This is a genomic window from Pseudomonas sp. S3_G06, assembly GCF_054667565.1.
Window position 1 is genome coordinate 5,438,765 of the sequence record NZ_CP162738.1, and the last position, 112,833, is coordinate 5,551,597.

Sequence of the window (112,833 nt, forward strand, 5' to 3'; positions counted from 1 at the left end):
GGGCGGATGCGCTGGAAGACCATTTTCGTTCGTGGCCACGCGCTGAGTACCGGCAGATAAGTCGCCTTGCCACGACGCTGGGCTTCGCGCAGGAGCAGGCGCGGATCGATTTCACCGTCGGTGGGCAAATACAGGGAGATATGTTTCGCCCGGCGAAAGTGCGGGTCTTGCGCCAATTGCCGGAACAGGCCTTTGGCAGCCCGGCGTTGTTCGCCCGGCGTCAGTGCGCGGCGCGCCTTGCGCAGCAGGCGGCGGAGTTGCGGGCGGGGCAGCAGCGCGGGTTCGGTCATGGTTCGGCTTCGGCAGGTGGATGCAAAAACGTACGCATAAAAAATCCGATGTCGGCATACACCGACATCGGATTCGAATCAGGCTCCCCGGATGAACCGCTGTCAACTCAGCCCTTGAACCCGAAAGTTCAAGGTGGAAGAAGCAGTAGACTTTAAGGCTTTCCGTCTAGCGGACATGCACACCAGCCCAACGTGCAACTTCCAGGGTAGTGCGAATCGGCTCCGGGACATCGTCAACTGGCAAGCACCCCAGGGAGTGCCGCGAGTATACCTCAAGCTGTCAGTCGAATCAGCCCTTGGCGGTGTTCTGATCGTCGGCCAGGACCAAATCGACACGATCGAGCAAGTCGCGTACCTGTTCGCGGGTCGAACCGCTGGCCTGGATGTCCGGGCGCTCTTCTTTGTGCAACAGGTCGTGGGTGATGTTCAGCGCGGCCATCACGGCAATGCGGTCGGCGCCGATGACTTTGCCGCTGCTGCGGATCTCGCGCATCTTGCCGTCCAGGTAGCGGGCGGCACTGACCAGATTGCTGCGTTCTTCCGGCGGGCAGATGATCGAATACTCTTTGTCGAGGATCTGCACGGTAACGCTATTGCTTGAACTCATGAGTCTTGCTCCAGGGCCTTGAGGCGCGAAATCATCGATTCGACCTTACGCCGGGCGATTTCGTTTTTTTCAATGAGGTGAGCGCGTTCCTCGCGCCAGGTTTTTTCCTGAGCTAGTAAGAGTGCGTTTTGACTCTTAAGTTGCTCGACTCGGCCAATCAGCAGTTCGAGTCTGGCCATCAGCGCTTGCAGGTCGGTGTCTTCCATTGGGTCCACGTGTTCGTCTGATGGGTGGTAACTGGCGGACAGCCTTTAATGGTCTTGGCGGGGCTGTCGATGTAGGATACAAGGCCTTCATTCTAGACATAGCGCCGTCTGGCGCCTAGCTGCCCATGACCATTGCGAATTCCCCGTACCAAGCCTTTGCCACCCTGCTGACTGCCAGCGGCCACAACGTCTCGCCTGCCGAACTGCACGGCGTGCTGCTCGGGCGCAGTTGCGCCGGGGCCGGCTTCGATCACGAAGGCTGGCTGATCGACGCCGCCGAACTGCTCGAAGGCGATATCCAGGACAACGTCCGCAATGCCCTGATCGGCCTGCAAGAGATGGTCAAAGGCGAGCTGACCGGCGCCGACATCACCGTCGTGCTGCTGCTGCCGACCGACGATGCACCGCTGGCCGAGCGCGCCGCCGCACTGGGCGAGTGGTGCCAGGGCTTCCTCAGCGGTTTCGGTCTGACCCGCCGTGCTTATGCACTGAGTGACGAAGCCAACGAAGTGCTGCGGGATCTGGCCGCCATCGCTCAGGTGCAGGACGCGCTGGAAGAATCCGAAGACGGCGAATCCGACTACATGGAAGTCATGGAATACCTGCGCGTCGCGCCGTTGCTGCTGTTCTCGGAAACCAAAAAAGCCGATGTGTCGCCAGCCGCCAAGCCGTCGCTGCATTAATCGCGTGCCAGGGAAAGCCATCTGCCCATGACCCACATCCCCAAAGCGGAATACAGCCGTCGCCGCAAGGCCCTGATGGCGCAGATGGAACCCAACAGCATCGCGATCCTGCCCGCCGCCGCGGTGGCCATCCGCAACCGCGACGTCGAGCACGTCTACCGTCAGGACAGCGACTTCCAGTACCTCAGCGGTTTTCCCGAGCCACAAGCCGTCATCGTTCTGATGCCCGGTCGCGAGCACGGTGAGTACATCCTGTTCTGCCGAGAACGCAACGCCGAGCGCGAATTGTGGGATGGCCTGCGCGCCGGGCAGGAAGGCGCGATCCGCGAGTACGGCGCCGACGACGCCTTTCCGATTACTGACATCGACGACATTCTTCCCGGCCTGATCGAAGGCCGCGACCGGGTGTATTCGGCGATGGGCAGCAACCCCGAGTTTGACCGGCACCTGATGGACTGGATCAACGTGATCCGCTCCAAGGCGCACCTCGGCGCGCAGCCGCCGAATGAATTCGTTGCCCTGGATCATCTGCTGCATGACATGCGCCTGTATAAATCGGCGGCAGAAGTGAAGGTGATGCGCGAAGCCGCGAGGATTTCGGCGCAGGCGCATATCCGCGCGATGCAGGCCAGTCGTCCGGGGCTGTATGAATACAGCCTCGAAGCCGAACTGGATTACGAATTCCGCAAGGGCGGGGCGAAGATGCCGGCCTACGGTTCGATCGTCGCCGCCGGGCGCAACAGCTGCATCCTGCATTACCAGCAGAATGACGCGTTGCTCAAGGACGGCGATCTGGTGTTGATCGACGCCGGTTGCGAGATCGACTGCTACGCCAGCGACATAACCCGCACGTGGCCGGTGAATGGCAAGTTCTCGCCGGAGCAGAAGGCGATCTACGAGTTGGTGCTGGCTTCGCAGGAAGCGGCGTTCGCCGAGATCGCCCCCAACAAGCACTGGAATCAGGCGCACGAAGCCACGGTTCGAGTGATTACCACAGGGCTGGTGAAACTCGGTTTGCTAAAAGGCGAGGTCGACGAGTTGATTGCGAGCGAAGCTTACAAAGCTTTCTACATGCACCGCGCCGGCCACTGGCTGGGCATGGATGTGCATGACGTCGGCGAGTACAAGGTCGGCGGCGAATGGCGCGTGCTGGAGATCGGCATGGCGCTGACCGTGGAGCCGGGCATCTACATCGCGGCGGACAATCAGAACGTGGCGAAGAAATGGCGCGGCATTGGCGTGCGCATCGAGGATGACGTGGTCGTGACCCGATCCGGTTGTGAAATCCTCACCAGCGGCGTGCCGAAAACCGTCGCCGAGATCGAGGCGCTGATGGCACAAGCAAGGACACACGCAGCATGAGTCGAGTCAATCTGGCAATCATCGGTGGCGGTCTGGTCGGCGCCAGTCTGGCGTTGGCGTTGCAGGCCGGGGCCAAGGCGCAGGGCTGGAAAATCGTCCTGATCGAACCGTTCGCCCCCGGCGACAGCTGGCAACCGAGCTACGACGCCCGCTCCTCAGCCCTTTCGTTCGGCTCGCGGCAGATTTATCAGCGCCTGGGCGTGTGGCAGGAAATTTCCCGCCGCGCCGAGCCGATCAAACAGATTCACGTCTCCGACCGTGGCCGCTTCTCCACCGCGCGCTTGTCGGCGATGGAAGAGGGTGTGCCAGCGCTCGGTTACGTGGTGGAAAACGCCTGGCTCGGCCAGTGCCTGTGGCAACACCTCGATAAAGACGTGATCACGTGGCGCTGCCCGGCGGAAGTCACGCGCATGGAACCGTTGGCCGATGGCTACCGCCTGACCCTCAACGACGAAACCACACTGGAATGCGATCTCGCGGTACTCGCCGATGGCGGCCGCTCCGGGTTGCGCGAACAGTTGGGCATCAACGTGCGCAAGCGCCCGTACAACCAGAGCGCACTGATCGCCAACATCACCCCGAGTGAAGCGCACAACGGCATGGCCTTCGAGCGCTTTACCGACGAAGGCCCAATGGCCCTGCTGCCGCTGCCGGACAATCGCTGCGCGCTGGTCTGGACCCGTCTGGGCATGGACGCGCAGCGTCTGACCGAGTTGAGCGAGCGTGATTTTCTCAGCGAGCTGCAAGGCGTGTTCGGTTACCGCCTCGGCACCCTGAAGCAGGTCGGCGCACGGCATCTTTATCCGCTGTCACTGATCGAAGCTGAAGAACAGGTGCGCTCGCATCTGGCCGTGCTCGGCAACGCCGCGCACAGCCTGCACCCGATCGCCGGCCAGGGCTTCAACCTGTCGCTGCGTGACGCCGACGCCTTGGCTGCCGCGCTGCTGGCCAGCGACAAGCCGCTGGGCGACTTCGCCACATTGCAGGCTTATCGCGAGCGGCAGCGCCTCGATCAGGACCTGACCGTGGGCTTCTCCGATCAGGTCACGCGCCTGTTCGGCAGCAGCCAGCCGCTGGTGTCGCTGGGGCGCAATCTTGGCCTGCTCGGCCTCGACCTGCTGCCGCCAGCCAAACGCTGGTTCGCCCGTCAGGCGATGGGTCTGGGAACCCGTCCGGATGCTTGAGTGGCTGAGCAACACATTCGGCAAGGCACGATTGATGCGCTGGGTAATGACCTGCTACCCGCCGTATCTCGGTGCCGGAGTGCGCGTTCGGCACATCAGTGACGACTTTCGCGATGTGCAAGTGTCCATGGGTTTGGGCTGGTACAACCGCAACTACGTCGGCACCCAGTTTGGCGGCAGTCTGTATTCGATGGTCGACCCGTTCTTCATGTTGATGCTCATGGAAAACCTCGGCCCGAAATACATCGTCTGGGACAAGGCCGCCGACATCGATTTCATTGCGCCGGGCAAAGGCCCGGTGTTCGCCCGGTTCAACATCGACCAGACCCTGCTCGACGAGATCCGCCGGCAGACCGCCAACGGCGAGAAATACCTGCCGCAGTTGCAGGTCGACATACATGACGGCGCCGGCAGCCTTGTGGCGCGGGTCGGTAAAACCCTTTACGTGCGGCGCAAGCCGCAAGCGAGACAGGCCTAAAGCATGGAAATGCGCGCAGATCTGCTGATTGTCGGAGCCGGAATGGTCGGCAGCGCCCTGGCGCTGGCGCTACAGGACAGTGGGCTGGAAGTGATGCTGCTCGACGGCAGCCCGTTGAGCGTGAAGCCGTTCGATGCCGAAGCGGCGTTCGAACCGCGCGTCAGTGCATTGTCGGCGGCGAGCCAGCGCATTCTCGAGCGCCTCGGCGTCTGGGACGGCATCGCCCAGCGGCGCAGCAGCCCGTACACCGACATGCACGTCTGGGACGGCAGCGGCACCGGGCAGATTCATTTCTCGGCGAGCAGTGTGCATGCCGATGTGCTCGGCCACATCGTCGAAAACCGCGTGGTCCAGGATGCGCTGCTCGAGCGTTTGCATGACTGCGACCTGGGCATGCTGGCCAATGCGCGGCTGGAGCAGATGCGTCGCTCCGGCGACGACTGGCTGCTGACCCTGGCTGATGGCCGCACCTTGCGCGCGCCGCTGGTGATCGCGGCCGATGGCGCCAATTCAGCGGTGCGCCGTCTCACTGGGGTGGCGACTCGCGAGTGGGATTATCTGCATCACGCCATCGTCACCAGCGTGCGCTGCAGCCAGCCGCACCGCAAAACCGCCTGGCAGCGCTTTACCGATCACGGGCCATTGGCGTTTCTGCCGCTGGAACGTGATGGTCAGCAGGACTGGTGCTCGATCGTCTGGTCGACCACACCGGCTGAAGCCGAGCGCTTGATGGCGCTGGAAGAGGCTGCGTTTTGCGCTGAGCTGGAGCGAGCGTTCGAAGGGCGTCTCGGTGAAGTGATCAGTGCCGATCCGCGTTTGTGCGTGCCGCTGCGTCAGCGTCACGCCAAGCGTTATGTTGCCGAAGGCCTGGCGTTGATCGGTGATGCGGCACACACCATTCACCCGCTGGCGGGGCAGGGTGTGAACCTTGGTTTCCTCGATGCAGCGGTGCTGGCGGAAGTGTTGCTGCAAGCGCATGAGCGCGGTGAGCGACTGGCAGACGTGAAGGTGCTGAGCCGCTACGAGCGTCGGCGTATGCCGCACAATCTGGCGCTGATGGCGGCGATGGAAGGCTTCGAGCGGTTGTTCCAGGCCGACCCGCTGCCACTGCGCTGGTTGCGCAATGCCGGGTTGAAACTGGTCGAGCAGATGCCCGAGGCGAAGGCGTTGTTTGTGCGCGAGGCGCTGGGGCTGACCGGGGATCTTCCAGCTCTGGCAAAACCCTGACCGCCTCATTGAGGCTGATGGCCCCTTCGCGAGCAGGCTCGCTCCCACAGTTGATATGCATTCCAATGTGGGAGCGAGCCTGCTCGCGAAAGCGTCCGCCCACTTACCGCAGTTTTGAGCCGTGCAACATCTGGTAACGCCTTCCCCCAGTGTTCGATTGTGGTGGTAAATGTGAGTCCTTATCATTTGGCCCACCTTTCCCGACCGTGAGACCACTCCCATGTTGGCACCCAAGCGTCTTCTGACCGCACTGGCCTTGACCCTGATCGGCAGCACCACTGCCCAGGCCGCCGATGAGGTGGTGGTTTACTCGTCGCGTATCGATGAGCTGATCAAACCGGTATTCGATGCCTACACCGCCAAGACCGGGGTGAAGATCAAGTTCATCACCGACAAGGAAGCGCCGCTGATGCAGCGCATCAAGGCCGAAGGTGAAAACGCCACCGCCGACCTGCTGCTCACCGTCGATGCCGGCAACCTGTGGCAGGCCGAGCAGATGGGCATCCTCCAGCCATTCACCTCGAAAACCATCGACACCAACATTCCCGCGCAATATCGCTCGTCCACCCACGCCTGGACCGGCCTGAGCCTGCGCGCGCGGACCATCGCCTATTCCACCGAGCGGGTGAAGCCGGGCGAACTGACCACCTATGAAGCGCTGGCCGACAAGAATTGGGAAGGCCGCCTGTGCCTGCGCACGGCGAAGAAGGTCTACAACCAGTCGCTGACTGCAACCATGATCGAAGTCCACGGCGCCGAGAAGACCGAGAAAATCCTCAAGGGCTGGGTCAACAACCTGTCCACTGACGTGTTCTCCGATGACGTTGCAGTGCTGGAAGCGATCAACGCCGGGCAGTGCGACGTTGGCATCGTCAACACCTACTACTACGGTCGCCTGCACAAGCAGAAGCCTGAATTGCCGGTGAAGCTGTTCTGGCCGAACCAGGCTGATCGTGGTGTGCATGTGAACCTGTCGGGCATCGGCCTGACCAAGCATGCACCGCACCCGGAAGAGGCCAAAGCGCTGGTCGAATGGATGACCACGCCTGAGGCGCAGAAGATTTTTGCTGATGTGAACCAGGAATTCCCGGCCAACCCGGCGGTGGCGCCTTCGGAAGAAGTGGCGGCGTGGGGCAAGTTCATTGCTGATACCTTGCCGGTAGAAGTGGCGGGCAAACGTCAGGCTGAGGCGATCCGGATGATGGATCGGGCGGGGTGGAACTGAGTTTGCCGCTGTAAAGATCAAAAGATCGCAGCCTTCGGCAGCTCCTACAGGGGAACGCGTTTCTAATGTAGGAGCTGCCGAAGGCTGCGATCTTTTTGCTTTTGTCGCTACACTCCACGACCCATCCACGAGACCCAAAAGTGGCCCACCCCGCCCAACGCCGCTGGTACCCCATCGTCTTCGCCATCGCCGCGCTGGTGTTGTTGCCGCTGAGCGTGCTGCTGCTGTCGTGGCAGACCATCGATCAGCAGATCTGGTCGCACCTGTGGCAAACCCAGATGCCGCGTCTGCTCGGCAATACCCTGACGCTGATCCTCGGCGTCGGTGTCGGCGTGACTCTGCTGGGTGTCAGCCTGGCCTGGCTGACCAGCCTCTGTGAATTCCCCGGTCGGCGCTGGCTCGACTGGGCGCTGATGCTGCCCTTCGCCATCCCTGCCTATGTACTGGCGTTCGTCTTCGTCGGCCTGCTGGATTTCGCCGGCCCCGTGCAGTCCCTGTTGCGCGAATGGTTCGGCAGCGGCCTGCGCCTGCCGCGAGTGCGTTCCACCGGCGGGGTGATCGTGGTGCTGGTGCTGGTGTTTTATCCCTACGTTTATCTGCTGGCGCGCACCGCATTCCTGGCTCAGGGCAAAGGTTTGATGGAAGCGGCGCGGGTGCTCGGCCAGTCGCCGTGGCAGGCGTTCTGGCGGGTTGCGCTGCCGATGGCGCGTCCGGCGATTGGCGCGGGCGTGGCGCTGGCGCTGATGGAAACCCTCGCCGATTTTGGCGCGGTGTCGGTGTTCAATTTCGACACCTTCACCACGGCCATCTACAAGACCTGGTACGGCTTCTTCAGCCTGCCCAGCGCCGCACAACTGGCCAGTCTGTTGCTGCTGGTGGTGATGCTGGTGCTGTACGGCGAGCGCCGGGCACGCGGGGCGAATCGGGCCAGCAATGAGCGGCCACGGGTCAAGGCGCTGTATCACCTGCGGGGAATCAAGGCCTTCGCGGCGACGGGCTGGTGTGCATTGGTGTTCGCCTGCGCCTTCGTCATCCCGGTGCTGCAACTGATCGTGTGGTTCTGGCAGCGTGGACGCTTCGATCTGGATGAGCGCTACGCCGGGCTGATTCTGCACACGCTGTATCTGGGCGCGATGGCCGCGCTGATCACCGTCAGCGTTGCGCTGTTGCTGGCGTTTGCCCGGCGTCTGGCGCCGACCCCAGCCATCAACTCCGGCGTCGGTCTGGCCAATCTCGGCTACGCCTTGCCCGGGTCGGTGCTGGCGGTGTCGATCATGCTTGCCTTCAGTTATTTGGATCGTGAACTGGTGATTCCGCTCTCCGCCTGGCTCGGTGGTGCCGGCAAACCGTTGCTGCTTGGCAGCCTCGCGGCGTTGCTGATGGCTTATCTGGTGCGCTTCATTGCCGTCGCCTATGGGCCGCTGGAAAGCAGTCTGGCGCGTATACGGCCATCTTTGCCTGAAGCGGCACGTAGCCTGGGTGTCAGTGGGCCGCGACTGTTTTTCAAAGTGTATCTGCCGCTGCTGCTGCCCGGCACCTTGAGCGCCGCTTTGCTGGTGTTCGTCGATGTGCTCAAGGAAATGCCCGCGACCCTGCTGATGCGCCCGTTTGGCTGGGACACGCTGGCGGTGCGCATCTTTGAAATGACCAGCGAAGGCGAGTGGGCGCGCGCCTCATTGCCGGCATTGACGCTGGTGCTGGTTGGTCTATTGCCAGTGATCGGATTGATTCGACGTTCGGCGCATCGAAACACTTAGTCGTCAGTCCTACATCATGCGGCTACAATGCGCGGCATTCGGTGCGGTTCGTCTGACAGACCCGTGCGCTGGAATCGGCTGAAAGCCTTATTCATCAAGGCTTTCCGCCGTATAGCGGCGGTCCGCACCCTCGCCACGCCCGGAAGGAGAAACCCATGGGACAGCGTACGCCTCTGTATGACCTGCACCTCGCGCTCGGCGCGAAGATGGTCGATTTTGGCGGTTGGGACATGCCACTGCATTACGGCTCGCAGGTCGAGGAGCACCACGAAGTGCGCCGCGATTGCGGGGTGTTCGATGTTTCCCATATGACCGTGATCGATGTCACCGGCGCCCAGGCCAAGGCCTGGCTCCAGCATTTGCTGGCCAACGACGTCGAACGTCTGCACCGCCCCGGCCGGGCGTTGTACAGCACCATGCTCAATGAGCGCGGTGGCATCGTCGACGACATGATCGTCTATCGCCTCGACGACGCGTACCGGCTGGTGTTCAACGCCTCGACCCGCGATCAGGATCTGGCCTGGATGAACGCCCAGCTCGGCGCCTACGACGTGCAACTGCACGAGCGCGCCGAGCTGGCGATGCTCGCCATCCAGGGCCCGCAGGCCCGGCACAAGATTGCCGAACTGGTCACCCAGTCCCGTGCCACGCTGATCCAGCAACTCAAACCTTTCGAAGGCGCCATCGAAGGCGATTGGTTCATCGCGCGTACCGGTTACACCGGCGAGGATGGCCTGGAAATCTGCCTGCCGGCGAATCAGGCGCCGGGTTTCTTCAACGACCTCGTCGGCGCCGGCATTTCGCCGATTGGCCTCGGTGCCCGTGACACCTTGCGGGTCGAGGCTGGGATGAACCTGTACGGTCAGGACATTCATCAGGACGTTTCACCGCTGGCCTCGAACATGGCCTGGAGCATCGCCTGGGAGCCGGCCTCGCGGCAGTTCATCGGCCGCGCGGCGCTGGAGGCGGAAAAAGCCGCCGGTGTGGCGCACAAACTGGTCGGTCTGGTGCTGGAAGAGCGCGGGGTTTTGCGCGCTCACCAAGTGGTTCGCATCGCTGATGTTGGCGAAGGGGAGATCACCAGTGGTAGTTTCTCTCCTACGCTGAGCAAATCGATTGCCCTGGCGCGTGTACCGATGGCGACTGCCGACCGCGCCGAAGTGGAAATCCGTGGCAAGTGGTACCCGGTGCGAGTGGTCAAACCGACCTTCGTGCGCCATGGCAAAACCTTGATCTAACCTTTTCTGGCGGGCATGACCGCTGACCAATTTCCGAGGAACCGAAGATGAGCGATATCCCTGCCGAACTGCGTTTTGCCGAAAGTCATGAATGGGCGCGTCTGGAAGCTGACGGCACTGTCACCGTGGGCATCAGCGATCACGCGCAGGAAGCGCTGGGCGACGTGGTGTTCGTCGAGCTGACCGAAGTCGGCAAGGTGTTCGCCGCCGGTGAGCAATCCGGCGTGGTCGAGTCGGTGAAAGCCGCCTCCGACATCTACGCCCCGGTCAGCGGTGAGGTCATCGCGATCAACGAAGACCTGAGCGGCTCGCCCGAGCTGCTGAACTCCGACCCGTACGGCGCGTGGATCTTCAAGCTCAAGCCAAGCGACAAGGCCGAGCTGGACAAGCTGCTGGATGCGGCTGCTTACAAGGCTGCCATCGGCGAGTAACTTGCCGGTATGACCCAAAGCCCCGATTCGTCGGGGCTTTTTTATGGGCGACGAATATCCCTTTGTGGGAGTGAGCCTGCTCGCGAAAGCGCCATATCAGTCAATGCCAAGGTTTCTGAAACACCCCTTTCGCGAGCAGGCTCGCTCCCACAGGGGCGGCGTGATCTTGAAAATTCGCCTGCTATGCTGGTTTGACCGTGTCGATTGACGCCAAGCGCCAGCCAGGAGAGCCCGTCATGTCCCAGTCGCCGTCCCTGAGCCAGTTACGCGATCCCGAAGCCTTTCTGCGCCGCCACCTCGGCCCGGATGCCGCCGAGCAGCAGGCGATGCTCGACAGCCTCGGCCTGGGTAGTCGCGCCGAGCTGATCGAGCAGACCGTGCCGCCGGGCATTCGCTTCAATCGCGCACTGGATCTGCCGCCGGCCCTCGACGAACAGACTGCGCTGGCGAAACTGCGCGGTTATGCCGAGCAGAATCAGCTGTTCACCAGCCTGATCGGCATGGGCTATCACGGCACTGTCACGCCGACCGTCATCTTGCGCAACGTGCTGGAAAATCCCGGCTGGTACACCGCGTACACCCCCTACCAACCAGAGATCGCCCAGGGCCGGCTCGAAGCCCTGCTGAATTTTCAGCAGCTGACCATCGATCTCACCGGCCTGGAACTGGCCAACGCCTCGCTGCTCGATGAGGCTACCGCAGCGGCCGAAGCCATGGCTTTGGCCAGGCGCGTAGCGAAGTCGAAGAGCAATGTGTTTTTTGTGGATGAAAATTGCCATCCGCAAACCCTCTCCGTGGTACAGACCCGCGCCGAAGGTTTCGGCTTCGAGCTGATCGTCGACGCTGTGGATAACCTGGCGCAGCACGAGGTGTTCGGCGCGCTGCTGCAATACCCCGACACCCACGGCGAAATCCGCGATCTCGAACCCTTGATCAACCACCTGCACGCGCAACAGGCCCTGGCCTGCGTCGCCACCGATTTGCTCAGCCTGCTGGTGCTGACGCCGCCGGGTGAGTTGGGTGCCGATGTGGTGTTCGGTTCGTCCCAGCGTTTCGGTGTGCCGATGGGGTACGGCGGACCGCACGCGGCGTTTTTCGCCAGCCGCGAAGAGTACAAGAGGGCGATTCCGGGGCGGATCATCGGCGTGTCGAAAGATGCTCGCGGGAACGTCGCGCTGCGCATGGCCCTGCAGACTCGCGAGCAACATATCCGCCGCGAGAAGGCCAATTCGAACATCTGCACAGCGCAGGTGCTGCTGGCCAATATCGCCAGTTGTTATGCGGTGTATCACGGTCCCGAGGGCTTGAAGCGTATCGCCCAGCGCGTGCATCGCCTGACCTGCCTCCTCGCCGCGGGCCTCGAGCGCAACGGCATCAAACGGCTCAACAGGCAGTTCTTCGACACGCTGACTCTGGAGGTCGGCGGTGCGCAAACGGCGATCATCGAAAGTGCTCAGGCAGCGCAGATCAATCTGCGCATTCTTGGGCGCGGCCGCGTCGGTCTGAGTCTGGACGAGACCTGTGATGAACATACGGTGGCGAAACTTTTCGATGTGCTGCTCGGCGCCAATCACGGCTTGAGCGTTGATGCGCTTGATGCGCAGGACATCGCCTCGGGAATTCCCGAAGAACTCCAGCGCAGTACGCCGTACCTGCAACATCCGGTGTTCAACGCTCATCACAGCGAAACCGAGATGCTGCGTTACCTCAAACAGCTGGAAAACAAGGATCTGGCGCTCAACCAATCGATGATCCCGCTGGGCTCGTGCACGATGAAACTCAACGCCACCAGCGAGATGATCCCGATTACCTGGCCGCAGTTCGCCCATCTGCACCCGTTTGTGCCGAGGGAGCAGGCTGTCGGTTACACGCTGATGATCGAAGAACTTGAGCGTTGGCTGTGTGCGATTACCGGTTTCGATGCGATCTGCATGCAGCCCAACTCCGGCGCCCAGGGCGAATACGCCGGGCTCCTGGCGATCCGTAAGTATCACGAGAGCCGGGGGGAGGGCGCGCGGGATATCTGCCTGATTCCGTCGTCGGCCCACGGCACCAATCCAGCGTCGGCGCAGATGGCCGGGATGCGTGTGGTGATTGTCGAATGCGATGAGGCGGGCAACGTTGATCTGGATGATTTGCAGCTGAAAGCCGCGGAGGCCGGGAATAAGTTGTCGTGCCTGATGGCGACCTATCCGTCGACCCACGGGGTTTACGAGGAAGGCATCAGTGAAATCTGCGCAGTGATTCACCAGCATGGCGGCCAGGTGTATATGGATGGCGCCAATCTCAATGCCCAGGTCGGCCTGGCCAGGCCGGCGGACATCGGCGCCGACGTGTCGCACATGAACCTGCACAAGACCTTCTGCATTCCCCATGGCGGCGGCGGGCCGGGCATGGGCCCGATCGGCGTTCGTGCGCATCTGGCGCCGTTCGTCGCCAATCATCCGGTGGTGCCGATTGACGGGCCGCTGGCGCAGAACGGCGCAGTCAGCGCAGCGCCGTGGGGCAGTGCGAGCATTTTGCCGATCAGTTGGATGTACATCGCCATGATGGGCCCGCAACTGGCGGACGCCAGCGAGGTGGCGATTCTGGCGGCGAATTATCTGGCGCAGCATTTATCCGGCGCGTTCCCGGTGCTCTACACCGGGCGCAATGGTCGTGTGGCGCATGAATGCATTCTTGATCTGCGCCCGCTGAAGGCGCAGACCGGCATCAGCGAGGAAGACGTCGCCAAGCGGCTGATGGATTACGGCTTCCACGCGCCGACCATGTCCTTCCCGGTACCGGGTACGTTGATGGTCGAGCCGACCGAGAGCGAGTCCAAGGCAGAGCTCGACCGCTTCATCGCGGCGATGCTGAGCATTCGCGCCGAGATCAATGAAGTGCAGAAGGGCAACTGGCCGGGCGAAGACAACCCGCTCAAACGCGCCCCGCATACCTTGGCCGATGTCACTGGAGTCTGGGAGCGACCCTACAGTGTCGAACAGGCCATCACCCCGGATGCGCACACACGCTTGCACAAATATTGGCCGGCGGTGAATCGGGTGGATAACGTCTACGGCGATCGCAATCTGTATTGCGCCTGTGTCCCGGTGGAGGATTACCGCTGATCTCTAAATCCACCACCGTCCCTGTGGGAGCGAGCCTGCTCGCGAAAGCAATCGTCCAGCCAGCATTTTCGGTGACTGGCTCACCGCTTTCGCGAGCAGGCTCGCTCCCACAAGGGATGGTGGTGAGGCGGTAATCCGGGCAAAAAAATGCCGCTCGATCGAGCGGCATTTTTGAGGGTGCGAGGCTTACTCGGAAGCCACGGCGTTCTTCGCCAGAATCGCGTTCGCCAGTTCCATGTCCGAAGCCTGCAGGCCAGGGTTGTCGGCGCGGACTTTCTGCATCGCTGCTTCCAGGTACGGGCCACGGATGCCGCCGTCGCTGGCGACGAAGCTGCCGGCGTCGTCCTGGGCGGCGACGATCAGCTTGTGATCCTTGAAGGTCAGGTAGGTCGAGCCGGTGGTGGCACCGGAGGAGATGACGTTACGCCAAAAGCTGTCCGCCATGGCCGAACCAACGGGAAGCGACAGCAGGGCCAAGGTGGCGACAGCGAGTTTGAGACGCATGATGAGGTGACTCCTGGGATTGACTACGGCGTTGGATAGCCGATCCCCGATCCAGTTCCGTGCTGAATTATTTCAACTCACTTTGCGGTGTCACCCGCAGCACTTCCTCCACCGTGGTCAGCCCCGCCGCAACTTTCTGCGCACCGGACAGGCGCAGGCTGCGCATGCCTTCCTTGAAGGCCTGACGCCTGATCGCGGTGAGGTCGGTATCCGGGGTGATCAGCGCTTTGAGGCTGTCGCTCAGTTGCATGATTTCGTAGACCCCGGCGCGGCCGCGATAGCCGGTGTCGCGGCATTCCAGGCATCCGATCGCCCGTTGCGCATTGCTCGGCAGCGGCGCCTGCCAGGGTCGGGTCAGGGTTTGCCAGTCTTCATCTTCGAGCGTCAGCGGCGCCTTGCAGTGCGGACATAAAGTGCGCACCAGACGCTGGGCCATTACCCCGAGCACGGTGGCTTTGATCAGGTAATGCGGCACACCCAGTTCGAGCAAACGGCTGATGGCGCTCGGCGCATCGTTGGTGTGCAGGGTGGACAACACCAAGTGCCCGGTGAGCGCGGCCTGAATCGCCATTTCCGCAGTTTCCAGATCGCGGATCTCACCGATCATGATGATATCCGGATCCTGCCGCATCAGCGCGCGCACTCCGGCGGCGAAGGTCAGTTCGATGTTGTGCTGCACCTGCATCTGGTTGAAGGCCGGCTCGACCATTTCGATCGGGTCTTCGATGGTGCAGAGGTTAACCTCCGGCGTCGCCAGTTTTTTCAGCGTGGTGTACAGGGTGGTGGTCTTGCCCGAGCCGGTCGGCCCTGTGACCAGAATGATGCCGTTGGGCTGGCGGGTCATGTCCTGCCAGCGGCGCAGGTCGTCGGCGCTGAAACCCAACTGGTCGAAATTCTTCAGCAGCACTTCCGGGTCGAAAATCCGCATGACCATTTTTTCGCCGAACGCTGTCGGCAAAGTCGACAGCCGCAACTCCACTTCGCCGCCGTCCGGGGTCTTGGTCTTGACCCGGCCATCCTGGGGTTTGCGCTTTTCCGCGACGTTCATGCGGCCGAGGCTTTTCAGGCGGCTGACGATCGCCATGGTCACCTGCGGCGGGAATTGATAGACGTTGTGCAGCACGCCGTCGATGCGAAAGCGCACGGTGCCGTGCTCGCGGCGCGGTTCGATGTGGATGTCGCTGGCGCGCTGCTGGAAGGCGTACTGGAACAGCCAGTCGACGATGTTGACGATGTGCGCGTCGTTGGCGTCCGGTTCCTGGTCGCTGGCGCCGAGGTTGAGCAGTTGTTCGAAGTTGCCGAGATTGCCGCCCTGGGCGTCGGCATTGCTGGCACCGCTGACCGATTTGGCCAGCCGGAAAAACTCGACGCTGAAGCGCTGGATGTCGACCGGGTTGGCCACAACGCGTTTGATCGGCAGCTTCAATACGTGGGTCAGATCGCCTTCCCAACCGCTGACGTAGGGCTGAGCGCTGGCCACGGTGACCGAGTCGCGGTCCACGGCGACGGCGAGAATCTTGTGGCGCTGGGCGAAGGCGTAGGACATCAGCGGCGTGATCGCCGCGACATTGATTTTCAGCGGGTCAATGCGCAAATACGGCTGACCGGCCTGTTGCGCCAGCCACAGGGTCAGGCTTTCCAGATCCAGATGTTTGCCCGGACGGCTGAGGTCGTCGAGTTGCTGGCTGGCGATGAATTCCAGCGGATGCATCTGCCCGTGAGCAGCATGGCGACGGCGGGCATTGAGCGCCTGTTCCGCCGCGTCCTGGCAGATGAAGCCTTGGGCGACCAGTTCCCGTAACACATCGTTGAGGTCCAGCCAGCGGTCCTGAGTGACAAATTGAACGGACATGCGGCTTTCCTTTTTAAGCGTCATGCGCCAAAGGATAGTCGTGGCCCGGCTGACCGTTGGGCCACTACCCGACGAAGCCGTTGCCGGATTTGTCAGCCGGCAGCCTGGGCGGGCGCCTGCCACGCCGCGTCGGCGTTGTGCAGATCCACCGAGCAGACGCTGATCAGGTTGCGCAGTTTTTCCGCGATCACTTGCGCGCGATGCCAGCTGAGGCCGCTCATGAGCAGATCGATCGACAGCAGATCGTCCTGGCGCTGGACCTTGACCTGCTCCGGCGTCAGAAATTGCAAGGCGAACAGATTCAGCACGCGCACCAGCAGATCCGGCTCGGCCTCGGCGAGGATTTGGTATTGCGCCAGGCAGTGGGCGTTGTTGACGTTCCAGACATCAGCGCGGGCGGCGGGGCTGTTTACGGCTTCAAGGTGCGGCATGGCGAGTCTCCAAAATCACTGGAGAAATTTTTACATTCGGTGCGGGGTATTTCTTGGCTATGATCGGCGTCTGAACGGATTTACCGAAAGAGTTGATTCGTGAAAGCTGATCTTTGAGGATTTTTTATGCACAGCGAGCTGGACGTCTACGACCGCAAGATCCTCGCCTTGCTGCAGGAAGACGCTTCGCTGTCGAGCGCGCAGATCGCCGAGCAGGTGGGCCTGTCGCAATCGCCGTGCTGGCGGCGGATTCAGCGGATGAAGGAGGAGGGCATCATTCGCGGCCAGGTGACCTTGCTGGATCGCAAGAAGATCGGCCTGAACACGCAGATCTTTGCCGAGATCAAACTCAACGCTCACGGCCGCTCGAACTTCACCGAATTCACCGAGGCGATTCGCGGCTTTCCGGAAGTGCTGGAGTGTTATGTGCTGATGGGCGCGGTGGATTTCATGCTGCGCATTGTCGCGGCGGATATCGAGGCGTACGAGCGGTTCTTTTTCGAGAAGCTGTCGCTGGTGCCGGGGATACAGGAAGTGAATTCGATCGTGGCGTTGTCGGAGATCAAGTCCACCACCAGCCTGCCGGTCTAGTGCGGATGGTCTTTGTGGCGAGGGGATTTTACTGTGGCGGGGGTATTTACTGTGGCGAGGGGATTTATCCCCGCTGGGCTGCGCAGCAGTCCCCGCTTTTTTAAGAACGGGGCCGCTTTGCGACCCAGCGGGGATGAATCCCCTCGCCACAGGGTCATCACATGCGCAGCAGAATTTTCCAGGCGCGGTTCTGGTACACCGCAATCGCCTGATGCATGCGTGCATCGAGCAGTTCGTCGGTGATGGTCGGCTCGTTGGCCAGTTGCGCCAGTTTGTTCAGCTCACCGTACAGGCGATCCATTTCCGGGATGTCCAGCACGTTGCGCGCATGGTGCAACCAGACCTGAATGCGCTCGATACGCGGCAGTTGTTCAGCAAGATCTTCCGGCTGCTGCTGATAGCGTTGCAGCTGCAGAGCAGTGGCTTCTTCGCCCAGCAGACGCGGCAACCAGCTGTGCAGTTGCGCGTCACCCTGACGGTTGCCACGGGTGTTGCGGTCGGCAGTCCAGGTGCGGGCCAGCAGCCAGCGTGAAGCGTGCAGCGAGAACTGGCCCCAGCGCGGGTCTTCCAGCTCTTCGAGGAACTGCTCAGGCGCGGCTTTGCGCACGTCTTCGTCTTCGATGCCGACCTGTACCAGTGGGCGCCAGTCTTCGAGCAAGGCATCGAGGGCCACGCGCAGATCGTGGGTCGACTGACGCGGCGCCGCCTGGCCGAGGCTGCTGAGCAGGGCGCGCATTTCCGCGAGGTTCTCGACCCAGTCCTGCAGCAGACGCCAGTGGCCGTTGAAGCGATATTGTTCGGCCAGACGCTGGCTGCTGCCGAGCAGATGCCAGCTCAGCGCGGCGAAGGCGTCGTCGAGACGGGTTTCAGTGGTCAGCTGCGGCGCTGGCAGGCTCAGCGAGTAGCTGTTGGCGTCGTGCAGGCGATAACCACGCTCGGCCTTGCTGATATCGCATGGCATCAGCGCCAGGGTTTCGGCCAGTTCGGCAGCCAGTTCCAGCAACGCGGCAGGCTCGCCTTCGCGCAGCTCCAGTTCCAGCTCGCAGATTTCTTCCTTCTGCTTGCCGACCACTACGTGGCCGAGATCCAGCGCGGCCTCGATAACCACTTTGGTCTTGCCACGGCCCCAGGCGATTTCGGCGCGCTCGCGGACGAAATCGGTGGTGAAGATCGGCTTGAGGGTTTTCTTGTCCAGCTCGGCGAGCGCCTCGGGCCAGCATTCGCCGTCGAGTTTCTTCACATCGAGCTTGGCTTTCGCCAGTTTCCAGTCGTACTCGTTACGCTCGGACAGACCGGCGACGCTCTGGCCACGGGTCTTGAGGGTCTGAATCACTTCGTCACCGTCCTTGCGCAGGCGCAGGGCGACCTTGGCTTGGGCGAGGTCGCGCTCGGGGGTGTCGAAGTACTGGTTCATCAACTCACGGCGTTCCCAGCCACTTTTGTTGCGTTTCTTCAGCAGCGGGTGCTCGCGCAGGGCAGCGAGGGTTTCGCGGCTGACGCGGAGTTTGATTTCAGTTTCTTTTTGCATGGCCGGAACATCCAGAATCGGGAGCGCAGCCGGGGGAATGGGTGGCTGCCAAGGCCGTGCAGTGTACAGGAGTCAAACTTCCTACGCCCTGCGGCGGTTTATTCCGCGCGCCGGATGGTTCTATAGTGGGCCTCAATCCGGGACCTGGAGTCAGTGATGCCATTGCCGTCCATGCAAGACCAGTTCGCCGCGCTGATTGCCGCGCCATCGGTCAGCTGTACCCAACCGAACCTGGACCAGTCCAACCGCGCCGTCATTGATCTGCTCGCTGGCTGGCTCGGTGACCTGGGTTTCAGCTGCGATATCCAGCAGGTCAGCCCCGGCAAATTCAATCTGCTCGCCAGTATCGGCAGCGGCCCCGGCGGCCTGGTGCTGGCCGGGCACAGCGACACCGTGCCTTATGACGACGCGTTGTGGCAGACCGACCCGCTGAAGCTCACTGAAGTCGATGGCCGCTGGGTCGGGCTGGGCAGCTGCGACATGAAGGGCTTTTTTGCGCTGATTATCGAAGCCGTGCGGCCGCTGCTCGATCAGCCGTTCAAACAACCGCTGCTGATTCTCGCCACCTGCGACGAAGAAAGCTCGATGTCCGGCGCCCGCGCACTGGCCGAGGCCGGGCAACCGCTGGGCCGCGCGGCGGTGATCGGCGAGCCGACCGGGCTCAAGCCGATTCGCATGCACAAAGGCATCATGATGGAGCGCATCGACATCCTCGGACAGAGTGGCCACTCGTCTGATCCGCGTCTGGGCCACAGCGCACTTGAAGCGATGCACGATGCCATCGGCGAACTGCGCGGTCTGCGCCTGTTGTGGCAGCGCGAATTCAGCAATCCACAATTCAGCGTGCCGCAACCGACGATGAACTTCGGCTGCATCCATGGTGGCGACAACCCCAATCGCATCTGCGGCCAGTGTTCGCTGGAGTTCGACCTGCGGCCGCTGCCGGGCATGGACCCGAGCGTGCTGCGTGCGGAAATCCTGCGCAAGCTCAACCCGGTGGCCGAGCGGCATAAGGTGAAGATCGACTACAAGCCGCTGTTCCCGGAAGTGCCGCCGTTCGAACAGTCCGAGGATGCCGAACTGGTGCGCATCGCCGAAAAGCTCACCGGCCATCGCGCCGAAGCAGTAGCGTTCGGCACCGAAGCGCCTTATCTTCAGCGCCTCGGCTGCGAAACCATCGTCCTCGGCCCCGGCGACATTGCCTGTGCGCATCAACCCGGCGAGTACCTTGAAATGTCACGTTTGCAGCCTACCGTGCATCTGATTCGACAGTTGATTGAACATTACTGCCTGACGACAGACGAACGATGATGGCCCTGTGTGGGAGCGAGCCTGCTCGCGACAGCGTTTCGTCAGTCGCCATTGATGAACCTGATCCACCGTTTTCGTGAGCAGGCTCGTTGCCACAGGGTTAAATGTCTTGCATCAACCCGGTAAATTGCCTGCACCCCAACCCGTATTCATGAGGAGAGCGCGCGTGTCGCCAAGCCTGTTCCGACGATAACCATCAGCCCGCTGTGCGTTTTTCGTTTCGCCCCTTTTTTCGGCTGCTCTTTATTACAGGCCCAGGTTCATGCCCGAATACGTCAATTGGCTTCGCCACGCGTCTCCTTACATCAATGCCCACCGCGATTGCACCTTCGTTGTCATGCTGCCCGGCGACGGCGTCGAGCATCCGAATTTCGGCAATATCGTCCACGACCTGGTCTTGCTGCACAGTCTGGGCGTGCGTCTGGTGCTGGTCCACGGTTCACGCCCGCAGATCGAAACCCGCCTCGCCGCCCGTGGCCTGACCCCGCATTACCATCACGGCATGCGCATCACCGATGCCGCGACCCTGGAATGTGTGATCGACGCGGTCGGCCAGTTGCGCATCGCTATCGAAGCGCGCCTGTCGATGGACATGGCCTCGTCGCCGATGCAGGGCTCGCGCCTGCGCGTGGCCAGCGGCAACCTCGTCACCGCTCGGCCGATCGGTGTGCTGGAAGGTGTCGACTATCACCACACCGGTGAAGTGCGTCGGGTCGACCGCAAGGGTATCAACCGCCTGCTCGATGAACGCTCGATCGTATTGCTGTCGCCGCTGGGCTATTCGCCGACCGGCGAAATCTTCAACCTTGCCTGCGAAGACGTCGCCACCCGCGCCGCGATTGATCTGGGCGCGGACAAGCTGCTGTTGTTCGGCGCCGAGCTCGGCCTGATCGACGAGAACGGCAAACTGGTGCGCGAACTGCGCCCGCAGCAAGTGCCGGCACATTTGCAGCGTCTGGGCATGAGCAACTATCAAGCGGAGTTGCTCGATGCCGCCGCCGAAGCCTGCCGTGGCGGCGTGGCGCGCAGTCATATCGTCAGTTACGCCGAAGACGGCGCGCTGCTGACGGAGCTGTTCACCCGTGACGGTGGCGGTACGCTGGTGGCGCAGGAGCAGTTCGAACTGGTGCGCGAGGCGGCGATTGAAGACGTCGGTGGCCTGCTCGACCTGATCAGTCCGCTGGAAGAGCAGGGCATTCTGGTGCGCCGCTCGCGGGAAGTGCTGGAGCGCGAGATCGAACAGTTCAGCGTGGTTGAACGGGAAGGCATGATCATCGCCTGTGCGGCGCTGTATCAGATTGCCGACTCTGATGCCGGTGAACTGGCGTGTCTGGCGGTGAATCCCGAGTATCGCCACGGCGGACGCGGCGACGAGTTACTCGAACGCATCGAAACCCGTGCGCGGGCGCAGGGCCTGAAAACCCTGTTCGTACTCACCACGCGCACCGCGCACTGGTTCCGCGAGCGCGGGTTCGAGCCGAGCAGCGTCGAACGCCTGCCAGCGGCACGGGCGTCGCTGTACAACTACCAGCGTAATTCGAAGATCTTCGAAAAGACCCTCTGAACAACAGCGAGGTCTCCTGTGGCGAGGGGATTCATCCCCGCTGGACTGCGCAGCAGTCCCCTTGCGTTTCCAAATGAAAACATAGGTGGTCGCTACGCGACCCAGCGGGGATAAATCCCCTCACCACAGGGTTCTGCATTCAGTCAGTGATGAATTTGGCGCTGACGTACGGCGAATAATCAGGCAGCACCGTCTCGACCTTGCCTTGTTCCTTCAGGAATTTCGCCGTTTCGGCAATGGCCTTCGCGGTGCCACCGTCCAGCAGCGCGGTGCTTTCCTGTGCCTTGGCATCCGGGAACGCCGAACCGGCCAGCAGTTCCGGTACATCTGCTGCGTTGGCACCGGTCAATTTGGCGATTTTCTGCACAGGCACCGAGTCGGCCGTCCAGCTGTCTTTGTGTGCGGCGTAATCAGCGAACGAGTCCAGGGTGACCTTGGCAAACTTGGCCACGACCTCGGGATGCTTCTCGGCAAAGTCCTTGCGCGTCACCCACACCTCGAAGGTAGGCGCACCCCACTGGCCGACCTGGGCGGCGTCGGTCAGGGTCTTGCCGGTCTTGCGGATCTCGCCCAGCGCCGGCGACCAGACAAAGGCCCCGTCAATGTCGCCACGCTTCCACGCGGCGGCGATTTCCGCCGGTTGCAGGTTGACCACTTTGACTTGCGAGGTATTCAGGCCCCAGTGCTTCAGCGCCCCAAGCAGACTGTAGTGCGAGGTGGACACGAACGGTGTGGCGATGGTTTTACCGATCAGGTCCTGCGGTTTGTCGATGCCGCTGCCGTTGCGCACCACCAATGCTTCGGCGGCATTGATCTGTGCCGAAACGATGAACGCCACGATCGGCAGATTGCGTGAAGCAGCTGCTGCCAGTGGGCTTGAGCCAAGGTTGCCGATCTGCACGTCGCCAGAAGCGATGGCAGTGACGACTTCCGGGCCGCTATTGAAACGACGCCAGTCGATCTTCTCGCCGATGGTTTTTTCATAGACACCATCGGCCTGCGGCACTTTGCTCGGATCGATCCCGGTCTGGTAGCCGACCGTCAGACCGGCGGCATGTGCGGAAAAAGAAAACAGTGCCGACACACAAACTGTAACAAATTGACTTGATAGTGCGCGTTTCGCCATGATGCGTCGCCTTTTCGATGGGATTTGCCGTGTTGGGAGTACGGCAAAGCTAATCGATCTAAAAAAAGGTCAACAAATACCATTTAGGAATGAGCTTAGGCGCCGATACGCTGTTTCCCGGCGAAGAGGGCCATTAATGGGCCATATACCAGAATGGTATGAAAAAGAATGAATAAATTCTTTTTGGGATTATCAGGAAGTCTTTACGCTGCAGGGGCCCAATCACTTGCGATTAGACGATGGTCGTAGACACACAAGGTTACGATTGACTTGGCAGTCACGGTCTGGCGCTAATCGCGCATCTTAGGATTCAGGGCAAATCGACCCCGAACCAGGAACACAAGAATTAGAACGAGAGGAGCGATACATGAACAAGTCCACCTTGGCCCTGGCTGTGGCCGTTGGGGTTATGGCGCAGCAGGCAGGCGCCGCCGGTTTCATCGAAGACAGCAAGGCTACTCTGGGTCTGCGTAACTTCTATATCAACACTGACAACCGTGACGGCGCTGGCGCCAACAAAAACGAAGAGTGGGGCCAAGGCTTCGATCTGCGTTTCATCTCCGGTTACACCCAAGGCACCGTAGGTTTCGGTCTCGACGCCATCGGCCTGCTCGGCATCCGTCTTGATTCGGGCGGCGGCACCAACGGCAACAGCGGCACCGCTTACGGCGGCACCGTGTTCCCGAGCGAGTCCAACGGTAAAGCCGTGGACAACTTCTCCAGCCTGGGTCTGACTGCCAAAGCCAAGATCTCCCAGACTGAATTGAAGCTCGGCACCCTGCAGCCAAAATTGCCGGTAATCGTCACCAACGACGGTCGCCTGCTGCCACAAACCTGGCAGGGCGGTCAGATCACTTCCGGCGAGATCAAGGACCTGACCCTGGTCGGTGGTCAGATCGAAGCGGTAAAAGGTCGTAACTCCAGCAACAACGAAAACCTCTCGATCGGTGGTGCCAACTCCCGTGGCACGGCTTTCCGCGACAGCAACAAATTCATCTACGCCGGTGGCGACTACAAGATCACCAAAGACCTGACCGCCCAGTACTACTACGGCAACCTGGAAGATTTCTACAAGCAGCATTTCCTCGGTCTGGTACATAACTGGTCGATCGGCCCGGGTGTGTTGAAGTCTGACCTGCGTTACTTCAACAGCTCCGACGACGGCAAGAACGGCACTGACTCGGCTTACTACAGCTCGGGTAACTACACCGGTTTCCGTAACGGCCGTGGTGAAGTCGACAACAACCTGTACAGCGGCCTGTTCCTGTACACCGTTGCCGGTCACACCTTCGGTGGCGGTTACCAGGTTTCCAACGGCAGCAGCGACTTCCCTTGGCTGAACCAGGGTGACGGTTCGTCGAACTACACCATTACCGACATGCAGATCCAGAAGTTCGGCCGCGCCGGCGAGAAAACCTGGCAGGCTCGTTACTCCTATGACTTCGCCAAGGTCGGCGTACCTGGCCTGACCGCCGGTGTGGTTTACCTGAAAGGTGACAGCATCGACACCGTGGGCACAAATGGTCGTGAGAGCGCGTCTAACCGCTCCGAGTGGGAACGCGACTTCACCATCGGTTACGTAGTACCGGAAGGCCCTTTCAAGAACGTCGGCCTGATGTGGAAAAACGCTGTATGGCGCACCGACCTGCCGAACACCCGTTCGCAGGACGAAAACCGTCTGATCGTCAGCTACTCGATCCCGCTGCTGTAATAGCGCTCGAGCAACTGAAGCAAAAAAAGCCCCGTCCGGCATCGCGCCGGACGGGGCTTTTGCGTTTCGAGTCAGGCTCACCCCCGTAAGCCCTTCTCGATTTCCCTCTTTGCTGCAACTCAAGGCCTTCTCGAACCTTGCAACCGATGTTCGTCGCGATGCGGATCGGTGTCCAATGAACAGATGTTTAATATTCACTAATGATCTAGATCTCTAGTTATTTATTCTTTTTCACGCTGATTGATCCCGAGCTACAGTTGTTGTCTCCCATCCCTCATCAGGAGCAGCACCATGAGCCTCAGACTCGGCGACATCGCCCCCGATTTCGAACAGGACTCCAGCGCAGGCAAGATTCGTTTTCACGAATGGCTGGGCGATAGCTGGGGCGTGCTGTTCTCCCACCCGGCGGACTTCACCCCGGTGTGCACCACCGAGCTGGGCTTCACCGCCAAGCTCAAGGATGAGTTCAGCAAACGCGGCGTCAAAGCCATCGCGCTGTCGGTCGACCCGGTGGACTCGCACCACAAGTGGATCGAGGACATCAACGAAACCCAGAACACTATCGTCAACTTCCCGATCCTCGCCGATGCCGATCGCAAGGTCTCCGATCTCTACGACCTGATCCACCCGAACGCCAATGACACGCTGACCGTGCGTTCGCTGTTCGTCATCGATCCGAACAAGAAGATCCGCCTGACCATCACCTACCCGGCGAGCACCGGGCGTAATTTCCACGAGATTCTGCGGGTGATCGACTCGCTGCAGCTCACCGACAACTACAAAGTCGCCACCCCGGCCAACTGGCAGGACGGTGAAGAGGTGGTGATCGTGCCGTCGCTCAAGGATGAGGACGAGATCAAGCAGCGTTTCCCGAAAGGCTATCGCGCGGTGAAGCCGTACCTGCGCCTGACGCCGCAGCCGAACAAATAAGATTTGCGGTGTAGTCACCGCCGCTTTCGCGAGCAAGCTCGCTCCCACATTTGCAATGCATTCCCCTGTGGGAGCGAGCCTGCTCGCGACGGCGTCAGCTTAGGCACTTGAGAATCCAGAATGACAACGCAGGGGAATTTCGGCCGTTTCGACGGCCTTTTTTTCGCTTGGATTTTGCTCGGTGGTATATCTCTAAAACGCATAACCAAATGAACAAATATGATTTATGGATATATAAATCAGCTGGTAAGGTCACTGTCATTGAAGCGAGATCGCAGCCTGCGAATCGCCCGTAACGCTTAAAGGAATCTGCAATGCTGGTCGTCTCACTCGGTGGCAGCCCCAGCCTGCGCTCCCGTTCCGGGGTGCTGCTGGAGCGCTCGCAACGCTGGTTGCAAAAGCAAGGGGTGGAAGTGGTGAGTTATCAGGTGCGGGACTTCCCGGCCGAGGATCTGCTCCACGCGCGCTTCGACAGTCCGAAGGTCCTCGACCTGCTGCAACAGATCGCAAACGCCGATGGCCTGCTGATCGCCACGCCGGTGTACAAGGCCTCGTTTTCCGGTGCGCTGAAGACCCTGCTGGATCTGCTGCCGGAGCGTGCCTTGAATCACAAGGTAGTCTTGCCGATGGCTACCGGCGGCAGCATCGCCCACATGCTGGTGGTCGATTACGCCCTCAAGCCTGTGCTGTCGGCACTCAAGGCCCAGGAAATGCTTCAGGGCATTTTCGCCGAGGATAGCCAGATCGCTTATGGCGAAGGCAGTGCCGCCGCGCAACTGGCGCCGGCCCTGGAGCAGCGCTTGCACGAGGCCCTGGACCAGTTCATCGGCGCCATGGCGCGCCGGCCGAAACCGCTGGAGCCAGGCCTGCTGAACGAACGTTTGTTGAGTGCTCGCTGGAGCATTTAAGCCTTATCGAAATTTGAAGTACTGGCCTTACTCGCCCGCCAACGGGCAAGCAGGTGCAGCCACAACCCAACAGCAAAAAGGAGAGCGCTATGCGCACTGTATTTTTGCGTCGTGGTCTGGTCGCTCTGTTTGCTGCGGCTGTCACCTTCGGCGCCATCACCCAAGCTCAAGCCGAGACATTGCGGATCGGTTATCAGAAGTACGGCACGCTGGTGCTGCTCAAAGCCAAAGGCACGCTGGAAAAACGCCTCGCCGCGCAAGGCGTCGACGTGCAATGGACGGAATTCCCTGGCGGCCCGCAGTTGCTCGAAGGCCTCAACGTCGGCTCGATCGATTTCGGCGTGACCGGCGAAACCCCGCCGGTTTTCGCCCAGGCCGCTGGCGCCGATCTGCTCTACGTCGCCTATGAACCGCCAGCGCCGAACAGCGAAGCGATCCTCGTGCCGAAAGACTCGCCGATCAAATCGGTGGCCGATCTCAAAGGCAAGAAAGTCGCCCTGAACAAAGGCTCCAACGTGCACTACCTGCTGGTGCGTGCACTGGAAGACGCCGGCCTCAAGTACAGCGATATTCAGACCGTGTTCCTGCCGCCGGCCGATGCCCGCGCTGCGTTCGAGCGTGGCAGTGTCGACGCCTGGGTCATCTGGGATCCGTATCAGGCCGCTGCCGAGAAACAACTGCAAGCGCACACCCTGCGCGACGGCAAAGGCATTGTCGACAACCACCAGTTCTATCTGGCGACCAAACCTTACGCGCAGAAAAATCCCGAGGTGATCAAGACCCTCGTCGAGGAAGTCCGCGCGGTGGGTGAATGGTCGAAAGCCAATCCCGAAGACGTGACGCAACAGGTCGCGCCGCTGCTGGGCCTGCCGGCGGACATCACCCTGACCTCGGTGAAACGCCAGGGCTACGGCGCGCTGTTCCTGACCCCGGAAGTGGTTGCCGCGCAACAGAAAATCGCCGACACGTTCTTCCAGCTCAAGCTGATTCCCAAGCCGTTGAGCATCAAGGATGTGATCTGGACCCCGCCGGCCGCTGTGGCCCAAAGCTCCCAAGCCCAGTAATTCGAATCCACAAGGAGACCACTCCATGAGCCTCAACATCTTCTGGTTCCTGCCAACCCACGGCGACGGCCATTACCTTGGCACCGCCGAAGGCGCCCGCGCGGTTGATCACGGTTACCTGCAACAGGTCGCGCAAGCGGCGGATCGTCTGGGTTTTGGCGGGGTGCTGATTCCCACCGGGCGTTCCTGCGAAGACTCGTGGCTGGTGGCGGCCTCGCTGATTCCGGTGACCCAGCGTTTGAAATTCCTCGTAGCCCTGCGCCCCGGGATCATTTCCCCGACGGTCGCGGCGCGCCAGGCAGCAACGCTGGATCGCTTGTCCGGCGGGCGTGCGCTGTTCAATCTGGTCACCGGTGGCGATCCGGAAGAATTGGCCGGTGACGGACTGTTCCTCAATCACGAAGAACGCTATCAGGCCTCGGTGGAGTTCACCCGCATCTGGCGCCGTGTGCTGGAAGGCGAAACCGTCGATTACGATGGCGAGCACATCAGCGTCAAGGGTGCCAAGTTGCTCTATCCGCCGATCCAGCAACCGCGTCCGCCGCTGTATTTCGGTGGCTCTTCGGAAGCGGCGCAGGATCTGGCGGCCGAGCAGGTCGAGATGGTTCTCACATGGGGCGAGCCGCCGGCCGCGGTGGCCGAGAAGATCGCACAAGTCCGGGCCAAAGCCGCCAAACTCGGCCGTACCGTGCGCTTCGGCATTCGTCTGCATGTGATCGTGCGTGAAACCAACGCCGAAGCCTGGCAGGCTGCGGACCGGCTGATCTCGCATCTGGACGACGACACCATCCAACGTGCCCAGGCTTCGCTGGCGCGCTTCGATTCGGTCGGCCAGCAACGCATGGCCGCGCTGCACGGCGGCAGCCGCGATAACCTTGAAGTCAGCCCCAACCTCTGGGCCGGCGTCGGTCTGGTACGTGGCGGTGCCGGTACTGCGCTGGTCGGCGATGGCCCGACCGTGGCCGCGCGGGTCAAGGAATATGCGGATCTTGGTATCGACACCTTCATCTTCTCCGGTTATCCACACCTCGAAGAATCGTATCGCGTGGCCGAGCTGCTGTTCCCGCACCTCGACGTCGAACGCCCGGAACTGCCGAAGAGCGCCGGTTACGTCAGCCCGTTCGGCGAAATGGTCGCCAATGACATCCTGCCCAAAGCCGCGTCGCAGAGCTGAGGCGCAGCCATGAAGAAACTTATCCACAGCCTCGCGCCCTGGGCGTTGCCGGTGTTGCTGCTGGCGGTGTGGCAGTTGTCGGTGTCGGCGGGCTGGTTGTCGACACGGATTCTGCCGGCACCGGTGGCGGTGATCGAAGCCGGTGTCAGTCTGGTACGCAGCGGCGAGATCTGGACGCACCTGGCGATCAGCGGCTGGCGCGCGGCACTCGGTTTTACCATCGGCGGCAGCATCGGCCTGGTGCTGGGCTTCATCACCGGCCTGTCGAAATGGGGCGAGCGCCTGCTCGACAGCTCGGTACAGATGATCCGCAACGTGCCGCATCTGGCGCTGATTCCGCTGGTGATCCTGTGGTTCGGGATCGACGAGTCAGCGAAGATTTTTCTGGTGGCGCTGGGCACCTTGTTTCCGATTTACCTGAACACGTATCACGGCATCCGCAACGTCGACCCGGCGCTGGTGGAGATGGCGCGCAGTTATGGTCTGAGCGGTTTCAGCCTGTTCTGGCAAGTGATTCTGCCGGGTGCGTTGCCGTCGATTCTGGTCGGCGTGCGCTTCGCCCTGGGCTTCATGTGGCTGACGCTGATCGTCGCTGAAACCATCTCGGCCAGCTCCGGCATCGGCTATCTGGCGATGAACGCTCGAGAGTTCTTGCAGACCGACGTGGTGGTGCTGGCGATCCTGCTTTACGCGGTGCTCGGCAAACTCGCCGACCTCGCCGCCCGTGGACTTGAACGTGTGTGGCTGCGCTGGCACCCGGCCTATCAGGTTGCCAAGGGAGGTGCGGCATGACCGCTCAACAACCTCCACGCTTGTTGCGCGGGATTCCGCTGGCGGTGCGCAACCTGCAAAAAACCTTCGGTGCGCGGCAGGTGCTGCGCGACATCGATCTGCACATTCCGGCGGGCCAGTTTGTCGCCGTGGTCGGGCGCAGTGGTTGTGGCAAGAGCACGTTCTTGCGCTTGCTCGCCGGCCTCGATCAACCCACTGGCGGCGAGCTGCTGGCCGGCTCCGCGCCGCTCAGCCAGGCACGCGACGATACGCGGCTGATGTTCCAAGAAGCGCGGCTGCTGCCGTGGAAGAAGATCATCGACAACGTCGGTCTCGGCCTCAAGGGCAACTGGCGCCAGCAAGCGCTGGATGCACTGGACGCCGTGGGTCTGGCCGATCGCGCGGATGAGTGGCCGGCGGCATTGTCCGGTGGCCAGAAGCAACGCGTGGCGCTGGCCCGGGCGCTGATTCACCAGCCGCGTCTGCTGCTGCTCGACGAACCGCTCGGCGCACTGGATGCCCTGACCCGCATCGAGATGCAGCAACTGATCGAACGGCTGTGGCAGCAACACGGTTTTACCGTGCTGCTGGTGACCCATGACGTCAGTGAAGCGGTGGCGATCGCCGATCGGGTGATTCTGATCGAGGACGGCGAAGTCGGCCTCGACCTGCACGTCGAACTGCCGCGCCCCAGGGTGCGTGGCTCGCATCGCCTCGCCGCACTGGAAACCGAAGTGCTCAACCGTGTTTTGTCCCTGCCCGGCGAACCGCCGGCGCCGGAACCCGTTTCACCCCTGCCTACGCAATTGCGTTGGGCGCAATGAAGCAGCTGCAAGCTTCAAGCTACAAGCCGCAAGAACAAGCCTGGTGCTTTTACTTGCAGCTTATAGCTTGCCGCTTGCAGCTCATTTCGATCCTAGGAGAAATGCCATGACTATCAAAGCCATCAACGTGCGCAACCAGTTCAAAGGCTCGATCAAGGAAATCGTCCTCGGCGACGTGCTGTCGGAAATCGACGTGCAGACCGCTTCGGGCATCGTCACTTCGGTGATCACCACCCGCTCTGTGAAAGAGCTGGAGCTGGTGGTCGGCAGTGAGGTAATCGCCTTTGTGAAATCCACCGAGGTGTCGATCGCCAAGTTGTAAGTCGGTGAACAAAAAACAACCCCGGAGGGTGTGAGCCCTGCGGGGTTTATTTTTTGAAGATCAAAAGATCGCAGCCTTCGGCAGCTCCTACATTTGGAACGCATTCCCATGTAGGAGCTGCCGAAGGCTGCGATCTTTTAGCGTTTAGGTAAATACGGCGGTAGATAGAGGCTGATATAGGCATCAAACACGCGCATCCCTTCCTCGGCCATGCGCGGGGTGATCTGCCCGTGCTGCTGCACCGAACGGGCATACACCCGGTCGCCCAGTTCCATCGCCAAGGCAAACACATCGACATCGTCCGGCAGCCTCGGCAATTCGAAATGCTGGTCGAACAGCTTGTGCATCAGGTCGCCCAGTTCCAGATCGTGCTGGCGGTCGGCCTGGGTCACTTCGGTCAGGCCGTGTTGCGCCAGGATCAATTGCCGCGCGGCTGCGTCTTCGTCGTAGATCTCCAGCATGCGCTGTTCGACCAGTCGCGACAGATCACGCCAGTCACGCAAAGCATCGTGATCGATCGGCGCTTGCAGGCAAGCGCGGAAGGCTGCGTGGACATCGGCGGTCAGGGCTTCGAGCAGCGCCGGTACGCTGGCGAAGAAGTGATACACGGAGGAGGGCGGAATCTGCGCGCGCTCGGCGACGCTGTAGATCGACAGACTGGCCACGCCCTCGGCCGCCAGCAGCGTGCGCGCGGCGTCGAGTATCGAATCGATCCGCGCCTGACTGCGGGCACGGGGTTTGCGAACGGTGGCGGGACGCGTCATGGAAGTCTCCTGCGGGGCAGCGGGCATTGTACGAGGCGGTTCAGGTGTTGTCTGCCAGTACCCTGTGGCGAGGGGATTTAGCGAAACGTCGCACCGCCCCGTTCGGCTGCGCAGCAGTCGTAAACCCTGAGAGCCGGGTATTCCTGACACACCGAGTGGGATGGATTTGGGGCTGCTTCGCAACCCAACGGGGATAAATCCCCTCGCCACAGGTTTTATGTTCGGCCATAAAAAAACGCCGCTGGCTGAATCAGCCAACGGCGTTTTTTGAAGCTGCAAACCGTTTAAACGGTATGCAGATACCAGTTGTACTCAAGGTCGGAGATGGAGTGTTCGAACTCCTCCAGCTCGCTTTCCTTGCAGGCGACGAAGATATCGATGTACTTCGGATCGATGTACTTGGCCATCACCTCGCTGTCGTCCAGCTCGCGCAGGGCATCGCGCAAGTTGTTCGGCAGGCTCTGTTCGTTCTGCTCGTAGCTGTTGCCTTCGACAGGCGCGCCCGGTTCGATCTTGTTGACCAGACCGTGGTGCACGCCGGCCAGTACCGAAGCCATCAGCAGGTACGGGTTGGCGTCGGCGCCGGCCACGCGGTGCTCGATACGTACGGCATCGGCAGAGCCGGTCGGTACGCGAATCGCCACGGTGCGGTTGTCCAGGCCCCAGCACGGCGAGTTCGGTACGTAGAACTGCGCGCCGAAGCGACGGTAGGAGTTGACGTTCGGGCAGAGGAAAGCCATCTGCGCCGGCAGGGTCTCGAGCACACCGCCGATCGCGTGACGCAGCGCGGCGTTCTGCTCGGGATCCTCGCTGGCAAAAATGTTTTTGCCGGCTTTGTCCAGAATCGAAATGTGCACGTGCAGACCGTTGCCCGCCTGGCCCGGATACGGCTTGGCCATGAAGGTGGTGTCCATTTCATGGTCGTAGGCGATGTTCTTGATCAGACGCTTGAGCAGGACCGCGTAGTCGCAGGCCTTGATCGGGTCGGCGACGTGGTGCAGGTTCACTTCGAACTGCGCCGGGGCACTTTCCTTGACGATCGCATCGGCCGGGATGCCTTGCTCTTTGGCGCCTTCCAGGATGTCCTGGAGGCAGTCGACGTATTCGTCGAGGTCGTCGATCAGGTAGACCTGCGTCGAGTGCGGGCGTTTGCCGGAGATCGGCGAGCGTGGCGGCTGCGGACGGCCGTTCACGTTTTCCTGGTCGATCAGGTAGAACTCGAGTTCGAAGGCGGCGCAGATGGTCAGGCCGAGCTCGTCGAACTTGGTCACCACCTGGCGCAGCACTTCACGGGGATCTGCGAAGAATGGGTCGCCTTCGAGTTCGTGCATGGTCATCAACAGTTGCGCGGTCGGGCGCTTCTGCCATGGCTCGTTGCACAGGGTATCGGGGATCGGATAGCAGATGCGATCGGCGTCGCCGATGTCCAGGCCCAGACCGGTGCTTTCCACCGTGGAGCCATTGATATCCAGAGCAAATAGAGAGGCCGGCAGGTTGATGCCTTTCTCGTAAACCTTGTGGAGGCTGGTGCGTTCGATGCGCTTGCCGCGCACCACACCATTCATATCCGCAATCAGAAGGTCAACGTACAGAACCTCAGGATGTTCCTTAAGGAACGCGTTCGCTTCGTTAAGCTGAACGGCACGCGGGGGTACCGACATGATGCAACACCTTTGTTGTTAAAAATATCAATCATTGATCTTTTCTGGTTTCAGTCAACCCGAACGGCCTGCCGAAGTCAAGCGAGGCCTTTTTTGCCCCGAAAAAGCGCTTGAAGGGCGTTTATGGGGCACTTTGGGGCGTTTTTTCAAACCTTGAACGTTGCTCAGCCGCGGGCTTGAGCAGGCCGTGTTGTATTTTTTACGGGGGTGTTGTGTAAAAAAATGAACAAGGCTAAGCTCCGGTCAAACCCATAACAGCAATAATACCGGGGTGCTTCATGTCTCGCCTGCCGTTAATCGGCATCACCGACTGCTCGCAACAGTCCGGTCTGCATGCTCATCACATCAGTGGCGATCAATCCGTCCGTAGCGCAGCCAGCAAGGCGCGCAGCCTGTTGACGAGACTCTCGTCAACATCCGGCAAAACGGCAGCGTCCGATATTCTGGACGTCGGGCACAGCATCCGCTTTATGGCGTCTCCTTTCACTATAGAACTCTTTCCCTCCCAAAGCCCGTGCCGCACTCAGCGTCATGCTTGTGATTCTGCACGTTTGCAAAGTGCACGGGAAATGCAACGCCAGCGTCAAGGGCAGGTAAGCTCCTCTTTCATTGTCTATGCGCGGTGCCAGGCGTAAGCCGGCACTGCGCGAGCAAGCCCCCTTTAACGCGACGCCGCAAGCGTCAAAATTGCCTGACATCGCGTCAGGAGACTCAGCCCAGAGGCATTTATGAGTAACAACCTCGACCAGCTCACCGATTGGTTGAAAGACCGCAAGATCACAGAAGTCGAATGCATGATCGGCGACTTGACCGGTATTACCCGGGGCAAGATTTCGCCGACCAACAAGTTCATCGCCGAGAAAGGCATGCGTCTGCCGGAGAGCGTGCTGCTGCAGACCGTGACCGGCGACTACGTCGAAGACGACATCTATTACGAACTGCTCGACCCGGCCGACATCGACATGATCTGCCGTCCCGACCAGAACGCCGTGTACCTGGTGCCGTGGGCCATCGAGCCGACCGCGCAGGTGATCCACGACACCTACGACAAGCAAGGCAACCCGATCGAGCTGTCGCCACGCAACGTCCTCAAGAAAGTCTTGAAGCTGTATGCCGACAAGGGCTGGCAGCCGATCGTGGCGCCGGAAATGGAGTTCTACCTGACCAAGCGCAGCGACGACCCCGACTATCCGTTGCAGCCGCCGATCGGCCGCTCGGGCCGTCCGGAAATCGGCCGGCAGTCGTTCTCCATTGAAGCGGCGAACGAATTCGACCCGCTGTTCGAAGATGTCTACGACTGGTGCGAATTGCAGGAGCTGGACCTCGATACGCTGATCCACGAAGACGGCACCGCGCAGATGGAAATCAACTTCCGTCACGGTGACGCCCTGTCGCTGGCCGATCAGATTCTGGTGTTCAAGCGCACCATGCGTGAGGCCGCGCTCAAGCACGACGTGGCGGCAACGTTCATGGCCAAGCCAATGACCGGTGAGCCGGGCAGCGCCATGCACCTGCACCAGAGCATCATCGACATTCAGACCGGCAAGAACGTCTTCTCCAACGAAGACGGGACCATGAGCCAACTGTTCCTGCACCACATCGGTGGGTTGCAGAAGCTGATCCCCGAGCTGTTGCCGCTGTTCGCGCCGAACGTCAACTCGTTCCGCCGCTTCCTCCCGGACACTTCGGCACCGGTAAACGTCGAGTGGGGCGAAGAGAACCGTACCGTCGGCCTGCGCGTACCGGATGCCGGCCCGCAGAACCGCCGCGTGGAAAACCGCCTGCCGGGCGCCGACGCCAACCCGTACCTGGCGATCGCCGCGAGTCTGCTCTGCGGCTACATCGGCATGGTCGAGGGCCTGAACCCGAGCGCGCCAGTGGTCGGCCGTGGTTACGAGCGCCGCAACCTGCGCCTGCCGCTGACCATCGAGGACGCGCTGGAGCGTATGGAAAACAGCGCGACCATCGAGAAGTACCTCGGCAAGACCTTCATCACCGGCTACGTCGCGGTCAAGCGGGCCGAGCACGAAAACTTCAAGCGCGTGATCAGTTCGTGGGAGCGTGAGTACCTGCTCTTCGCCGTCTGATACGCCGGGCGCGGCGGCCAGCCGTCGCGCCTTCACCGATAACAAGGAGAATTGGCATGACCAGCAACAACCCGCAAACCCGTGAGTGGCAAGCGCTGAGCAGCGATCACCACCTGGCCCCGTTCAGCGACTTCAAGCAACTGAAAGAGAAGGGCCCGCGGATCATCACCAACGCCAAGGGCGTTTATCTGTGGGACAGCGAAGGCAACAAGATCCTCGACGGCATGGCTGGCCTCTGGTGCGTGGCGATCGGTTACGGTCGCGATGAGCTGGCCGATGCCGCCGCGAAACAGATGCGCGAACTGCCTTACTACAACCTGTTCTTCCAGACCGCACACCCGCCGGCGCTGGAACTGGCCAAGGCGATTGCCGACGTGGCGCCGGAAGGCATGAACCACGTGTTCTTCACCGGTTCCGGCTCCGAAGGCAACGACACCATGCTGCGCATGGTCCGTCATTACTGGGCGATCAAAGGCCAGCCGAACAAGAAAGTCATCATCAGCCGCAAGAACGGTTATCACGGTTCTACCGTGGCCGGCGCGAGCCTCGGCGGCATGACCTATATGCACGAGCAGGGCGACCTGCCGATTCCGGGCATCGTCCACATCGCGCAGCCGTACTGGTTCGCCGAAGGCGGTGACATGTCGCCGGAAGAGTTCGGCATCTGGGCGGCCAATCAGCTCGAAGAAAAGATTCTCGAGGTCGGCGTCGACAACGTCGGTGCCTTTATTGCCGAGCCGATCCAGGGTGCCGGCGGCGTGATCATTCCGCCTGATACCTACTGGCCGCGCATCAAGGAAATCCTCGCCAAGTACGACATCCTCTTTGTTGCCGACGAAGTGATCTGCGGCTTCGGCCGTACCGGTGAGTGGTTCGGTAGCGATTTCTACGACCTCAAGCCGCACATGATGACCATCGCCAAGGGCCTGACCTCCGGCTACATCCCGATGGGCGGATTGATCGTGCGTGATTCGGTGGTGGCCGTGCTCAATGAAGGCGGCGATTTCAACCATGGCTTCACTTACTCCGGCCACCCGGTGGCAGCCGCTGTGGGCCTGGAAAACATCCGCATCCTGCGCGACGAAAAAATTATCGAGAACGCCCACAACGAAACGGCACCGTATTTGCAGAAACGTCTGCGCGAGCTGAACGATCACCCGTTGGTGGGTGAAGTTCGCGGCGTCGGTCTGCTGGGGGCGATCGAGCTGGTGCAGGACAAGGCCACGCGCAAGCGTTACGAAGGCAAGGGCGTGGGCATGATCTGCCGGCAGTTCTGCTTCGACAACGGCCTGATCATGCGCGCGGTGGGCGACACCATGATCATCGCGCCGCCGCTGGTGATCAGCAAAGCGGAGATCGATGAGCTGGTTACAAAGGCACGCAAGTGTCTGGACCTGACCCTCGGTGCGCTGCAGGCCTAGGTGCTAGGCTTTGGGCGGGGGAGCTGCGGCGCACTCGCTCAAAGCTGTCAGAAAGGCTGGTCTTTTGTTGAAAGACCGCCTCGGATCTTGCCAGACTAGCCGCGGTTCCAGTTGTCCGGGTTCGGCCGCTGAACAAAGTGGTTCAAAAAAGAAAAATTTGGAGCATGACGCATGAAGGCATTAGGTAAAAAGCTAGCTGGCAAGACTCTGCTCGCGCTGTCCATGGCGGGCATGATGGCGGGTGCGGTGCACGCGGACGACAAGGTGCTGCACGTCTACAACTGGTCCGACTACATCGCGCCGGACACCGTGGCCAACTTCGAAAAAGCCACCGGGATCAAAGTCGTCTACGACGTCTTCGACAGTAACGAAACCCTGGAAGCCAAGCTGCTGGCCGGCAAGTCCGGTTACGACATCGTGGTGCCTTCCAACAATTTCCTCGCCAAGCAGATCAAGGCCGGCGTTTACCAGGAGCTGGACAAGTCCAAGCTGCCGAACTGGAAAAACCTCGACGAAGACCTGCTCAAGGCCGTTGGCGATGCCAGCGACCAGGGCAACAAACACGCCTTCCCGTACATGTGGGGCTCGATCGGCATCGGCTACAACCCGGCCAAGGTCAAGGCTGCGCTGGGCATCGACAAGATTGATTCGTGGGACGTGGTGTTCAAACCGGAAAACATCGAGAAACTCAAAAGCTGCGGCGTGAGCTTCCTCGATGCCCCGACCGAAATGATTCCGGCGGCATTGCACTATCTGGGCAAGCCGACCAACAGCAAGGACAAGGCTGACCTGAAAGCCGCCGAAGACCTGTTCCTGAAGATCCGTCCTTCGGTCGCCTACTTCCATTCGTCCAAATACATCTCCGACCTGGCCAACGGCAACATCTGCGTCGCCGTCGGTTACTCGGGTGACCTGGAGCAATCCAAGACCCGCGCTCAGGAAGCCGGTGACAAGGTCAAGCTGGCCTACACCATTCCAAAAGAAGGCGCCGGTACTTTCTACGACATGGTCGCCATTCCCAAGGATGCCGAAAACGTCGAAGCCGCCTACAAGTTCATGAACTACCTGATGGAGCCGCAAGTGATGGCCGGCATCACCAACGCCGTGCGTTTCCCGAACGGCAACAAGGCGGCGACGCCTATGGTGGACAAGGACATCACCAGCGACCCGAGCATCTACCCGTCGGCTGAAGTGAAGAAACAGCTCTATGCGATCAGCGATCTGGACGCCGCCACACTGCGTCTGATCACCCGCAGCTGGACCAAGATCAAATCGGGCAAATAAGCCGGTTTGTCGCCACAACCACTGGCCGTCGTCGTCGCGACGGCGGCCAGCGGATAATTAAATGACAGAAAGTTTTGCTGGATCGGTTTTTCGAGGGTAAGTTGCGCGCCGGTTTTGTTGTCGGGCAGCCATGGCTGTCATGCAGCGCGGGGCAACTTGGGCCCAATCAATTTAGAGGACCTCCACTTGCCTGTATTTTCTTCTTTGCGCAAAGCCCTGCTGGCCGCTGCCGGCCTGACAATCGCTGTCGGAGCCCAGGCCGCCGGTACGGTGCATATTTATAACTGGTCCGATTACATCGGCGAATCGACCCTGGCCGACTTCGAGAAAGAGACCGGGATCAAACCGGTCTACGACGTTTTCGACTCCAACGAAACCCTGGAAGGCAAGCTGCTCGCCGGGCGTACCGGTTACGACGTGGTCGTGCCGTCGAACCACTTCCTTGGCAAGCAGATCAAGGCGGGCGCGTTCCAGAAGCTCGACAAGGCGCAGCTGCCCAATTATTCCAACCTCGACCCGGTGCTGCTCAAGCGCCTGGAGCAGAACGATCCCGGCAACCTCTACGCCGTGCCGTATCTGTGGGGCACCAACGGCATCGGCTACAACGTCGACAAAGTCAAGGCCGTGCTAGGTATCGACAAGATCGATTCCTGGGCCGTGCTGTTCGAGCCGGAAAACATCAAGAAGCTGCACAGCTGCGGTGTCGCGTTCCTCGATTCGGCTGATGAAATGATGCCGACGATGCTCAATTATCTGGGCCTGAACGCCAACAGCACCAACACCAAAGACTACGAAAAGGCTACCGCCAAGTTGCTCGCGGTGCGTCCATACGTGACCTATTTCCATTCCTCGAAGTACATCGGCGATCTGGCCAACGGCGACATCTGCGTGGCCATCGGTTTCTCCGGCGACATCTTCCAGGCGAAGAACCGTGCCGAGGAAGCCAAGAAGGGCGTCAACATCGCCTATTCGATCCCGAAAGAGGGCGGCGCGCTGTGGTTCGACATGCTGGCGATCCCCAAGGATTCGTCCAACGTCAAGGAAGCCCACGCCTTCATCAACTATTTGCTGAAACCTGAGGTGATCGCCCAGGTCAGTGATTACGTCGGTTACGCCAACCCCAACCCGGGTTCGGACAAGCTGATGGAACAATCCATTCGCACCGATGAAGCGGTTTACCCACCGCAAGCAGTCCTCGACAAGACCTACGTGTCGACCGAGTTGCCAGCCAATATTCAGCGTTTGATGACCCGTAGCTGGACCAAGGTCAAGTCGGGCAAATAACGCACAAACTATCCAGGGTTCGTCTTGCGGGGCGAACTGCTGCTTCTGTTGGGAGTTTCGTAAATGGCAGTTGCCTCCGGCGCCTACAAGAAAGCCCTCGAGGGCGACCAGACACCAAAACAGGTGCTGGTCAAAATCGACCGGGTCACGAAGAAGTTCGACGAGACGATTGCCGTGGACGACGTGTCCCTGGAAATCAAGAAGGGAGAAATTTTTGCCCTGCTCGGCGGTTCGGGATCGGGCAAATCCACCTTGCTACGGATGCTTGCAGGCTTCGAACGGCCCACGGAAGGGCGGATTTTCCTCGACGGCGTCGACATCACCGACATGCCGCCGTACGACCGTCCGATCAACATGATGTTTCAGTCCTACGCACTGTTCCCGCACATGACCGTGGCGCAGAACATTGCCTTCGGCCTGCAGCAGGACAAGATCCCCAAGGCTGAAATCGACGCCCGCGTGGCCGAGATGCTCAAGCTGGTGCAGATGAGCCAGTACGCCAAGCGCAAGCCGCATCAACTGTCCGGCGGTCAGCGTCAGCGCGTGGCCCTGGCCCGCTCGCTGGCCAAGCGGCCGAAGCTGTTGCTGCTCGACGAACCGATGGGCGCACTGGACAAGAAACTGCGTTCGCAGATGCAACTGGAACTGGTGGAAATCATCGAGCGCGTCGGCGTGACCTGCGTGATGGTGACCCACGACCAGGAAGAGGCCATGACCATGGCCGAGCGCATCGCGATCATGCACCTGGGCTGGATTGCGCAGATCGGCAGCCCGATCGACATCTACGAAACCCCGACCAGCCGTCTGGTCTGCGAATTCATCGGCAACGTCAACATCTTCGAAGGCGAAGTGATCGACGACGCCGAAGGCCACGCGACCATCACCTGCAAGGACCTCGACCGGCAGATCTACGTCGGCCACGGCATCAGCACCTCGGTGCAGGACAAGTCGGTCACCTACGCGATTCGTCCGGAGAAGCTGCTGGTCACCGCCGACATGCCGACCTGCGAGTACAACTGGTCGAGCGGCAAGGTCCACGACATCGCTTATCTGGGCGGACACTCGGTGTTCTACGTCGAATTGCCGAGCGGCAAACTGGTGCAGTCGTTCGTCGCCAACGCCGAACGTCGCGGCGCGCGTCCGACCTGGGGCGATCAGGTCTACGTGTGGTGGGAAGACGATAGCGGCGTGGTACTTCGCTCATGAACATGCGCAAATTCAAACGCCGTATAAACCGAATCATCCCCAATGGCCGGCAGCTGGTCATCGGGGTGCCGTTCATCTGGCTGTTCCTGTTCTTCATGCTGCCGTTCTTCATCGTCCTGAAGATCAGCTTCGCCGAAGCCGACGTGGCGATCCCGCCGTACACCGAGATCTACACCTACGCCGAGCAGAAGCTGCAAGTGCTGCTGAACCTGGGCAACTACGCGTTGCTTGGTGACGACGAGCTGTACATCGCGGCCTATCTCGGCTCGCTGAAAATGGCCTTTATCAGCACCTTGCTCTGCCTGCTGATCGGCTATCCGATGGCCTACGCCATCGCCAGCGCGCGCAAAGAGCTGCAAACGGTGCTGGTGCTGTTGATCATGATGCCGACCTGGACGGCGATCCTGATCCGCGTCTACGCGTGGATGGGCATCCTCAGCAACAACGGCCTGCTCAACGGCTTCCTGATGAGCATGGGCCTGATCGACGAGCCGCTGCAGATTCTCAATACCAACCTGGCGGTGTACATCGGGATTGTCTATTCGTACCTGCCGTTCATGATCCTGCCGCTGTACGCCAACCTGGTCAAACACGATCAGAGTCTGCTGGAAGCTGCGTCTGATCTGGGTTCGAGCACCTTCAACAGCTTCTGGAAAATCACCATTCCGCTGTCCAAGAACGGCATCATTGCCGGCTGCATGCTGGTGTTCATTCCGGTGGTCGGCGAGTTCGTGATCCCGGAACTGCTCGGCGGTCCGGAAACCCTGATGATCGGTAAAGTGCTCTGGCAAGAGTTCTTCAACAACCGCGACTGGCCGGTGGCGTCCGCCCTGGCGGTGGTGATGCTGGCGATCCTGATTGTGCCGATCATTCTGTTCAACCGCAGTCAGGCCAAGGAAATGGAGGGTAAAGAATGAAGCGCTTCCGTTTCTCCAGCCTGATGCTGGTACTGGGTCTGCTGTTCATCTATCTGCCGATGCTGATCCTGGTGATCTACTCGTTCAACGCCTCGAAACTGGTGACGGTGTGGGGCGGCTGGTCGATCAAGTGGTACGTCGGCCTGCTCGACAACTCGCAACTGATGGGCTCGGTGCTGCGCTCGCTGGAAATCGCCTGCTACACCGCGGTTGCTGCGGTGGCGCTGGGTACCCTGGCCGCCTTCGTGCTGACGCGCATCACCCACTTCAAGGGCCGCACGCTGTTCGGCGGCCTGGTGACTGCGCCGCTGGTGATGCCGGAAGTGATCACCGGTCTGTCGCTGTTGCTGCTGTTCGTGGCCATGGCGCAGATGATCGGCTGGCCACAGGAACGCGGCATCGTCACCATCTGGATTGCGCACACTACGTTCTGCGCGGCGTATGTGGCGGTGGTGGTGTCGGCGCGTTTGCGTGAGCTGGACCTGTCGATCGAAGAAGCGGCGATGGATTTGGGTGCACGGCCGTGGAAGGTGTTCTTCCTGATCACCATCCCGATGATCGCGCCGTCGCTGGCGGCGGGCGGCATGATGTCGTTCGCGCTGTCGCTGGATGACCTGGTGCTGGCGAGCTTCGTGTCCGGCCCGGGTTCGACGACCCTGCCGATGGAAGTGTTCTCGGCCGTGCGCCTGGGCGTGAAGCCGGAAATCAACGCCGTGGCCAGTCTGATTCTGCTGGCGGTGTCGCTGGTGACCTTCCTCGTCTGGTTCTTCAGCCGCCGCGCCGAAGAAGCCCGCAAGAAAGCCATCCAGCAAGCCATCGAAGAAAGCGCGGCTGATTCGTGGAAGCAACCGGACGCACGCCGCGCGCCTGCGCCGCAATCGGCTTGAGCAATATCAGGTTGGCCTCAACCCTGCGGCCAACCCGGTTGTAAATGTGGGAGCGAGCCTGCTCGCGAACACGGAGTGTCAGTCGACTCAGATGTCGGCTGACCCAGGGCTTTCGCGAGCAGGCTCGCTCCCACATTTGGAATGCAATCTCCTGTGGGAGCGAGCTTGCTCGCGAAAGGGCCGGTGCAGATTGCATCAATCTATCGCGCAGCCCGCGCAGGCAGCAGCTTCAACGTACTGCGCGTATTCGCCAGCACCTCTTCCTCGCTGAAATGCGCCTGCACATAAATCCCCTCCACATACGCCTCGGCCTGATCGTCATAGTGACTGTCCAGTGGCACGCCACTCTGGCCGACCGGATTGATCGTCAGGCTATGGACCGGATCGGCGAAGTCCACCAGGCGTCGGGTCGACGGTCCATAGGTCACCGGCCATGGCGCCGGGCCGATCTTCGCCGAGAGGTTGTTCGGCACTTCGTGGCTGCCCGGCGCTGCGAACGGGCCGACGTTGAACAGGCGATCCAGCGGCTTCTGCTGCCCCAGCGGATGGCCGTGGGTGAGGGTGTGCGCCGCGCCCCACTGCCAACCGGCCACGTTAGCGCCGAGGGTCAGTTTCAGATGCGCCATGCTTGCCGCCCACGCCGTGCGCACGACATCGGCGCGGGTTTCTTTGGCTGGCGTGCTGCGATTGTCCCACCACGGTGAGTCCGCCTTGGCCGCTAGACGTGGCAACGCCGAATCGATTACCCGCGTCGACAGCAGTGTCTCGAAGAAGTCATTGCCCAACTCATCGCGCATCGCCGCATCGGCAAGGTCGTAGAGGAACTGGTTGAACACCGTCGCGCTGATCGAATTCAGCGGATAGTCGCCGGGCCACTGCGCCAGTTGCTCGACCAGTTTCAGCTGCGCCGGATCACTGACCACCTCACGCAACACCGGCAACAGTGGCGCCAACAGACGCGGGCCGTAACCGGTCGCCGTGCCCAGTTGCAGTTGCTGGTTGGCCTCGTTGCTCCACTTCACCCGGTTGTCGCTGAGCTGACGGTCAAGCTGCTGACCACGATCGGCAAGGTTGTAGTAACCGGGAATCTCCATGCCGGTCGGCGACACGGGCTGGAAGTTGGCCGAGACGATATAGCCGCGCGCCGGGTTCTCTTCCTGCGGGTTGGCGCTGAACGGATAGTAGCCGTCCTTGTCCGCCTCGGGCGTGCTGCCGTCGAGGATGAAGCCCGGTTTTACCCCGGCCGGACGTTTGGGCAGCAGCGCCGAGGCCCACCAGGCGATATCGCCCTTGGCGTTGGCGTACACCAGATTCAGACCCGGCGCCTGGACTTTCGCCGCCGCAGCGCGGGCCTTGGCCAGGGTATCGGCGCGGTTCAGCTGGTAGAAACCTTCGAGGATCGGATTCGGTGTTTCGAGGAATGCCCACCACATCGCAATCGGGGTCTTGCCGGCAGCGCTGCCGAGGGCATCGTTGACGATCGGCCCATGCGGCGACTGGCGCAAGGTGATGGTCACTGGCGCCTGACCCTTCACATTGATCTGCTGCTCGCTGACGAGCAGGTCGGTCCACTGGCCGCGATACCAGACCTGATTGGGGTTGGCCGGGTTGACCTTTTCGGCGATCAGGTCGAGATCGTCGTTCTGGAACATGGTCAGGCTCCAGCCGAAATCGAGGTTGTGTCCCAGAAACGCGAACGGCACCAGTGCCTGATGATGGCCGTACAACTCGAAACCCGGCGCCGACAGCTGCGCCTCGTACCACACCGACGGCACCGAAAAGCGGATATGCGGATCGCCGGCCAGCAACGGCTTGCCACTCTGGCTGCGGCTGCCGGCAATCACCCAGGCGTTGCTGCCCTCAAACTGCGGCAGGCCGTTGTCGAGCAGCGCCTGTTCGCTGAGGCGGGCGAGGGCGGTGAGGTCCTGCCAGTCGCCGGCGGCGAGGGCCGGTGCGTGCCGGGTGTGATCGGTGGCCAGAACGCCTTTGGCCTGCCAGTCGAGATCGAACACATCGAGGTAATCGGCGCCGAGCTGATCGCGCACGTAGGTCAGCAGCGGCTCGGTGCGAAATGCGGCGGCAAAGCTATAGGCCATGTAACCGGCGACGCTAATGCTGTCTTCGGCTGTGAACGGCCGCTTGGGGATGCTCAGCACGTCGAACTCGATCGGCGCGGCGTGGCTGTCCTGATATTGGTTGATGCCATCCAGATAGGCTTGCAGGCCCTTCCATGCCGGCGACTGCTTGTCGAGGCTGGCGACGTAACTGGCCGCACGCTCGCGGATGCGCAGGCTGCGGAACAGTTTGTCGGTGTCGAGCAGTTTCGGCCCGAGCACTTCGGCCAGCTCGCCCCGGGCGAGGCGGCGCATGGCTTCCATCTGGAACAGGCGGTCCTGCGCGTGCACATAACCGAGGGCGCGATAGAGGTCGGTTTCGTTCTCGGCGCGGATATGCGGCACACCGCGCTCGTCGTAGCGCACGGTCACCGAGCCTTGCAGATTGCGCAGCTCGACCTGGCCCTGGCGCGTCGGCTGCTTGCTGTAGATATACCCGCCGGCGGCGCCGAGCAGGACAACGATGAGCAAGGCAACGACGATCAACGCACGCTTCATGGTGACTCCTTGTGCAGGCGAAAAGGCCGCCCGTCGGGCTGCAAACATTTAGCACAGAGCATCTGTGCGGTGCAGCGCTGTCCTTGAAAAGTCCGGAATGCCTTACTTCGCGTCCGCCGGCCACGGGCAATAACACCCCACCGCCAGCGTGTGCGTGGCATTGACCGGGCGATCTTCCGTCAGCGCATGCAGGATCGGTTCGATAAAGCTGTTGCTGGAGTTGCAGGTCAGGCCTTCGCTGTACGGGCCGAAGTAGGCGAGTTTGCCGCTGCGATCCCAGATCGCCACGGCGGGGCTGGCGGGGATCTGTTCGGCGCCGGGCAGGACGATGATGGTTTTCAGGCTGGCGAGGGTGGCGGGCAACTGGCCGTGGCTGCCGGGCTTTTGCACGGCGAAGAACTCCACGCCGCGAGGGCCGAACTGTTCGACCATCTCGCTCAGGTGCTGTTGATTGCCGACGTTGCATGGGCAGGCCGGGTCCCAGAAGTGCACCAGGCGGATATTGCCCGGCCCGGCGAGGTTGTCCGGCAGGCGCAGCGGGTCGCCGGAAAATACCGCCGTATGTTCGCTGAACGCGCGCAGATAGCGGCCCTGAAACCAGTCATACGCCGCCCACAGCACCCCGGCGCAGATCAGCGCGAGCAGGCTGGCGAACAGTGCGGTGCGGTAGGGCGAACGCATGGTTTTCGATCCTCGAAAGGCCGGCTAGCTTGCCATGTCTGCCTCTACAGATGAATATCGCAGGCCGATAAAGTCCGTTTACCGCTTTGGAATGTGCGCATGCCTGATACTTTCGAGCCCGATCATTTACGCGCGAGCCTCAAGCCATTGGCCGAGTGGCAGCCGTTATCGGATGAGGCGAAGGCTTATCAGCGCTTCTACAAGACCGACTTCGCCGAGCGCGATGTCTGGCGCGGCATGGGTCGTTTCGAAGTCGATGGCTACGAGCTGGTCAGCCATTGCTGGTGGCCGGAGAAGGTCAAGGCGACGCTGTTTCTGCTGCACGGTTACTACGATCACATCGGCCTGTACCGGCATGTGATCGAATGGGCGCTGGATCAGGATTTCGCCGTGATTGCCTGCGACTTGCCGGGCCATGGTCTGTCGAGCGGGCCACGGGCGAGCATTCGTGATTTCTCTGAATACCAGGATGTGTTGCAGGCGCTGTTTGCTGAAGCGAACTCGATCGCGCTGCCGCAGCCTTGGCATTTGTGCGGGCAAAGCACCGGTGGCGCGATTGTCGTCGATCATCTGCTCAACCATGGTGAGAACAGCCCGGCGCAGGGGCAAGTGATTTTGCTGGCGCCGTTGGTGCGGCCGAGGGCGTGGGGCTGGTCGCAGTTGAGTTATTACCTGCTGCGGCCGTTTGTACGCGGGGTCGCGCGACGCTTCAGCGAGAACTCCAACGATCCGGATTTCCTGCCGTTTCTGCAGGCCGATCCGTTACAGCCAAGGCGCCTGCCGACCAAATGGGTGGGCGCGCTGTCGCGCTGGATCATCCGCGTCGAGCACGCGAAAAAAGTCCGCGACGGCCGCTGATCATTCAGGGGCAGGCGGACATGACTGTCGACTGGCAGCACAATCTGCAGGTGTTGAAATGGAAGTTCGACCGGCCGCAGATACTGCTGTTGGCCGAGGCACGGCATCACCTGGCCAATGAAACGGCGGAGATGCGTGAGGAGTATTTCGAATTCTTGAGCAAGCGGATCAGGGGGCGGAATCTCTAGTGCCTGGGAGGGCCTCTTCGCGAGCAGGCTCGCTCCCACAGGGGAATGCGTTACAACTGTGGGAGCGAGCCTGCTCGCGAATGCGATCTTTCAGGTAACGAACATCACTGGCCGACCGCCAACCCCGCCCGAATCGCCGCCAGTGCCGCCTGATAATAAGCCTTGCCCTCGGTCGACTCGGCAAACGTCGCAAACTCTTCCAGCTCTTCATCCGACAAGTCGCGATAGACATAGAGCAGCGTGTTGTTCAGATCGGCGCCGATCTGATCCATCAGCCGCTGGCGCTGACCGTTCAACATGCCCTGTGCCTGTCCACCGCCGAGCAATCCCGGGATCATCGAACTCAAGCTGTCCGCCGCTACGCCGGCAATCGCCAGACTGACCTCGGCGCCAGCCTCACGGGCCGGCAAGGCTTGCGCCAAGTGGCCGATGATCAGCAAGCGACTGTCGCTGGCCTGCATCTTCGGCAGACCCTGGGCGTTTTTTGCCAATTGATCGCGGCGGGTCGCCAGCAGTTCGGCGGCGACGATTTTCTTGCCCAGCGGTGACTGGAAGAAGGTCAGCGCCGGTTTAGGGTCGGCGAGTTTCTGCCGCAGTTGCGCTTCGGCACGCTCATCCATGGCCTGCGCGGCAAAGCGTTGATTGCTGTTGTTGACCAGCGCCTGAAATACCGCAGGCGGCAGGCTGTTCTGATAGCGCTGCTGGGCGGCGCTCAGGGCATCATTGAAATGCGCGCGTTGTTCTGGCCAGCCGGCGACCTTGTACAACTGATCGTGGCCGTCCGCCCAGGCGGGCAATACGCAGAACATCAACAGTGAAAAAAGCAAACGGCGCATAGGGACTCCTGTCAGCAGCGGACTATTGTCCGTGCGGTGCCGGTACTTGTCGAGAATTCGTAGCAAGGCGCTGCGTGGCTCTGTCGGATTTATCGCCGTCGGCATACTATGCGCGCCATGCCGATATCCTCTGAACACCCGCTGCTGTTACGCATTGTCGACGACCTGGCCGAACACGGCTGGTCGCAGCAGAACATCTTCCTGCCCGCCGATCTGACCCGGGCGCTGGCGGCCGAGTGCCGTAAACGTGAAGCCGAAGGTGAGCTGGCGCCGGCGGCGGTCGGACGCGGGCCGTTTTCGGAGATTCGCGAGGGTATTCGCGGCGATCACATCCAGTGGATCGACCCGGGTCAGGCCGACGCCACTGACCGCTACCTGAGCCTGATGGACAGTCTGCGCGAGGCACTTAATCGTGGCTTGTTTCTGGGGCTTGAGGATTTCGAATGCCATTTCGCCCTGTACCCGCCCGGCGCGTTTTACCTCAAGCACGTTGATCGCTTTCGCGATGATGACCGGCGCATGGTCTCGGCCGTCATCTACCTCAACGAGGCCTGGTTGCCGGAGGACGGTGGCCAGTTGCGCATGTACCTGGGTGATGAGCGCGTGCATGACGTACAGCCGACCGGCGGCTGTCTGGTGGTGTTTCTCTCCGGCGAAGTGCCCCACGAAGTGATGCCGGCCCATCGCGAGCGGCTGTCGCTGACCGGCTGGTTCCGTCGGCGTGGCAACGAGCCGTTCTGAACATGGAAAAGATCCTGGTCAGTCGCTGCCTGCTGGGCCATCGCGTGCGCTATGACGGTGGCGCGAGCGGGCCGTTTGATCTGCTTGAGCAATGGATCGAAGAAGGGCGCGTAGTGCCGTTGTGTCCGGAGGTGGCCGGTGGATTGCCGACGCCGCGGGCGGCGGCTGAGATTCCTGGCGGGCAGGGCGGTGAGGTGCTGGATGGCGCTGCTGCTGTAATCACTACCGATGGCGAGGATGTCAGCGCGCAGTTTCTCGAGGGGGCGCGGCAAGCGCTGGAACTAGTGCAAAAGCACGGCATTCGGGTGGCGGTGCTCAAGGCCAACAGTCCGTCTTGCGGGAGCCTGCTGACGTATGACGGCACGTTCAGCGGGGTCAAGGTCAATGGCGAAGGGGTGACGGCGGCGTTGCTCAAGCGTCATGGGGTTCGGGTTTTCAGTGAGCTTGAGCTGGCTGAGGCGGCGGTGACTCTGGCGGCTTTGGACTGATCCGCCATTGTTGCCCTCACCCCAGCCCTCTCCCGGGGGGAGAGGGGGCCGACCGAGGTGTCTGGCGCTGTCCATCGACCTGAAAGACCTTGGCGACCAGGGATTCGACAAAGCCATGATCAGTCGATTTCGGATTCGGTATAGCAATCCCAAGTCGGCGTACCTCAAAAGCATCCCCGGATCAGTTCCCTCTCCCTCCGGGAGAGGGTTAGGGTGAGGGTGAGGGGCTCTTACGGTTTCAACCACTTCTCGGACAGCGCCGCCAACCGCCCATCCGCCTTGATCCGTTCCAGCGCGCTCTTGAGGCTGGCCTGAAACGCCGGATTACCCTTCTGAAACGGTATCGCCAATTCTACCGGCGCCGCCGCTTTCGGCTTCTCTTCGGTCAATGCCTGCACCAGCACCATCGGCCGCGGCGTCTCGTCCTTCTTCGCCAACAACTGCCCATCAACCTCGCCGTACGGCTCGCTGAAGTCGAAACGATCCTTGAGTTCGGGTGTCAGTGCTATGTGGTTGAGCGCGACGTCGTACTTGCCGCTTTCAACGCCCTGGAGCAGGTCGCCCTCGTCGGTGACGATGAAGTCGGCGCGTACATCCAGTTCGTTGGCGATCAGTTGCCCAAGCTCGACCTCGAACCCCGTGAGGGTGTCGCCCTCCTTGTAATTGAAGGGCGGTGTATTAGCCTCAAGGGCTATGCGCAGCTCGCCACGGTCGTTGACGTCATCAATCAGTTCGGCGTGAGCCAGCGGGCTCAGAAGGGGTAGCAGGCAGATCAGGCCAGGCAGCAGGCGCATGGTCACTCCTTTGAAATCATTATCGCGACGCTCTGATTCAGGCTCGCTTTGCTATGGTTGTCGAGTGCCTTCGACAACGAATGGTCATGAAGTTGTCATGACCGTGCGGATTTTACGGAAAAACTGGAGAAGAAAATGAAAAGCTTTTTGTCACGTGCAGCGTTGGCCGGTGTGCTGATGGGTGTTTCGGTGCTGGCCAGTGCGGCGACACCGGCGCCGAAGGATGCTGAAGTGTTCATCGTTTCTCCCGAGGACGGCGCTACCGTCTCGCAGGAATTCAAGGTCAAGTTCGGCGTCAAGAACATCGCGCTGGCCCCGGCGGGTGACACCACCAAGAACACCGGCCACCATCACCTGCTGATCGACGTCGACGACCTGCCGGCCGAAGGCGCGCCGATCCCGACTGACGCCCATCACATGCATTTCGGCAAGGCGCAGACCGAAGCCACGATCAAACTGGCCCCGGGCAAACACACCTTGCAACTGATCCTCGGCGACAGCGGCCACATGCCGTTCGACCCATCGATCGTTTCGGAAAAAATCACGGTCAACGTGAAATAAAAAAAGGGAGCCCTTCGGGGCTCCCTTTTTTATTCAGCTTCAAGTGGCTAGCTGCAAGCGGCAAGTAAAGGCAAAAGCGCTTTTCACTTGCCGCTTGTGGCTTGAAGCTCGCAGCTGCTGTTAGAACAGCACCCGGCTACGGATAGTACCGTTGACGTGTTGCAGCTTCTCTTGCGCCAGCTCCGAGTATTCGGCGTCGACGTCGATTACCACGTAGCCAACCTTCTCGTTGGTCTGCAGGAACTGACCGGAGATGTTGATGCCGTTTTCGGCGAAGACCTTGTTGATCTCGCTCATCACACCCGGGATGTTCTCGTGGATGTGCAGCAGGCGGTGCTTGCCAGGGTGAGCCGGCAGGGCCACTTCCGGGAAGTTGACCGACGACACCGAAGTACCGTTGTCGCTGTACTTGACCAGTTTTTCTGCCACTTCCAGACCGATGTTGGCTTGCGCTTCGGCGGTCGAGCCACCGATGTGCGGGGTCAGGATCACGTTGTCGAGGCCACGCAGCGGGCTTTCGAACTCTTCGTCGTTGGAGCGTGGTTCCACCGGGAACACGTCGATGGCCGCGCCGATCAGGTGCTTGTCCTTGATCGCGTCCGCCAGGGCGTCGAGTTCGACCACGGTGCCGCGTGCGGCGTTGATCAGAATGCCGCCCTTCTTGATGGCACGGATTTCCTTCTCGCCGATCATCCACTGGGTGGCCGCAGTTTCCGGGACGTGCAGGGTCACGATGTCGGACATGCCCAGCAGCTCGTGCAGGTTGTTGACCTGTGTGGCGTTGCCCAGCGGCAGCTTGGTCACGGTGTCATAGAAGAACACTTGCATGCCCAGGCCTTCAGCCAGCACCGACAGCTGCGTGCCGATCGAGCCGTAGCCGACGATGCCCAGCTTCTTGCCACGGATCTCGAACGAGTTGGCGGCGGACTTGATCCAGCCGCCACGGTGGCAGGATGCATTCTTCTCAGGGATGCCGCGCAGCAGCAGGATCGCTTCGGCCAGTACCAGCTCGGCTACGGAACGGGTGTTGGAGTACGGTGCGTTGAACACGGCGATACCGCGCTCGCGGGCCGCACTGAGGTCAACCTGGTTGGTGCCGATGCAGAAACAGCCGACCGCGACCAGTTTCTTCGCGTGATCGAAGATCTCTTCGGTCAGTTGCGTGCGCGAGCGAATGCCGATGAAGTGAGCGTCTGCAATCTTTTCCTTGAGCTGGGCTTCCGGCAAGGAACCAGTCAGGTATTCGATGCTGGTGTAGCCCGCCGCCTTGAGGACGTCGACAGCCGATTGGTGGACGCCTTCGAGAAGAAGGAACTTGATCTTGCTCTTATCGAGAGAAGTCTTGCTCATCTGCGTAAACCTGTATCCCGGAGAAAAATGGCAGGGAGGGAGCAGCCTGGAGCTGACCCGCACGGCAACAAAGCCGTCACCGCGGATCTGGCCTTGGGCACTGTCCTGCGGGGTCGGTATGCTAGCATAGCCACCCCGCTAAACACTCATTCCTGCGACGTGAAGCGTTCTCAGGATGACCATGAATTGTTCGAGAGTTCTGTCGATGACCAATCCTGCGCTGATTGATGAACTGAAGACCCTGGTTGAGCCTGGCAAAGTCCTCACCGACGCCGACTCCCTGAACACTTACGGCAAGGATTGGACCAAGCATTTCGCGCCGGCACCGAGCGCCATCGTGTTTCCCAAGACCATCGAGCAAGTGCAGGCCGTGGTGCGTTGGGCCAACACCCACAAGGTCGCACTGGTCCCGTCCGGCGGGCGCACCGGGTTGTCCGCCGCTGCGGTGGCGGCCAAGGGCGAAGTGGTGGTTTCGTTCGATTACATGAACCAGATTCTCGACGTCAACCTCACCGACCGCACCGCCGTGTGCCAGCCGGGTGTGGTCACTGAGCATCTGCAGAACGTCGCCGAGGAAAACGGCCTGTACTATCCGGTCGACTTCGCCTCGGCGGGTTCCAGCCAGATTGGCGGCAATATCGGCACCAATGCCGGCGGGATCAAAGTGATTCGCTACGGCATGACCCGCAACTGGGTGGCCGGCATGAAAGTCGTCACCGGCAAGGGCGACGTGCTCGAGCTGAACAAGGACCTGATCAAGAACGCTACCGGTTACGACCTGCGTCAGCTATTCATCGGCGCCGAAGGCACCCTCGGTTTCGTTGTCGAAGCGACCATGCGCCTCGATCGCGCGCCGAAAAACCTCACCGCCATGGTCCTCGGCACCGCCGATTTCGATTCGATCATGCCGGTGCTGCATGCCTTCCAGGGCAAACTTGACCTGACCGCGTTCGAATTCTTCTCCGACAAGGCCCTGGCCAAGATCATGGGCCGTGGTGACGTGCCGGCGCCGTTCGAGACCCAGTGCCCGTTCTACGCCCTGCTGGAATTCGAAGCGACCACCGAAGAAGTGGCCAACAGCGCGCTGGAGACCTTCGAGCACTGCGTAGAACAGGGCTGGGTACTCGACGGCGTGATGAGCCAGAGCGAAACCCAGCTGCACAATCTGTGGAAGCTGCGCGAGTACATCTCCGAAACCATTTCCCACTGGACGCCGTACAAGAACGACATCTCGGTTACCGTCTCGAAAGTGCCGGCGTTCCTGCGCGAAATCGACGCGATCGTTGGCGAGCACTACCCGGATTTCGAAATCGTCTGGTTCGGCCATATCGGCGACGGCAACCTGCACCTGAACATCCTCAAGCCGGAAAACCTGAGCAAGGACGAGTTCTTCGCCAAGTGCGCCACAGTCAACAAGTGGGTGTTCGAAACCGTCGAGAAGTACAACGGCTCGATCTCGGCCGAGCACGGCGTCGGTATGACCAAGCGTGATTACCTGACCTACAGCCGTTCGCCGGCCGAGATCGAGTACATGAAAGCGGTCAAGGCAGTGTTCGACCCGAACGGCATCATGAACCCGGGCAAGATTTTCCCGGTTTGATCGGTAATCTCTGTTGAATCAATAAAGGCAGGAGTCGGTAAATGAGCTATCAGCACCAGTACGTCGACGGCACGCGCATCCACTTCCCGATCGGGAAAGTCGTGTGCATTGGCCGCAATTACGCCGAGCACGCCAAGGAACTGGACAACCCGGTGCCGACCGAGCCGCTGCTGTTCATCAAGCCGGGCAGTTGCGTGGTGCCGCTGGAAGGCGGGTTCAGCATTCCGACCGAGCGCGGTTCGGTGCACTACGAAGCGGAAATCGCCGTGTTGATCGGCAAGCCGTTGTCAACCAAGCCGAGCCGTGAAGAAGTCCTTGATGCGATCTCCGGTTTCGCCCCGGCGCTGGACCTGACCCTGCGCGACAAGCAGGCCGAACTGAAAGCCAAGGGCCTGCCGTGGGAAATCGCCAAATCGTTCGATGGTGCAGCGGTGATCGCGCCGTTCGTGGTCGGCAGCACCTTCGCTGACCTGACCGACATCGGCATCCGCCTGACCATCAACGGCGAAGTGCGCCAGGACGGCAACAGCAGCGCGATGCTCAACCCGATCGTGCCGATGATCCAGCACATGGCCGGCTGCTTCTCGCTGCAGGCCGGCGACGTGATCCTCACCGGCACCCCAGTGGGCGTCGGCCCGCTGAACGTCGGCGATGAAATCGTCCTCGAACTGCCGGGGGCGAGCAGCTTCAGCAGCAGCGTGCGCTAACCGCAGAACCCCTTGTGGGGGGTGAGCTTTTTGGTGAGGGGATTTATCCCCGGTGGCGCGCGAAGCGGGCCCCTTTTGATCTTAAAGAGGGGCCTGCTGCGCAGTCCAACGGGGATGAATCCCCTCGCCACAAGGGCCATTGAATATCTGAATGTGTTGCTGCTGGCAAATGCACACGGCAATCCCGCCATTTCCCGTTTTTTTCACATCCTCTCTGGATAATTTCCGCGATTCTGGCGTCTCAGCCGGCCTCTTTGTGCTATTACCCTTGGCCTGAATTTTCGGAACGCGTCCTTTGATGTCATCTCAAACTCAGCAAAAAACTACCCATCGTTCCCGCTTCGCTCTGCGCTGGTATGTCTGGCTGTTGCTGGTCATCGCGGCAGCCTATGGACTGGCGTTCGCCATGCACTGGGATGATCGCGGTGTGCTGTGGGTGCTGGAGCGCTTCGAGAGCAAGGCCGAGCAGAAGGAGAGTGTCTGGCTGCCGGATTATCAGGTGGTGATCGATGCCAAGCCGCTGCCGGGCATGGAAAAGGACGAAGCTTCGGATCTGGCCTATAACCCGCAGACCAAGACCCTGTTCGCGGTCATGGGCAAAAATCCGTTCCTGGCTGAGCTGACGTTGCAAGGCGACGTGCTGCGCAAGATGCCGCTGGTGGGCTGGAGCAATCCGGAAGGCCTGACGGTCATGGAAAACGGCCTGCTGGCGATTGTCGATGAACGTCAACACACGCTGTCGATCGTCAAGGTCGAAGCCGGTACCCGTGAGCTGAACATTGCCGACTTCCCGAAATACGACCTTGGGCCGTCGAAAGATCAGAACAAAGCTTTCGAAGCCATCACCTGGGATCCGCGCAACGAGCAACTTGTGCTGGGTGAAGAGCGCCCGCCGGCGCTGTTCACCTGGAAAAGCGACGGCAGCCAGACCCTGATCGGCGACAAGCAGAAGCTGGCCAGTGACGAGCTCGATATTCGCAACCTGTCGGCGCTGGCCGTCGATCCGCGCACTGGCCATCTGCTGGTGTTGTCCGCCGATTCGCACCTTTTGCTGGAACTGGACGAGAGGGGCGAGAAAGTCAGCTTCATGACGTTGCTTGGGAATTTCAATGGTCTGAAAGACACCATTCCCCGCGCCGAAGGCATGACCATGGACGAGGACGGCACGTTGTACATGGTCAGCGAACCGAACCTGTTCTACCGCTTCGAAAAACACCGGTAATTTTCCCTACGACAATCGCGGAATTGTGCGGTTGTCGTGGCAGGCAAGTGGCCATTAAGCTTCAGTTCAGACAGGCGTGATATTTCATCCGCCTGCCTTGAACCCGAGCCTGCCTGAATGCGTCGACTTGCCCGTCCCAAACCGCTGGTTATCCTTTTTTTGATGATTGCCCTGATCGCGTTGCTCGCGATCGGCCAATACCTGCGCCTGTTCGAGCGCGCCTGGTTCAACCTGCACACGCTGTGGCAACCGGTGAGCAGCGAGGCGATCGGCCTGGATCAATATCGGGTGGCCATCGAAGCGCGACCGATCGACGGGCTCGACGATGACGTCTCGGCGCTGACCTACGATCCGGTGCGCAAAAGCCTGTTCACCGTGACCAACAAGAATTCCGAACTGATCGAACTGTCGCTGGAAGGCAAGATTCTGCGGCGCATCGCCCTGGTGGGTTTTGGCGATCCGGAAGCGGTCGAATACATCAGCGCCGATACCTACGTGATCACCGACGAGCGTCAGCAACGCCTGATCAAGATCCACCTTGAAGCCGACACCACTTTTCTCGATGCCGAAGATGCCGAGCAAATGACCTTGGGCGTGCACATGGCCAGCAACAAGGGTTTCGAGGGGCTGGCTTACGACTCGGTGGGCAAGCGGCTGTTCGTGGCCAAAGAACGCGACCCGATGCTGATCTACGAAGTCCACGGTTTTCCGCACTTCAAACCGGACAAGACCTACGCGGTGCACGTGATCAACAACCCCAAGCGCGATGCCGGGATGTTCGTGCGTGATCTGTCGAGTCTGCAGTACGACGAACGCAGCGGGCACTTGCTGGCACTGTCGGACGAGTCGCGGTTGATTATCGAACTGGATGTCGACGGGCGCCCCTTGAGCACCATGTCGATCAGCGGCGGGCGTCAGGGTTTGCAGAAAACCGTGCCGCAGGCGGAAGGGATTGCGATGGATGATGACGGCACGTTGTACCTGGTGAGCGAGCCGAATCTGTTTTACGTCTTCAAGAAGCCCACACAAAACTGACCAACACCACAAAACACTGTGGGAGCGAGCCTGCTCGCGAATGCGGTTGGCCAGTCAATGAAGATGTTGGCTGAACAGGCGCATTCGCGAGCAGGCTCGCTCCCACAGGTTTATTTGTCTGGCCACGATTCGGGCAGTCTGTTACTCAGCCTTCAGGGTTTTCACGCCTTCACTGGTGCCCAGCAACAACAGATCCGCCGGGCGCGCGGCGAACAGGCCGTTGGTGACCACACCGACGATGGCATTGATCTGCGCTTCCAGCTCCACCGGGTTAGTGATCTGCAGATTGAACACGTCGAGGATGATGTTGCCGTTGTCGGTCAACACGCCTTCGCGGTACACCGGGTCGCCACCGAGTTTGACCAGTTGGCGGGCTACGTGGCTGCGGGCCATCGGGATCACTTCCACCGGCAGCGGGAACTCGCCGAGCACCGGCACCAGTTTGCTGGCGTCGGCGATGCAGATGAAGGTCTTGGCCACGGCGGCGACAATCTTCTCGCGGGTCAGGGCTGCGCCGCCGCCCTTGATCAGGTTCAGGTGCGCATCGCTTTCATCGGCGCCGTCGACGTAGAACTCCAGATCGCTGACGGTATTCAGCTCATACACCGGAATCCCATGGCCCTTGAGGCGCGCGGCGGTGGCTTCGGAGCTGGCGACTGCGCCATCGAACGCGCCCTTGTGCTGGGCCAGTGCATCAATGAAGCAGTTGGCGGTGGAGCCGGTGCCGACACCGACGATGCTCTTGTCGTCGAGTTTCGGCAGGATGAAGTCGACGGCGGCCTGGGCCACGGCCTGTTTGAGTTGATCCTGGGTCATGCGGGCTCCGGAAGCGGGCAAGGGTTGGGCAGAAAGGCCGGCATTATAGGCCTCGCGGTGGTAGAGGGGGAAACAAGCTGTGGTGAGGGGATTTATCCCCGTTCGGCGACGCAGTCGTCGTAAGATCTTGGAACGCGGTGTAACTGAAAAAATGCAGGGGAGCGCTTCGCACTCCAGCGGGGATAAATCCCCTCGCCACAACGGTGCTCACTCAAGAATGGGTTTCCAGACCCTAAAACCACCTGTTTAGTGTGGTCGCCTCGGCAAAAGGCGGGTTAGACTCGCTGGTCCCGCCCAATCGCCAGTGATGCTTTCCGATGCTCGAACAGTACGTCAAGAAGATCCTCACCTCGCGCGTTTATGACGTTGCCGTAGAAACCCCGCTGCAGAACGCTCGCCAGCTCTCCGAGCGGCTGGGCAACGACATCTGGCTCAAGCGCGAAGACTTGCAGCCGGTGTTCTCGTTCAAGATTCGCGGCGCCTACAACAAGCTGACGCAATTGAGCGACGAAGAGCGCGCCCGAGGCGTGGTCACCGCCTCGGCGGGCAATCATGCACAGGGTCTGGCGCTGGCGGCGAAAGTGTTGGGCGTCAAAGCCACCATCGTCATGCCCAAGACCACCCCGGAAATCAAGGTCGAAGGCGTGCGTTCGCGCGGCGGCAAAGTGGTGCTGCACGGCGACTCGTTCCCGGAAGCGCTGGCCTATTCGCTGAAACTGGTCGATGAAAAAGGCTACGTCTACATCCACCCGTACGACGATCCGCACACCATCGCCGGGCAGGGCACCGTTGCGATGGAAATCCTGCGTCAGCACCCGCAGCCTCTGGACGCGATTTTCGTCCCGGTCGGCGGTGGCGGCCTGATCGCCGGTATCGCGGCCTACGTGAAATACCTGCGTCCGGACATCAAGGTGATTGGCGTCGAACCGGACGATTCCAACTGCCTGCAAGCCGCGATGGCAGCGGGCGAGCGCGTGGTTCTGCCGACCGTAGGTATCTTCGCCGACGGCGTGGCGGTGGCGCAGATCGGCCAGTACACCTTTGAGATCTGCAAGGATTACGTCGATGAAGTGATTACTGTCAGCACCGACGAGATCTGCGCTGCAATTAAGGATATCTACGACGATACCCGCTCGATCACTGAGCCTGCCGGCGCGTTGGGCGTAGCCGGAATCAAGAAATACGTTGAGCAGCGTGGCGTCAGCGGCCAGACTTTCGTCGCCATCGACTCCGGCGCCAACGTCAACTTCGACCGTTTGCGCCACGTCGCCGAACGCGCTGAGCTGGGGGAAGGGCGCGAGGCGATCATCGCCGTGACCATCCCGGAAAAGGCCGGCAGCTTCAAGGCGTTCTGCGAAGCCATCGGCAAGCGCCAGATCACTGAATTCAACTACCGCTACAACACCGGCAGCGAAGCGCACATTTTTGTTGGCGTGCAGACTCACCCGGACAACGATCCGCGCAGCGCCTTGCTGGCGAGCCTGACCGAGCAGGGTTTTCCGGTCATCGACCTGACCGACAACGAGCTGGCCAAGCTGCACATCCGCCATATGGTCGGCGGCCGCGCGGCGCAGGTGGTCGATGAAGTGGTGCTGCGCTTCGAATTCCCGGAGCGCCCGGGCGCGCTGTTCAACTTCCTCAACAAGCTCGGCGGGCGCTGGAATATCTCGATGTTTCACTACCGCAACCACGGCGCAGCGGACGGCCGCGTGGTCGCCGGCCTGCAAGTGCCCCATGACGAACGTCATCTGGTGCCGGCGGCACTGGCGGAAATCGGCTACCCGTATTGGGATGAAAGCGACAACCCGGCCTATCAGCTGTTTCTTGGCTGAGCGGCTACGCTGATGGGCATGGATCTACGGAAGAGAACGACATGGAAACCCTGACCACCCTGAAAGTCCTTCACGTCGCGGCGACCGTGGTCATCCTCGCGAGCGGGCTGGGGCTCGCCGCCCTGACCTGGCGAAATCGCAGCGAAGGCCCGGCCAGTACGATGCGCCGTCCGTGGCTGTTCATCTGGTGTCTGATGCTGATCGGCATGCTCAGCATGCCTTTCACCGGCTGGTGGCTGGTACATCTGGTGGGCTGGCCATTGGGCCAATTGTGGATTCTGGGGTCCAGCGTGATCTATGCCGTGGCCACGTTCAGTGCGGTCTGGCTGCTGGTCCGGCTGGATCGGCTGTGGACAAGCGGGGTGGGCAACCGCACATTCAATCTGGCCCTGGCGATTGTCAGCGGCGTCGGGTTTGTCGCCATAGCGGCGTTGATGGGGGCCAAGCCGGTTTAAGGCTTGAGACCGAGTCGATCCCATTCGCGAGCAAGCTCGCTCCCACAGGAGATTTGTGAATGACACAGATCCAATGTGGGAGCGAGCCTGCTCGCGAAGGCGATATCAGTCGCGCAACGAAATCACCGGCCAGCCACGCTTCTCGGCCTCGGCCCGCAGATTCGGATCCGGGTCTACCGCCACCGGATTCGCCACCTGCTCCAGCAGCGGCAGATCATTCATCGAATCGCTATAGAAATAGCTGTCCTCAAGCGAATGCCCGGTCTCTTCCAGCCAGCGATTGAGGCGCGTGACCTTGCCTTCACGGAAACACGGAATGTCGGTGCTGCGCCCGCTGTAGCGGCCGTCGATCATTTCGCATTCGGTGGCAATCAGGGTTTCCACGCCCAGGCGCACGGCGATCGGTGCCGTCACGAAACGGTTGGTGGCGGTGATGATCACCAGTTTGTCGCCAGCGTCGCGGTGCTTTTTCAGCAGCTCCAGTGCCTTGGGCAGCACGATCGGCTCGATGCAGTCGCGCATGTAATCGCTGTGCCAGGCGTCGAGTACGGCCATTTCGGTGCGGCCGAGAATTTCCAGGCAGAAGTTCAGGTAGGCGGCGTTGTCCAGCTTGCCGGCCAGGTAATCCTGATAGAACTCGTCGTTGCGCGCCTTGTAGGCGATCGGGTCGAGGAAGCCGCGCTCGCACAGATAATCGCCCCAAGCGTGATCGCTGTCGCCGCCCAGAAGGGTGTTGTCCAAATCGAATAAAGCCAGGCGCATTGCAGTTACCCGCTGAAAAGTCAGTAAAAAGGCGACAAGAATACGGTCTTTTCACAAGAGTGCACATAAGGTAGGAACCTTCGTTGCCGCCTCATCAAGCTTTGTGGAACAATGCGGCGACATGCGTTTGCGAGGTTGTTGCCGTGATCGACCCCGATGGTTTCCGCCCCAATGTCGGGATCATTCTGACGAATGACGCCGGCCAGGTGCTATGGGCTCGCCGTATCAATCAGGACGCCTGGCAGTTTCCGCAAGGGGGGATCAACCCCGAGGAGACGCCGGAAGACGCCTTGTACCGCGAGCTGAACGAAGAAGTTGGCCTGGAACGTGAAGATGTTGAAATACTGGCCTGTACCCGAGGCTGGTTGCGCTATCGTTTGCCGCAACGCCTGGTGCGTACCCACAGCCAACCGCTGTGCATCGGCCAGAAACAGAAATGGTTTCTCCTGCGCCTGATCTCCAACGAGCAGCGGGTGCGGATGGATCTGACCGGTAAACCGGAGTTCGATGGCTGGCGCTGGGTCAGCTATTGGTATCCGTTGGGCCAGGTGGTGACATTCAAGCGCGAGGTGTATCGACGCGCTCTCAAAGAGCTTGCCCCGCGCCTTTTAGCGCGCGACTGACGACGGAGTTCGACCCCGAGCCATGCTCAATACGCTGCGCAAGATCGTCCAGGAAGTTAACTCCGCCAAGGATCTCAAGGCGGCGTTGGGGATTATTGTGTTGCGCGTCAAAGAGGCCATGGGCAGCCAGGTCTGCTCGGTCTATCTGCTTGATCCGGAAACCAATCGCTTCGTCCTGATGGCCACCGAGGGCTTGAACAAGCGCTCGATCGGCAAGGTCAGCATGGCCCCCAACGAGGGTCTGGTCGGTCTGGTCGGCACGCGTGAAGAACCCCTGAACCTCGAGAACGCTTCGGTTCACCCGCGCTATCGCTACTTCGCCGAAACCGGTGAAGAGCGTTACGCCTCGTTCCTCGGTGCACCGATCATCCACCACCGCCGCGTCGTCGGCGTGTTGGTCATCCAGCAGAAAGAACGCCGCCAGTTCGACGAAGGTGAAGAAGCCTTCCTCGTGACCATGAGCGCGCAGCTTGCCGGCGTAATCGCCCACGCCGAGGCCACCGGTTCGATCCGTGGTCTGGGCCGGCAGGGCAAGGGCATTCAGGAAGCCAAGTTTGTCGGCGTACCGGGTTCGCCGGGTGCTGCCGTCGGTACCGCCGTGGTCATGCTGCCGCCGGCGGACCTGGACGTGGTGCCGGACAAGACCATCACCGACATCAACGCCGAGCTGGCGCTGTTCAAGACCGCCATCGAAGGCGTGCGCGCCGACATGCGCGCCCTGTCCGCCAAACTGGCGACCCAGTTGCGCCCGGAAGAGCGCGCGCTGTTCGACGTCTACCTGATGATGCTCGACGATGCCTCGCTGGGCAGCGAAATCACCACGGTGATCAAGACGGGGCAGTGGGCTCAGGGCGCGCTGCGTCAGGTGGTCACTGAGCACGTCAACCGTTTCGAACTGATGGACGACGCCTACCTGCGCGAGCGCGCCTCGGACGTCAAAGACCTTGGCCGCCGTTTGCTCGCCTATCTGCAGGAAGAGCGTCAGCAAAACCTGGTCTACCCGGAAAAAACCATTCTGGTCAGCGAAGAGCTGACGCCGGCGATGCTCGGCGAGGTGCCGGAAGGCACGCTGGTCGGTCTGGTCTCGGTACTCGGTTCGGGTAACTCCCACGTCGCGATTCTGGCCCGGGCCATGGGCATTCCGACGGTGATGGGCCTGGTCGACCTGCCGTACGCCAAGGTCGACGGCATCGAAATGATCGTCGACGGCACCCGTGGCGAGGTCTACACCAACCCCAGCGAAGTGCTGCGCAAGCAGTTCGCCGAAGTCGTCGAAGAAGAGAAACAACTGGCGCTGGGCCTCGATACCTTGCGCGACCTGCCGTGCGTGACCCTCGATGGCCACCGCATGCCGCTGTGGGTCAACACCGGCCTGCTCGCCGATGTGGCGCGGGCGCAGAAGCGTGGCGCTGAAGGGGTCGGCCTGTACCGCACCGAAGTGCCGTTCATGATCAACCAGCGCTTCCCGAGCGAGAAGGAACAGCTGGCGATCTACCGCGAACAGCTCGCCGCGTTCCACCCGCAACCGGTGACCATGCGCAGCCTCGACATCGGCGGTGACAAGTCGCTGTCGTACTTCCCGATCAAGGAAGACAACCCGTTCCTCGGCTGGCGCGGCATTCGCGTGACCCTCGACCACCCGGAAATCTTCCTCGTGCAGACCCGCGCGATGCTCAAGGCCAGCGAAGGCCTGAACAACCTGCGGATTCTGCTGCCGATGATCTCCGGCACTCACGAACTCGAAGAAGCCCTGCACCTGATCCACCGTGCCTGGGGCGAAGTGCGTGACGAAGGCACCGACGTGCCGATGCCGCCGATCGGCGTGATGATCGAAATCCCGGCAGCGGTGTACCAGACCAAGGAACTGGCGCGGATGGTCGACTTCCTCTCGGTCGGCTCCAACGACCTGACCCAGTATCTGCTGGCGGTAGACCGCAACAACCCGCGCGTCGCCGACCTCTACGACTACCTGCACCCGGCGGTGCTGCAAGCCCTGCAAACCGTCGTTACTGACGCCCACGCCGAAGGCAAACCGGTGAGCATCTGCGGCGAGATGGCCGGTGATCCGGCGGCGGCGGTGCTGTTGATGGCGATGGGTTTCGACAGCCTGTCGATGAACGCCACCAACCTGCCGAAGGTGAAGTGGATGTTGCGTCAGGTGAACCTGAGCAAGGCGCAGGAGATGCTGGCGGAACTGATGAAGATCGATAACCCGCAGGTTATCCACAGCTCGCTGCAACTGGCGCTGAAGAATCTCGGGTTGGCGAAGATGAATTCGCCGGTGGTGACCAAGGCTCTCTAAAGATCAAAAGCCCCTCACCCTAGCCCTCCCGAAACGTCGGACCGCCCAGAGGGAGAGGGGACTGATTGGGGGATGCTGCAGAACTCCGTCGACCTGTAAGTGCTTTGCTGAATCCATAATCGACTCGATCTTTCAGGTCGATGTATACCGCAAGACACCTCGGTCGGCCCCCTCTCCCTCCGGAAGAGGGCTGGGGTGAGGGGCTGCTGTTAGACACAAACCTCAACTTCCCCGAGATGCCCGCCATACGGCCCAAAACTGCGCTCGACCATCTGCCGCGTCCCGTCTGCCTGCACGATCAACGCTGTACTCGCCCGCGTGCCATAACTCTGGCTGGCAATAAACACGCTCGACAACAACGACTCCGTCGCCATGCCTACCCCGGTATCCGGCAACTCCGCCTCGGGTGCGGTCTGCGCATCGCTCAGCAAGGCCAGCAACCGCTCAGGCTGAGGATCATCCAGCACCGCGCTCAACGCCGCCTTGGCCTTGAGCACTTTCGGCCACGGCGTATCCAGCCCCGCGTTGGATAACCCATAAACTCCAGGCTGCAACATCACCGGCTCTGACGCTCGTGCATTGAAGTGCCACAACTCATGGGCATTGCCCAGCAGCAGATTGAACCCGGCATATTCAGCGGCACGACCCACCACATCGCTCAAATAATCATCAATTGACAGATCAGCCGTGAGAAAACGCGCCACCAGCTCGCCTCGGGATTTGGTCGCGGGCGGCTGTTGCGGATCGCGGATATTGGTCAGCGCGGCGAAGCGTCCGTTGGCGCCGATCCCCAGCCAGGTGCCGCCAGCCTCAAGATCACGCCCGGCATGCACATGCGGCGCCTCGGGCCACGGCGCCAATGGCAGGCTGGGGCGGGCGTAGAACTCGTCGCGGTTGGCCGCGACGATCAGCGGCTGGGCATGGCCCGGGCGCCAGGCGAAAACAATCAGGCACATAAGGTGGTCCTTGTGTGTTTTTTGCCCACTCTACGCATCCGGCGTCCGTGCATCCATCGCCAGTGGAGCAGAAGGCTGCGCATCCGTTAACATGCCGCTCCTGTTTTGCCGATGCGTGCTGGAGACGGTCATGGAATTTCTGCTCTACCTAGCGCTCGGCGCCTGTGCGGGCGTGCTCGCCGGGCTGTTTGGCGTCGGCGGCGGGATCATCATCGTCCCGGTGCTGGTGTTCAGCTTCACCCTGCAGGGCTTCGATCAGTCGATCCTCACGCACCTGGCGGTGGGCACGTCGCTGGCGACGATCATATTCACCTCGGTCAACGCCGTGCGTGAACATCACCGCCGTGGCGCGGTGCGCTGGGCGATTTTTCGCTGGATGACCGTGGGCATTCTGCTCGGCGCCGGTTTCGGTGCGCTGACCGCAGAAGCCATCTCCGGGCCGAACCTGCAAAAGATCATCGGTGTGTTCGCTCTGGTGATCGCCGTGCAACTGGCGCTGGATGTCAAACCCAAGGCCAGCCGAACGGTGCCGGGCAAACTCGGTCTGACTGCCGCTGGTACGGTGATTGGCTGGGCCTCGGCGATTTTCGGCATTGGTGGCGGCTCGCTGACCGTGCCGTTTCTGACCTGGCGCAGCGTGCCGATGCAGCAGGCGGTGGCGACCTCGTCGGCCTGTGGCCTGCCGATTGCCTTGGCCAGCGCGTTAAGTTTCATGATTCTGGGGTGGCACGATCCGTTGTTGCCGGCCCATAGTCTCGGTTTTGTGTATTTGCCGGCATTGTTGGGCATCGCCCTGACCAGCATGGTCTTCGCTCGGCTCGGCGCGCGTCTGGCGCACAGGTTGTCGCCGCGCTTGCTGAAAAGGCTGTTCGCCGCTTTGCTGTTCTGCGTGGGTTTGAGCTTTCTGCTCTGACCGCGTGGCAATCCTGGCTTAATCCTGAGGTGGCAGCGTCGCCCGGGAATTTCGCTTTCAACTCTAACAAGGAGTCGCAATGCTGCCTTACCCGCAGATCGACCCGGTGGCCCTGGCCATCGGTCCGCTGAAAATCCACTGGTACGGTCTGATGTACCTGATCGGCATCGGCGGCGCGTGGCTGTTGGCGTCGCGCCGGCTCAACCGCTTCGACCCGACCTGGACCAAGGAGAAACTCTCCGATCTGGTGTTCTGGCTATCGATGGGCGTGATCGTCGGCGGCCGTCTGGGCTATGTGCTGTTCTATGATCTGAGCGCATACCTGGCCAACCCGACACTGATTTTCGAAGTGTGGAAGGGCGGCATGTCGTTCCACGGCGGATTTATTGGCGTGATGCTCGCGGCCTTGTGGTTCGGCAAGCGCAATGGCAAGTCGTTCTTCCAGTTGATGGACTTTGTCGCGCCGATGGTGCCGATCGGCTTGGGCGCCGGGCGCATCGGCAACTTCATCAACGCTGAGTTGTGGGGCAAGGCCACCGACGTGCCATGGGCCATGGTGTTTCCGCCGTTCAGCGATCCGGCGCAGTTGCCGCGCCACCCGTCGCAGCTGTATCAGTTCGCCCTCGAAGGCGTGGCGCTGTTCCTGATCCTGTGGATCTTCTCGCGCAAACCGCGCCCGACCATGGCGGTCTCCGGCATGTTCGCGCTGTTCTACGGCATCTTCCGTTTCATCGTCGAGTTCGTCCGCGTGCCTGATGCGCAGTTGGGCTATCTGGCGTGGAACTGGCTGACCATGGGCCAGGTGCTCTGCGTGCCGATGATTGTCGGCGGGCTGTTGCTGATCTGGCTGGCCTATCGTCGCGCCCCGGCAGCGCCGCTCGCGCCGACGGCTTAAACTACGAACCCCGGCGCGCGACGCCGGGGCTCCAAGGACACAGGTAACTCATGAAGCAATATCTCGAACTGGTCTCGCACGTCATTCAGAACGGCACCAAGCAGGCCAACCGCACCGGCATCAACACCATCAGTTTTCCGGGAGCGATGCTGCGTTTCGATCTGCAGGAAGGTTTCCCGGCGATCACCACGCGCAAAATGGCTTTCAAATCGGCCATCGGCGAGATGTGCGGCTTTCTGCGTGGCGTGAACAACGCCGCTGAATTCCGCGCGCTGGGCTGCAAGGTCTGGGACCAGAACGCCAACGAAAACGCGCAATGGCTGGCCAACCCGTTCCGTCAGGGCGACGACGACCTCGGTGAAATCTACGGCGTGCAATGGCGCAAATGGCCGGCGTACAAGCAGATCCCGCTGAGCAACACCGCCGCCATTGAACAAACCCTGGCCAACGGCTACAAGCAGATCGCTCAGGGCGAAGAAGACGGTCAGGCCTACGTCGTGCTGTACAAGGCGATCGATCAGGTGCGCCAGTGCGTCGACACGATCATCAAGGATCCGGGCAGCCGCCGCATTCTGTTCCACGGCTGGAACGTTGCCCAGCTTGATGAAATGGCCCTGCCGCCATGCCATCTGCTGTACCAGTTCCACCCGAACGTCGAGACCAAGGAGATCTCCCTGACTCTCTACATCCGTTCCAACGATCTGGGACTGGGCACGCCGTTCAACCTCACCGAGGGCGCCGCGCTGCTGAGCCTGATCGGGCGCCTGACCGGCTACACGCCGCGCTGGTTCACCTATTTCATCGGCGATGCGCACGTCTACGAGAACCACCTGGACATGCTCAACGAACAGCTCAAGCGCGAGCCGTTTGCCATGCCGAAACTGAAGATCTCCGATCGCGTGCCGGAGTTTGCCAAAACTGGCGTATATCAGCCGGAGTGGCTGGAATTGGTCGAGCCGAGCGATTTCTCGCTGGAAGGCTATGAGCACCATCCACCGATGACCGCGCCGATGGCGGTCTAAACCACACCGCAATATCCCTGTGGGAGCGAGCCTGCTCGCGAAGAGGGCGTGTCAGTCGCAGATGTGTCGACTGATACACCGCTTTCGCGAGCAGGCTCGCTCCCACATTTGGTTGTGTGTTGGGCTCAGTGGCCGTGGCTACGGCCGACGTGGGAATGCTCAACCTCCGTTGCAACAACCCCGCCACTGACTTCCAGCCGCTGCAAGATCCCGCATTGATCCGCCTCCGGCCCTTCGCCACAGCGTTGGCGCAGGTCGAGCAGTTGTGTCTGCAACGCCAATAACCCATCAATTCGCGCCTTCACGTGCTGAATATGTTCGTCGATCAGCGCATTGACGCTCTCGCACTGATCCTGCGGGCTGTCGCGCAGGGCGAGGAGGCTGCGGATTTCTTCGAGGGTCATGTCGAGGGTGCGGCAGTTGCGGATGAAGGTCAGGCGCTCGGCGTGGGCCTGGGTGTAGACGCGGTAGTTGCCGTCGCTGCGCGCCGGTTCCGGCAGGAGGTTTTCGCGCTCGTAGTAGCGGATGGTTTCCACCGCACAGTCGGTGAGTTTCGCCAGTTCGCCGATCTTCATGACGGCCATCTCCAAAAGGGTGCTTGACCCTATAGTGGCTACAGGGTCTTTACTTGGCAACAGGCACCTTCATGGACGCGACCAATGAGCGATTCCCTGCACACCCACAAGCCCGGCGACGGTCACGATCACAGTCATAAATTGCAGCCCGTGCATAAACATGCGCATGGCGGCGATGCCTGCTGCTCGTCAAAAGCCGCCGCACCTGCGCGAGTGCAATTGAGCGAAAAGACCAGCGCCGACGCGCGCCTGAGCAGCTTCCGCATCGAGGCGATGGACTGCCCGACCGAGCAGACGCTGATCCAGAACAAGCTCGGCAAACTGGCCGGCGTGCAGCAGCTGGAATTCAATCTGATCAACCGCGTGCTTGGCGTGACCCACAATCTGCCGGGCACCGAGCCGATCACCGAGGCGATCAAATCCCTCGGCATGCACGCCGAGCCACTCGAGGCGGGTGTCGACGCGCCGGCCCCGGCTGCGGTGAAAAAGCACTGGTGGCCACTGGCGCTGTCCGGCCTGACCGCGCTGGGCGCCGAAGTCATCCACTTCACCAGCGCTGCCCCCGACTGGGTGGTGGCGATTGTTGCGCTGGTGTCGATCCTCAGCGGCGGCCTCGGCACTTATAAAAAGGGCTGGATCGCCCTGAAGAACCGCAACCTCAACATCAATGCGCTGATGAGCATCGCCGTAACCGGCGCGATCCTCATCGGCCAGTGGCCGGAAGCGGCGATGGTGATGTTCCTCTTCACCGTCGCCGAGCTGATCGAAGCACGCTCGCTGGACCGCGCGCGCAATGCGATCAGCGGCCTGATGCAGATGACCCCGGAGCAGGCCACGGTATTGCAGGCCGACGGTAATTGGCGCGAACAAGAGGTGAAAAGCGTCGATCTTGGCGCCCGCGTGCGGGTGAAACCCGGCGAGCGCATCGCGCTGGATGGCGCGGTGGTCAGCGGCAGCTCGACCATCGACCAGGCGCCGATAACCGGTGAAAGCCTGCCGGTGGAAAAAACTGTCGGCGATAAAGTCTTCGCTGGCACCATCAATCAGGCCGGCTCGCTGGAATACACGGTGACCGCTGCGGCGAACAACTCAACGCTGGCGCGGATCATTCACGCCGTCGAACAGGCCCAGGGCGCGCGGGCGCCGACGCAGCGTTTCGTTGACCAATTCTCGAAAATCTACACCCCGGCGGTATTCGTCTTCGCCTTGGCCGTGGCGATCATCCCGCCGTTGTTCATGGGCGCGGTGTGGTTCGACTGGATCTACCGCGCGCTGGTGCTGCTGGTGGTGGCCTGTCCGTGCGCACTGGTGATTTCCACCCCGGTGACCATCGTCAGCGGCCTCGCGGCGGCGGCGCGCAAGGGCATTCTGGTCAAGGGCGGCGTGTATCTGGAAGGCGGCTTCAAGCTCGATTATCTGGCGCTGGACAAGACCGGCACGATCACCCACGGCAAACCGGTGCAGACCGATTACCTGTCGCTCGAGCCGACCGCAGACGCCACGGCACCGGCCATCGCCGCCGCGCTGGCCGGGCGCTCCGATCACCCGGTGTCGCTGGCGATTGCCAGTGCCGCTGTGGATAAAAACTTCGCCGCGCTGACTGTGGATAACTTCGCCGCGCTAGGCGGGAGGGGCGTCAAAGGTGATATCAACGGCAAGACCTATCACCTGGGCAATCATCGTCTGGTCGAAGATTTGGGCCTGTGCTCGCCGCAGCTGGAAGAAAAGCTGTTCGCGCTGGAAAAACAGGGCAAATCCGTTGTGCTGCTGCTCGACAGCGCAGGCCCACTGGCGCTGTTCGCCGTGGCCGACACGGTCAAGGAAACCAGCCGCGAAGCGATTCGTCAGTTGCATGAACTCGGGGTGAAAACCCTGATGCTGACCGGCGACAACGTCCACACCGCGCAAGCGATTGCCGCCCAGGTCGGGATCGACGAGGCGCGCGGCGACTTGCTGCCGACCGACAAGCTGCAAGCCATTGAAGATCTGTACAAGCAGGGCCACCGGGTCGGCATGGTCGGCGACGGCATCAATGACGCCCCGGCATTGGCCCGTGCCGAGATCGGTTTCGCCATGGCCGCCGCCGGCACCGACACCGCGATCGAAACCGCCGATGTCGCCCTGATGGACGACGATCTGCGCAAGATTCCTGCGTTCATCAGCCTGTCGCGCAATACCGCGAGCATCCTCAAACAGAACATCGCACTGGCGCTGGTGATCAAGGCGATCTTTCTTGCGGTAACCTTCGCCGGGCTCGCCACCATGTGGATGGCGGTATTTGCCGATATGGGCGTGAGCCTGCTCGTGGTGTTCAACGGTTTGCGCCTGCTGCGCAAATAAACGTGAGGGATGGTTGTGCTGAGTGCCGAGCTGAAAGCGTTCTACATGGTCGCCCGCCTGGGCAGCATCACGCTGGCGGCGAAAAAACTCGGCCTCAGCCAACCGACCGTGACCACGCAGATTCGCAATCTGGAAAGCCAGTATTCGGTGGAGTTGTTCTACCGTGGCGGGCGCCGACTGAGCGTCAGCGATGAAGGCGCGCGCTTGCTGCCGATGGTCAAGACCCTGTTGCAGCAAGAGGCAGACATCGAGTTTTTCCTGCGCAACAGCGGGCAGGTCCAAGGCACGCTGCGCATTGCCGCGACGGCGCCGTATTACATCCTCGACCTGGTGAAGACCTTCCGCGAGCGTTTGCCGCAGGTGGAAGTGTCGGTGGAAATCGGCAACTCGCAGCAGGTGCTGGAAGCGCTGGAGGATTACCGGGTGGATGTCGCGGCGTCGTCGCAGCTGCTCGACGATACGCGGTTGATTCGCCGGGTGCTCGGCACTGATCCGCTGGTGCTGGCGGTGCATCGCAATCATCCGTTGGCCTCGCTTGAGCATGTGACGTTGAATGCGCTGGCCGGGCATACGTTGTTGATGCGCGAGTCGGGTTCGACCACGCGGCGGTTGACCGAAGAGTTGCTGGCCAGCGCCGGAGTAAGCTTCGGGCCGTTGCTGGAGATCGGCAGCCGCGAGTCAATTCGCGAGGCGGTGCTGCGCAATATCGGCATCAGCATCATCGCGCGGCAGGAAGTGCCGCATGATCCGCAACTGCGCGTGCTGACCATCGAGAATGCACCGCAGATTCCGGAGTATCTGTATTGCCTCAAAGAGAGGAAGGGCGCGCGGTTGCCGGCGGCTTTTTTGGGACTCGCACAGGAAATGTCCCCGGCCTGAAGATCAAAAGATCGCAGCCTTCGGCAGCTCCTACAGGTGGACGCATTCCAATGTAGGAGCTGCCGAAGGCTGCGATCTTTTGATCTTGAACCCAAATCCCCGAATACCACTATCAGCGGTTTTTGCCTCGCTGCCACATGACGGACGCATTACAGCTCTAGGATTGGCCTCATCCGTTTGCTGAGGTCCGTCCATGAATCCTGCCATCGCAACTGCCCTGACCAACCCCGGCGCGCCGATGAAAGTGCGCGGCGTGCACAAGCGTTTCGGTGCGTTCACTGCGCTGGATAACGTCTCCCTCGATGTCGCCGCCGGCGAGCTGGTGTGCCTGCTCGGCCCGTCGGGCTGTGGCAAGACCACATTGTTGCGCTGCATTGCCGGGCTGGAGCAGCAGGACAGCGGCGAGCTGTATCTGGGCGATCGCGATGTCTCGCACCTTGCCCCGCAAGCGCGGGATTACGGAATTCTGTTCCAGTCCTACGCGCTGTTCCCCAATCTGACCGTCGAAGCGAACATTGCCTACGGCCTCGCCGGCAGCGGGCGCGATGAAGTGCGCCGGCGTGTCGGTCAGATGCTGGAACTGGTGGGCCTCAGCGGCAGTGAGAAAAAGTACCCAGGCCAATTGTCCGGCGGTCAGCAACAGCGAGTAGCGCTCGCTCGCGCATTGGCGCCGGCGCCGTCACTGCTGTTGCTCGACGAACCAATGTCGGCCCTCGACGCGCGGGTGCGCGAGCATCTGTGCACCGAGCTGCGTCAGCTGCAACGCAACCTCGGCATCACTACGCTGATGGTCACGCACAATCAGGACGAAGCGATGTTGATGGCCGACCGCATCGCGGTAATGAACAACGGCCGGGTCGAGCAGTACGCCACGCCGCAGGAAATCTACAACCGCCCCGCCACGCCGTTCGTGGCCGAGTTTGTCGGCCAGGGCAACTGGCTGCCGTTTCAGCGCAGCAGCGACAGTCACGCCCAGGTCGGCGGGATGAATCTGCGTCTGGCCGATGGCAGCGTGCACGGCGCTTCGGGTCGACTGTTCTGCCGCCCGGAGGCGATCAACGTCAATCCGCTGGTGCACGAAGAGAACCTGTTCCCGGCCAGGGTTCGCGAAATCACTTTTCTCGGCAACCGCTGCCGGATGAGCTTCGAACTCGATCAACTGCCAGGCCATGCGCTGCTCGCCGAGCTCGCGCCAGAAGCCATGCCGCGCCTCGGCGCCCAGCAGATCATGGTCGCCTTGCCGCCGCGCAGTTTGCAGGTGTTCGCCTGATGAACAGCAACCTCGCGCTGCCGCTACCGCACAAGCAGGTGCGACAGTCCTCGAAAGCCGAGATCGGCGATCGCCTGTTCGTGCTCGGCGGCAAAATCCTCCTGCTGGTGTTGCTCGGCCTCGCGGTGCTGCTGCCGTTGCTGGCGATCTTCTGGCGCGGTTTCAGCAACGACGCCGGGCAGGGCGGTGGCTGGCTCGCGGCGAAGGAGTTGGTGACCAGTGCCAATTTCCATTGGCTGCTCGGCAATAGCCTGAAAGTGTCCCTCAGCGTTGCGGCCATTGTCGTACCGCTGGCCTACCTGTTTGCCTACGCGCTGCAACGCACGCTGATTCCGGGCAAAGGCATCTGGCGCGGGATCTCGCTGCTGCCGCTGATGGCGCCGTCGATGCTGCCGGGGATTGCGCTGGTTTATCTGTTCGGCAACCAGGGCATGCTGCGTGGGCTGCTCTCGGACAATATCTATGGCTTCTGGGGCATTGTGCTGGGCGAGGTGATCTACACCTTTCCCCATGCGCTGATGATTTTGCTCTCGGCATTGTCGCTGGCCGATGCGCGGCTGTTCGACGCCGCATCGAGCATGGGCGCCAGTCCGGCCAAAGCGTTTCGCAGCATCACCTGGCCGGCGACCCGCCAGGCGGTATTCGCCGCGTTCTGTCTGGTGTTCACCCTGACCATCACCGATTTCGGTGTGCCGGTGGTGGTCGGTGGCGACTATCAAGTGTTGGCGCTGGAAGCCTACAAAGCCGTGGTCGGCCAGCAGCAATTCGGTCGCGGCGCGTTGATCGGCATGGTGCTGCTGCTGCCGGCGCTGTTCAGTTTCGGTGTCGATGCGTGGTTGCGTCGGCGTCACGGCGATTCCATGAGCGGGCGCGCGCAAGTGTTCAAACCGCTGCCGTCGAAAATGCGCGACGGCTGCTATCTGGCCATTGTTTTGCTGATCTGCGCGGCGTTGATTCTGGTGTTCGGCAAGGCGGTGTTTTCGTCGCTGGTGAAGTTCTGGCCGTACAACCTGTCGCTGTCGCTCAACCACTATCAGTTCAACGAGACCGCCGGCGGTGGCTGGCTCGCCTACGGCAACAGTCTGAAGATGGCGCTGGGCACGGCGCTGATTGGCAGCGTGCTGATTTTCACTGGCGCCTATCTGATGGAGAAAACCCGCACTCAGCGCGGCTTGAACCTGGCTTTGCGCATGCTCAGCTTCGTGCCGATGGCGGTGCCGGGGCTGGTACTGGGCCTGGGCTACGTCTTTTTCTTCAACCTCAGCGGCAATCCGCTGCACGTGCTCTACGGGACGATGACGCTGCTGATCGTCTGCACCATTGCGCACTATCTGACCACCGCACAAATGACCGCGACCACCGCGCTGCGCCAGCTCGACGCCGAGTTTGAAGCCGCCGCGCTGTCGCTGAAGGCGCCGCTGTACCGGCATTACCTGCGCGTCACCGTACCGATCTGCCTGCCGGCGCTGCTGGACATCGTGCGCTACCTGTTCGTCTCGGCGATGACCACGGTTTCCGCTGCGATCTTCCTTTACAGCCCCGACACCATCCTCGCGGCGGTGGCGGTGCTGAACATGGACGACGCCGGCAACGTCGGCGGTGCGGCGGCGATGTCGACCCTGATTCTGTTCACTTCGGCCGGCGTGTCGCTGTTGCTGGCGTGGGCTTCGCGCGGCCTGTTGCGCCGTTCCCAGGCCTGGCGGCAAACCGCGCCCGGTCACTGATTGCAAACCCGATCAACTCATCTACAGGAAAACGCTCATGTTCAAGCCTATGGCCCTGGCCGCTGCTGTGCTCGCGACTTTCAGCCTGAATGCCTTCGCGGCAAAAACCGAGTTGACGGTGTACACCGCACTCGAAGCCGAACAGCTGAAGTCCTACAAGGACGCTTTCGAAAAGGCCAACCCGGACGTCGAGATCAAATGGGTGCGCGATTCCACCGGGATCATCACCGCCAAATTGCTCGCCGAAAAGGCTCGTCCGCAGGCTGACGCGGTGTGGGGCCTGGCCGCGTCGAGCCTGGCGATTCTCGACCAGCAAGGCATGCTGCAAAGCTATGCACCGAAGGATCTCGGCAAGATCGGCGCGAACTACCGCGACGCCGCCAACCCGCCAGCCTGGGTAGGCATGGACGTGTGGGCCGCGACCATTTGCTTCAACACCGTCGAGGCTGAGAAGCAGGGTCTGAGCAAACCGGTCAGTTGGCAGGACCTGACCAAGCCTGAGTACAAGGGCAAGATCGTCATGCCCAACCCGGCGTCGTCCGGCACCGGTTTCCTCGACGTCAGCGCCTGGCTGCAGACCTTCGGCGAGAAGCAAGGCTGGGCGTATATGGACGGCTTGCACCAGAACATCGGCCAGTACGTTCACTCCGGTTCCAAGCCATGCAAACTGGCGGCGGCGGGGGAGTTTCCGATCGGGATTTCCTTTGAATACCCGGCGGTGCAGCTGAAGCGCCAGGGCGCGCCGCTGGACATCATCCTGCCGAAGGAAGGTCTGGGCTGGGAGATCGAAGCGACGGCGGTGATCAAAGGCACGCCGCATGAAGAGGCAGCGAAAAAACTCGCCGACTTCTCCGCCAGCGCCGAGGCGATGGATCTGTACAAAGAGAACTTCGCCGTGCTCGCGCAGCCGGGGATCGCCAAGCCGCAGACCGAATTGCCAGCCGACTATGAGCAGCGTCTGATCAAGAACGACTTTGCCTGGGCCTCGAAGAATCGCGACGAGATCCTGGCTGAATGGCGCAAGCGGTATGACGGCAAGTCCGAAAAAGTCGTCGCCAAGTAAGATCTTTATCGACTGACAAGGCCCCTTCGCGAGCAGGCTCGCTCCCACAGTTGCAATGCTGTCCCCTGTGGGAGCGAGCCTGCTCGCGAAAGCGGTTTCTCATTCAGAGCACCTCTACATGACACAACCCAAAGACTTGCTCATCATCGGCGCTGGCATCCTCGGTCTGTCCCACGCCTATGCCGCCGCCAAGCGCGGCCTGAAAGTCGCGGTATTCGAACGCACCGCCACGCCCCTTGGCGCTTCGGTGCGCAACTTCGGCCAGGCGCTGGTGACCGGTCAGCCGCCCGGCATCATGCTCGAACTGGCCAAGGCCAGCCGCGAGATCTGGGGCGACTGGGCGCAACTTGCCGGCCTGCAGGTCAAGCGCAACGGCTCATACCTGTTCGCCCGCAGCGAGGCCGAAGAACACCTGCTCGAAGTCTTCTGCGCCGGCCGCGCGATCGAGCACGGCTACAACGTTGAGCTGCTGCGCGGCGCGGGGTTGCGTGATCTCTACGGCGGCCAGTTCAGCCATCACCGTGCTGTGTTGCACGGTGTCGATGATCAGCAGTTGTACTCGCGCGAGGCGATTCCGGCGCTGATCGACTATCTGCGCCGCGACCTCGGCGTCGAGTTTCACTTTTCCACGCTGGTGCGCGACGTCGAGCCGGGGCGTCTGAACAGCACCGCCGGCAGTTTTACCGGCAAGCAGATCATCGTCTGCTCCGGCCACGATTATCAGACCCTGCTGGCCGAGCCGATTGCCGTGCTCAATCCGCAGATCTGTCGTTTGCAAATGCTGCGGGCCAGACCGCAGGTCGATCTCAATCTGCAACACGCCGTGCTCACCGGCCTGAGCTGCGTGCACTACGGCGCCTTCGCCGATTTGCCGCAAGCCGCAGCGGTGCAGGCGCAGATCCTCCGTGAGCAACCGCACCTGCACGCCAACGGCATTCACCTGCTGATCAGCCCGACGCCGTATGGCGAACTGATCATTGGCGATTCGCATCATTACGGCAACGATGCTTCACCGTTCAATGCCGAGCAGATTGACGACTGGATGCTCGAACTTGCCGAGCAGACGCTGGGCTGCCAGGTGCAAGTGGTCGAACGCTGGCAGGGCGTCTATGGTTCTCGGGGGCCGGCGCCGTTTTCATTCCTGCGCCCGGCACCGGGCCTGAGCGTGGCGCTGATGCACACCGGCGTCGGCATGAGCGTCGGCCCGGCGCTGGCCGAACGCAACATCGCGCAGTTACTGGAGGAGGCATGAATCACGAACAGGTGATCGCCCGGGTGTTCGGCCTGTATGAACGCTTCGGCGCCAGCGATTACATCGGCGAACCGGTGTCGCAACTCGAGCACATGTCCCAGGCCGCAGAACTGGCCATGGCTGAAGGCTGTGACGATGAAGTGGTGCTGGCGGCGTTCTTTCATGACATCGGCCATTTGTGTGCCGAGGGCGCGGAAAACATGGGCGGTTATGGCGTGGTCAGCCATGAACGGATCGGTGCCGATTGTCTGCGTGAGGCAGGTTTCAGCGAGCGGCTGGCGCGACTGGTGGAACATCACGTTCAGGCTAAACGCTATCTGACCTTGCGCGAACCGGGGTATTACGCGCGGTTGAGTGAGGCGAGTCGCAGGACGCTGGACTATCAGGGCGGGGTAATGAGCGCGGCTGAGGCGGATGCGTTCGAGGCTGATCCATTATGTGCGCTGAGTTTGCGCATGCGGCGCTGGGATGAGTTGGCGAAGGAGATGGCGGTGCCGGTGATGGATCTCGGTTTGCTGAAGGAGAAGGCGGCGCGGCTGCTGGCGGTGTAATCCAAGTAACCGAGTCGCGCCATTCGCGAGCAAGCTCGCTCCCACTGGGTTTTGTGTTGTGACCACGATCCAATGTGGGAGCGAGCTTGCTCGCGAAGAGGTCGGCTAAGACGCTACAAATCTGCTGCCAGCAAATCAATCTGCTCCTGCCGCTCCGCCTGATTCAACTTCGCCTGCGGATTGAGCGACGACCACTGCGGATGCGCGCGCGCCTTGTTCAGCGCTTCCGGCAATTTGCCTTCGCGCCAGGTTTTATCCACAGGTGTGGCCACCTGAATGCTGTCCATCGCCGCATGCCCACGCTGATCCAGCGCCAGCAACAACTGGCGCTGGCGCAACGCCAACAGGCGCAGCACGGCGTCATCCACTGTCAATTCCCGCTGGCCTTTGATCTTGCCGAGCAGGCGACTGCCATAACTGCGCGCGGTTTGCAGCGCACCGCCGGCGATCGCACCGGCCAACGCCGCCGCGCCGAGGGTAATCCCGCCGACCAGCAAATCCACACCAGCCCCGGCCGCTGCACCGGCAGCAATGCCACCGCCGACGCGCACGCCCAGTTGCTTCAGGGTTTCCGGATTGAACAGGTCATCGCCCCAGCGCCCGTCGAGCAACGGCAAGTCACTGGCCGCCGCGTCCTGCGGGCGAAACGCGTAGAGCTTGAGCAACGCCTCAACGCACTTCTGCTCACGCTGGCGTACGGCTTTGCGCAGCTCGCTGATCGCCTGCTGTTCCTGCTCGGCTTCGCTGACCACACTGCGCCGGCACGCAGCGCAGTCGATCAGCAATTCGGCAATCAGGCGTGCGGCGCTTTGCTGACGGGCGAGGCGCTGCGCCTGCTGGTCGGCGATCAACCGCTCCAGTTGCGGCCGGGCGTTTTCCAAAAGCAGGGCGAGGCTCTCGTACAAGCGCCGCTCGCCATCTTCGGGCGGTGCGACGCTGTCGAAACGTACCAGCGCATGCAGCCCCAACCGCGCTAGCGCCTCGCGCCAATCGGGTTCGCGATGGTTGGCGCTGCTGACGAAATTCAGCACCGGCAGCAGCGGTTTGCCGCAACTGGCCAGCACTTCCAGTTCGTCGCGATACTTGGCCAGCACCGGTTCACGGGCGTCGATCACATACAGACCGGCGTCGGAAGCGAGCAATTGCCGCAGTACCTTGGCCTCCTGCTCGAAACGCTGGCGCGCCTCGCTGCCGTCGAGAAACCGCGCCAGCCGCGCCGGGCCGTCGAGGCGTTCGCCGGGGCGTTCCAGGCGTTCGAGAAAATCCAGCAGGGCGATGGCATCTTCCAGCCCCGGCGTGTCGTACAGATCGAGCAACGGCTCGCCATCCACCGACAACCGCGCGCCTTCGACATGCCGGGTGGTGCTCGGCCGGTGCGACACTTCGCCGAAGCCGACGTCACGGGTCAGCGTGCGCAGCAGCGAGGTCTTGCCGACGTTGGTGTGGCCGACCACCGCCAGTTTCAGCGGGGCCTTGCGTGCATCAGTCATGTCCGCTCTCCAGCCAGTTCATCGGCGCGCAATCGGCGAATGGCAGGTCCAGTTGTTGCAGCGCCGCGTGCCAGTCACCCAGACGTTGCCCGTCCAGCGCTTCGCCAGGCGGCGCTTGCAGCAGCCAGATGCGAGTGGCGCCGGCATTGCGTGCGAGTTCGGCGATCAATGCGAGGCTGCCGCGATCCGGCGAGCGTCGCGGATCGCAGGCGATGGCCAGCCGCGCCGGCGGGAAGCGACTGAGTTGTTCGAGCAGTTTGTGCCGCGATTCGCGACTGTCGAGGATGCCCGCGTTGCTGACGTTTTTCGGCAGCACGGGTGGCCACGGACGCTGTTCGTCCAACTCGATCGCCACCAGCAGCGCGCCTTCACTGGCCAGTTCGCCGACGTTGCTTTCGACGCGATGCAGTTGCGCCGGCTCCGGGTCGTTGACACCAAGGCGCTCGCTGGTCGGCATCAGCCTTTCGCGCAGTTGCGCGTAGCCGGGCAGGTTCAGATCCAGGCGCAGCGCGGCTTTGCCGCGGTTCCAGCGCCACAGGCAGAACAGCGCGAGCAGCAGGCGCGGCAGCACGCCGAAGACCACCAGCACGCCGACCAGCCAGGTCGCCCAGGCCTGTCGTGCGCTTTCAATATCCAGTGCGCCGTCGCCGCTGGCGCGGATCATTTCCTCGGTCGGCACGTTGAAGCCAAGCAGTGACGGCAGATAGCCAAGGGCCTGGGTGACGTGGATGAAAGTATCGGCGCCGAGGGTCGTGGTTTCCCAGACAAAGCCGTAGCGCCGCGTGGCCATCAGCGTCAGCAGCAGAATCAGCGCGCTGAGCATCGCCAGCAGCCACAGACCATTGATCAACGCGCCGAGCGCCCAGCGGTTGAGTTTCTTGCGTTGCAGCAGCAACAGCAAGGCCGGCGCCAGTTGCGCGGCTTTGGCGTCGCGAGCGAATTTTTCGCTGAGCCACAGCCACAAGCGCCCGAGGGTGGCGCCGTGTTCGCCAGCGAAAATCAAGCCCAGCGCCCAGCTCAGCAGCAATATCAGATTGATCCCGAGCAGACTGCCCAGCGCCCAGAACACATTCACCGGCGTTTGGCCAAGTGCGGCGAAAGCCAGGCCGGCGCCGCTGAGCACGGCGAAAATCATCAACAGCACCAGCGCCAGGCGCGCGCCTTGCAGCCAGTGCTTGAGGGCGGCGGTGAGCCCGTCACGCTCGGCCAGCCATAGCGCCCGGCGCGCAATGCGGCTCGGCAGATCGCCGCCAGCGGCGCGGGCCAGACGATTGGCTTCCAGATCGTCCAGCGGCCCCGCGAGTTCTTCGCGCAGGCGGATGGTTTCGGTGAGCCAGAGGTTTTGCAGTGGAGTCAGTTCAGTCACGCGGCGTCCCGTCGCTAAATCGAGCGCTGAGCATAACCGCTGTGGCGCTTATCGGGGTAAGCGCGGCTCTGGTATCCTCGCCGCCATGACTAAATCACTGCCCCTCAGCCTGATCGCAGCCCTCGGTGAAAACCGCGTGATCGGCGTCGACAACAGCATGCCCTGGCACCTGCCGGGGGACTTCAAATACTTCAAGGCGACCACGCTCGGCAAGCCGATCATCATGGGTCGCAAGACTTGGGATTCGCTCGGCCGGCCGCTGCCGGGGCGCTTGAACATCGTGGTCAGCCGCCAGTCCGATCTGCAGCTCGAAGGCGCCGAGGTCTATCCGTCGCTGGAAGCCGCCGTGGCCCGCGCCGAGGAATGGGCGAAGGCCCAGGGCGTTGATGAACTGATGCTGATTGGCGGCGCGCAGTTGTATGCGCAGGGACTGGCGCAGGCCGATCGGCTGTACCTGACCCGCGTAGCGCTGAGCCCGGAAGGGGATGCGTGGTTTCCGGAGTTTGATCTGAGCGAATGGAAGCTGGTGTCGAATGTACCGAATCCGGCAGAGGGCGATAAACCTGCATATAGATTTGAGGTTTGGGAGAAAGCCTAACAGCTTCGCGAGCAGGCTCGCTCCCACAGGGGAACGCATTTCAGTGTGGGAGCGAGCCTGCTCGCGAAGAGGCTCGCTCAGTCGCTGAGAAGCTTAAGCCTGGGCCAACTCTGCGTGCTCATCGGCATCCAGCAGCGCTTTATCCGTCTGCTGCATGACCTGACTGGTAATCGCCCCAGCGGTAATCGAGCCACTCACGTTCAATGCGGTGCGGCCCATATCGATCAGCGGCTCGACCGAAATCAGCAACGCCACCAGTGACACCGGCAGGCCCATCGCCGGCAGCACGATCAGGGCGGCGAACGTCGCGCCGCCACCGACTCCGGCCACGCCGGCCGAACTCAACGTGACAATCGCCACCAGCGTCGCGATCCACAACGGATCCAGCGGGTTGATGCCGACCGTTGGTGCCACCATCACTGCCAACATCGCCGGGTACAGGCCGGCACACCCGTTCTGGCCGATGGTCGCACCGAACGAGGCAGCGAAACTGGCGACTGACGACGGAATGCCCAGGCGACGGGTCTGCGCTTCGATGCTCAACGGAATGGTCGCTGCGCTGGAGCGGCTGGTGAAGGCGAAGGTCAGCACCGGCCAGATCTTGCGGAAGAAGCGCAGCGGGTTGATCCCGGCGGCCGACACCAGCACGCCGTGCACGACGAACATCAGGCCCAGGCCGATATACGAGACCACGACGAAACTGCCGAGCTTGATGATGTCCTGCAGGTTGGAACCGGCGACCACTTTGGTCATCAGCGCCAGCACACCGTACGGGGTCAGCTTCATCACCAGACGCACCAGACGCATCACCCAGGCTTGCAGAGTGTCGATGGCGTTGATCACTTTCTGACCTTTCACGACGTCGTCCTTGAGCAGTTGCAGCGCGGCAACCCCGAGGAACGCGGCGAAGATCACCACACTGATGATCGAGGTCGGCTTGGCCCGGGCCAGGTCGGCGAACGGATTCTGCGGAATGAACGACAGCAGCAATTGCGGCACATTCAGGTCGGCGACCTTGCCGGCGTAGTCGTTCTGAATGGTTTGCAGGCGCGCCATTTCCTGGGTGCCGGCAACCAGACCTTCAGCGCTGAGGCCGAACAGGTTGGTCAGGCCGATGCCGACCAACGCCGCGATGGCGGTGGTGAACAGCAGCGTGCCGATGGTGAGGAAACTGATCTTGCCCAGCGACGAGGCATTGTGCAGACGGGCCACGGCGCTGAGGATCGAAGCAAACACCAGCGGGATCACGATCATTTGCAGCAACTGCACGTAACCGTTGCCGACCAGATCGAACCAGCCGATCGAGGCTTTCAGCACCGGGTTGCCGGCACCGTAAATCGTGTGCAGCGCGACGCCGAACGCCACGCCGAGGACCAGTGCGAGCAGGACTTTTTTCGCCAGGCTCCAGGTGGTGTGGCGGGTCTGCGCCAGACCGAAGAGCAGGGCGAGGAACACCAGCAGGTTGAGAATCAGCGGTAGATTCATGAGGACTCCAGTAGAGACTGTGCCAACAGCCATCCGGGGCTGCTGTGAACCGGAAAGCCTAACAGCTTGATTTGCAATGATTTAATACCGAAATGGCAGGGCGTCCGTCGTTTTTGGAATAAGCGCTTGTCGCTGTCGGCAATGCAACTGACGCGCAGGGGACGTCAGCGGTCGCTGACAGGCGAGGGTTGTCACACTGATTTGTTAGCGTCGAACTCTTTGCATCGGGGAGTAGCGCTATGAGAATTGCACGCACGTTGTTGGCTGTGGCACTGGCGGCTGGCCTCGCCGGCCATGCATTGGCCACGGACCTCAAGCATTGGCCGGCAGATCAGGCCAAGGCGCTGGACGCGATGATCGCTGCCAACGCCAACAAGGGTAATTACGCCGTGTTCGACATGGACAACACCAGTTACCGCTACGACCTCGAAGAATCCTTGCTGCCGTTCATGGAAAACAAGGGCCTTATTACCCGCGACAAGCTCGACCCCTCGCTGAAACTGATGCCCTTCAAGGACACCGCCGAGCACAAGGAAAGCCTGTTCAGTTATTACTACCGGCTCTGCGAAGTCGACGACATGGTCTGCTACCCGTGGGTGGCGCAGGTGTTCTCCGGCTTCACCCTCAAGGAGCTCAAGGGCTACGTTGACGAACTGATGGCTTCGGGAAAACCGGTGCCGGCGACGTATTACGAAGGCGATGTGGTGAAGAAGCTCGACGTCAATCCGCCGAAGATCTTCACTGGCCAGCAGGAGCTGTATAACAAGCTGATGGAGAACGGCATCGAGGTTTACGTGATGACCGCCGCTTCAGAGGAGCTGGTGCGTATGGTCGCGGCGGATCCCAAGTATGGCTACAACGTCAAACCGCAGAACGTCATTGGCGTTTCACTGCTGCTCAAGGATCAGAAGACCGGCGAGCTGACCACCGCGCGCAAACAGATCACCGCCGGCAAATATGACGAGAAGGCCAACCTCGGCCTCGAACTGACGCCCTATCTGTGGACCCCGGCCACCTGGATGGCCGGCAAGCACGCGGCGATCCTGACCTATATCGATGAATGGAAAAAACCGGTACTGGTCGGCGGCGATACCCCGACGAGCGACGGTTACATGCTGTTCCATGATGTCGACGTGGCCAAGGGCGGCATTCACTTGTGGATCAACCGCAAGGACAAGTACATGACGCAAATCAACGGCATGATGGCCAAACACGCGGCGGCACAGGCCAAGGAAGGCTTGCCGGTGACAGCGGACAAGAACTGGGTGATCGTCAAGCCGGAAGAAATTCAATAAAAGCAGCTGCAAGCTGCAAGCTACAAGCTACAAGCGGCAAGAAAAAGCAACTTGGCTCTTGCTTGAAGCTTGCAGCTTGCAGCTCGCAGCTGTTTTTATATCCCGTCGAGCATCGCTTTGTTGCGCACCGCGCCCTTGTCGGCACTGGTCGCCAGCAGGGCGTAGGCCTTGAGCGCGGTGGTTACTTTGCGTGGGCGCACCTCGACCGGTTTCCAGCCTTTCTTGTCCTGCTCGGCGCGGCGTGCCGCCAGTTCTTCGTCACTGACCAACAGGTTGATCGAGCGGTTCGGAATGTCGATCAGCACCTTGTCGCCATCCTGCACCAGACCGATCGCGCCACCGGCCGCAGCCTCTGGCGAAGCGTGGCCGATCGACAGGCCGGAAGTGCCGCCGGAGAAACGCCCGTCGGTGAGCAGCGCGCAGGCTTTGCCCAGGCCTTTGGATTTCAGGTAGGACGTCGGGTAGAGCATTTCCTGCATGCCCGGGCCGCCTTTCGGGCCTTCGTAGCGAATGATGACGATGTCGCCTTCCTTCACTTCGTCGGCGAGGATGCCGCGCACGGCGCTGTCCTGGCTTTCGAAAATCTTCGCGTTGCCTTCGAAGACGTGGATCGACTCATCAACCCCGGCGGTTTTCACCACGCAACCGTCCTGCGCGATGTTGCCGTACAGCACGGCGAGGCCGCCTTCTTTCGAATAGGCATGCTCGAAGCTGCGGATGCAGCCGTTTTCACGGTCGTCGTCGAGGGTTTCCCAACGGGTCGACTGGCTGAACGCGGTCTGGGTCGGAATGCCCGCCGGACCTGCCTTGAAGAAGTGATGCACGGCTTCGTCGCTGGTCTGGGTGATGTCCCACTTGGCGATGGCTTCTTCCATGCTGCGGCTGTGCACGGTCGGCAGGTCGGTGTGCAGCAGGCCGCCACGGGCCAGCGAACCGAGGATGCTGAAAATGCCGCCGGCGCGGTGCACGTCTTCCATATGGTACTTCTGGATGTTCGGTGCGACTTTGCACAGCTGCGGCACGCTGCGCGAGAGACGGTCGATGTCGCGCAGGTCGAAATCGATCTCGGCTTCCTGGGCAGCTGCGAGCAAGTGCAGGATGGTGTTGGTCGAACCGCCCATGGCGATGTCGAGCATCATCGCGTTCTCGAACGCCTTGAAGTTGGCGATGTTGCGCGGCAGCACGGAGTCATCGTTCTCGCCGTAGTAACGCTTGCACAGCTCGACGATGGTGCGACCGGCCTGGAGGAACAGCTGTTCGCGGTCGCTGTGGGTCGCCAGGGTCGAACCGTTGCCCGGCAACGCCAGACCCAGTGCTTCGGTCAGGCAGTTCATCGAGTTGGCGGTGAACATGCCGGAGCACGAACCGCAGGTCGGGCAGGCGCTACGCTCGTACTCGGCGACTTTCTCGTCAGAAGCGCTGGAGTCGGCGGCGATCACCATGGCGTCGACGAGGTCGAGGCCGTGGGAGGCGAGTTTGGTCTTGCCGGCCTCCATCGGGCCACCGGAAACGAAGATCACCGGGATGTTCAGGCGCAGTGCGGCCATCAGCATGCCCGGGGTGATCTTGTCGCAGTTGGAAATGCATACGATGGCGTCGGCGCAGTGGGCATTGACCATGTACTCGACGGAGTCGGCGATGATCTCGCGGCTCGGCAGCGAATACAGCATGCCGTCGTGGCCCATGGCGATGCCGTCATCGACAGCAATGGTGTTGAATTCCTTGGCCACGCCACCGGCGCGTTCGATTTCGCGGGCGACCAGTTGACCCAGGTCCTTCAGGTGCACATGCCCCGGGACGAACTGGGTGAACGAGTTGGCGATGGCGATGATCGGCTTCTTGAAGTCGTCATCTTTCATGCCGGTGGCGCGCCACAGTGCGCGGGCGCCGGCCATGTTGCGGCCGTGGGTGGATGTTTTCGAGCGGTAATCTGGCATGGAGCACTCCGGGCGGCTAATCACGTACTAAAGGGGAGTGAGCTTCTGTTGACCTCTGAAACACCCGAAAAATGGCCGTGTGTCCGGAAGCTGCCGATGACGTTGCGGGATCGCCGCTGGTCTCAGCCTGAGCTCATAAACCCGCCGGGGATGAATGGCGATGAATGAGGCGATTCTACACCGCTGGCGTCGCGAGGGAATGGCGCAAAGCGTTGTTCCCACGCTGAAGAGGCACGCGGGATGACGACTGGCAGGATCAGTGGTCGCCTCCCGGCATCACCGGATTGCTGCGCAGGTTGCTGACGCGACGGCCAATCACGCTGTTGAGCAACAGCGATACGCCGCTCAGCACCACGAAGCCGTAACCCAGCGTCGCTTGCAGGTTGGCCGGGCCGAGGCTGATCAAGGCGCTGACCAGCCCGCCACAGATAAAGATGATGGTGCTGCCGGCGGACGCCGATGCGCCGGCATTTTCGGCGAACAGGCTCATGGCGCGGGAGGTGGCCGGTGGTCGTGAAATGGTCGTGCCCACCGTGCAGATCAGCATCGGAATCAGCACCGTCGCCGCTGACAGATCATGATTGGCTGCCAGATAGAGCATCACCAGCCCCGAGAGCAGGATCAGACTCAGCCCGGTAAAAATCTGCTGTTGCGCATTGATATGCCGATTCAGCACGCTGGCGAACAGGCCGCCAAAGACATAGGCGGCGCCGTAGATCAGCAGGATCAAAGCGAAATCGTAAGGTGCCATCTGCAGCTGCTCCATGAAGATCAGCGGGGAAATGACAATGAAGGAAAAGTGGCAGGCGAAAGCGAAGGCGGAAATCAGCCAGCAGCCGACGAATTCGAAATTGCTCAGCACCAATCTGTAGGGCTTTATGAAACCCACGTGTTGCCCATTCTGAACGGGCCGGCTGTTATCGAGCAGCCGCCACGTCTTCACCAGAACCACGGCGGCCAGGGCGATGAACACCCAGAAGCTGCCGCGCCAGCCGAGCGTGGCCTGCAGAAACGTGCCCGCCAATGGTGATACCGAGATGAAGATGCCCGTGGCGGTGACCATCAGGATCCGCAGGCGATCACGCTCGTTGCCTTCGAACAGATCCTGCACCAGTGCCTGGGACAGCACGAAGCAACCGCATCCCAGCGCCTGCATCACCCGGAAAATCAGGAACAGCGTGTAGTCATTGCTCAGCACGCAGCCCAGTGCGCCGAGCAGCGACACGCTCATGCCGGCAAGCAGCAGACCTTTGCGCCCGATCACATCGGACAACGGGCCGATCAACAACTGGGCAAATGCGATGCCCACGGCAAACAGACTGATCGACAGCGCGATGTCGTTTGACGATCGGCCAAAGTGGGCTGCCAATGCCGGAAAGGAAGGCAGCAGCACATCCAGCGGAAACACGCCAAGCAGGATCATCGCCAGCAGCAGGCTGATTGCTCCGCGCTGTTGTCGGCGGGTGGTTGCACGGCTGTGTTTATCCATCGATCAATCCTGCTTTGGCGAAGAGTGTCTGGTTATGGGGCAATGCAAAGAAGCCGGCCTTGTGCAGGGCCTCCACAGTAGGTTTGCAGCCAGCGCGTGCACGAGCGCGGTTGGCCTGCACCGTTACCGTGCTGCCGACAATCTCCATCACGTCGATCTCGGCAATACCGGCCGAACGCAGGCTTTGTTGCAGCCAGCTTTCATCTGCTTCGAAGAAGATGGAAATGATCTCCACGAGGGTCTTGCTGGCGAACAGGCGCTGACGACTGTTCATCGCAATCCAGAAGTAATGGAAGGCTTCGGCGAAATAACGGCTGTGCCGCGCTTCGTCGGCAAGGTGATCACGCAGCATGTCGTTCACGCTGGACACCAGCGTGTCGCGGCAGACCTCCAGCAACTCGCGGGCAATGATCGTTTCCGAGACAAATCCCAGCAGGAACCACGCCAGTGCACGGTTTTTCTCCGGCGTGCGCGCGATCAAAGCGTTCATGCGGCTGATCCGTCTCGGAATGACCGGACGCCGGGTGATGCTGTAATACGCAGCGATCTGCTCGGCAATCTGGTTGGAAAACAGCGCGTGGTAGCCCTCGTCGGTATACAGCTGAAGTGCTGCATGCTTCATCGGCAGCGGTATGTAGATGGGCAGTTCGCGGTGCGCGATGACTTCCACCGCGCGGTTGACGATGCGGTGTTCGAGCAGGGTGGTGTAGTCGAGGAAATACACCAGATGATTGGCGGTGAGGCGGTGCAGGGTTTCGCGACCCTTGGCCTGGATGGCCGGATGCGCCAGATAGGGCACAAAGGCCGGGGGGAACCAGTAGCGGGTCTGCAGTTGCTGCTCGACATCACTTGGTAACCGATAGTCATGGGTACTGCTGCGTACCGACGCACGGCTCTCCCAGTCTGGAAGCGTGAATTTCAGCGACCATGACACCGGGGCTTCGCTCTCATCCATCGCCGTGGGAATCATGACTGTGCTCCGCTGAGCAGATCACGCATTTCTTGGCACATGGCCTGGCCATCGCTTTCGCCGCAACCGACAAAGAACAGCGGTTGCTCGGCGCTGCCCGCGATGCCGAGCAGGTTTTCAACCTGTGCATCGGCAAATGCGCCGGTCAGCCAGGTGTTCAGCCCCAGCGTCGTTGCTACCAGTTGAAAGGTTTGCGAGAGATGACCGGCCTCGATGAATGCCATGCGATAGGCGCGCGAATGTTCGTACTTCCACCAGAGACGGTCAAACCTGGCGGTGATGAACACGCCCAGCGGCAGGTTGTTGATGAAGTGCTGGCCGCCGAGCAATTGGCCCAGTTCCGGATCGGGCAGCGCATTGATCCGACTCAAAGCATGTTCGGCAGGGTGGTAGGCGTAGATGCCGGGTTCCAGCCCGCTGACATTTTGCGCCAGGACAAATCCCTCACAGGCGTTCAATCCGCCGCCGGACGGGCAGCTCCGGCGGGCCTCGAGACCCGGCGCGACCGGATCGGCGTGGGCATCTTCGCGCGGGGGAAGATAGCCAAGGGTCAGATAGAGCAGAGTGCCGACCTCGTTCAGTGTCACCGCGGCACCGGTGTAGGAACGACAGGTTTTGCGCCTCATCAGGGCCTGAGTCAGGCTGTCATCATTAATGGCGCCCGGTACGGGCAGGGTAATCAGGGGCTGCACTGATCGCGGCGCCGGGGTGTCTGCAGGTTCCGGCTTCGCCAGCACTTCGCTGCAGTGCGCCAGATATTGCCTGGACCACTCGTGAATATTCCGAGGCGTATGTGCGCAAGGTATATTTTGTGTGCCGATGTGATAGATCTTCGATAGTTCGTCCCAGCCCCAATCCAGGCTGTCTATTTTTGAAGTTGTTAAAATGCCTGCGTCCAGAAGTTGTCTGTCTATTATGTTGTTCGGGTCAAATAGATCTGTGTTGTGTATAAGACTGGCGAGGCGGTGGGAGTATTCAAGATCAAGTTCGTGTTGAGTATGGTTCTTGTAGTTCCAGACTACTTGTCCGGGCGGGCGCGGCAATATAAAAAGAAAAGGATTGATATACATGGGTTCAGATCACTCAGGAAAAGTCTGATGGACGCCAGAGTGCCGGCACTCTCCGGCGTCCAGGCTTACTTAGCGGCCGGTGGCTGCAACCAGAAAGGCCAGGTTGGCGAGTTTGTCTGTTTCGAGATAAATGGTTTTCATGATGTGAACTCCTTGTTCGTTGGTAGTTGAGTCGCTTCGTTGCGACAACTTCATATTAGTTTGTAATCGAATATTGGCAAGCGGATATTAAGTAGGAATATTCCAGTAATTTTGTCGGAGTGATCTTTTGCAAGCGGCTTACTGTGTAGGTTTAATTTCCATGATTGACAGGCGTGACGAAACTTCCTGCAAGGCAGCGAGAAAGAAGTTGTAGGAAGAGGGCAGGGCACTCATGTCGAGTGTGAAAGAACGGGGGGAGGGCGCGCAAAAAAAACGGGGAGCTCAGTGGCTCCCCGGTGTTCAAGCGCAATCAGCTGTTGGGCAGCAGACGGCAGGTGATGCTTTTGATGTAGCGGGTTTCAGCGATGGCCGGATGCACCGGATGATCGGGTCCCTGACCGCCACGTTCGAGCATCTGGATGTTGCGGTCCAGATGACGGGCGCTGGTCAGCAGGATGTTCTGCAGATCGTCTTCCGGCAGGTGCATGGAGCACGAAGCACTGACCAGAATGCCGTCCTTGGTCAGCAGGCGCATGGCTTGCTCGTTGAGACGACGGTAGGCGCCTTCGCCGTTCTTCATGTCTTTCTTGCGTTTGATGAAGGCCGGCGGATCAGCAACGATCACGTCGAAGCGCTCTTCGCTGGCTTTCAGTTCCTTCAGCGCTTCAAAGACGTCGCCTTCGATGCAGGTCATCTTGTCAGCGAAGCCGTTCAGCGCGGCGTTGCGCTCGACACCGTCGAGGGCGAATGCAGAGGCGTCGACGCAGAACACTTCGCTGGCGCCGAACGCAGCGGCCTGCACGCCCCAGCCACCGATGTAGCTATAGAGATCAAGTACGCGTTTGCCCTTGGCGTAAGGTGCCAGGCGCGCGCGGTTCATACGGTGATCGTAGAACCAGCCGGTTTTCTGCCCTTGGATGACCGGCGCTTCGAACTTCACACCGTTCTCTTCCAGCGCGACCCACTCCGGTACCAGACCGAATACGGTTTCGACGTAGCGGTTGAGGCCTTCGGCGTCGCGGGCGGCGGAGTCGTTCTTGAACAGAATGCCGCTCGGCTTGAGCACCTGGGTCAGCGCGGCGATCACGTCGTCTTTATGCGCTTCCATGGTCGCCGAGGCGATCTGCACCACAAGGATGTCGCCGAAACGATCGACCACCAGACCCGGCAAGAGGTCGGAGTCGCCGTAGACCAGACGATAGAACGGCTTGTCGAACAGACGCTCGCGCAACGACAGCGCGACGTTCAGGCGATGCACCAGCAGCGACTTGTCGAGGGCCAGTTTGATGTCGCGCGACAGCAGGCGCGCGCAGATCAGGTTGTTCGGGCTCATGGCGACGATGCCCAACGGCTTGCCGCCAGCGGCTTCGAGCACCGCCTGATCGCCGGCCTTGAAGCCGTGCAGAGGCGTGGCGGCCACGTCGATTTCGTTGCTGTAGACCCACAAGTGGCCGTTGCGCAGGCGACGGTCGGCGTTGGCTTTGAGGCGCAGGCTAGGCAGGGACATGACGTCGCTCCGGAAAAAGAGCGGGAGTATAGCGTGTTGACGCGTGCTCCGGTCTGGCCTGCGATGAAAAGCGGATGGCCCCTTCGCGAGCAGGCTCGCTCCCACACTTGGAATGCATTCACCTGTGGGAGCGAGCCTGCTCGCGAAAGCGATTTCAGCTCTTATGCAGCCAGTGCGTCAATCAGGGCCTGACTGAACGCCGGCACATCATCCGGCTGGCGGCTGCTGATCAGGTTGCCGTCCTTGACCACTTCCTGGTCGACCCAGTTGACCCCGGCATTGACCAGATCGTCCTTGACCGTTTTGTAGCTGGTCATGGTCTTGCCATTGACCAGTCCCGCCGAGATCAGCAACCAGCTGCCGTGGCAGATCACGGCAATCGGCTTGCCCGCCGAAGCGGCAGTCTTGACCAGATGCTGAGCATCCTGATCGATACGGATGGTGTCGGAATTTTGCACACCACCCGGCAGCAGCACGGCATCGTATTGATCGACGCTCACAGCCTGGAAAGTGTTGGTGACGGGGAAGTCGTCGGCCGGTTTGTCATGGTTCCAGCCTTTGACGGTGCCGGCCTCGGCCGAGAGGATATCGACCTGCACGCCGGCCTGCTCGAGGGCATCCTTGGGGCCGGTCATTTCGACCTGTTCGAAACCATCGGTAACCAAAATAGCGACGCGTTTGCCATTGAGGGAAGTTGCCATCGGTAAGCTCCTGAGTCTGTGGAGATTTTGCCTTCGCAGCGAACCGTTGAGGTCCGATGCGCCCTACAGATTCCGAAGCCTGGGCACAGATGAAAGTTCCGGCGATGTGCCCATCGGTGTGTCGCCCTGCGGTTTCAGCGGTTAGAATCGCCGCCTGCCCCGGAGTGTGTACTTATGTCCCAAGAGCTGACCACCGAACAGATTCAACAATCGCTGCAAGGCATCAGTGTGCCGGCGCAACCGCAGATCATGGTGGATCTGCAAATGGAGCAGTACATGCCCGACCCGGACCTGGAGGTGATCGCCAAGCTGATCTCCCAGGATCCCGGCCTGTCCGGCGCGCTGCTGAAAATCGTCAACTCGCCGTATTACGGCCTGAGCAACAAGATCACCTCGATTCAGCGTGCGGTGAACCTGTTGGGCAGCCGCTCGATCATCAACCTGATCAACGCGCAGTCGATCAAGGGCGAGATGAACGATGACACCATCGTCACCCTCAATCGTTTCTGGGACACCGCGCAGGATGTGGCGATGACCTGCCTGACCCTGGCCAAGCGCATCGGCACCCAGGCCGGTGACGAAGCCTATGCGTTGGGCCTGTTCCACGATTGCGGGGTGCCATTGATGCTGCAACGTTTCCCCAATTACATGACCGTGCTGGAAGAGGCCTACGCCAGCGCCAGCCCGGAATGCCGCGTGGTCGATACGGAAAACCGTGTGTTCAACACCAACCACGCCGTGGTCGGTTACTACACTGCCAAGTCCTGGCGCCTGCCGGAGCATGTCAGCGCCGCCATCGCCAACCACCACAACGCGCTGGCGATTTTCAGCGACGAGTCGTCGAAGAACAGCCAACTGAAAAACTTGCTGGCGATTCTGAAAATGGCCGAGCACATCTGCGCCTCTTATCGCGTGCTGGGCAACCAGAGCGAGGATTTCGAGTGGAGCGCGGTCGGCCCGCTGGTGCTCGATTACGTAGGTCTGTCGGACTACGACTTCGAAACACTCAAACAAACGATTCGCGACCTCGGCGCGCATTGATCCGAGGACACCATGCCTGAACTGCCGGAAGTCGAAACCACCCGTCGCGGGATCGCCCCGCACCTGGAAGGCCAGCGGGTCAGCCGGGTCATCGTCCGCGACCGGCGCCTGCGCTGGCCGATCCCCGAAGACCTCGATGTGCGTCTGTCCGGGCAGCGCATCGTGCTGGTCGAGCGGCGCGCCAAGTACCTGTTGATCAACGCCGAGATCGGCACGCTGATCAGCCATTTGGGCATGTCCGGCAATCTGCGTCTGGTCGAGGCCGGGTTGCCGGCGTTGAAGCACGAGCACGTCGATATCGAACTGGAGTCGGGACTGGCCCTGCGCTACACCGACCCGCGACGCTTCGGTGCGATGCTGTGGAGCAACGACCCGCTCAATCACGAACTGCTGATTCGCCTCGGGCCGGAGCCGTTGACCGATCTGTTCGATGGCGAGCGCCTGTTCCAGCTGTCACGCGGGCGCTCGATGGCGGTCAAGCCGTTCATCATGGACAACGCGGTGGTGGTCGGGGTCGGCAATATCTACGCGACCGAAGCGCTGTTCGCCGCCGGCATCGATCCGCGCCGCGAAGCTGGGGGCATTTCCCGCGGGCGTTACTTGAAACTGGCAATCGAGATCAAACGCATCCTCGCCGCCGCCATCGAGCGTGGCGGCACGACGCTGCGCGATTTCATTGGCGGTGACGGTCAGCCGGGATACTTCCAGCAGGAACTGTTTGTCTACGGCCGCGGTGGTCAGCACTGCAAGGTCTGCGGTAGCGGCCTGCGGGAAGTGAAGCTGGGCCAGCGCGCCAGCGTGTTTTGCCCGCGCTGTCAGACGTGAAAAAATCCTTCGGTCTATAGTGAGAAGTCTTACTGCGCAGCCCGAAGGATCGTGCCATGAAAGTCCTGCAAGTCTTCTTCGTCACGCTGCTGTTGTGTTCCAGCCTGGCTGTTCAGGCCTCGGAAACCGGCAGCGGTGACCCGCGATACACCATCCAGAATCCCCCGGCCTACGCCATGCTTGGCGACCTGCTGATTGCCCGACCTTTGCTGGTGGTGGCCACGGTGATCGGTGCGGGAGCGTTTGTGGTGTCGTTGCCGTTTACCGCACTGGGCGGCGGGGTTGGCGATGCCGGTCAGGCGCTGGTGGTTGACCCGGCGAAAGCGGCGTTTGTGCGGTGTCTGGGGTGTACAGGGGAGGGGTTTGAGCAGCGCGAGTGAGCTGATCGGGTTTCAGTGGTGTGGCTGATGGCCCATTCGCGAGCAGGCTCGCTCCCACATGGGTTTTGGTGTTCACACAAATTTGTGTTTCACCACAGACTCTGTGGGAGCGGGCTTGCCCGCGATGGCTTCGGTACAGGCGCTGAAGTGATCAGGCCTTGCCGGTGATCTTGCGGTACTTCTCCATCAACTGTTCTTCAGTCTCCGGATGGGCTTCGTCCAGTGGAATGCAATCCACCGGGCAGACCTGCTGGCACTGCGGCTCGTCGTAGTGGCCGACGCACTGGGTGCACAGGTTCGGGTCGATCACGTAGATCTCTTCGCCTTGGGAAATGGCGGCGTTCGGGCACTCGGGTTCGCAGACGTCGCAGTTGATGCAATCGTCGGTGATGATCAGGGACATGCTAACTCCAGCCGGGGCGGCAGGCCCGGGCGCTATAAATCAATGCGCGCAATTGTGCCGCATTGGCGAGCGCAGTGCACGCGGGGGCGATCAAGGGCACGAGACTGCAATCTTTAAAAGCAAAGATCGTCTGATCGCAGCCCGAGCCTGCGGCAGCTCCTACTTCTTGAAGCGCAGGGTCAGCGCGTCGGCCACGGCCGGGTGGACGAACTTGCTGATATCGCCGCCCAGCGCGGCAATCTCCCGCACCAGCGTCGAGGAAATGAACGAATAACGCTCCGACGGCGTGAGAAACAGGCTCTCCACATCCGGTGCCAGTTGGCGGTTCATGTTGGCCAGCTGGAATTCGTATTCGAAGTCCGACACCGCACGCAGACCACGCAGGAACACATTGGCGTTCTGCTCTTTGGCGAAATGCGCGAGCAGCGTCGAGAAACCGACCACTTCCACGTTCGGCAGGTGTTTGGTGACCTCGCGAGCCAGTTCGACCCGTTGTTCCAGTGGGAACAGCGGGTTCTTTTTCGGGCTGGCGGCGACCGCAATGATCACGTGATCGAACAGGCGCGAGGCGCGTTCGACCAGATCGCCATGGCCCTTGGTAATAGGGTCGAAGGTACCTGGGTACAACACTCGGTTCATCGCGTCGTCCTGGCGGGAGTCCGTTGGGGAGTCGGATGGTATCGCAGCCTTCCCGGTCGGCCAAGTCGCCTGTTGGGTAAGAAAGCACTATAGACGATAGGAATATTCTGCTTTTTCATGGATTTTTCAGCCGATCAGCCAAGGCTGTCGCCAGTTGCGCGGTCAGGCCATACACCGACAACTGCGGGTTGGCGCCGATGCTGGTGGGAAACAGCGAGCCGTCGTGAATCGACAGATTGCGCAGTTGATGATGGCGACCAAGGCTGTCGGCGACCGCGCTTTGCGGATCTTCACCCATCGCACAACCACCCATCACGTGGGCACTGCCGAGTCGCGTGCGGTACAGCTCCAGGCTCAGTCCATCGATCATTGAGCGCGCCTCAGCCAAGGTCTTCACATAGCGGCCGTCGGCGTGCATCGGCATCACCGATTGCGCGCCGCCGGCGAACTGGATTTCGGCCATGACGTGAAAGGCCCGGCGCAAACCGTCCCAGGCGTACTGCGAAACCTGATAGTCGAGCACTGGCGAGCCATCACCGCGCAGCTCCACCGAGCCACCGCTGCTGTCCGGGTGAAAGCCATCGCGCAGCAGCGCCAGCATCGCGTGGGTGTGCGGCAGGTCGGCCATATGCTGGGCGTTTTCCTTGCCGAAACCACCCAGCAGTGTGGCAGCCAGCGCCGGGTGCAGCGGCGGCACTTCGAGTTTGAAAGCCATCGGCCCGGTGGTGCCGTCCTTCCACTGAAAATGGTCGGAATAAATCGACTGCGGCGCGCCGTAAAACGGATTGACCACCTCGGCAAAACGCGCGGCGGACATGTTCACCGGGTGCAGAAAGGTGCGCTTGCCCACGCGCTCATGCGGATCCGGCACGTCGGAGCGCAGCAACAGCGCCGGGCTGTTGATGCCGCCGCCGGCCAGCACGTAATGCCGCGCCTTGACGCTGATACTGCGCCCGGTCGGCTCGACGCAGCGCTCGTCCATCGCCACGCAATGCAGGCCGGTGACCTTGTCGCCACTGATCAGCAGTTTCTCCACCCGCGCCAGATACAGCAGCTCGCCGCCCTTTTCCAGCGTCGCCGGGATGGTCGTGACCATCATCGATTGCTTGGCGTTGCTCGGGCAGCCCATGCCGCAATAGCCGAGATTCCAGCAACCGCGAACGTTGCGCGGGATCACGTGCCAGCTGTAGCCGAGTTGCTCGCAGCCTTTGCGGATCACATCGTTGTTGGCATTGGGCGGCACCATCCACGGGGCAACGCCGAGGCGCTGCTCCATTTTTTCGAACCACGGCGCCATCTCTGCCGGACTATGGCCTGTGACGTTGTGTTCGCTGGCCCAGTGTTCGAGGGTCGGCTCGGGTGTGCGGAAGCTCGAGGTCCAGTTGATCAGCGTCGTGCCGCCGACCGCGCGGCCCTGCAGGATAGTGATCGCGCCGTCCTTGCTCATGCGCCCAATGCCTTCCTGGTAGAGGCTGCTGTAGGCCTCGTCTTCGAGCAGTTTGAAATCCGAACTGGTCTTCAGCGGGCCTTCTTCGATCAGCAGGACTTTGTAGCCGGCCGCGCTGAGGATCTCCGCCGTGGTGCCGCCGCCGGCGCCACTGCCGATGATCGCCACGTCGGCTTCGAGGGTGAGGTCGTCGCTCAGTTGCGCGCCGTTGTAGGTTTTCCAGCCTCGGGCGAGGCCTTCGCGGAAGGGATCGGGTACGGGCATCGGTCAGGTTCTCTTTATTATTCTGGATGCGGGTGTGTGGCGGCTGGCCCCTTCGCGAGCAGGCTCGCTCCCACATTCTGAGATGTAATTTCCTGTGGGAGCGAGCCTGCTCGCGAAGGCCGCGCCCCGGTTTCAGACCTTAGGCGGCCCGGGATAACCGCAATGCGCCCAGGACTCGGCGCGGGTGTACCAGGCCATCATCACCATCTGCTGCAATGAGCTATGGCCCATGCGCAGCAAGCTCAATGAACTGTTCTCCCAGCGTTCGAGGAAATGCCGCATCGCTTCAGCGCTGGCGTTTTCCCAACTGCCCCAGATGCCGGTAAGCGGGCCACGGGTCACGGCCATGCCCAGCACGTCGAACAGTTGCCGAGTGAGCTTGAGCATTTCCGGCGACACGTGATCGAGGCTGTAGTCCAGCGACTTCAGCGTGCCGTCGACCGCTGCGGGCATTTCCCCGGCGGCGACGGCGCCGTCGAGCATCACCGGGATCAGCGCGCGCAGGAACAGCAGATCGCCGTCGCGCAAAACCACAAAGCCGTTGGCGCTGACGCTCGACGAGCAGCCAGTGAGGCTGGCGCCAAGGCCGGCGGTGGCGAGAAACGCGGTGGCGCCGAGGCTGAATTTCAGCAGGCCACGGCGCGACAGGGCGGGTGTTTCGGTCAGGCTTGGGTGCATTGTTGTTATTACCCGGTGTCGACGAACGTTTAGCGAATGAACAGTTTCTGAATCAGTTTCTGAATCGATCTGCCGTAAGGCGGGTAGATCAGCCGGGCCGCGTTGAAGCGCTGTTTGATCAGCACACCCTTGGCCTTGCTGAACGTCAGGAAACCTTCGTGGCCGTGGTAATGGCCCATGCCCGAGGGACCGATGCCACCGAAGGGCATATCGTCCTGAGCCACATGCAACAAGGTGTCGTTCAGGCATACGCCGCCGGAATGGGTCTCGTGCAGTACGCGATGCTGCTCGCGTTTGTCGTAGCCAAAGTAGTAAAGAGCCAGAGGACGAGGCCGCTGATTGATGTAAGCGAATGCCTGCTCCAGATCGCGATAAGGCACGATTGGCAGCAACGGGCCGAAGATTTCGTCCTGCATCACGGTCATTTCATCGCTGACATTGAGCAGCACGCTGTGCGGCATGCGTCGGCCCTGGCCTTGTTCGAACAGCGGGATCAGCAGCGCGCCCTTGCTGGTCGCGTCGCTGACGTAACCGTTCAGTCGGGCCAACTGGCGTTCGTTGATGATCGCGGTGTAGTCGGCGTTGTCGGCCAGGGTCGGGTAGAAGCCTTTCACAGCCTGGCGATAGGCCTCAACGAAAGCGCCGACGCGGTCTTCCGGCACCAGCACATAGTCAGGCGCGACGCAGGTCTGCCCGGCGTTCAGGGTCTTGCCGAAGGCGATGCGTTCGGCGGCGTCCTTGAGTGGTACGTCTCTGGAGACGATGGCCGGCGACTTGCCGCCCAGTTCCAGGGTGACCGGCGTGAGGTTTTCCGCGGCAGCGCGCATGACGTGCTTGCCGACGCTGGTGGAGCCGGTGAACAGCAGATGATCGAAAGGCAGACGCGAGAACGCCACGCCGACATCCGCTTCGCCCAGCACCACGCAAACCAGGTCTTCGGGAAAGATCCGCGCCAGCAGTTCTTTGAGCAGCAGGCCGGTAGCCGGGGTCGATTCGCTGAGCTTGAGCATCACCCGATTGCCGGCAGCTAGGGCGCCGACCATCGGCCCCACGGCCAGATACAGCGGGTAGTTCCACGGCACGATCACGCCGACCACGCCCAGCGGCTGATAAACCACCTTCGCCGAAGCAGGCTGGAACGCCATGCCTACCTTGCGCCGCGAGGGCTTCATCCAGTTTTTCAGGTGACGACTGGCGTAGTGAATGCCGTGCAGGCTCGGCATCAGCTCGGCGAGCAGGGTTTCGTCGGCGCTGCGGTGACTGAAATCGGCGCTGATCGCGTCGATCAATGCCTGCCGCTCAGCGCTGAGCAGATCGCGCAAAGCCTTGAGCCATTGTTGCCGCTGTGCGGCCGGTGGCATCGGGTTGGCGGCGTACGCGGCCCGTTGTGCCTGGAACTGCCGATCGAGGGTTTCAAGAGGCTGTTGCAGCGTTTGCAGGTAGGCAATGTCGGCAGTCATCGCGGGCTCCGAATTTTATTGTAGTGGGCACTTTTTAGAGTCTAAGCTCTAGAAAGTCAAACGACTTCCGCGCACGTCAGTGTTTTATCCATTTCCGGTTAGGTCGTAAGATGCGCCGTCTACGCACTCTGAATTAAAGCTCAAGCCATGGCCCCACGAATAAAAACCAGCGAGCGCATCGTTCAGAACAGCCTGGAGCTGTTCAATCAGCAGGGCGAGCGCAGCGTCAGCACCAACCACATCGCCGCGCACATGGAGATTTCTCCGGGCAACCTGTACTACCACTTCCCCAACAAGCAGGCGATCATCGCCGTGCTGTTCAGTGAGTACGAAGCCCTGGTGGACAGCTTTTTGCGCCCGCCCCAGGGTCGCCCGGCGACCGTCGAGGACAAGCGTTTCTATCTCAAGGAACTGCTCTCGGCCATGTGGCGCTACCGTTTCCTGCATCGTGACCTTGAGCATCTGCTCGACAGCGATGCGGAACTGGCCGCGCGTTATCGGCGTTTCTCCCAGCGCTGCGTGATCCAGGGGGCCGCAATCTACGAAGGTTTTGTCGCCGCCGGCATTCTGAAAATGGATCGCGTGCAGATCGAATCGCTGACCCTCAATGCGTGGATCATCCTGACCTCGTGGGTGCGTTTTCTGTGCACCACGCGGGAAAACTCCAACCACCTCAGCGAACAGGCCGTGAAGCGTGGCGTGTATCAGGTGCTGGTGCTGGAAGCAGGGTTTGTTACCGATCAGGCGCGGGATGAAGTCAACGCATTGTTCGACGAGTTCTACGTGCCGCTGGCGCAGGCCCTTGAAGACGTCAAATAAACCGTTCAGCCGAATTCCACAGGAGCCCGTTATGTCGATTGCGCAGTTGATCAGCCCACAAGCACTGGACGCTCGCAAAGAGCAGCCGGGGCTGGTGATTCTCGATTGTCGTTTTGCCCTCGAAGATCCGGATTACGGTCAGCGCAGCTACGCCGAAGGGCACATTGCCGGAGCGAGTTTCGCCGATCTGGAACGGGATCTGAGCGGTAAAGTCGAGAAGGGCGTGACCGGGCGTCATCCGTTGCCTGAGCCGGCGGTGTTGATCGAGCGCCTGCAAGCCTGGGGCATCAGCAACGACAGCGATGTGGTTTTGTACGACGACGGCCCGGGTGCGTATGCGGCGCGGGCGTGGTGGTTGCTGGCATGGCTGGGCAAGCGCGACGGCGTATTCATTCTCGATGGCGGGCTCAAAGCCTGGCACGCCGCCGGCCTGCCGCTGAGCTTGGATCCGCCGAGCGTGACGCCGGGCCACTTCAGCGGTCAGCCGGACATGAGCCTTCTGCTCAGCGCCGAGCAATTGCAGCAACGCCTCGGTCAGCCAACCCTGACCCTGCTCGACGCCCGCGCCTTGCCGCGCTTCAAGGGCGAAGTGGAACCGATCGATCCGGTCGCCGGGCATATTCCCGGCGCGCAGTGCGCGGCGTTCACCGACAACCTCGGCAGTGATGGACGGTTTTTGCCGGCCGAGCAGCTCAAGCAGCGCTTTGCCGCGAAACTGGGTGATCGCTCGCCATCGGATCTGGTCGCCTATTGCGGCTCCGGGGTGACGGCGTGTCACAACCTGTTTGCACTGTGCCTGGCCGGCTATCCGCTGGGTGCGCTGTATGCCGGATCATGGAGCGAGTGGATCAACGAACCGTCGCGCGGCATTGCCACGAGCGAATAAACACAGCGATCTCCTGTAGGAGCGAGCCTGCAAGGGATATGCGGCGCTCATTGACCGAGTGCGGCCAGCCATTGCGGGATACGCCGCTCAAGGTAATACCCGGGGCGGCGCACCGAGCCGTCGACGAAACCGACATGACCGCCACGCGCCTGCAATTCGAACCGGGTGCAGGCTGACAACTCGTCGGCTTGCGGCAGGCTGTGGGGAAATACAAACGGATCGTCCGCCGCCTGAATGATCAGCGTCGGCGTGCGGATCTCGACGAGGTAGTAGCGGCTCGAGGCGCGGCGGTAATAATCCTCGGCATCATTGAAGCCATGCAATGGCGCGGTAACCCGGCCGTCGAAATCCCAGAATGTGCGCATGTTTTCCAGCGAGCCGAGCGCGGCCAGTTTCGCCAGGCCGTCTTCGCGCCCGTCATGCTGGAACTGACGCTGCTTGTTCCTGATGTAGGCGACCATCTCTCGCATGAAGTGCGCCTGATACACCCGCGAAAACCCTTGGCCAATGCGATCGGCGCATTGATCGAGACGGAACGGTACCGACACCGCCACCGCGCCGAGCACACCACTGTTGCTGCCGGTTTCACCCAGATGCTTGAGCAGCACATTCCCGCCCAGCGAATAGCCGACCGCGTACAACGGCGCCAACGGTCGTTTCGCGCGCAGGTGCTGGATGGCTTCGGCAAGGTCTTCGCTGGCGCCGGAGTGGTAGCTGCGCGGCAACAGATTCGGCTCGCCGGAACAACCGCGCCAGTTCAGCGCGACGCTGGCCCAGCCCTGGTCGGCCAAGGCCTTTTGAATGCCCGCCACATAGGGCGAATTGGAAGAGCCGGTCAGTCCGTGCAACACCAGCACCAACGGCACTTCGGCGCTGTGCGGGCCGTGCCAGTCGAGGTCGAGGAAGTCGCCGTCCTCGAGCCACAGGCGTTCGCGTTCGCGCTCGATGTGCACGGTCTTGCGCCACAGCGGCCCCCACAGGGTTTGCAGATGCGGATTGCCGAGGCCGAAGGCGGGGATGAAGCGTTCTGGCGAAGGGGACACGATGATTCTCGATGGGCTTGTGGCGAGGAAGCTCGCCACCTCGCCGCAGGTTGCTTGCGACCCTGTCAGCCGGCGATGTCCGCCGTGCGCTGCCACAGCGCGTAAAAAACCCGACCGGATTTCTGTTCACGATGCAGGCGCCAGTTGCCCGGCAGGCCCAGCGTCGATGGCGCTGTTTCGCTTTCAGTGTAGATCCACGAATCGGCCGCCAGCCATTGGCGCTCTTCCAGCAAGTTACAAACCGCTGGCAACAGGTTCTGGTTGAACGGCGGGTCGAGGAACACCAGGTCGAACGGCGTCGCGGTCTGGGTTTCCAGGTAGCGCAGCGCATCGGCGGTTTGCACCTGGCCGTTGCTGCAGCGCAGGGTGCCGAGGTGCTCTTTCAGGCTGGAAACCGCAACGTTGCTGGCGTCCAGCGCCTGGGCCGTGGCCGCGCCACGGGACAGCGCTTCGAGAAACAGCGCGCCGCTGCCGGCGAACGGGTCGAGCACTTTCGCCCCTTCGACATACGGCGCGAGCCAGTTGAACAGGGTTTCACGCACGCGATCCGGGGTCGGGCGCAGGCCCGGTGCGTCGGGGAAGCTCAGCTTGCGGCTGCGCCACTGGCCGCCAATGATGCGCAGCTGATTGACGCCGTTGTGCACGTTTTGCACGGGTTTTTTCGGTGCTCGAGTCGCCATTAATGCTCCGGAACCCCGAGCGGTTGCTCGGCAGGTTTATCAGATGGGGCCGGTAACGGCTTTTGCGGCACGGTCGGGCCAGCGGTGACGATGACCATTTTCTCCGTGCTCAGGTGTTTGTTCAGGGCGTCGCGGACTTGCTCTACGGTCAGGCTCTGCGACTGCCGCATGAAATCGTCGAGATAGCTCAGTGGCAGATTATAGAAGCCCATCGCGCCCAATTGGCCAACGATGTCGGCGTTGCTCGCGGTGGACAGCGGGAAGCTGCCGGCCAGTTCGCGCTTGGCATCGTCGAGTTCTTTCTGCGTCGGCCCGGTTTTCAGGTAGTCGGCGAGCACGTCCTGCACCAGTTTCAAAGTGCCTTCGCTCATCTCGGCGCGGGTCTGCAGGTTGATCATGAACGGCCCACGGGCCTGCATCGGGCTGAACGCCGAATACACGCCGTAGGTCAGGCCGCGCTTCTCGCGCACTTCGCTCATCAGGCGCGTACCGAAACCACCGCCGCCGAGGATCTGATTGCCCAGCGACAGCGCGGCGTAATCCGGATCATCGCGATCGATACCCAGCTGCGCGAGCATCAGGTTGGTCTGTTTCGACGGAAACTCGATGTGGTTGACGCTGGCCTTCGGTTCCTGCGGTGCGGCGATTTTCGCCAGTGCCGGGCCTTTCGGCAGGGCAGAGGAGACCTGATTGGCGATCGCCTGGGCTTCGGCTCGCGACAGGTCGCCGACCAGTGCAATCACAGCGTTGCCGGCGGCGTAGGCCTTGGCGTGGAACTCGCGCAATTGCTCGACCGTGATCTTCGGCACGCTTTGGGCATTGCCATCGCTGGAATGCGCGTATGGGTGATCGCCGTACAGACGCTTCATCAGCTCGAGGCTTGCGAGTTTGCCGGGGTTCTGTTTCTGGTATTCGAAACCGGCGAGCAACTGGTTCTTGATGCGCGCGAAGGAGTCGGCGGGGAAGGTCGGTTTGCCGACCACATCGGCGAACAGCTTCAACGCCGGTTCACGCTGCTCGGGTGCGCTGAGGCTGCGCAGCGAAGCCAGCGCCATGTCCTTGAACGCACCGTTGCCGAAGTCGGCGCCGAGGCCTTCAAACCCTTGAGCGATGGCGCCGACGTCTTTGCCGGCAATGCCTTCGTTGAGCATGGCGTTGGTCAGCACCGCGAGGCCGGGGACGTTGCCATCCTGGCTGCTGCCAGCGGCGAAGATCAGGCGCATGTCGAACATCGGCAGCTCATGCGCTTCGACGAACAGCACTTTCGCGCCTTCAGCGGTGTTCCAGGTCTGTACGTCGAGCTTGCGGCTGGCCGGGGCCTTGCCGTCGAGTTCGGCCAGCGATTGCAGTTTCTGGCTGGACTTGGCGTTATCCAGTGCTTCGCTGGCCTTGCTGTCAGCGCTTGGCGACAAATAAACCGCTGCGGAGCCGATCACCGCGACAGCAATCAGGCCAAGCAGCATCAGGCGTGGGGTTTTGCGCTCACTCATGAGTCGTCTCCAATGGCAGGACGTGGGCGACGCTGAGACGTTCGCGGGTGAAATACTTTTTCGCGGCGTTCTGGATGTCTTGCGGAGTCACGCTTTCCAGATCGGCCAGTTCGGTGTCCATCAGTTTCCACGACAGACCGACCGTCTCCAGTTGACCGATCGCGGTGGCCTGGCTGGTGATCGAGTCACGCTCGTAGACCAGGCCGGCGATGACTTGAGCGCGGACGCGTTCCAGCTCTTCGGCAGACGGCGCGGTGGTTTTCAGTTGCTCAAGCAGTTTCCACAAGCCGGCTTCGGCCTGGGCGATGGTCTTTTTCTTCTGCGTATTTGGCGTGGCCGACAGGGTGAACAGGCTGTCGCCACGGGTATAGGCGTCGTAGTCCGACGAGCCGCCGGAGACCAGCTCTTCGCCGCGCTCCAGTTGCGTCGGGATGCGTCCGCTATAGCCGCCGTCGAGCAGCGCCGAGATCAGGCGCAAGGCGTTGACCGAGCGTTTGTCTTCAGCGGTAGCAATGCTCGGCACGTTGAAGCCAAGCATCAGGCTCGGCAGTTGGGTCTGCACGCGCAGGGTGATCTGGCGTTCGCCGGGCTCGGCCAGTTCCAGCGGTTTTTTCGCCGGTGGCACGTCGCGTTTGGCGACCGGGCCGAAATAACGCTGGGCGAGGGTTTTCACTTCGTCCGGAGTGACGTCACCGACCACCACCAGCGTGGCGTTGTTCGGCGCGTACCAGGATTGGTACCAGTGGCGCAGTTCCTCGACTTTCATACGGTCGAGGTCAGCCATCCAGCCGATGGTCGGCGTGTGGTAACCGCTGGCCGGGTAGGCCATGGCCTTGTAGCGCTCGTAAGCCTTGGACATCGGCTTGTCATCGGTGCGCAGGCGGCGCTCTTCCTTGATGACTTCGATTTCCTTGGCGAACTCGTCGGCCGGCAGGCGCAGGTTGGCCATGCGGTCGGCTTCCAGCTCGAAGGCCACGCCGAGACGATCACGGGCCAGCACCTGATAGTAAGCGGTGAAGTCGTCGCTGGTGAACGCGTTCTCTTCGGCGCCGAGGTCGCGCAGGATCAGCGAGGCTTCGCCGGGGCCGACTTTTTCGCTGCCCTTGAACATCATGTGCTCAAGCGCGTGGGACAGACCGGTCTGCCCCGGAGTCTCGTAGCTGGAGCCGACCTTGTACCAGATCTGCGAAACGACCACCGGCGCACGATGGTCTTCGCGCACGACGACCTTGAGGCCGTTGTCGAGGGTGAATTCATGGGTCGGTTGCGGGTCGGCCGCCAGGGCCGAAAGGGGCAGGCAGACTGCGCTGAGCAGCAGGCCAGCAGCGCGGCGGGCAAGAGCATTCATTCGTTTTTCAACCTGTTGGGCTGCCCGCTTGGTCTTAGCGTCGGCGGGCGAGAGGGTGCTAGGATACTGATCCGTTTTACTGGCGGCCACGCCTATCAGGCCTGAGGGTGTGATAAGGCTGATTAGGTTTGCGGCGCAAAGCTGTGTTTTTCCCACTAAACTCCGCGTTTTCGCCGATCTTTGCCGGTTTAGACCATCGTAAAAGCGATCCTTGAGGTGCCTTCGGCGCCTCGACCAAATGTTGCGCGTGAACAAGCTGGATGAAACACAGTCTGTTCTGCATCGAATATTTATTTGCCGGGGCGCCCTGTTGGCGCGTCGCTACCGTGAGATAGCCGTCCTCCATGTTTGGTTCCAACGACGACAAGAAGAGCCCAGCTGCGGCTGGCGAGAAGAAAAGCCTGTTCGGATGGCTGCGGAAGAAACCGCAGGAACCCGTCGTCGAACAGCCGCCCGCGATTCCTGAGCCGGCCCCCGCGCCAGCACCTGTTATAGAAGAAGAACCGGCGCCGATTGTGCTGCCGATCGCCGAGCCGGTGCTGCAACCGGAAGCTGAGGCCGAGCCCGAAACGCCGGCCGCTGCCGAGTTGCCGCTGACGCCCGCCGCCGAGCCGTGGCTGACCTTGCCAGTGGCAGAAGAACCGGTCGCGCTGGTTGAAGAAGCAGCGCCGCATGTGACGCCAGTGATTCCTGCGCCGGTTGCCGAGGTTGCGGCGCAGCCTGTGCTTGAAGCGGTTGTCGAGCCAGCGCCGGTCATTTCTGAACCCGCCGCCCCGGTTGTCCCGCCGTCGGAGCCTGCACCGATTGCCGCTGCGCCGGTTGTCGCTCCGGTCGCTCCGGTCGTGCCGGTCGAAGTCCCTGTAGAAGCGCCAGTCGAAACCCCGCGCACCGAAGAAACCAAAGCCGGCTTCTTCGCCCGTCTCAAGCAAGGCCTGTCGAAGACCAGCGCCAGCATCGGCGAGGGCATGGCCAGTCTGTTCCTCGGGCGCAAGACCATTGATGATGACCTGCTCGACGACCTCGAAACCCGTCTGCTCACCGCCGACGTCGGCGTTGAAGCCACTACGCTGATCATCCAGCGCCTGACCCAGAAGGTCGCACGTAAGGAGCTGGCCGACGCCGACGCCCTGTACAAATCTCTGCAGGCCGAATTGGCAGCGATGCTCAAACCGGTTGAACAGCCACTGAAAATCGCCTCGCAGAACAAGCCTTTCGTGATCCTGGTGGTCGGCGTCAACGGCGCTGGCAAGACCACCACCATCGGCAAGCTGGCGAAGAAGCTGCAATTGGAGGGTAAGAAGGTCATGCTGGCGGCCGGCGACACCTTCCGCGCCGCGGCCGTGGAGCAATTGCAGGTCTGGGGCGAGCGCAACAAGATTCCGGTGATTGCCCAGCACACCGGCGCCGATTCCGCTTCGGTGATCTTCGACGCGGTGCAAGCGGCCAAGGCCCGTGGCATCGACGTGCTGATCGCTGATACCGCCGGTCGTCTGCACACCAAAGACAACCTGATGGAAGAACTGAAAAAGGTTCGCCGGGTGATCGGCAAGCTCGATGCCGACGCGCCGCACGAAGTGCTGCTGGTGCTCGACGCCGGCACTGGCCAGAACGCCATCAACCAGGCCAAGCAGTTCAACCAGACCGTCGAACTGACCGGCCTGGCCCTGACCAAACTCGACGGCACCGCCAAGGGCGGGGTGATTTTCGCCCTGGCCAAGCAGTTCGGCCTGCCGATCCGCTACATCGGCGTCGGTGAAGGCATCGACGATTTGCGCACCTTTGAAGCCGAACCCTTTGTCCAGGCACTGTTTGCCGAGCGGGAGCGTTCATGATTCGTTTCGAACAGGTCGGTAAACGCTACCCGAACGGTCACGTCGGCTTGCATGAGCTGAGCTTTCGAGTCCGTCGTGGCGAGTTCTTGTTTGTCACCGGTCACTCCGGTGCCGGTAAATCCACGCTGTTGCGCCTGTTGCTGGCAATGGAACGGCCGACCAGCGGCAAATTGCTGCTCGCCGGGCAAGACCTGAGCACCATCAGCAACGCGCAAATTCCGTTCCTGCGCCGACAGATCGGCGTGGTGTTCCAGAATCACCAGTTGCTGTTTGATCGCACGGTGTTCAACAACGTCGCCTTGCCGCTGCAAATCCTCGGCCTGTCCAAGGTCGAGATCGCCAAGCGCGTCGATTCGGCGCTGGAGCGCGTGGCGCTGTCGGACAAATCCGATCTGTACCCGGGCGATCTGTCCACCGGTCAACAACAGCGCGTCGGCATTGCCCGCGCCATCGTCCATCGCCCGGCCTTGCTGCTGGCGGACGAACCGACCGGTAACCTCGACCCGCGCTTGGCGGCGGAGATCATGGGCGTGTTCGAAGACATCAACCGTTTGGGCACCAGCGTGCTGATCGCCAGTCACGACCTGGCACTGATCGCGCGCATGCGTCATCGCATGCTGACCCTGCAACGCGGCCGCCTGATCGGCGACGGGGAGGCCGGGGTATGAGTGCGACACGCAGTCCGAAGGTTTCCGAGCGCGTGGCCCCGAAGGCCGCCGATCCGCAACCGCAGAAAAAGAAAATGCACGACGATGACGACGGCCCGGACTTCGCCACGCTGTTTCGCGCCTGGATCGAAAGCCATCGCGCCAGCCTTCTCGACAGCCTGCGCCGCCTCGGCAAGCAGCCGATCGGCAGCTTCTTCACCTGCATGGTGATGGCCGTGGCGTTGAGTCTGCCGATGGGGCTGTCGCTGTTGCTCAACAACGTCGAGCGTCTTGGCGGTTCCTGGCAGCGCGCGGCGCAGATTTCCCTGTACCTGCAACTCGACGCCAGCCCGGAGCAGGGTGACGCGCTGCGTGAGCAGATCAAAGGCATGCCCGGCGTCGCTGATGCCGAATATGTCGGCCGTGATCAGGCGCTGGAAGAGTTCCAGCAGCAGTCCGGCCTGGGCGAAGCCCTGCGTGAGCTGCCCGAAAACCCTTTGCCGGGTGTGGTGCTGGTGACACCGAACGAAGTCGACAAGCCGACACTCGAAGCATTAAGACAAAAACTTTCCGAGCTGCCGAAGGTACAACAGGCGCAACTTGATCTAGTCTGGGTCGAGCGTCTGGCCGCCATCCTCAAGCTTGGCGACCGCTTTGTCTTCGGTCTGACGGTGTTGTTGGTGTCTGCATTACTTTTGGTGATAGGCAATACCATTCGTCTTCATATTGAAAACCGCCGCACCGAGATAGAAGTGATTAAACTCGTCGGCGGCACTGACAGTTATGTGCGCCGCCCTTTTCTTTATATGGGCGCGTTGTATGGCTTTGGTGCAGGGCTGTTGTCCTGGGGCGTATTGGCGTTCGGCCTCAACTGGCTGAACGATGCGGTGGTCGGGCTCGCCGGTTTGTACGGCAGTGATTTCGCCCTGGCCGGCGTGCCAGTGGCCGACGGTCTGTCGCTCTTGCTTGGCGCGGTGCTGTTGGGTTATATCGGTGCATGGATTGCAGTCGCACGTCATCTCAGGGAGCTGGCGCCGAAGTAGAATCTTTTTTGCGCGTGATTGACCTTGCGGTTTTTATGGGAACTTGTACCTGAGTTCCCGGTCAATTTTTCGCAGTGCCGAGAGGCACGAGTATGTGAGTGGGAGGTTTTTTCGTATGACCAATTCTTTGCAACCTGCGTATGCGCTGGTTCCGGGTGCGAACCTGGAAGCCTATGTGCACACCGTCAACAGCATTCCATTGCTGACGCCGGAGCAGGAGCGTGAACTGGCCGAGAGTCTCTACTATGAGCAGGATTTGGGGGCGGCTCGGCAGATGGTGCTCGCCCACCTGCGTTTTGTCGTACACATTGCCCGTAGCTATTCCGGCTACGGTCTGGCTCAGGCTGACCTGATCCAGGAAGGCAACGTCGGCCTGATGAAGGCCGTCAAGCGCTTCAACCCGGAAATGGGCGTGCGTCTGGTGTCGTTCGCCGTGCACTGGATCAAGGCGGAAATTCACGAGTTCATCCTGCGCAACTGGCGCATTGTGAAAGTCGCGACCACCAAGGCCCAGCGCAAGCTGTTCTTCAACCTGCGCAGCCAGAAGAAGCGTCTGGCGTGGCTGAACAACGAGGAAGTCCACCGTGTGGCGGAAAGCCTCGGCGTCGAACCACGTGAAGTGCGCGAGATGGAAAGCCGCCTGACCGGCCACGACATGGCCTTCGACCCGGCTGCCGAAGCCGACGACGACAGTGCTTTCCAGTCGCCGGCCAACTATCTGGAAGACCACCGGTACGACCCGGCGCGTCAACTGGAAGATGCCGACTGGAGCGACAACTCGAACACCAACCTGCACGAAGCACTGGAAGTGCTGGACGAGCGTAGCCGCGACATCCTCTACCAGCGCTGGCTGGCAGAAGAGAAAGCCACGCTGCACGACCTGGCGCAGAAGTACAACGTGTCGGCCGAGCGAATCCGTCAGCTCGAAAAGAGCGCGATGAACAAGCTCAAGTTGTCGATCGCCGCGTAACCGGCGCATCAGCAATAAAAAACGCCCCGATCAGCGATGATCGGGGCGTTTTCATTTCTGGCTTCACGCAAAACCCGTGTGGGAGCGAGCTTGCTCGCGAAAGCGGAGTGTCAGTCACCGCCACTGCTGAATGATCCACCGCATTCGCGAGCAAGCTCGCTCCCGCATTGGTATTCCGGTGTTATTCAGCCCAAGGCGCCCGTCGCGAATCATTCAGCCCGAGCAAGTAACTGTCCCCGCCCAACTGACTCATCTGCTGTCGAATCCACCCGGCGCGTCGCGATACATAACCGGTCGGATGACTCGCGCTCCACACCCGTGGATTGGGCAGTACCGCCGCCAGATAACTCGCCTGCTGGCGCGACAATGACTTCGCGCTCACGCCAAAGTGATGCCGCGCCGCTGCTTCAGCGCCAAACACGCCGTCATCCCACTCGACACTGTTCAGGTACACCTCAAGAATCCGCTGCTTGGGCCAGAACACCTCGATCAGCGCGGTAAACCACGCTTCCAGACCTTTGCGCAGATAGCTGCGGCCCGACCACAGAAAGAGGTTTTTCGACACCTGCTGGCTCAAGGTGCTGGCGCCGCGAATCGAGCCGCCCAGTTCGTTGTGGGCCAGAGCGGCCTGAATCGCGCGCAGATCGAAGCCCCAGTGCTCGGGGAATTTCTGGTCTTCGCCAGCAATTACCGCCACTTTCAGGTCATCGGAGATCTGGTCCCACGGTTTCCAGGTGCGCTGCAGGTCAATCGGCTCGCCGTCGACCCAGGATTCGACCTTGCGCTCGACCATCAACGCCGTACCCGGCGGTGGCACGAAGCGGAACACCAGCACCAGCAAGACACTGCCGCCGGCGAACCAGAGCAGGGCCTTCGTGAGACGACGGAAAATTGAACGCAGCATAGAGATGGCTTGGCCGAACCCGTGGAGCGGGCCATTATACAGACCCTGCCGATGGCGTCTGACTGGAGTTCCCCATGCTGCGTGGCTTTTTGATGCTGGCCGCTTTTTTCGGATTCACCGGTGTTGCGCTGGGCGCGTTCGCCGCCCATGGCCTGAAAAACCGTCTGACGCCGGAATACCTGACGATTTTCCACACGGGTGTCACCTACCAACTGGTGCACACACTCGCGCTGTTCGGCGTTGCGCTGCTGGCCACGCAGATTCAGGGGCGGCTGGTCACTTGGGCCGGCGTGTCCTTCACCGTCGGCATTGTATTGTTCTCCGGCAGCCTGTATCTGCTGACCATGACCGGCATCAGCAAACTTGGCATCATCACGCCGTTTGGTGGCCTCGCGTTTCTCATCGGTTGGGTTTGCCTCGGCCTCGCCGCCTGGCGCTTGCAGCTAACCGCTTGACGCTTGGTACTGACCTTTAGGTCATGATCGGGCTAGAATGCCAGCCCCTAAAAATGATGGCGGCGTTGTGCATGCGCATTCAGTTGAACGGCGAGTCCTTTGAATTGCCCGACGGTGAAACCGTTGCGGGCCTGATCACCCGTCTGGATCTGGCCGGACGTCGCGTGGCGGTAGAGCTCAATCTGGACATCGTCCCGCGCAGCCAGCATGCCGACACCACATTGAACGACGGCGACAACGTCGAAGTGGTCCACGCCATCGGCGGCGGCTGATCGCCCGGCCCGCGAGGGCACAGAATTCTGCAAGACCCTCACCCCTAAAGAGGATTCCCCATGAGCATCGTTCGTAGCGACAAGCCTTTTGTGCTGGCCGGTCGTACTTACCAGTCGCGTTTGCTGGTCGGTACCGGCAAGTACCGTGACATGGAAGAAACCCGCCAGGCCATCGAAGCCTCGGGTGCCGAAATCGTCACCTTCGCCGTACGCCGCACCAACCTGGGCCAGATCGAAGGCGAGCCGAACCTGCTCGAGGTGCTGTCGCCGGAGCGCTACACCTTCCTGCCGAACACTGCCGGTTGCTACGACGCCATCGAAGCCGTGCGCACCTGCCGCCTGGCGCGTGAGCTGCTCGACGGCCACAACCTGGTGAAGCTGGAAGTGCTGGCCGATCAGAAGACCCTGTTCCCCAACGTGATCGAAACCCTCAAGGCCGCCGAAACCCTGGTCAAGGAAGGCTTCGACGTGATGGTCTACACCAGCGATGACCCGATCATCGCCCGACAACTGGCGGAAATCGGCTGCATCGCCGTGATGCCGCTGGCCGGTCTGATCGGCTCCGGTCTGGGCATCTGCAATCCGTACAACCTGCAGATCATCCTCGAAGAAGCCAAGATCCCGGTGCTGGTGGATGCTGGTGTCGGTACCGCTTCCGACGCGACCATCGCCATGGAGCTGGGTTGCGACGCCGTACTGATGAACTCGGCCATCGCCCACGCCCAGCAACCGGTGATGATGGCGCAAGCCATGCAACACGCCATCGTCGCTGGTCGCCTGGCGTACCTCGCCGGTCGCATGCCGAAAAAACTCTATGCCAGCGCCTCTTCGCCGCTGGATGGTCTGATCAAGTAAGAGCCATTGATGACTGAATCGAACGACACGCCTGTCCAGCCGGACGAAGGCGACGAGCGCCAACACCGCCGCATCAAGAGTTTCGTGATGCGCGCCGGGCGCATGACCGAAGGCCAGCAACGCGGCCTGGATCAGGGCGCGCCGCTGTACGTGCTGCCGCTGGCCGATGCGCCGGTCGATTACGACCAGGTGTTCGGCCGCTCGGCGCCGCGCTCGCTGGAAATCGGTTTCGGCATGGGCCACTCGCTGCTGGAAATGGCCGCTGCTGCTCCAGAGCAGGATTTCATCGGTGTTGAAGTGCACCGTCCGGGTGTCGGCGCGCTGCTCAATGGCGTGTTGACCCAAGGGCTGACCAACCTGCGGGTCTACGATTGCGACGCGATCGAAGTGCTCAACCGCTGCATCGCCGACAACAGCCTCGATCGTCTGATGCTGTTTTTCCCGGATCCGTGGCACAAGAGCCGCCACCACAAACGCCGCATCGTTCAGGCCTCGTTCGCCGAACTGGTGCGCAGCAAGTTGAAGGTCGGCGGCATTCTGCACATGGCCACCGACTGGGAACCGTACGCCGAGTACATGCTGGAAGTGATGAACGTCGCCCCGGGCTACCGCAACCTCGCCGAAGACGGCAAATGCGTCCCGCGCCCGGCCGAACGCCCGATCACCAAGTTCGAACGCCGTGGCGAACGCCTTGGCCATGGCGTGTGGGATCTGAAGTTCGAAAAGATCGCTTAAGCATCACGCAATAAAAACTGTGGGAGCGAGCCTGCTCGCGAAAGTGGTCTGACAATCAACGATGATGTTGGATGTCAAGACGCCTTCGCGAGCAGGCTCGCTCCCACATTTCGTTTTGGGGTGTTTGCGGGGTCAGCGGCGGTCAGCAACCACGCCGATCAGTACCAGTACCACCAGCAGCACCGGCGCCAGGCTGTAGTTGTTGAACTGGCTCAGGCCTTTGATCACCCATGGCGTGGCGTAGATCAGCGCGGCGCCGCTGCCGATCAGGCAGAGCAGGGCCATCAGGGGCACGCGCAGGGCGCCGGCGATGCTGCCCAGGCGTTGCTCGACCCAGCCTTTGAAGTCAGCGCCGAACAGCACCAGCAGGCAACCGACCAGCGCCAGAGCGATTTCCGAGAGATTGCTGCGGCTCCAGCGGGAGACGGTGGCCAGCAGGTCGAGTATCAAATCCATGCGTTTTCCCTTTGAGCTGAAGTCAGTTCAGAAATTGTTGCAGCAAGTCGTTGAGGAACAGCTGGCCGCGTTCGGTCGCCGCCAGGCGTGACGGTTCGACCTGCAACAGGCCGCTTTGTTCGGCTTCGCGCCGGCCTTCGGCGAGGGTTTCCAGCGACAGGCCGGTGCGCTCCGGATACAGGCGCGATTCGACCCCGGCGGTCAGGCGCAGGGCGTTCATCAGGAACTCGAAGGGCATCTCGTCATTGCTCAGCGATTTCTCGCCGGCCTGAAAGCTTTTCGCCGGGTTCAGATAATCCTTCGGCAGGCGGGTTTTCCATGTGCGCACGATACGCCCGTCCGGGTGACTCAGCTTGCCATGGGCACCGGCGCCGATGCCGATGAAATCGCCAAAACTCCAGTAATTGAGGTTATGCCGCGCCGGGCGACCGGCCTGGGCATACGCCGAAACTTCGTACTGCGCGTAACCGTGCTCGGCCAGCAGCGCCTGCCCAGCTTCCTGAATGTCCCACAGGGTGTCGTCTTCGGGCAGCACTGGCGGCTGGTTCCAGAACACCGTGTTCGGCTCCAGCGTCAGTTGATACCAGGAAATGTGCGTCGGCTTCAGCGCGATGGCCTGGCGCAGATCGCTCAAGGCATCGTCCAGCGACTGATCGGGCAAACCGTGCATGAGATCGAGATTGAAGTTATCGAACCCGGCCTGCCGGGCCATGCCCGCCGCACGCACGGCTTCGTCACCGTTGTGAATGCGGCCGAGGGCCTCCAGCTTTTCCTGCTGAAAGCTCTGGATGCCGATCGACAGGCGATTGATCCCCAGCTTGCGATAAGCAACAAACTTCTCTTGCTCGAAGGTGCCCGGATTGGCCTCAAGGGTGATTTCGATGTCGGCGGCGAACGGGATGCGTTGCTCGACACCCTTCAACAACCGCCCGAGGGCTTCGGCGCTGAACAGGCTCGGCGTCCCGCCACCGAAGAAAATCGAGGTCAGCTCACGGCCATACACCGCATGCAGATCCTGGTCGAGATCGGCCAGCAGCGCGTCGACGTATTCCTGCTCCGGCAGCACCGGGCTGGCGGTGTGCGAGTTGAAATCGCAATACGGGCATTTGCGTACACACCACGGGATGTGGATGTACAGCGCCAGGGGCGGCAGGGTGGGCAGCGGTGCCCGAGGCGAGGACGCGGCGCCGCCGATGATCAGCGACGACGCGCAAGAATCAGTGGTCATTTCAAGCCCAGACGCTGGCGCAGCAGATCCATTGCACGGGCGCGGTGGCTGATCTGGTTCTTGTCGGCCGGGCTCAGTTCGGCGCTGGAGCAGTCGCGCTCCGGCACCCAGAACAGTGGGTCATAACCGAAGCCGTGCTCGCCGCTGGCAGCGGTGAGGAT

The 112,833-nt window shown here is 61.4% G+C and carries 105 protein-coding genes, 1 other RNA gene and 1 pseudogene (2 of these 107 only partly in view); 65 read left to right on the plus strand and 42 right to left on the minus strand.

Going from position 1 to position 112,833, the window contains the following annotated elements:
• The 4 genes from AB4N47_RS24265 to AB4N47_RS24280 form a co-directional block, all read right to left on the minus strand.
• Window positions 1-290, minus strand: the 5' portion of a protein-coding gene (locus AB4N47_RS24265; protein ID WP_125925392.1) for a 5-formyltetrahydrofolate cyclo-ligase. The gene continues 316 nt to the left of window position 1, outside the view; only the first 290 of its 606 coding nucleotides appear in the window; it begins with the start codon at window positions 288-290; its stop codon lies beyond the left edge, outside the window.
• A gap of 80 nt (window positions 291-370) precedes the next feature.
• Window positions 371-549, minus strand: a non-coding RNA gene (gene ssrS / locus AB4N47_RS24270) — 6S RNA.
• Window positions 550-579: 30 nt separating this feature from the next.
• Window positions 580-897, minus strand: coding sequence for a cell division protein ZapA (locus AB4N47_RS24275; protein WP_016772632.1), 318 nt, complete (start codon window positions 895-897; stop codon window positions 580-582).
• Entirely contained in the window at window positions 894-1,103 is a 210-nt protein-coding gene (locus AB4N47_RS24280) for a TIGR02449 family protein (protein WP_007911197.1), read from the minus strand. Before AB4N47_RS24280 ends, AB4N47_RS24275 begins: the two co-directional genes overlap by 4 nt.
• A gap of 125 nt (window positions 1,104-1,228) precedes the next feature.
• Between AB4N47_RS24280 and AB4N47_RS24285 the strand changes: the two genes are divergently transcribed.
• The 10 genes from AB4N47_RS24285 (at window position 1,229) to gcvP (ending at window position 13,798) form a co-directional block, all read left to right on the plus strand.
• Window positions 1,229-1,786: a YecA/YgfB family protein gene (locus AB4N47_RS24285; RefSeq protein ID WP_125916767.1), complete on the plus strand. Its 558-nt coding sequence runs from the start codon at window positions 1,229-1,231 to the stop codon at window positions 1,784-1,786.
• A gap of 27 nt (window positions 1,787-1,813) precedes the next feature.
• On the plus strand, window positions 1,814-3,148 hold the full coding sequence (pepP, locus tag AB4N47_RS24290; RefSeq protein ID WP_341638143.1) for a Xaa-Pro aminopeptidase: 1,335 nt from the start codon (window positions 1,814-1,816) through the stop codon (window positions 3,146-3,148).
• Entirely contained in the window at window positions 3,145-4,332 is a 1,188-nt protein-coding gene (ubiH, locus tag AB4N47_RS24295; protein ID WP_263216177.1) for a 2-octaprenyl-6-methoxyphenyl hydroxylase, read from the plus strand. Before pepP ends, ubiH begins: the two co-directional genes overlap by 4 nt.
• Window positions 4,325-4,810, plus strand: coding sequence for a DUF4442 domain-containing protein (locus tag AB4N47_RS24300; RefSeq protein ID WP_341638142.1), 486 nt, complete (start codon window positions 4,325-4,327; stop codon window positions 4,808-4,810). Before ubiH ends, AB4N47_RS24300 begins: the two co-directional genes overlap by 8 nt.
• 9 nt (window positions 4,811-4,819) lie before the next feature.
• Window positions 4,820-6,037, plus strand: a complete 1,218-nt coding sequence (locus AB4N47_RS24305) for a 2-octaprenyl-3-methyl-6-methoxy-1,4-benzoquinol hydroxylase (RefSeq protein ID WP_341638295.1) — start codon at window positions 4,820-4,822, stop codon at window positions 6,035-6,037.
• Window positions 6,038-6,257: 220 nt separating this feature from the next.
• Window positions 6,258-7,262: an extracellular solute-binding protein gene (locus AB4N47_RS24310; RefSeq protein WP_341638141.1), complete on the plus strand. Its 1,005-nt coding sequence runs from the start codon at window positions 6,258-6,260 to the stop codon at window positions 7,260-7,262.
• A 140-nt stretch (window positions 7,263-7,402) separates the two neighbouring features.
• Window positions 7,403-9,019 (plus strand): ABC transporter permease, encoded by a 1,617-nt coding sequence (locus AB4N47_RS24315; RefSeq protein WP_341638140.1) that lies wholly within the window; start codon window positions 7,403-7,405, stop codon window positions 9,017-9,019.
• Window positions 9,020-9,174: 155 nt separating this feature from the next.
• Entirely contained in the window at window positions 9,175-10,257 is a 1,083-nt protein-coding gene (gene gcvT / locus AB4N47_RS24320) for a glycine cleavage system aminomethyltransferase GcvT (RefSeq protein WP_341638139.1), read from the plus strand.
• 47 nt (window positions 10,258-10,304) lie between these two features.
• The gene (gcvH, locus tag AB4N47_RS24325) at window positions 10,305-10,688 is read left to right on the plus strand and encodes a glycine cleavage system protein GcvH (protein ID WP_016772639.1); all 384 of its coding nucleotides are present in this window, start codon (window positions 10,305-10,307) and stop codon (window positions 10,686-10,688) included.
• Between the two features lie 236 nt (window positions 10,689-10,924).
• On the plus strand, window positions 10,925-13,798 hold the full coding sequence (gene gcvP, locus AB4N47_RS24330; RefSeq protein WP_341638138.1) for an aminomethyl-transferring glycine dehydrogenase: 2,874 nt from the start codon (window positions 10,925-10,927) through the stop codon (window positions 13,796-13,798).
• A 186-nt stretch (window positions 13,799-13,984) separates the two neighbouring features.
• On the opposite strand, the gene AB4N47_RS24335 is transcribed toward gcvP, so the two are convergent.
• The 3 genes from AB4N47_RS24335 to AB4N47_RS24345 all read right to left on the minus strand — a co-directional run bounded on the left by AB4N47_RS24335 (window position 13,985) and on the right by AB4N47_RS24345 (window position 16,585).
• The gene (locus AB4N47_RS24335; RefSeq protein ID WP_172667868.1) at window positions 13,985-14,305 is read right to left on the minus strand and encodes a DUF2388 domain-containing protein; all 321 of its coding nucleotides are present in this window, start codon (window positions 14,303-14,305) and stop codon (window positions 13,985-13,987) included.
• A gap of 64 nt (window positions 14,306-14,369) precedes the next feature.
• A complete protein-coding gene (locus tag AB4N47_RS24340; RefSeq protein ID WP_341638137.1) occupies window positions 14,370-16,154 on the minus strand; it encodes a GspE/PulE family protein in 1,785 nt (594 codons plus the stop codon).
• A 92-nt stretch (window positions 16,155-16,246) separates the two neighbouring features.
• Complete coding sequence (locus tag AB4N47_RS24345) at window positions 16,247-16,585, minus strand: hypothetical protein (RefSeq protein ID WP_341638136.1); 339 nt, start codon at window positions 16,583-16,585, stop codon at window positions 16,247-16,249.
• Between the two features lie 126 nt (window positions 16,586-16,711).
• Between AB4N47_RS24345 and AB4N47_RS24350 the strand changes: the two genes are divergently transcribed.
• A complete protein-coding gene (locus AB4N47_RS24350; RefSeq protein ID WP_122612320.1) occupies window positions 16,712-17,176 on the plus strand; it encodes an Lrp/AsnC family transcriptional regulator in 465 nt (154 codons plus the stop codon).
• A 157-nt stretch (window positions 17,177-17,333) separates the two neighbouring features.
• Here AB4N47_RS24350 and AB4N47_RS24355 read toward each other — a convergent pair whose 3' ends face one another.
• Window positions 17,334-18,704, minus strand: coding sequence for a CYTH domain-containing protein (locus AB4N47_RS24355; protein WP_341638135.1), 1,371 nt, complete (start codon window positions 18,702-18,704; stop codon window positions 17,334-17,336).
• Window positions 18,705-18,860: 156 nt separating this feature from the next.
• On the opposite strand from AB4N47_RS24355, the gene argE reads away from it, so the two are divergent.
• Both argE and argA read left to right on the plus strand, forming a co-directional pair.
• Window positions 18,861-20,015, plus strand: a complete 1,155-nt coding sequence (argE, locus tag AB4N47_RS24360) for an acetylornithine deacetylase (protein ID WP_076564492.1) — start codon at window positions 18,861-18,863, stop codon at window positions 20,013-20,015.
• Between the two features lie 262 nt (window positions 20,016-20,277).
• Window positions 20,278-21,579, plus strand: coding sequence for an amino-acid N-acetyltransferase (gene argA, locus AB4N47_RS24365; RefSeq protein ID WP_016772647.1), 1,302 nt, complete (start codon window positions 20,278-20,280; stop codon window positions 21,577-21,579).
• A gap of 139 nt (window positions 21,580-21,718) precedes the next feature.
• On the opposite strand, the gene tauA is transcribed toward argA, so the two are convergent.
• Window positions 21,719-22,708: a taurine ABC transporter substrate-binding protein gene (gene tauA / locus AB4N47_RS24370; protein ID WP_341638294.1), complete on the minus strand. Its 990-nt coding sequence runs from the start codon at window positions 22,706-22,708 to the stop codon at window positions 21,719-21,721.
• Between the two features lie 364 nt (window positions 22,709-23,072).
• Here tauA and AB4N47_RS24375 point away from each other — a divergent pair, with 364 nt between their 5' ends.
• The 8 genes from AB4N47_RS24375 (at window position 23,073) to AB4N47_RS24410 (ending at window position 30,409) form a co-directional block, all read left to right on the plus strand.
• Window positions 23,073-24,416 carry an OprD family porin gene (locus tag AB4N47_RS24375; RefSeq protein WP_122692354.1) on the plus strand — a complete coding sequence of 448 codons (1,344 nt, stop codon included), beginning with the start codon at window positions 23,073-23,075 and terminating at the stop codon, window positions 24,414-24,416.
• Between the two features lie 291 nt (window positions 24,417-24,707).
• Window positions 24,708-25,346: a peroxiredoxin gene (locus AB4N47_RS24380; RefSeq protein WP_016772650.1), complete on the plus strand. Its 639-nt coding sequence runs from the start codon at window positions 24,708-24,710 to the stop codon at window positions 25,344-25,346.
• A gap of 314 nt (window positions 25,347-25,660) precedes the next feature.
• A complete protein-coding gene (gene ssuE, locus AB4N47_RS24385) occupies window positions 25,661-26,254 on the plus strand; it encodes an NADPH-dependent FMN reductase (protein WP_341638134.1) in 594 nt (197 codons plus the stop codon).
• 89 nt (window positions 26,255-26,343) lie between these two features.
• Window positions 26,344-27,318 carry a sulfonate ABC transporter substrate-binding protein gene (locus AB4N47_RS24390; protein ID WP_041476876.1) on the plus strand — a complete coding sequence of 325 codons (975 nt, stop codon included), beginning with the start codon at window positions 26,344-26,346 and terminating at the stop codon, window positions 27,316-27,318.
• Between the two features lie 25 nt (window positions 27,319-27,343).
• Complete coding sequence (gene ssuD, locus AB4N47_RS24395) at window positions 27,344-28,492, plus strand: FMNH2-dependent alkanesulfonate monooxygenase (protein ID WP_016772653.1); 1,149 nt, start codon at window positions 27,344-27,346, stop codon at window positions 28,490-28,492.
• 9 nt (window positions 28,493-28,501) lie between these two features.
• Window positions 28,502-29,284 carry an aliphatic sulfonate ABC transporter permease SsuC gene (ssuC, locus tag AB4N47_RS24400; protein ID WP_085731497.1) on the plus strand — a complete coding sequence of 261 codons (783 nt, stop codon included), beginning with the start codon at window positions 28,502-28,504 and terminating at the stop codon, window positions 29,282-29,284.
• Window positions 29,281-30,087, plus strand: a complete 807-nt coding sequence (ssuB, locus tag AB4N47_RS24405; RefSeq protein ID WP_341638133.1) for an aliphatic sulfonates ABC transporter ATP-binding protein — start codon at window positions 29,281-29,283, stop codon at window positions 30,085-30,087. The genes ssuC and ssuB overlap by 4 nt, the downstream gene beginning before the upstream one ends.
• A gap of 106 nt (window positions 30,088-30,193) precedes the next feature.
• Complete coding sequence (locus tag AB4N47_RS24410; protein WP_003229256.1) at window positions 30,194-30,409, plus strand: TOBE domain-containing protein; 216 nt, start codon at window positions 30,194-30,196, stop codon at window positions 30,407-30,409.
• Between the two features lie 137 nt (window positions 30,410-30,546).
• Here AB4N47_RS24410 and AB4N47_RS24415 read toward each other — a convergent pair whose 3' ends face one another.
• Window positions 30,547-31,173: a TetR/AcrR family transcriptional regulator gene (locus AB4N47_RS24415; protein ID WP_341638132.1), complete on the minus strand. Its 627-nt coding sequence runs from the start codon at window positions 31,171-31,173 to the stop codon at window positions 30,547-30,549.
• A 284-nt stretch (window positions 31,174-31,457) separates the two neighbouring features.
• A complete protein-coding gene (locus AB4N47_RS24420; RefSeq protein WP_016772657.1) occupies window positions 31,458-32,834 on the minus strand; it encodes a glutamine synthetase family protein in 1,377 nt (458 codons plus the stop codon).
• Between the two features lie 728 nt (window positions 32,835-33,562).
• Here AB4N47_RS24420 and AB4N47_RS24425 point away from each other — a divergent pair.
• From AB4N47_RS24425 to AB4N47_RS24455, 7 genes are all read left to right on the plus strand, one after another.
• Window positions 33,563-34,921 (plus strand): glutamine synthetase family protein, encoded by a 1,359-nt coding sequence (locus AB4N47_RS24425; protein WP_016772658.1) that lies wholly within the window; start codon window positions 33,563-33,565, stop codon window positions 34,919-34,921.
• A gap of 56 nt (window positions 34,922-34,977) precedes the next feature.
• Complete coding sequence (locus tag AB4N47_RS24430; RefSeq protein ID WP_016772659.1) at window positions 34,978-36,342, plus strand: aspartate aminotransferase family protein; 1,365 nt, start codon at window positions 34,978-34,980, stop codon at window positions 36,340-36,342.
• 171 nt (window positions 36,343-36,513) lie between these two features.
• On the plus strand, window positions 36,514-37,626 hold the full coding sequence (locus AB4N47_RS24435; RefSeq protein ID WP_016772660.1) for a polyamine ABC transporter substrate-binding protein: 1,113 nt from the start codon (window positions 36,514-36,516) through the stop codon (window positions 37,624-37,626).
• A 186-nt stretch (window positions 37,627-37,812) separates the two neighbouring features.
• On the plus strand, window positions 37,813-38,910 hold the full coding sequence (locus tag AB4N47_RS24440; protein WP_038860901.1) for a polyamine ABC transporter substrate-binding protein: 1,098 nt from the start codon (window positions 37,813-37,815) through the stop codon (window positions 38,908-38,910).
• Between the two features lie 63 nt (window positions 38,911-38,973).
• A complete protein-coding gene (locus tag AB4N47_RS24445) occupies window positions 38,974-40,116 on the plus strand; it encodes an ABC transporter ATP-binding protein (protein WP_016772662.1) in 1,143 nt (380 codons plus the stop codon).
• A gap of 35 nt (window positions 40,117-40,151) precedes the next feature.
• Window positions 40,152-41,033: an ABC transporter permease subunit gene (locus AB4N47_RS24450; RefSeq protein ID WP_177180879.1), complete on the plus strand. Its 882-nt coding sequence runs from the start codon at window positions 40,152-40,154 to the stop codon at window positions 41,031-41,033.
• Window positions 41,030-41,920, plus strand: coding sequence for an ABC transporter permease subunit (locus AB4N47_RS24455; RefSeq protein ID WP_122506169.1), 891 nt, complete (start codon window positions 41,030-41,032; stop codon window positions 41,918-41,920). The genes AB4N47_RS24450 and AB4N47_RS24455 overlap by 4 nt, the downstream gene beginning before the upstream one ends.
• A 200-nt stretch (window positions 41,921-42,120) precedes the next feature.
• Here the strand turns inward: AB4N47_RS24455 and AB4N47_RS24460 are convergent, their stop codons facing one another.
• On the minus strand, window positions 42,121-44,532 hold the full coding sequence (locus tag AB4N47_RS24460) for a penicillin acylase family protein (RefSeq protein WP_341638131.1): 2,412 nt from the start codon (window positions 44,530-44,532) through the stop codon (window positions 42,121-42,123).
• Window positions 44,533-44,634: 102 nt separating this feature from the next.
• Window positions 44,635-45,213 (minus strand): DUF6436 domain-containing protein, encoded by a 579-nt coding sequence (locus AB4N47_RS24465; protein WP_024014714.1) that lies wholly within the window; start codon window positions 45,211-45,213, stop codon window positions 44,635-44,637.
• 99 nt (window positions 45,214-45,312) lie between these two features.
• Between AB4N47_RS24465 and bipL the strand changes: the two are divergent.
• Window positions 45,313-46,259, plus strand: a pseudogene (bipL, locus tag AB4N47_RS24470) (phospholipase BipL).
• A 104-nt stretch (window positions 46,260-46,363) separates the two neighbouring features.
• On the opposite strand, the gene AB4N47_RS24475 reads toward bipL, so the two are convergent.
• The gene (locus AB4N47_RS24475) at window positions 46,364-47,095 is read right to left on the minus strand and encodes a DUF2059 domain-containing protein (RefSeq protein WP_341638129.1); all 732 of its coding nucleotides are present in this window, start codon (window positions 47,093-47,095) and stop codon (window positions 46,364-46,366) included.
• A 108-nt stretch (window positions 47,096-47,203) separates the two neighbouring features.
• On the opposite strand from AB4N47_RS24475, the gene AB4N47_RS24480 reads away from it, so the two are divergent.
• On the plus strand, window positions 47,204-47,836 hold the full coding sequence (locus AB4N47_RS24480; protein WP_137214345.1) for a 2OG-Fe(II) oxygenase: 633 nt from the start codon (window positions 47,204-47,206) through the stop codon (window positions 47,834-47,836).
• A 2-nt stretch (window positions 47,837-47,838) separates the two neighbouring features.
• Entirely contained in the window at window positions 47,839-48,324 is a 486-nt protein-coding gene (locus AB4N47_RS24485) for a 2-thiouracil desulfurase family protein (RefSeq protein ID WP_341638128.1), read from the plus strand.
• Between the two features lie 230 nt (window positions 48,325-48,554).
• Here AB4N47_RS24485 and AB4N47_RS24490 read toward each other — a convergent pair whose 3' ends face one another.
• On the minus strand, window positions 48,555-49,118 hold the full coding sequence (locus AB4N47_RS24490) for a transporter substrate-binding domain-containing protein (RefSeq protein WP_024014709.1): 564 nt from the start codon (window positions 49,116-49,118) through the stop codon (window positions 48,555-48,557).
• 135 nt (window positions 49,119-49,253) lie between these two features.
• Here AB4N47_RS24490 and AB4N47_RS24495 point away from each other — a divergent pair, with 135 nt between their 5' ends.
• Window positions 49,254-49,679 carry a DUF4399 domain-containing protein gene (locus AB4N47_RS24495; RefSeq protein ID WP_024014708.1) on the plus strand — a complete coding sequence of 142 codons (426 nt, stop codon included), beginning with the start codon at window positions 49,254-49,256 and terminating at the stop codon, window positions 49,677-49,679.
• A gap of 120 nt (window positions 49,680-49,799) precedes the next feature.
• On the opposite strand, the gene serA is transcribed toward AB4N47_RS24495, so the two are convergent.
• Window positions 49,800-51,029: a phosphoglycerate dehydrogenase gene (gene serA / locus AB4N47_RS24500; protein ID WP_024014707.1), complete on the minus strand. Its 1,230-nt coding sequence runs from the start codon at window positions 51,027-51,029 to the stop codon at window positions 49,800-49,802.
• A 205-nt stretch (window positions 51,030-51,234) separates the two neighbouring features.
• Here serA and AB4N47_RS24505 point away from each other — a divergent pair, with 205 nt between their 5' ends.
• The 4 genes from AB4N47_RS24505 (at window position 51,235) to AB4N47_RS24520 (ending at window position 55,593) form a co-directional block, all read left to right on the plus strand.
• The gene (locus AB4N47_RS24505; RefSeq protein WP_341638127.1) at window positions 51,235-52,629 is read left to right on the plus strand and encodes an FAD-binding oxidoreductase; all 1,395 of its coding nucleotides are present in this window, start codon (window positions 51,235-51,237) and stop codon (window positions 52,627-52,629) included.
• 41 nt (window positions 52,630-52,670) lie between these two features.
• The gene (locus tag AB4N47_RS24510; RefSeq protein WP_024014705.1) at window positions 52,671-53,336 is read left to right on the plus strand and encodes a fumarylacetoacetate hydrolase family protein; all 666 of its coding nucleotides are present in this window, start codon (window positions 52,671-52,673) and stop codon (window positions 53,334-53,336) included.
• A 298-nt stretch (window positions 53,337-53,634) separates the two neighbouring features.
• Window positions 53,635-54,558, plus strand: a complete 924-nt coding sequence (locus AB4N47_RS24515) for an SdiA-regulated domain-containing protein (RefSeq protein ID WP_341638126.1) — start codon at window positions 53,635-53,637, stop codon at window positions 54,556-54,558.
• 117 nt (window positions 54,559-54,675) lie between these two features.
• Window positions 54,676-55,593 (plus strand): SdiA-regulated domain-containing protein, encoded by a 918-nt coding sequence (locus AB4N47_RS24520; RefSeq protein ID WP_123441766.1) that lies wholly within the window; start codon window positions 54,676-54,678, stop codon window positions 55,591-55,593.
• Window positions 55,594-55,734: 141 nt separating this feature from the next.
• Here the strand turns inward: AB4N47_RS24520 and rpiA are convergent, their stop codons facing one another.
• Window positions 55,735-56,409 carry a ribose-5-phosphate isomerase RpiA gene (gene rpiA / locus AB4N47_RS24525; protein WP_007913886.1) on the minus strand — a complete coding sequence of 225 codons (675 nt, stop codon included), beginning with the start codon at window positions 56,407-56,409 and terminating at the stop codon, window positions 55,735-55,737.
• 317 nt (window positions 56,410-56,726) lie between these two features.
• Here rpiA and ilvA point away from each other — a divergent pair, with 317 nt between their 5' ends.
• Together ilvA and AB4N47_RS24535 are read left to right on the plus strand one after the other, a co-directional pair.
• Window positions 56,727-58,241 (plus strand): threonine ammonia-lyase, biosynthetic, encoded by a 1,515-nt coding sequence (gene ilvA / locus AB4N47_RS24530; protein WP_071172186.1) that lies wholly within the window; start codon window positions 56,727-56,729, stop codon window positions 58,239-58,241.
• A 41-nt stretch (window positions 58,242-58,282) separates the two neighbouring features.
• Window positions 58,283-58,696, plus strand: coding sequence for a DUF2269 family protein (locus tag AB4N47_RS24535; RefSeq protein ID WP_056786263.1), 414 nt, complete (start codon window positions 58,283-58,285; stop codon window positions 58,694-58,696).
• Window positions 58,697-58,801: 105 nt separating this feature from the next.
• Here the strand turns inward: AB4N47_RS24535 and AB4N47_RS24540 are convergent, their stop codons facing one another.
• Window positions 58,802-59,458: a histidinol-phosphatase gene (locus AB4N47_RS24540; protein ID WP_130900345.1), complete on the minus strand. Its 657-nt coding sequence runs from the start codon at window positions 59,456-59,458 to the stop codon at window positions 58,802-58,804.
• 143 nt (window positions 59,459-59,601) lie between these two features.
• On the opposite strand from AB4N47_RS24540, the gene AB4N47_RS24545 reads away from it, so the two are divergent.
• Both AB4N47_RS24545 and ptsP read left to right on the plus strand, forming a co-directional pair.
• Window positions 59,602-60,081, plus strand: coding sequence for an RNA pyrophosphohydrolase (locus AB4N47_RS24545; protein ID WP_003229203.1), 480 nt, complete (start codon window positions 59,602-59,604; stop codon window positions 60,079-60,081).
• 22 nt (window positions 60,082-60,103) lie between these two features.
• Complete coding sequence (gene ptsP, locus AB4N47_RS24550; protein WP_024014698.1) at window positions 60,104-62,383, plus strand: phosphoenolpyruvate--protein phosphotransferase; 2,280 nt, start codon at window positions 60,104-60,106, stop codon at window positions 62,381-62,383.
• Between the two features lie 209 nt (window positions 62,384-62,592).
• Here the strand turns inward: ptsP and AB4N47_RS24555 are convergent, their stop codons facing one another.
• A complete protein-coding gene (locus AB4N47_RS24555; RefSeq protein WP_341638125.1) occupies window positions 62,593-63,339 on the minus strand; it encodes an NRDE family protein in 747 nt (248 codons plus the stop codon).
• A gap of 130 nt (window positions 63,340-63,469) precedes the next feature.
• On the opposite strand from AB4N47_RS24555, the gene AB4N47_RS24560 reads away from it, so the two are divergent.
• The 3 genes from AB4N47_RS24560 (at window position 63,470) to AB4N47_RS24570 (ending at window position 66,169) form a co-directional block, all read left to right on the plus strand.
• Window positions 63,470-64,252 carry a sulfite exporter TauE/SafE family protein gene (locus AB4N47_RS24560; RefSeq protein ID WP_041476853.1) on the plus strand — a complete coding sequence of 261 codons (783 nt, stop codon included), beginning with the start codon at window positions 63,470-63,472 and terminating at the stop codon, window positions 64,250-64,252.
• A 79-nt stretch (window positions 64,253-64,331) separates the two neighbouring features.
• Entirely contained in the window at window positions 64,332-65,147 is an 816-nt protein-coding gene (gene lgt / locus AB4N47_RS24565) for a prolipoprotein diacylglyceryl transferase (protein WP_016772683.1), read from the plus strand.
• A 50-nt stretch (window positions 65,148-65,197) separates the two neighbouring features.
• Window positions 65,198-66,169 (plus strand): thymidylate synthase, encoded by a 972-nt coding sequence (locus tag AB4N47_RS24570; protein ID WP_041476852.1) that lies wholly within the window; start codon window positions 65,198-65,200, stop codon window positions 66,167-66,169.
• 125 nt (window positions 66,170-66,294) lie between these two features.
• On the opposite strand, the gene cadR is transcribed toward AB4N47_RS24570, so the two are convergent.
• Window positions 66,295-66,744: a Cd(II)/Pb(II)-responsive transcriptional regulator gene (gene cadR, locus AB4N47_RS24575; protein WP_016772685.1), complete on the minus strand. Its 450-nt coding sequence runs from the start codon at window positions 66,742-66,744 to the stop codon at window positions 66,295-66,297.
• An 84-nt stretch (window positions 66,745-66,828) separates the two neighbouring features.
• Between cadR and AB4N47_RS24580 the strand changes: the two genes are divergently transcribed.
• The 7 genes from AB4N47_RS24580 (at window position 66,829) to AB4N47_RS24610 (ending at window position 75,823) form a co-directional block, all read left to right on the plus strand.
• The gene (locus tag AB4N47_RS24580; protein ID WP_341638124.1) at window positions 66,829-69,084 is read left to right on the plus strand and encodes a heavy metal translocating P-type ATPase; all 2,256 of its coding nucleotides are present in this window, start codon (window positions 66,829-66,831) and stop codon (window positions 69,082-69,084) included.
• 15 nt (window positions 69,085-69,099) lie between these two features.
• Window positions 69,100-69,963, plus strand: a complete 864-nt coding sequence (locus tag AB4N47_RS24585) for a LysR family transcriptional regulator (protein ID WP_137214335.1) — start codon at window positions 69,100-69,102, stop codon at window positions 69,961-69,963.
• 193 nt (window positions 69,964-70,156) lie between these two features.
• A complete protein-coding gene (locus AB4N47_RS24590) occupies window positions 70,157-71,233 on the plus strand; it encodes a putative 2-aminoethylphosphonate ABC transporter ATP-binding protein (protein ID WP_341638123.1) in 1,077 nt (358 codons plus the stop codon).
• Entirely contained in the window at window positions 71,233-72,957 is a 1,725-nt protein-coding gene (locus AB4N47_RS24595) for a putative 2-aminoethylphosphonate ABC transporter permease subunit (protein WP_341638122.1), read from the plus strand. The genes AB4N47_RS24590 and AB4N47_RS24595 overlap by 1 nt, the downstream gene beginning before the upstream one ends.
• A gap of 37 nt (window positions 72,958-72,994) precedes the next feature.
• Window positions 72,995-74,020 carry a putative 2-aminoethylphosphonate ABC transporter substrate-binding protein gene (locus tag AB4N47_RS24600; RefSeq protein ID WP_130900350.1) on the plus strand — a complete coding sequence of 342 codons (1,026 nt, stop codon included), beginning with the start codon at window positions 72,995-72,997 and terminating at the stop codon, window positions 74,018-74,020.
• A gap of 118 nt (window positions 74,021-74,138) precedes the next feature.
• Complete coding sequence (locus AB4N47_RS24605; RefSeq protein WP_341638121.1) at window positions 74,139-75,272, plus strand: TIGR03364 family FAD-dependent oxidoreductase; 1,134 nt, start codon at window positions 74,139-74,141, stop codon at window positions 75,270-75,272.
• Entirely contained in the window at window positions 75,269-75,823 is a 555-nt protein-coding gene (locus AB4N47_RS24610; protein WP_341638120.1) for a phosphonate degradation HD-domain oxygenase, read from the plus strand. The genes AB4N47_RS24605 and AB4N47_RS24610 overlap by 4 nt, the downstream gene beginning before the upstream one ends.
• Before the next feature lie 113 nt (window positions 75,824-75,936).
• On the opposite strand, the gene AB4N47_RS24615 is transcribed toward AB4N47_RS24610, so the two are convergent.
• Window positions 75,937-77,313, minus strand: coding sequence for a GTPase/DUF3482 domain-containing protein (locus AB4N47_RS24615; protein ID WP_336341916.1), 1,377 nt, complete (start codon window positions 77,311-77,313; stop codon window positions 75,937-75,939).
• Window positions 77,306-78,679 carry a DUF2868 domain-containing protein gene (locus AB4N47_RS24620; RefSeq protein WP_341638119.1) on the minus strand — a complete coding sequence of 458 codons (1,374 nt, stop codon included), beginning with the start codon at window positions 78,677-78,679 and terminating at the stop codon, window positions 77,306-77,308. The genes AB4N47_RS24615 and AB4N47_RS24620 overlap by 8 nt, the downstream gene beginning before the upstream one ends.
• 85 nt (window positions 78,680-78,764) lie before the next feature.
• Here AB4N47_RS24620 and AB4N47_RS24625 point away from each other — a divergent pair, with 85 nt between their 5' ends.
• Window positions 78,765-79,277: a dihydrofolate reductase gene (locus AB4N47_RS24625; RefSeq protein WP_341638118.1), complete on the plus strand. Its 513-nt coding sequence runs from the start codon at window positions 78,765-78,767 to the stop codon at window positions 79,275-79,277.
• A gap of 93 nt (window positions 79,278-79,370) precedes the next feature.
• Here the strand turns inward: AB4N47_RS24625 and AB4N47_RS24630 are convergent, their stop codons facing one another.
• Window positions 79,371-80,762, minus strand: coding sequence for an L-cystine transporter (locus AB4N47_RS24630; RefSeq protein WP_341638117.1), 1,392 nt, complete (start codon window positions 80,760-80,762; stop codon window positions 79,371-79,373).
• Between the two features lie 239 nt (window positions 80,763-81,001).
• Between AB4N47_RS24630 and AB4N47_RS24635 the strand changes: the two genes are divergently transcribed.
• Entirely contained in the window at window positions 81,002-82,057 is a 1,056-nt protein-coding gene (locus AB4N47_RS24635; RefSeq protein WP_122706738.1) for an HAD family hydrolase, read from the plus strand.
• A 95-nt stretch (window positions 82,058-82,152) separates the two neighbouring features.
• Here the strand turns inward: AB4N47_RS24635 and ilvD are convergent, their stop codons facing one another.
• The 6 genes from ilvD to AB4N47_RS24665 form a co-directional block, all read right to left on the minus strand.
• Window positions 82,153-83,994 (minus strand): dihydroxy-acid dehydratase, encoded by a 1,842-nt coding sequence (gene ilvD, locus AB4N47_RS24640; protein WP_016772696.1) that lies wholly within the window; start codon window positions 83,992-83,994, stop codon window positions 82,153-82,155.
• 256 nt (window positions 83,995-84,250) lie between these two features.
• Entirely contained in the window at window positions 84,251-85,483 is a 1,233-nt protein-coding gene (locus tag AB4N47_RS24645; RefSeq protein WP_341638116.1) for an MFS transporter, read from the minus strand.
• Window positions 85,476-86,453: a diiron oxygenase gene (locus AB4N47_RS24650; protein WP_133335876.1), complete on the minus strand. Its 978-nt coding sequence runs from the start codon at window positions 86,451-86,453 to the stop codon at window positions 85,476-85,478. Before AB4N47_RS24650 ends, AB4N47_RS24645 begins: the two co-directional genes overlap by 8 nt.
• Window positions 86,450-87,523, minus strand: coding sequence for a SagB family peptide dehydrogenase (locus tag AB4N47_RS24655; RefSeq protein WP_341638115.1), 1,074 nt, complete (start codon window positions 87,521-87,523; stop codon window positions 86,450-86,452). The genes AB4N47_RS24650 and AB4N47_RS24655 overlap by 4 nt, the downstream gene beginning before the upstream one ends.
• 451 nt (window positions 87,524-87,974) lie before the next feature.
• Window positions 87,975-89,171 (minus strand): class I SAM-dependent rRNA methyltransferase, encoded by a 1,197-nt coding sequence (locus tag AB4N47_RS24660; protein WP_016772700.1) that lies wholly within the window; start codon window positions 89,169-89,171, stop codon window positions 87,975-87,977.
• Window positions 89,172-89,332: 161 nt separating this feature from the next.
• The gene (locus AB4N47_RS24665; RefSeq protein ID WP_071172203.1) at window positions 89,333-89,872 is read right to left on the minus strand and encodes a type 1 glutamine amidotransferase domain-containing protein; all 540 of its coding nucleotides are present in this window, start codon (window positions 89,870-89,872) and stop codon (window positions 89,333-89,335) included.
• Between the two features lie 228 nt (window positions 89,873-90,100).
• On the opposite strand from AB4N47_RS24665, the gene AB4N47_RS24670 reads away from it, so the two are divergent.
• The 3 genes from AB4N47_RS24670 to AB4N47_RS24680 are packed head-to-tail and all read left to right on the plus strand — an operon-like array spanning window position 90,101 to window position 92,118.
• Window positions 90,101-90,913: an HDOD domain-containing protein gene (locus AB4N47_RS24670; RefSeq protein ID WP_160769650.1), complete on the plus strand. Its 813-nt coding sequence runs from the start codon at window positions 90,101-90,103 to the stop codon at window positions 90,911-90,913.
• 12 nt (window positions 90,914-90,925) lie between these two features.
• Complete coding sequence (gene mutM, locus AB4N47_RS24675; protein WP_122698599.1) at window positions 90,926-91,738, plus strand: bifunctional DNA-formamidopyrimidine glycosylase/DNA-(apurinic or apyrimidinic site) lyase; 813 nt, start codon at window positions 90,926-90,928, stop codon at window positions 91,736-91,738.
• 56 nt (window positions 91,739-91,794) lie between these two features.
• Entirely contained in the window at window positions 91,795-92,118 is a 324-nt protein-coding gene (locus tag AB4N47_RS24680) for a multidrug transporter (RefSeq protein WP_076564452.1), read from the plus strand.
• 151 nt (window positions 92,119-92,269) lie between these two features.
• Here AB4N47_RS24680 and AB4N47_RS24685 read toward each other — a convergent pair whose 3' ends face one another.
• The 5 genes from AB4N47_RS24685 to AB4N47_RS24705 form a co-directional block, all read right to left on the minus strand.
• Window positions 92,270-92,521 carry a YfhL family 4Fe-4S dicluster ferredoxin gene (locus tag AB4N47_RS24685; protein ID WP_003195146.1) on the minus strand — a complete coding sequence of 84 codons (252 nt, stop codon included), beginning with the start codon at window positions 92,519-92,521 and terminating at the stop codon, window positions 92,270-92,272.
• Window positions 92,522-92,680: 159 nt separating this feature from the next.
• Window positions 92,681-93,160, minus strand: a complete 480-nt coding sequence (gene coaD / locus AB4N47_RS24690; protein WP_003229157.1) for a pantetheine-phosphate adenylyltransferase — start codon at window positions 93,158-93,160, stop codon at window positions 92,681-92,683.
• A gap of 115 nt (window positions 93,161-93,275) precedes the next feature.
• Window positions 93,276-94,871: a GMC family oxidoreductase gene (locus AB4N47_RS24695; RefSeq protein ID WP_341638114.1), complete on the minus strand. Its 1,596-nt coding sequence runs from the start codon at window positions 94,869-94,871 to the stop codon at window positions 93,276-93,278.
• 132 nt (window positions 94,872-95,003) lie between these two features.
• Window positions 95,004-95,549, minus strand: a complete 546-nt coding sequence (locus AB4N47_RS24700) for a twin-arginine translocation pathway signal protein (RefSeq protein ID WP_130899340.1) — start codon at window positions 95,547-95,549, stop codon at window positions 95,004-95,006.
• Window positions 95,550-95,578: 29 nt separating this feature from the next.
• Window positions 95,579-97,009: a coniferyl aldehyde dehydrogenase gene (locus tag AB4N47_RS24705; protein WP_122612357.1), complete on the minus strand. Its 1,431-nt coding sequence runs from the start codon at window positions 97,007-97,009 to the stop codon at window positions 95,579-95,581.
• A 147-nt stretch (window positions 97,010-97,156) separates the two neighbouring features.
• On the opposite strand from AB4N47_RS24705, the gene AB4N47_RS24710 reads away from it, so the two are divergent.
• Complete coding sequence (locus tag AB4N47_RS24710) at window positions 97,157-97,828, plus strand: TetR/AcrR family transcriptional regulator (RefSeq protein ID WP_016772708.1); 672 nt, start codon at window positions 97,157-97,159, stop codon at window positions 97,826-97,828.
• Window positions 97,829-97,859: 31 nt separating this feature from the next.
• Window positions 97,860-98,714, plus strand: a complete 855-nt coding sequence (locus AB4N47_RS24715; protein WP_341638113.1) for a sulfurtransferase — start codon at window positions 97,860-97,862, stop codon at window positions 98,712-98,714.
• 47 nt (window positions 98,715-98,761) lie between these two features.
• On the opposite strand, the gene AB4N47_RS24720 is transcribed toward AB4N47_RS24715, so the two are convergent.
• From AB4N47_RS24720 to AB4N47_RS24735, 4 genes are all read right to left on the minus strand, one after another.
• Window positions 98,762-99,757: a hydrolase gene (locus tag AB4N47_RS24720; RefSeq protein ID WP_341638112.1), complete on the minus strand. Its 996-nt coding sequence runs from the start codon at window positions 99,755-99,757 to the stop codon at window positions 98,762-98,764.
• Window positions 99,758-99,822: 65 nt separating this feature from the next.
• Window positions 99,823-100,437, minus strand: a complete 615-nt coding sequence (gene rsmD / locus AB4N47_RS24725) for a 16S rRNA (guanine(966)-N(2))-methyltransferase RsmD (RefSeq protein WP_341638111.1) — start codon at window positions 100,435-100,437, stop codon at window positions 99,823-99,825.
• Entirely contained in the window at window positions 100,437-101,927 is a 1,491-nt protein-coding gene (locus AB4N47_RS24730; protein ID WP_341638110.1) for a M16 family metallopeptidase, read from the minus strand. Before AB4N47_RS24730 ends, rsmD begins: the two co-directional genes overlap by 1 nt.
• Entirely contained in the window at window positions 101,920-103,275 is a 1,356-nt protein-coding gene (locus AB4N47_RS24735) for a M16 family metallopeptidase (protein ID WP_041476824.1), read from the minus strand. The genes AB4N47_RS24730 and AB4N47_RS24735 overlap by 8 nt, the downstream gene beginning before the upstream one ends.
• A 344-nt stretch (window positions 103,276-103,619) precedes the next feature.
• Here AB4N47_RS24735 and ftsY point away from each other — a divergent pair, with 344 nt between their 5' ends.
• The 4 genes from ftsY to rpoH all read left to right on the plus strand — a co-directional run bounded on the left by ftsY (window position 103,620) and on the right by rpoH (window position 107,767).
• Window positions 103,620-105,107 (plus strand): signal recognition particle-docking protein FtsY, encoded by a 1,488-nt coding sequence (gene ftsY, locus AB4N47_RS24740; protein ID WP_341638109.1) that lies wholly within the window; start codon window positions 103,620-103,622, stop codon window positions 105,105-105,107.
• Entirely contained in the window at window positions 105,104-105,775 is a 672-nt protein-coding gene (gene ftsE, locus AB4N47_RS24745) for a cell division ATP-binding protein FtsE (RefSeq protein ID WP_016772715.1), read from the plus strand. Before ftsY ends, ftsE begins: the two co-directional genes overlap by 4 nt.
• Complete coding sequence (ftsX, locus tag AB4N47_RS24750; protein ID WP_341638108.1) at window positions 105,772-106,797, plus strand: permease-like cell division protein FtsX; 1,026 nt, start codon at window positions 105,772-105,774, stop codon at window positions 106,795-106,797. Before ftsE ends, ftsX begins: the two co-directional genes overlap by 4 nt.
• Before the next feature lie 115 nt (window positions 106,798-106,912).
• Entirely contained in the window at window positions 106,913-107,767 is an 855-nt protein-coding gene (gene rpoH, locus AB4N47_RS24755) for an RNA polymerase sigma factor RpoH (RefSeq protein WP_016772717.1), read from the plus strand.
• Between the two features lie 181 nt (window positions 107,768-107,948).
• On the opposite strand, the gene mtgA is transcribed toward rpoH, so the two are convergent.
• Window positions 107,949-108,671 carry a monofunctional biosynthetic peptidoglycan transglycosylase gene (mtgA, locus tag AB4N47_RS24760; RefSeq protein WP_024014666.1) on the minus strand — a complete coding sequence of 241 codons (723 nt, stop codon included), beginning with the start codon at window positions 108,669-108,671 and terminating at the stop codon, window positions 107,949-107,951.
• 74 nt (window positions 108,672-108,745) lie between these two features.
• Here mtgA and AB4N47_RS24765 point away from each other — a divergent pair, with 74 nt between their 5' ends.
• The 4 genes from AB4N47_RS24765 to trmB all read left to right on the plus strand — a co-directional run bounded on the left by AB4N47_RS24765 (window position 108,746) and on the right by trmB (window position 110,988).
• Window positions 108,746-109,126 (plus strand): DUF423 domain-containing protein, encoded by a 381-nt coding sequence (locus AB4N47_RS24765; RefSeq protein ID WP_217849586.1) that lies wholly within the window; start codon window positions 108,746-108,748, stop codon window positions 109,124-109,126.
• Between the two features lie 71 nt (window positions 109,127-109,197).
• A complete protein-coding gene (thiS, locus tag AB4N47_RS24770; RefSeq protein ID WP_038861193.1) occupies window positions 109,198-109,398 on the plus strand; it encodes a sulfur carrier protein ThiS in 201 nt (66 codons plus the stop codon).
• Between the two features lie 60 nt (window positions 109,399-109,458).
• Window positions 109,459-110,253: a thiazole synthase gene (locus AB4N47_RS24775; RefSeq protein ID WP_110644432.1), complete on the plus strand. Its 795-nt coding sequence runs from the start codon at window positions 109,459-109,461 to the stop codon at window positions 110,251-110,253.
• A 9-nt stretch (window positions 110,254-110,262) separates the two neighbouring features.
• On the plus strand, window positions 110,263-110,988 hold the full coding sequence (gene trmB / locus AB4N47_RS24780) for a tRNA (guanosine(46)-N7)-methyltransferase TrmB (protein ID WP_024014663.1): 726 nt from the start codon (window positions 110,263-110,265) through the stop codon (window positions 110,986-110,988).
• Window positions 110,989-111,120: 132 nt separating this feature from the next.
• Here trmB and AB4N47_RS24785 read toward each other — a convergent pair whose 3' ends face one another.
• The 3 genes in view from AB4N47_RS24785 to rdgB are tightly spaced (at most 22 nt apart) and all read right to left on the minus strand, a layout consistent with a single transcriptional unit that may run on beyond the window.
• On the minus strand, window positions 111,121-111,444 hold the full coding sequence (locus AB4N47_RS24785) for a DUF3392 domain-containing protein (protein WP_008083808.1): 324 nt from the start codon (window positions 111,442-111,444) through the stop codon (window positions 111,121-111,123).
• 22 nt (window positions 111,445-111,466) lie between these two features.
• A complete protein-coding gene (gene hemW, locus AB4N47_RS24790; RefSeq protein WP_016772724.1) occupies window positions 111,467-112,672 on the minus strand; it encodes a radical SAM family heme chaperone HemW in 1,206 nt (401 codons plus the stop codon).
• Window positions 112,669-112,833 carry the end of an RdgB/HAM1 family non-canonical purine NTP pyrophosphatase gene (rdgB, locus tag AB4N47_RS24795; protein WP_024014661.1) on the minus strand. It continues 432 nt past the right edge of the window, so the window shows 165 of its 597 coding nt (coding positions 433-597); its start codon lies beyond the right edge, outside the window; it ends in the stop codon at window positions 112,669-112,671. The genes hemW and rdgB overlap by 4 nt, the downstream gene beginning before the upstream one ends.

Excerpts from the sequence above, each read along its gene's own strand:
- AB4N47_RS24275 (WP_016772632.1), bottom strand. The coding sequence starts at position 897 with ATGAGTTCAAGCAATAGCGTTACCGTGCAGATCCTCGACAAAGAGTAT.
- AB4N47_RS24280 (WP_007911197.1), bottom strand. The coding sequence starts at position 1,103 with ATGGAAGACACCGACCTGCAAGCGCTGATGGCCAGACTCGAACTGCTG.
- AB4N47_RS24285 (WP_125916767.1), top strand. The coding sequence starts at position 1,229 with ATGACCATTGCGAATTCCCCGTACCAAGCCTTTGCCACCCTGCTGACT.
- pepP (WP_341638143.1), top strand. The coding sequence starts at position 1,814 with ATGACCCACATCCCCAAAGCGGAATACAGCCGTCGCCGCAAGGCCCTG.
- ubiH (WP_263216177.1), top strand. The coding sequence starts at position 3,145 with ATGAGTCGAGTCAATCTGGCAATCATCGGTGGCGGTCTGGTCGGCGCC.
- AB4N47_RS24300 (WP_341638142.1), top strand. The coding sequence starts at position 4,325 with ATGCTTGAGTGGCTGAGCAACACATTCGGCAAGGCACGATTGATGCGC.
- AB4N47_RS24305 (WP_341638295.1), top strand. The coding sequence starts at position 4,820 with ATGCGCGCAGATCTGCTGATTGTCGGAGCCGGAATGGTCGGCAGCGCC.
- AB4N47_RS24310 (WP_341638141.1), top strand. The coding sequence starts at position 6,258 with ATGTTGGCACCCAAGCGTCTTCTGACCGCACTGGCCTTGACCCTGATC.
- gcvT (WP_341638139.1), top strand. The coding sequence starts at position 9,175 with ATGGGACAGCGTACGCCTCTGTATGACCTGCACCTCGCGCTCGGCGCG.
- gcvH (WP_016772639.1), top strand. The coding sequence starts at position 10,305 with ATGAGCGATATCCCTGCCGAACTGCGTTTTGCCGAAAGTCATGAATGG.
- gcvP (WP_341638138.1), top strand. The coding sequence starts at position 10,925 with ATGTCCCAGTCGCCGTCCCTGAGCCAGTTACGCGATCCCGAAGCCTTT.
- AB4N47_RS24340 (WP_341638137.1), bottom strand. The coding sequence starts at position 16,154 with ATGTCCGTTCAATTTGTCACTCAGGACCGCTGGCTGGACCTCAACGAT.
- AB4N47_RS24345 (WP_341638136.1), bottom strand. The coding sequence starts at position 16,585 with ATGCCGCACCTTGAAGCCGTAAACAGCCCCGCCGCCCGCGCTGATGTC.
- AB4N47_RS24350 (WP_122612320.1), top strand. The coding sequence starts at position 16,712 with ATGCACAGCGAGCTGGACGTCTACGACCGCAAGATCCTCGCCTTGCTG.
- AB4N47_RS24355 (WP_341638135.1), bottom strand. The coding sequence starts at position 18,704 with ATGCAAAAAGAAACTGAAATCAAACTCCGCGTCAGCCGCGAAACCCTC.
- argE (WP_076564492.1), top strand. The coding sequence starts at position 18,861 with ATGCCATTGCCGTCCATGCAAGACCAGTTCGCCGCGCTGATTGCCGCG.
- argA (WP_016772647.1), top strand. The coding sequence starts at position 20,278 with ATGCCCGAATACGTCAATTGGCTTCGCCACGCGTCTCCTTACATCAAT.
- AB4N47_RS24375 (WP_122692354.1), top strand. The coding sequence starts at position 23,073 with ATGAACAAGTCCACCTTGGCCCTGGCTGTGGCCGTTGGGGTTATGGCG.
- AB4N47_RS24380 (WP_016772650.1), top strand. The coding sequence starts at position 24,708 with ATGAGCCTCAGACTCGGCGACATCGCCCCCGATTTCGAACAGGACTCC.
- ssuE (WP_341638134.1), top strand. The coding sequence starts at position 25,661 with ATGCTGGTCGTCTCACTCGGTGGCAGCCCCAGCCTGCGCTCCCGTTCC.
- AB4N47_RS24390 (WP_041476876.1), top strand. The coding sequence starts at position 26,344 with ATGCGCACTGTATTTTTGCGTCGTGGTCTGGTCGCTCTGTTTGCTGCG.
- ssuD (WP_016772653.1), top strand. The coding sequence starts at position 27,344 with ATGAGCCTCAACATCTTCTGGTTCCTGCCAACCCACGGCGACGGCCAT.
- ssuC (WP_085731497.1), top strand. The coding sequence starts at position 28,502 with ATGAAGAAACTTATCCACAGCCTCGCGCCCTGGGCGTTGCCGGTGTTG.
- ssuB (WP_341638133.1), top strand. The coding sequence starts at position 29,281 with ATGACCGCTCAACAACCTCCACGCTTGTTGCGCGGGATTCCGCTGGCG.
- AB4N47_RS24410 (WP_003229256.1), top strand. The coding sequence starts at position 30,194 with ATGACTATCAAAGCCATCAACGTGCGCAACCAGTTCAAAGGCTCGATC.
- AB4N47_RS24415 (WP_341638132.1), bottom strand. The coding sequence starts at position 31,173 with ATGACGCGTCCCGCCACCGTTCGCAAACCCCGTGCCCGCAGTCAGGCG.
- AB4N47_RS24420 (WP_016772657.1), bottom strand. The coding sequence starts at position 32,834 with ATGTCGGTACCCCCGCGTGCCGTTCAGCTTAACGAAGCGAACGCGTTC.
- AB4N47_RS24425 (WP_016772658.1), top strand. The coding sequence starts at position 33,563 with ATGAGTAACAACCTCGACCAGCTCACCGATTGGTTGAAAGACCGCAAG.
- AB4N47_RS24430 (WP_016772659.1), top strand. The coding sequence starts at position 34,978 with ATGACCAGCAACAACCCGCAAACCCGTGAGTGGCAAGCGCTGAGCAGC.
- AB4N47_RS24435 (WP_016772660.1), top strand. The coding sequence starts at position 36,514 with ATGAAGGCATTAGGTAAAAAGCTAGCTGGCAAGACTCTGCTCGCGCTG.
- AB4N47_RS24445 (WP_016772662.1), top strand. The coding sequence starts at position 38,974 with ATGGCAGTTGCCTCCGGCGCCTACAAGAAAGCCCTCGAGGGCGACCAG.
- AB4N47_RS24455 (WP_122506169.1), top strand. The coding sequence starts at position 41,030 with ATGAAGCGCTTCCGTTTCTCCAGCCTGATGCTGGTACTGGGTCTGCTG.
- AB4N47_RS24460 (WP_341638131.1), bottom strand. The coding sequence starts at position 44,532 with ATGAAGCGTGCGTTGATCGTCGTTGCCTTGCTCATCGTTGTCCTGCTC.
- AB4N47_RS24465 (WP_024014714.1), bottom strand. The coding sequence starts at position 45,213 with ATGCGTTCGCCCTACCGCACCGCACTGTTCGCCAGCCTGCTCGCGCTG.
- AB4N47_RS24475 (WP_341638129.1), bottom strand. The coding sequence starts at position 47,095 with ATGCGCCGTTTGCTTTTTTCACTGTTGATGTTCTGCGTATTGCCCGCC.
- AB4N47_RS24480 (WP_137214345.1), top strand. The coding sequence starts at position 47,204 with ATGCGCGCCATGCCGATATCCTCTGAACACCCGCTGCTGTTACGCATT.
- AB4N47_RS24485 (WP_341638128.1), top strand. The coding sequence starts at position 47,839 with ATGGAAAAGATCCTGGTCAGTCGCTGCCTGCTGGGCCATCGCGTGCGC.
- AB4N47_RS24490 (WP_024014709.1), bottom strand. The coding sequence starts at position 49,118 with ATGCGCCTGCTGCCTGGCCTGATCTGCCTGCTACCCCTTCTGAGCCCG.
- AB4N47_RS24495 (WP_024014708.1), top strand. The coding sequence starts at position 49,254 with ATGAAAAGCTTTTTGTCACGTGCAGCGTTGGCCGGTGTGCTGATGGGT.
- serA (WP_024014707.1), bottom strand. The coding sequence starts at position 51,029 with ATGAGCAAGACTTCTCTCGATAAGAGCAAGATCAAGTTCCTTCTTCTC.
- AB4N47_RS24505 (WP_341638127.1), top strand. The coding sequence starts at position 51,235 with ATGACCAATCCTGCGCTGATTGATGAACTGAAGACCCTGGTTGAGCCT.
- AB4N47_RS24510 (WP_024014705.1), top strand. The coding sequence starts at position 52,671 with ATGAGCTATCAGCACCAGTACGTCGACGGCACGCGCATCCACTTCCCG.
- AB4N47_RS24515 (WP_341638126.1), top strand. The coding sequence starts at position 53,635 with ATGTCATCTCAAACTCAGCAAAAAACTACCCATCGTTCCCGCTTCGCT.
- AB4N47_RS24520 (WP_123441766.1), top strand. The coding sequence starts at position 54,676 with ATGCGTCGACTTGCCCGTCCCAAACCGCTGGTTATCCTTTTTTTGATG.
- rpiA (WP_007913886.1), bottom strand. The coding sequence starts at position 56,409 with ATGACCCAGGATCAACTCAAACAGGCCGTGGCCCAGGCCGCCGTCGAC.
- ilvA (WP_071172186.1), top strand. The coding sequence starts at position 56,727 with ATGCTCGAACAGTACGTCAAGAAGATCCTCACCTCGCGCGTTTATGAC.
- AB4N47_RS24535 (WP_056786263.1), top strand. The coding sequence starts at position 58,283 with ATGGAAACCCTGACCACCCTGAAAGTCCTTCACGTCGCGGCGACCGTG.
- AB4N47_RS24540 (WP_130900345.1), bottom strand. The coding sequence starts at position 59,458 with ATGCGCCTGGCTTTATTCGATTTGGACAACACCCTTCTGGGCGGCGAC.
- ptsP (WP_024014698.1), top strand. The coding sequence starts at position 60,104 with ATGCTCAATACGCTGCGCAAGATCGTCCAGGAAGTTAACTCCGCCAAG.
- AB4N47_RS24555 (WP_341638125.1), bottom strand. The coding sequence starts at position 63,339 with ATGTGCCTGATTGTTTTCGCCTGGCGCCCGGGCCATGCCCAGCCGCTG.
- AB4N47_RS24560 (WP_041476853.1), top strand. The coding sequence starts at position 63,470 with ATGGAATTTCTGCTCTACCTAGCGCTCGGCGCCTGTGCGGGCGTGCTC.
- lgt (WP_016772683.1), top strand. The coding sequence starts at position 64,332 with ATGCTGCCTTACCCGCAGATCGACCCGGTGGCCCTGGCCATCGGTCCG.
- AB4N47_RS24570 (WP_041476852.1), top strand. The coding sequence starts at position 65,198 with ATGAAGCAATATCTCGAACTGGTCTCGCACGTCATTCAGAACGGCACC.
- cadR (WP_016772685.1), bottom strand. The coding sequence starts at position 66,744 with ATGAAGATCGGCGAACTGGCGAAACTCACCGACTGTGCGGTGGAAACC.
- AB4N47_RS24580 (WP_341638124.1), top strand. The coding sequence starts at position 66,829 with ATGAGCGATTCCCTGCACACCCACAAGCCCGGCGACGGTCACGATCAC.
- AB4N47_RS24590 (WP_341638123.1), top strand. The coding sequence starts at position 70,157 with ATGAATCCTGCCATCGCAACTGCCCTGACCAACCCCGGCGCGCCGATG.
- AB4N47_RS24595 (WP_341638122.1), top strand. The coding sequence starts at position 71,233 with ATGAACAGCAACCTCGCGCTGCCGCTACCGCACAAGCAGGTGCGACAG.
- AB4N47_RS24600 (WP_130900350.1), top strand. The coding sequence starts at position 72,995 with ATGTTCAAGCCTATGGCCCTGGCCGCTGCTGTGCTCGCGACTTTCAGC.
- AB4N47_RS24605 (WP_341638121.1), top strand. The coding sequence starts at position 74,139 with ATGACACAACCCAAAGACTTGCTCATCATCGGCGCTGGCATCCTCGGT.
- AB4N47_RS24610 (WP_341638120.1), top strand. The coding sequence starts at position 75,269 with ATGAATCACGAACAGGTGATCGCCCGGGTGTTCGGCCTGTATGAACGC.
- AB4N47_RS24615 (WP_336341916.1), bottom strand. The coding sequence starts at position 77,313 with ATGACTGATGCACGCAAGGCCCCGCTGAAACTGGCGGTGGTCGGCCAC.
- AB4N47_RS24625 (WP_341638118.1), top strand. The coding sequence starts at position 78,765 with ATGACTAAATCACTGCCCCTCAGCCTGATCGCAGCCCTCGGTGAAAAC.
- AB4N47_RS24630 (WP_341638117.1), bottom strand. The coding sequence starts at position 80,762 with ATGAATCTACCGCTGATTCTCAACCTGCTGGTGTTCCTCGCCCTGCTC.
- AB4N47_RS24635 (WP_122706738.1), top strand. The coding sequence starts at position 81,002 with ATGAGAATTGCACGCACGTTGTTGGCTGTGGCACTGGCGGCTGGCCTC.
- ilvD (WP_016772696.1), bottom strand. The coding sequence starts at position 83,994 with ATGCCAGATTACCGCTCGAAAACATCCACCCACGGCCGCAACATGGCC.
- AB4N47_RS24645 (WP_341638116.1), bottom strand. The coding sequence starts at position 85,483 with ATGGATAAACACAGCCGTGCAACCACCCGCCGACAACAGCGCGGAGCA.
- AB4N47_RS24650 (WP_133335876.1), bottom strand. The coding sequence starts at position 86,453 with ATGATTCCCACGGCGATGGATGAGAGCGAAGCCCCGGTGTCATGGTCG.
- AB4N47_RS24655 (WP_341638115.1), bottom strand. The coding sequence starts at position 87,523 with ATGTATATCAATCCTTTTCTTTTTATATTGCCGCGCCCGCCCGGACAA.
- AB4N47_RS24660 (WP_016772700.1), bottom strand. The coding sequence starts at position 89,171 with ATGTCCCTGCCTAGCCTGCGCCTCAAAGCCAACGCCGACCGTCGCCTG.
- AB4N47_RS24665 (WP_071172203.1), bottom strand. The coding sequence starts at position 89,872 with ATGGCAACTTCCCTCAATGGCAAACGCGTCGCTATTTTGGTTACCGAT.
- mutM (WP_122698599.1), top strand. The coding sequence starts at position 90,926 with ATGCCTGAACTGCCGGAAGTCGAAACCACCCGTCGCGGGATCGCCCCG.
- AB4N47_RS24680 (WP_076564452.1), top strand. The coding sequence starts at position 91,795 with ATGAAAGTCCTGCAAGTCTTCTTCGTCACGCTGCTGTTGTGTTCCAGC.
- AB4N47_RS24685 (WP_003195146.1), bottom strand. The coding sequence starts at position 92,521 with ATGTCCCTGATCATCACCGACGATTGCATCAACTGCGACGTCTGCGAA.
- coaD (WP_003229157.1), bottom strand. The coding sequence starts at position 93,160 with ATGAACCGAGTGTTGTACCCAGGTACCTTCGACCCTATTACCAAGGGC.
- AB4N47_RS24695 (WP_341638114.1), bottom strand. The coding sequence starts at position 94,871 with ATGCCCGTACCCGATCCCTTCCGCGAAGGCCTCGCCCGAGGCTGGAAA.
- AB4N47_RS24700 (WP_130899340.1), bottom strand. The coding sequence starts at position 95,549 with ATGCACCCAAGCCTGACCGAAACACCCGCCCTGTCGCGCCGTGGCCTG.
- AB4N47_RS24705 (WP_122612357.1), bottom strand. The coding sequence starts at position 97,009 with ATGACTGCCGACATTGCCTACCTGCAAACGCTGCAACAGCCTCTTGAA.
- AB4N47_RS24710 (WP_016772708.1), top strand. The coding sequence starts at position 97,157 with ATGGCCCCACGAATAAAAACCAGCGAGCGCATCGTTCAGAACAGCCTG.
- AB4N47_RS24715 (WP_341638113.1), top strand. The coding sequence starts at position 97,860 with ATGTCGATTGCGCAGTTGATCAGCCCACAAGCACTGGACGCTCGCAAA.
- rsmD (WP_341638111.1), bottom strand. The coding sequence starts at position 100,437 with ATGGCGACTCGAGCACCGAAAAAACCCGTGCAAAACGTGCACAACGGC.
- AB4N47_RS24730 (WP_341638110.1), bottom strand. The coding sequence starts at position 101,927 with ATGAGTGAGCGCAAAACCCCACGCCTGATGCTGCTTGGCCTGATTGCT.
- AB4N47_RS24735 (WP_041476824.1), bottom strand. The coding sequence starts at position 103,275 with ATGAATGCTCTTGCCCGCCGCGCTGCTGGCCTGCTGCTCAGCGCAGTC.
- ftsY (WP_341638109.1), top strand. The coding sequence starts at position 103,620 with ATGTTTGGTTCCAACGACGACAAGAAGAGCCCAGCTGCGGCTGGCGAG.
- ftsE (WP_016772715.1), top strand. The coding sequence starts at position 105,104 with ATGATTCGTTTCGAACAGGTCGGTAAACGCTACCCGAACGGTCACGTC.
- ftsX (WP_341638108.1), top strand. The coding sequence starts at position 105,772 with ATGAGTGCGACACGCAGTCCGAAGGTTTCCGAGCGCGTGGCCCCGAAG.
- rpoH (WP_016772717.1), top strand. The coding sequence starts at position 106,913 with ATGACCAATTCTTTGCAACCTGCGTATGCGCTGGTTCCGGGTGCGAAC.
- mtgA (WP_024014666.1), bottom strand. The coding sequence starts at position 108,671 with ATGCTGCGTTCAATTTTCCGTCGTCTCACGAAGGCCCTGCTCTGGTTC.
- AB4N47_RS24765 (WP_217849586.1), top strand. The coding sequence starts at position 108,746 with ATGCTGCGTGGCTTTTTGATGCTGGCCGCTTTTTTCGGATTCACCGGT.
- thiS (WP_038861193.1), top strand. The coding sequence starts at position 109,198 with ATGCGCATTCAGTTGAACGGCGAGTCCTTTGAATTGCCCGACGGTGAA.
- AB4N47_RS24775 (WP_110644432.1), top strand. The coding sequence starts at position 109,459 with ATGAGCATCGTTCGTAGCGACAAGCCTTTTGTGCTGGCCGGTCGTACT.
- trmB (WP_024014663.1), top strand. The coding sequence starts at position 110,263 with ATGACTGAATCGAACGACACGCCTGTCCAGCCGGACGAAGGCGACGAG.
- AB4N47_RS24785 (WP_008083808.1), bottom strand. The coding sequence starts at position 111,444 with ATGGATTTGATACTCGACCTGCTGGCCACCGTCTCCCGCTGGAGCCGC.
- hemW (WP_016772724.1), bottom strand. The coding sequence starts at position 112,672 with ATGACCACTGATTCTTGCGCGTCGTCGCTGATCATCGGCGGCGCCGCG.